Origin of the sequence: Aquabacterium sp. J223 (assembly GCF_024666615.1) — a bacterium.
In the GTDB taxonomy this organism is placed as follows: domain Bacteria; phylum Pseudomonadota; class Gammaproteobacteria; order Burkholderiales; family Burkholderiaceae_C; genus J223.
The window spans coordinates 4,411,464-4,521,769 of the sequence record NZ_CP088297.1 but is presented as its reverse complement, the minus strand read 5'-3'; the positions used below and the strand labels follow the sequence as shown (position 1 = coordinate 4,521,769).

Below are 110,306 nucleotides of genomic sequence, written 5' to 3'. Positions count from 1 at the left end.
TGCCTCATGATGGTGATGGACACCTCACTTTGAGCCCCCGGCCGCCTGGCGGCCGCCCCCCACGCGGGCTACCCAAGCGGACCGGAGGACCCGGATCCCTCCGGGCGCGCTAACGGCAGCCCGCCCCTAGCCGCCGGAGGCAACCTGTCCCGGGTGGGACAGCACCGCGCCTCTTGTGGCGGGTGCCCTCGGTCTGCTGCCGCTGGCCGCCATTGCCGGTTGTGGCGTCGCCGCCTGTCCAGGTGAAGCGCCCTGCTGCTCACCTTCCACTTTCAGTGCCTCTCGCAAGTCTTTGCTTTTGGCCGAGAAAATCTTGTGAGTAACTGCACATGCGGCTGTAAGTTGTTGATTTGATTGAAGTTTCGCGCCCGTTTTGATTGACCGCGCCAGGGTGGTGCGATAAAGTGCCGCAAAGTGGTTTTTAGTGGGACTCAGTGGCATCTTTTGTCTTCCAGGGCGCTTCGGCGCTCGCGCTGGACGCGAAGGGACGGATCACCGTCCCCGTGCGCCATCGCGACGTGCTGCAGGCGCTGGCCGGGGGGACAGCTGACGCTCACGAAGCACCCCGACGGCTGCCTGCTGGTCTTCCCGCGTCCCGCCTGGGAGACCTTCCGCGACAAGCTGGCCGCGCTGCCGATGGCGGCCGACGGCTGGCGCCGCATCTTTCTCGGCAACGCGATGGACGTCGAGATCGACGGCGGCTCGCGGGTGCTGGTGTCGCCCGAGCTGCGCGCGGCCGCCGGCCTGAACAAGGACGTGATGCTGCTCGGCATGGGCCAGCGGCTGGAGCTGTGGGACGCCGAGCGCTACGCCGCGCACGAGGCCAAGGTCATGGCCCAGGGCATGCCCGAGGCGCTCAAGGACTTCGTCTTCTGATGGCTGGCGCCTACACGCACCGGACGGTCCTCCTGAAGGAGGCGGTCGACGCGCTGATGTGGGAGCCCGACGGCATCTACGTCGACGGCACCTACGGCCGTGGCGGCCATTCGCGCGAGCTGCTCGCGCGGCTGGGCCGGGGAGGGCGGTTGGTCGCCTTCGACAAGGACCCGGAGGCGATCGCCGCGGCCACGGCCGCCGACAGCGCATCGCGGGTCGAGGACCCGCGTTTTTGCATCTGCCACGCCAGCTTCGCCGACCTGCGCGACGAGCTGACCGCGCTCGGCATCACCCGGGTGCACGGCGTGCTGCTCGACCTGGGCGTCTCCAGCCCGCAGATCGACGACCCCGCGCGCGGCTTCAGCTTCCGCTTCGACGGCCCGCTGGACATGCGCATGGACACCACGCGCGGTGAGAGCGCGGCCGACTTCCTCAACCGCGTCGACGAGCAGCAGCTGGCGCAGGTGATCCGCGACTATGGCGAAGAACGGTTTGCTCGCCCGATTGCAAAGGCGCTTGTGGCTCGCCGCACGGCCGGACGGCCGGTGCTCACCACCGCCGAGCTGTCCGCCGTCGTGGCTTCTGCGGTCCGCACCCGCGAGGCCGGCCAGGATCCGGCGACGCGCACCTTTCAGGCTCTTCGGATTTTCGTCAACGCCGAGCTCGAAGCGTTGGAGCGGGCGCTGAGCCAGGTACCGGACCTGCTGCTGCCGGGAGGCCGACTGGCCGTCATCGCCTTCCATTCGCTGGAAGACCGCATCGTGAAGACCTTCATCGCCCGCGAGAGCCGCGCCGAGGTCGACCGCCGTGCGCCCTTCGCGCCGGTGCCCCCGCTGCGCCTGAAGGCGCTGGGCCGCATCAAGCCGTCGGCGGACGAAGTGGCCGCCAACCCGCGCGCGCGGTCGGCGGTGCTGCGGGTGGCCGAGCGCACCGGAGAGGCCCTGGCGGCATGACCAAGTTCAACCTCCTGCTGCTGCTGGCCCTGGTGGCGAGCGGCCTGCTGCTGGTCAACACCTCCTACCGCTCGCGGCGCCTGTTCACCGAACTGGACCGGGCGCAGACCGAGGCGCGCCGCCTCGACACCGACCGTGTGCGCCTGCTGGCCGAGCGCCAGGCGCAGGCCACGCACCTGCGGGTGGAGCAGGTGGCGCGGGAGAAGTTGAAGATGCGCACCGCCACGCCGGCGGTGACGCAGTACGTCGAGGATGTGCCGGCGCCTGCGTCGGCGGCGGGGCGGTGACGATGGGTTGGTTCAAGACGTCCGGATCGGCGCCCGCGGGCGCGCGCCCGCTGCCGCGCGGCCGGCAGCGCCCCACGCCGATGAACAGCGTGCGCAGCGTCAACTACGCCACCAGCCCGCTGCTGGCGTCGAAGACGCCGCCCTGGCGCTCGAAGTTCCTGGTCGCCCTCATCGCCACCGGCTTCACCGCGCTGGCGGGGCGCGCCGTCTACATCCAGGTCATCGGCACCGACTTCTACCAGCGCCAGGGCGAGAAGCGCTACGCGCACACGCTGGAGGTGCCGGCCAGCCGCGGCCGCATCGTCGACCGCAACGGCCAGATCCTGGCCGCCAGCGTGCCGGTGCCGTCCATCTGGGCCATCCCCAAGGACCTGGAGGCTTCGCCTGAGCAGCGCCGCCAGCTCGCCCGGCTGGTCGGCATGACCGAGCGCGAGCTGGCCAACCGGCTCGACGACAGCCCCAACTTCGTCTGGCTCAGGCGCCAGGTCGACGAGCGGCTGTGGGAGCAGGTCAAGGCGCTGAAGATCAAGGGCGTCTACCAGGTGGCCGAGTACCGCCGGCGTTATCCCGAAGGCGAGGCCGCGGCCCACGTGGTCGGCTTCACCAACATCGAGGACCGCGGGCAGGAGGGCATCGAGCTCGCCTTCCAGCGCGACCTGCAGGGCAAGGACGGCTCGCGCGGCGTGGTCAAGGACCGGCTCGGCCGGGTGGTCGAGGACATCGGCGACCAGATCGAGCCGCTGCACGGCCGCGACGTCTCGTTGTCCATCGACTCGAAGGTGCAGTTCTTCGCCTACCAGCGGGTGCGCGAGGCGGTGGCCGAGCACAAGGCCAAGGCGGGCAGCGTGGTGGTGCTGGACGTGCAGACCGGCGAGGTGCTGGCGCTGGCGAACTACCCCAGCTACGACCCCGGCGACCGCAGCGGCCTCACCGGCGGGCAGCTGCGCAACCGCGCGCTGACGGACACCTTCGAGCCCGGCTCGACGATGAAGCCCTTCATCGTCGCCCATGCCCTGGAGACCGGCCGCGTCAACCCCGACACGCCGATCCACACCGCCCCCGGCAGCCTGGTCGTCACCGGCACCGCCATCCGCGACGCCCACCCGCACAACATGCTGACGGTGCGCGAGGTGATCCAGAAGTCCAGCAACGTCGGCACCGCGCGGCTGGCCATGCAGATGGCGCCGCGCGAGATGTGGGAGCTGATGGCCGGCGTCGGCTTCGGCCAGAAGCCGCAGATCGACTTCCCCGGCGCCGTCACCGGCCGGCTGCGTCCCTACAAGACCTGGCGGCCGATCGAGCAGGCGACGATGTCGTACGGCTACGGCGTGTCGGCCTCGCTGCTGCAGCTGGCCCACGCCTACACCGCCTTCGCCTGCGACGGCACGCTGATCCCCATCTCCATGCTGCGCCAGCCGCAGCCGCAGGCGCCCTGCGCCGGCGGGGTGCAGGTGATGTCGCCGCGCACCGCGCAGACCATGCGCCTGATGCTGCAGCTGGCCGCCGGCCCGGGCGGCACCGCGCCGAAGGCGCAGACCATCGGCTACTCGGTGGGCGGCAAGAGCGGCACCGCGCACAAGCAGGAAGGCAAGGGCTACGCGAGCAACAAGTACCGCTCGTGGTTCGTCGGCATGGCGCCGATCGGCAACCCGCGCATCGTGGTCGCGGTGATGGTCGACGAGCCGAGCAACGGGCAGTACTACGGCGGCGCCGTGGCGGCGCCGGTGTTCAGCCAGGTGGTGCAGCAGAGCCTGCGCCTGCTCGGCGTGCCGCCCGACCTCGACGTCAAGCCGCAGATCATCGCGCAGCAGCTGGCCGAGCCCGAGAGCTTCTGAGCCCTCGCCGCCGCCGCCCGTACCGCCATCCGCAGTCCATGGCCCTCACCCACCTGACCTCGCCCCAGGCGGCCGCGCGCTGGCTCACCGAACGGGTGGGCGGCGAGCTGCGCACCGACAGCCGCCAGGTGCGGCCGGGCGACGGCTTCATCGCCTGGCCGGGCTACGCCACCGACGGCCGGCGCTTCGTGGCGGCGGCGCTGGACGCCGGCGCCACCACCTGCCTGGTCGAGGCCGAGGGCGTGGAGGCCTTCGGCTTCGCCGACGCGCGGGTGGCGGCGCTGCCGTCGCTGAAGGCGGCGACGGGCCCCCTGGCGGCGGCCTTCTACGGCCGGCCGAGCGAGCGGCTGCAGGTGGTCGCCACCACCGGCACCAATGGCAAGACCAGCACCGCCTGGTGGACCGCGCAGGCGCTGACCGCGCTGGGCCGGCGCTGCGGCGTGGTGGGCACGCTCGGGATCGGGGAGCCGCCGCTCGGCGATCGCGCCTCGACCGTCGAGTCCACCGGCCTGACCACGCCCGACCCGGTGCGGCTGCAGGCCGCCCTCAGGCACTTCGCCGATGCCGGCTTCTCGGCCTGCGCCATCGAGGCCTCGTCGATCGGCCTGGTCGAACAGCGGCTGACCGGCACCCGCATCGCCGTCGCGCTGTTCACCAACTTCACCCAGGACCACCTCGACTACCACGGCGGCATGGACGGCTACTGGGCGGCCAAGCGGCTGCTCTTCGGCTGGCCCGGGCTGCAGGCGGCGGTGGTCAACCTCGACGACGCGCGCGGCGCGCTGCTGGCGCTGGAACTGGAAGGCGCGGGCCTCGACCTGTGGACCTGCGCGGTGGGCCAGCCGGCGCGGCTGTGTGCCCAACGGTTGCGCTACGAGGACGGCGGCCTGGCCTTCGAGCTGACCGAGGGCGGCCGCAGCGTCGCGGTGAAGAGCCGGCTCGTCGGCGACTACAACGTGCACAACCTGCTGGTGGTGATCGGCGGCCTGCGGGCGCTGGGCGTGTCGCTGGACGACGCGGTGTCCGTCGTGCCGCAGCTGACGCCCGTGCCCGGACGCCTGCAGCGGGTCTCGCATGAAGGCCAGCCGGAAGTGGTCGTCGACTACGCCCACACGCCCGACGCGCTCGACAAGGTGCTGCGGGCGCTGCAGCCGCTGGCCGCCTCGCGAGGCGGCCGGCTGGTCTGCGTGGTCGGCTGCGGCGGCAACCGCGACGCGGCGAAGCGGCCGCGCATGGCCGCCATCGGCGAGGCCCTGGCCGACCGCCTGCTGCTGACCAGCGACAACCCGCGCGACGAGCCGCCGGCGCAGATCCTGGCGCAGATGGTGGCCGGGCTGGCGCGGCCGGATGCGGCCACGGTGATCGAGGACCGCGCCGGCGCCATCCACCAGGCCATCGGCCAGGCCGACGCGCGCGACGTGGTGCTGATCGCCGGCAAGGGCCATGAGGACCACCAGGAGGTGCGCGGCGAGCGCCGGCACTTCTCCGACGTCGAGCAGGCCGAGACCGCGCTGCGGGCGCGCGCGACGCCGGCCCCTGTGCCGATGGCCATGCCGATGTCGACGCTGATGGGCGCGGCCATGCTCGTCGACGACGCGGAACTGGTCGGCGACCCCGGCGTCGCCTTCACCCGCGTGCACACCGACACCCGCAACCTGCGGCCCGGCGACCTGTTCGTGGCGCTGAAGGGCGAGCGCTTCGACGCCCACGACTTCCTGCCGCAGGCGAAGGCGGCCGGCGCGGTGGCCGCCATCGCCGAACGCGGCCTCGCGGAGGCCGGCCTCCCCGGGCTGCAGGTGCCCGACAGCCTGGCCGCGCTGCAGGAACTGGCCGGCGCCTGGCGCCAGCGCTTCGCGCTGCAGCTCGTCGCCGTCACCGGCAGCAACGGCAAGACCACCGTCACCCAGATGGTGGCCGCCATCCTCGACGCCTGGCTGGGCGATCGGGCGCACGCCACCCACGGCAACCTCAACAACCACATCGGCGTGCCGCTCACCCTGCTGGGCCTGCGGCCGACGCACCGGGCGGCGGTGGTCGAGCTGGGCATGAACCACCCCGGCGAGATCGCCCGCCTGGCCGAACTGGCGCAGCCCACGGTGGCGCTGGTCAACAACGCCCAGCGCGAGCACCAGGAGTTCATGGCCAGCGTCGAGGCGGTGGCGCACGAGAACGGCCGCGCCATCACCGAACTGGGCGACGCCGGCGTGGCAGTGTTCCCCGCCGACGATGCCTACGCGCCGCTGTGGCGCGGGCTGGCCGGCCAGCGCCGGGTGATGGACTTCGCGCTCGGCCTCGACGCCCGCGCGGCGGTGCGCGGCGACGCCCACTTCGAGGACGGCGCGTGGTCGCTGCAGTTGCGCACGCCGGCCGGCGACGGCACCGCCCGACTGGCCATCGCCGGCCGCCACAACGTGAAGAACGCGCTGGCCGCCGCCGCCTGCGCGCTGGCCGCCGGTGCGCCTTTGGACGCGGTGCTGAAGGGCCTGGGCGCCTTCCGTCCGGTCAAGGGCCGTTCTCAGCTGCACGGCGCCGTCGACCGGCGGGGCCAGCCCTATGCGCTGGTCGACGACAGCTACAACGCCAACCCCGACTCGGTGCGCGCCGCCATCGACGTGCTGGCCGAGCTGCCCGGCCCGCGCTGGCTGGTGCTGGGCGACATGGGCGAGGTGGGGTCGCAGGGCCCGGCCTTCCACGAGGAGGTGGGCGCCTATGCCCGCGAGCGCGGGCTCGACGCGCTGTGGACCACCGGCCAGCTCGCCACCCACGCCGCCGTGGCCTACGGCCGTGGCGCCCGCCATTTCGACGACCTGGGCTCGCTGCTGGTGGCGCTGGCCGAGGCGCCCGCCTGCCAGGCCGCGCTGGTCAAGGGCTCGCGCTTCATGCGCATGGAGCAGGTGGTGCAGGCGCTGCTGACGCCGCCGCCGGCCCCGCCCGCCATGCTGCCCGAGGAGAACGACTGATGCTGCTCGGCCTGTTCAACTGGCTGCAGTCCCTGTACCCCGACACGCTCAGCTTCCTGCGCGTGTTCCAGTACCTGACGCTGCGCTCGGTGATGGCGGCGATGACCGCGCTGCTCATCGGCCTCGGCCTGGGCCCGATGGTCATCCGCCGGCTGGCGGCGCTGAAGATCGGCCAGCCCATCCGCGAGTACGGCATCCAGGCCCACCTGGCCAAGAGCGGCACGCCGACCATGGGCGGCGTGCTCATCCTCATCGGCATCGGCGTGTCCACGCTGCTGTGGTTCGACTGGAGCAACCGCTTCGTCTGGATCGTGCTGCTGGTCACCTTCGGCTTCGGCGCCATCGGCTGGGTCGACGACTGGCGCAAGGTGGTGCAGAAGAACCCGGAGGGCATGCGCAGCCGCGAGAAGTACCTCTGGCAGTCGATCATCGGGCTGCTGGCCGCCACCTACCTGGCCTTCGCCATCTCGGAGAACAGCAACCAGCGGGTGCTGGAGCTGTTCGTCAACTGGGTCACCAGCGGGTTCACCAATGACTTGCCGCCCAACGCCGACCTGCTGGTGCCGTTCTTCAAGACGGTGAGCTACCCGCTGGGCTTCTGGGGCTTCGTCATCCTCAGCTACCTGGTGATGGTGGGCGCCAGCAACGCGGTCAACCTCACCGACGGGCTCGACGGCCTGGCCATCATGCCGGTGGTGATGGTGGGCTCGGCGCTCGGCGTCTTCGCCTACGTGGTGGGCAGCTCGGTGTACTCGAAGTACCTGCTCTTCCCCTACATCGCCGGCGCCGGCGAGCTGCTGGTGTTCTGCGCCGCGATGGCGGGCGCGGGGCTGGCCTTCCTCTGGTTCAACACCCACCCGGCGCAGGTCTTCATGGGCGACGTGGGCGCGCTGGCGCTCGGCGGCGCGTTGGGCACCATCGCCATCATCGTGCGCCAGGAGATCGTGCTGGCGGTGATGGGCGGCATCTTCGTCGTCGAGGCGCTGTCGGTGATGGCGCAGGTCAGCTACTTCAAGTACACCAAGAAGCGCCACGGCGCCGGCCGGCGCATCCTGAAGATGGCGCCGCTGCACCACCACTTCGAGAAGAGCGGCTGGAACGAGACGCAGGTGGTGGTGCGCTTCTGGATCATCACCATGCTGCTGTGCCTGATCGGCCTGGCGACGCTGAAGCTGCGGTAGGCATGACGGCCCCCCACGCTCTCTTCGTTCGCTGCCCCCCACGGGGGCGCGCAGGGCCCTTCGGGCGGCCGGGCGGGCCCTGCCATGCTCCAAGGCAAGCACGTCCTCGTCCTCGGCCTCGGCGATTCGGGCCTGGCCATGGCGCGCTGGTGCGCGCGGCTGGGGGCGGCCAGCGTCCGGGTGTGGGATTCGCGGGAGGCGGCGCCGAAGGACGACGACCTGAAGCGCGAACTGCCGCAAGCCCGGCGCCTGCACGGCGCGCTGGACCTGGCCGCGCTTCTCGACGGCGGCGAGCGCATCGACGCCATCTTCAAGAGCCCCGGCCTGTCGCCGCGCGACGAACGCCTCGCGGCGCTGCTGAAGGGCGCCACCGACCGCGGCCTGTGGGTGGCCGGCGAACTGGAGCTCTTCGCCCGCGCGCTGGCCGCGCTGGCCGCCGCGCACGGCTACGCGCCCAAGGTGCTGGCGATCACCGGCACCAACGGCAAGACCACCACCACCGCGCTCACCGGCCTGCTGTGCGAACGCGCCGGGGCCCGCGTGGCGCTGGCCGGCAACATCGGGCCGTCGCTGCTGGACACGCTGGCCGCCGCGCTGGACGCGCAGGGCCTGTCGCTGGACGCACCGGCCGCGCCCGCCGCCGACGAGGCGCCCGACGACGAGGAGCCCGACGACGACGCCCTCGGCGCCGAACTGGCGCTGGTGGAAGACGAGACGGCGCTGGTCGACGAGCCCGAGCCCGAGGTCGCCGCCGAACTGGCCGCCGACGAGGCCGCGCACGCCGAGCGGCCGCTGCCCATCGCCCCGCCACCGCCACCGCCGCCGGTGTTCGAGCACCTGCCCGAGGTCTGGGTGCTGGAGCTGTCCAGCTTCCAGCTCGACGGCGTGCGCGGCTTCGAGCCGCACGCCGCCGCGGTGCTCAACATCACGCAGGACCACCTGGACTGGCATGGCGACATGGCGGCCTACGCCGCGGCCAAGGGCCGCGTCTTCGGCGAGCGCGGCATGCTGGTGATCAACCGCGACGACGCGGCGGTCGAGGCGCTGGTGCCGCCGCCGGTGGTGGTCAAGGGCGCGCGCGGCCGGCCCGGCCGCACCGTGTCGCGGGAGGTGGTCCGCTTCGGCCTCGACGCGCCGCGCGCGCCGGGCGACTTCGGCCTGGTCGTCGAAGGCGGCATGGCCTGGCTGGTGCAGGCGCTGCCGTCGGAGGACGACGGCGGCAAGGGCCGGGGCCGCAAGGCCGCGGTGCCGGCCGAGGACCTGCACATCCGCCGCCTGATGCCCGCCGACGCGCTGCGCCTGCGCGGGCGCCACAACGCGGCCAATGCGCTGGCCGCGCTGGCCCTGGCCACCAGCACCGGCCTGCCGCTGGCGCCGATGCTGCACGGCCTGCGCGAGTACCGCGGCGAGCCGCACCGCGTCGAGTACCTGGCCACGGTGAACGGCATCGAGGCCTACGACGACAGCAAGGGCACCAACGTCGGCGCCACGGTGGCGGCCATCGACGGCCTCGGCGCCGACCGCGCTCCGGCGAAGCTGGCGCTCATCCTCGGCGGCGACGGCAAGGGGCAGGACTTCGCGCCGCTGGTCGAGCCGCTGCGCCGGCATGCGCGGGCGGTGGCGCTCATCGGCCGCGACGCCGAGGCCCTCGCGTCGGTGCTGTCGGCGCTCGACCTGCCGCTGCAGCGCCACGGGTCGCTGCCCGACGCGGTGCGCTGGTGCTTCGCGCAGGCCCGGTCGGGCGATGCGGTGCTGCTCAGCCCCGCCTGCGCCAGCCTGGACATGTTCCGCGACTACGCGCACCGCGCGCAGGTGTTCGCCGACGAGGTGCAGGCCATCGCTGCCGAGCACGGGGAGGCCTTGGCATGAGCGGTGCGGTCGCCACCCGCCTGCAGGGCCTCGCCGGCTGGCTCGGCCGGCTCAAGCCCGGCCGCCGCGACGAGGACGGCCCGGTGCCCATCCGCGACTGGGTGGGGGCGCCCGCGGCCGGCCAGCCGGCGCGGCTGCTCGGCTTCGACCAGGCGCTGGTGGCGGTGACGGTGGCGCTGCTGGCGCTGGGCCTGGTGATGGTCTATTCGGCCTCCATCGCGCTGCCGGACAACCCGCGCTTCGCCCGCTACGCGCCCACCCACTTCCTGAGCCGCCATGCGCTGTCGCTGAGCCTGGCCTTCGTCGCCGCGGTGGTGGTGGTGCAGATCCCGATCGCCACCTGGGAGAAGTGGGCGCCCTGGTTCTTCGTCTCGGCCCTGGCGCTGCTGGTGCTGGTGCTCATCCCGCACATCGGCAAGGGGGTCAACGGCGCCCGGCGCTGGATTCCGCTCGGCGTGCTGAACTTCCAGCCCAGCGAGTGGGCCAAGCTGGCCACCGCGCTCTACGCCGCCAGCTACATGGTGCGCAAGATGGACGCGCGGGAGAACTTCTTCCGCGCGGTGACGCCGATGGCCGTGGCGCTGGGCCTCACCGGCATCCTGCTGCTGGCCGAGCCCGACATGGGCGCCTTCATGGTCATCGCCGCCATCGCGCTGGGCATCCTCTTCCTCGGCGGCGTCAACGGGCGGATGTTCTTCCTCAGCGTGGCGGTGCTGGTCGGCGCCTTCGTGCTGATGATCGTCTTCAGCGAGTTCCGCCGGCAGCGCATCTTCGCCTACCTCGACCCGTGGAACCCGGCCTACGCGCAGGGCAAGGCCTACCAGCTGACGCATTCGCTGATCGCACTCGGCCGTGGCGAGCTGTTCGGCCAGGGCCTGGGCTCCAGCGTGGAGAAGCTGCACTACCTGCCCGAGGCGCACACCGACTTCCTGCTCGCGGTGGTGGGCGAAGAACTGGGCTTCGTCGGCGTGGCCTGCGTCATCGCCGCCTTCTTCTGGCTGACGCGGCGCATCTTCCACATCGGCCGCCAGGCCATCGCGCTCGACCGGGTGTTCGCCGGGCTGATGACGCAGGGCATCGGCACCTGGCTCGGCGGGCAGGCCTTCATCAACATGGGCGTGAACCTGGGGCTGCTGCCGACCAAGGGGCTGACGTTGCCGCTGATGAGCTACGGCGGGTCGGCCATCGTGCTCAACCTGATCGCGCTGGCGATCGTGCTGCGGGTGGACATCGAGAACCGCGCGCTGATGCGGGGTGGCAGAACATGAGCCGTCACCTCGTCATCATGGCCGCCGGCACCGGCGGCCACATCATCCCCGGCCTGGCCGTCGCCACCGAGATGCAGCAGCGCGGCTGGAGCGTCAGCTGGCTGGGCACGCCCGCCGGCATGGAGCACCGGCTGGTGCCGCCCACCGGCATCCCGGTCGACGCCATCGGTTTCGCCGGGCTGCGCGGCAAGGGCGTCCGGCACACGCTGCAGGGTGCGCGCCAGCTGCTGAAGGCGTTCGGCGAGGCCCGGCGCATCCTGCAGCGGCGCGCGGCCGACGCGGTGCTCGGCATGGGCGGTTACGTCTGCGTGCCCGGCGGCGTCATGGCCCGGCTGGCGCGCAAGCCGCTGATGCTGGTCAACGCCGACGCCTCGCTGCTGCTGTCCAACCGGGCGCTGCTGCCGATGGCCGACCGCATCGGCTTCGGCTTCGACGGCGAAGCCGCCACCCGGCTGAAGGACCGCGCGGTCGTCACCGGCAACCCGGTGCGCGCCGAGATCGAGGCCATCGAGCCGCCGGCCGAGCGCTTCGCCCAGCGCAGCGGGCCGCTGAAGCTGCTGGTGGTGGGCGGCAGCCTGGGCGCCAAGGTGCTCAACGAGACGTTGCCGCAGGCGCTGGCGCTGATGCCGCCGGAGCGCCGTCCCAGCGTCACCCACCAGACTGGCCCGGCGATGGCGGATGGCGTGCGCGCCGCCTACGCGGCGGCCGGCATCGACAACGCCGAGGTGCTGCCCTTCATCGACGACATGCCGCGCCGCCTGGCGGCGTGCGACCTGGTGGTCTGCCGCGCCGGCGCGGTGACGGTGAGCGAGCTCTGTGTCGCCGGCGTGCCGGCCATCCTGGTGCCGCTGATCGTCAGCACCACCTCGCACCAGCAGGACAACGCGAAGTTCATGGCCCAGCACGGCGCGGCGCTGCACCTGCCGCAGAAGGAGCTGACCGCCGCCTCGCTGGCCGCGCTGATCGACCGCCAGGACCGTTTCGCCCTGTTCACCATCGCCGACAAGGCCCGCCACCTCGGCCGGCCGCGCGCCGCGGCGCGGGTGGCGGACGAGATCGAGGCGATGGTGGAGAAGAAGAAAAAATGAAACACGCCGTCAAGCGCATCCACTTCGTCGGGATCGGCGGCGCGGGCATGTCCGGCATCGCGGAGATCCTGCACAACCTCGGCTACACCGTGTCGGGCTCGGACCAGTCCGCCTCGGCCACCACCGAGCGGCTGGCCTCGCTCGGCATCCGGGTGGCGATCGGGCACGACGCGCAGCACATCGACGGCGCGCAGGCGGTGGTCACCTCCACCGCGGTGAAGGGCGACAACCCCGAGGTCATCGCCGCCCGCGCTCGGCGCATCCCGGTGGTGCCGCGCGCGGTGATGCTGGCCGAGCTGATGCGGCTGAAGTCCGGCATCGCCATCGCCGGCACGCATGGCAAGACCACCACCACCTCGCTGGTCACCAGCGTGCTGGCCGAGGCCGGCGTCGACCCGACCTTCGTCATCGGCGGGCGCCTGAACAGCGCCGGCGCCAACTCGCGCCTGGGCGCCGGCGACTACATCGTGGTCGAGGCCGACGAGTCGGACGCCTCCTTCCTCAACCTGACGCCGGTGCTGTCGGTCATCACCAACATCGACGCCGACCACATGGACACCTACGGCCACGATTTCGCGCGGCTGAAGGCGGCGTTCGTGGACTTCCTGCACCGCATGCCCTTCTACGGCGCCGCCATCCTGTGCGGCGACGACGCCGGCTGCCGCTCCATCATCCCGATGGTGTCGCGGCCGGTGGTCACCTACGGCCTGGACGAGGGCGTGCAGGTGCGGGCGGTGGACGTGCGGGCCCTGCCCGGCGGGCAGATGACCTTCGTCGCCCAGCGCCGCAACGGCACGGTGCTGCCGGACCTGCACGTCACGCTCAACCTGCCCGGCGAGCACAACGTGCGCAACGCGCTGGCCGCCATCGCCGTGGCCAGCGAGCTGGAACTGCCCGACGAGCCGGTGGTGCGCGCGCTGGCCGGCTTCACCGGCGTGGGGCGGCGTTTCCAGCGTTATGGCGAGCTGCCGGTCCCGATGTGGAGCGGAGTGGCGCCGCCGGCGCCGGGCCGCTCCCAAGGCGGCGGCGTGCCCCCTTGGGGGGCGGGCGGCGTACCCGCCGACCGGGGGCAGACGTTCACGCTCATCGACGACTACGGCCACCACCCGGTGGAGCTGGCCGCCGTGGTCGCCGCGGCGCGCGGCGCCTTCCCCGGCCGCCGGCTGGTGCTGGCCTTCCAGCCGCACCGCTACACCCGCACGCGCGACTGCTTCGAGGACTTCGTCAAGGTGCTGGGCAGCGCCGACGCGGTGCTGCTGACCGAGGTCTACGCCGCCGGCGAGGCGCCGATCGTCGCCGCCGACGGCCGCGCCCTGGCCCGGGCCTTGCGCGTGGCCGGCCAGGTGGAGCCGGTGTTCGTCGACGACGTGGCCGCGCTGCCGCAGGCGGTGCTCGACCAGGCCCGGCCCGGCGACGTGGTGATCTGCATGGGCGCCGGCTCCATCGGCGGCGTGGCCCAGAAGGTGGTCGACGCCATCGGCCAGCAGACCATGAGGGGGATGCAGCAGTGAGCGACGACCGCATCGACGTCCAGGGTCTTGGCCGGGTCGCGGTCCTGATGGGCGGCCGCTCCGCCGAGCGCGACATCTCGCTGCTGTCCGGGCAGGGCGTGCTGGCCGCGCTGCGCAGCCAGGGCGTGGACGCGCATGCCTTCGACCCCGCCGAGCGCGAACTGGCCGAGCTGAAGGGCGACGGCGTCGACCGCGTCTTCATCGCGCTGCATGGCCGTGGCGGCGAGGACGGCACGGTGCAGGGCGCGCTGGAATGGCTGCGCATCCCCTACACCGGCTCCGGCGTCATGGCCTCGGCCATCGCCATGGACAAGGTGATGACGAAGCGGGTGTGGTCGGCGGTCGGCCTGCCGACCCCGCCGTCGGTGTCGCTGGCGCCGCACGAGCAGACCGACGCCCGCATCGCCGACATCCCGGCCGCGATCGGGCTGCCGCTGATGGTCAAGCCGCCGCGCGAGGGTTCGTCCATCGGCATCACCAAGGTGAGCGACGCCGCGGCGCTGGTCCCGGCGGTGCGCGAGGCCGCGCGCCACGACCCCGAGGTGCTGTGCGAGGCCTTCGTCGAGGGCCTGGAGATCACCTGCCCGGTGATCGGCGAGGGCGACCGTGCGCTGGCGCTGCCCATCATCCGCATCGCCGCGCCGGACGGCAACTACGACTACCAGAACAAGTACTTCACCGACGTGGTGCAGTACCACTGCCCCAGCGGCCTGCCGCCGCACGAGGAGGCCGCCATCCAGGCCATCGTGCTGCAGGCGTACCGCGTCCTCGGCTGCCGCGGCTGGGGCCGAGCCGACCTGATGGTGCGCGCCAGCGACCGCCGGCCCTTCCTGCTGGAGATGAACACCTCGCCGGGCATGACCGGCCACTCGCTGGTCCCCATGTCGGCCAAGGCCGCCGGCATCCCCTACGAGCAGCTGTGCCTGCGGCTGCTGGCGTCGGCCGCGCTGGACCACGCCTGACGCCTTCGCCATGAACGCCGCCGTGCTCGCCAACCCGCTGCCCGCCGACGTGCGCCTCACGCGCGCGCTGGCGAGCACGCTGTTCGTGGTCGTCGGCCTCGGCGTCGTCGCGGCCGGCCTGCTGGCGCTGGCGCGGCTGCCGGTGTTCACCATCCGCAGCATCCAGATCGAGGGCGAGGTGTCGCGCAACACCGCCGCCACCATCCGCACCCATGCGCTGCCGGCGCTGCGCGGCAACTTCTTCACCCTCGACCTGCGCCGCGGGCGCGAGGCCTTCCAGCGCGTGCCCTGGGTGCGCCGCGCGGTGGTGCGCCGGGTGTGGCCGAACGGGCTGAAGGTGTCGCTGGAGGAACACCACCCGGCCGCGCTGTGGCGCGGCCTGCGCGACGGCGAGGAGGACCGGCTGGTCAACCGCGAGGGCGAGGTCTTCGAGGCGAACGTCGGCGACGTCGAGGAGGACCGGCTGCCGCAACTGGCGGGCCCCGACGGCAGCTCGTCCAAGGTGCTGGCGCTGTACCAGCGGCTGGTGCCGGTGTTCGACCGGCTGGACATGGGGCTGGAGCGGCTGTCGCTGACCGACCGCGGCTCCTGGCAGGCCGACCTGGACACCGGCGCGAAGGTCGAACTGGGCCGGGGCGAACCGCAGGAGGTGCTGGCGCGGGCCGAGCGCTTCGCCCGCACGCTGCCGCAGGTGACCGCGCGCTTCCAGCGTCCGCTGGCCACCGCCGACCTGCGCCATGCCGACGGCTACGCCGTGAAGCTGAAGGGCATCACCACCACGATGGAGGCGACGCCGGCCAAGCCCGGCGCGCCCAAGACGAGAACACGCTGAGGGAATCGCGCATGCCGAAGGAATACAAGGACCTGGTCGTCGGCCTGGACATCGGCACCGCCAAGGTGATGGCGGTGGTGGCCGAGGTCATGCCCGACGGCACGCTTCGGGTGGCCGGCCTGGGCGTGGCGCCCTCGCACGGGTTGAAGCGCGGCGTGGTGGTCAACATCGACGCCACCGTGCAGTCCATCCAGCAGGCCTTGAAGGAGGCCGAGATGATGGCCGACTGCAAGATCACCCGCGTCTACACCGGCATCACCGGCAGCCACATCCGGGGGCAGAACTCCACCGGCATGGTCATCGTGCGCGACAAGGAGGTGACGCCCATCGACGTCGCCCGCGTGGTGGAGACGGCCAAGGCCATCAACATCCCCACCGACCAGCGGCTGCTGCTGGTCGAGCCGCAGGAATTCGTCATCGACGGCCACGAGGTGAAGGAGCCGATCGGCATGTCCGGCGGCCGGCTGGAGGTCAAGGTCCACATCGTGACCGGCGCGCAGAGCGCGGCCGAGAACATCGTCAAGTGCGTGCGCCGCTGCGGGCTGGAGGTGGACCAGCTGGTGCTCAACCCCAGCGCCAGCAGCGCCGCGGTGCTGACCGAGGACGAGAAGGACCTCGGCGTGGCGCTGGTCGACATCGGCGCCGGCACCACCGACGTGTCGATCTACACCGACGGCAGCGTGCGCCACACCGCGGTGATCCCGATCGCCGGCGACCTCATCACCAGCGACATCGCGATGGCGCTGCGCACGCCGACCAAGGACGCCGAGGAGATCAAGGTCGAGTACGGCGTGGCCAAGCAGCTGCTGGCCGACCCGAGCGAGAACCTCGAGGTGCCCGGCCTGGGCGACCGCGCGCCGCGCATGCTCAGCCGCCAGGCGCTGGCCGGCGTCATCGAGCCGCGGGTGGAGGAGATCTTCTCCCTCGTGCACCAGGTCATCCGCGAAAGCGGCTACGAGGAGCTGCTGTCCAGCGGCATCGTGCTGGCCGGCGGCTCCGCCGTCATGCCCGGCATGGTGGAGCTGGCCGAGGACATCTTTCTGAAGCCCGTGCGCAAGGGCCTGCCGACCTACGGCGGCGCGCTGCACGACATGGTGGCCAACCCGCGGTCGGCCACCGTCATGGGACTGCTGGAGGAGGCGCGCCTGGCGCGTGCGCGCGGTCAGCGCGCGGCGCAGCAGGCCGGGTCGGTGAAGACCTGGTTCGGCCGCCTCAAGGACTGGTTTCTGGGGAATTTCTGATCAAGGGCCCGCCGGTGCTGCTTCCCGCAAGCGAAGCCGCACAGAGGCCCCCACACGAAGCGAGCGACGGCAACGCGGACTTCACACGCAAGCAACGCAACTGATTCACGGCAACTGCTAACTGGAGTGCACACCATGCCCATCGAGATGATCGAAGAGTTCAACGAAGGCACCAAGATCAAGGTGATCGGGGTCGGCGGCGGCGGCGGCAACGCCGTCGAGCACATGATCGCCAAGGGGGTGCAGAACGTGGAGTTCATCTGCGCCAACACCGACGCGCAGGCGCTCAACCGCTCCACCGCCCACAACCACCTGCAGCTGGGCCACACCGGCCTCGGCGCCGGTGCCAAGCCCGAGGCCGGCCGCCTGGCCGCCGACGAGGCCACCGACCGCATCAAGCAGGCCATCGAAGGCGCGCACATGCTGTTCATCACCGCCGGCATGGGCGGCGGCACGGGCACCGGCGCCGCACCGGTGATCGCCCGCGTGGCCAAGGAGATGGGCATCCTCACCGTCGGCGTGGTGACCAAGCCCTTCGAGTTCGAAGGCAACCGGCGCATGAAGGCGGCCGACGCCGGCGTGGCCGAGCTGGAGGCCAACGTCGACAGCCTGATCGTGGTGCTCAACGAGAAGCTGCTCGACGTGATGGGCGACGACGTCACCCAGGAGCAGGCCTTCGCGCACGCCAACGACGTGCTGCGCAACGCGGTCGGCGGCATCAGCGACATCATCCACATGGACGCGCTGATCAACGTCGACTTCGAGGACGTGAAGACGGTGATGAGCGAGCCGGGCAAGGCCATGATGGGCACCGCCCAGGCCAGCGGCCCCGACCGCGCCACCAAGGCCGCCGAGCAGGCGGTGGCCTGCCCGCTGCTGGAGGGCATCGACCTCAGCGGCGCGCGCGGCGTGCTGGTGCTGATCGCGGCCAGCCGTCAGACCTTCAAGCTGAGCGAGAGCCGCAACGTGATGAACACCATCCGCCGCTACGCCGCGGACGATGCGCAGGTCATCTACGGCGCGGCCTACGACGAGAGCCTGGGCGACCAGCTGCGCGTCACCGTGGTCGCCACCGGCCTGTCGCCGGCCAACCGCCGCCAGCAGGCGCCGCTGACCGTGGTGCAGCAGGCCCCGCTGCAGCGCACCGGCACCGACAACCTGCCCATCCTGCAGCAGGCGCTCGGCGCGGGCACCGTGCCCGCCGCCGACTACCACGCGATGAACGTGCCCAGCGTCTGGCGCAACGGCCGCACCCAGGCGGCGGCGAAGGTGGACGCGCTGGCCAGCAACGGCATGGACGAGATCGAGATTCCCGCCTTCCTGCGCAAGCAGGCCGACTGAGCGGACGCGCAGTGCGCGGCTGGGCCGCGCTCCGGTTGCCGCCGCATACCGTTGCCGATCGCCGCCGGGGCGTGCCCCGGGGGTGCTTGAGAGGCCGCGGCCGCCCTTGCACGCGCAAGAGCGGCCGGGGCCTTTTTCGCTCCTGCGCGACGAGGTCCGGTGGCGCGCCTCGATAAACTGATCCGCCGTCCGAAGCCCGAACGCCTCATGAGTCCCAGAGCCCGCCGGGTCCTCCAGGCCGTCCTCTACGAGGTCGGCGCCGTCGCCGTGGTCGGACCGGTGCTGAGCCTGGCCTTCGACCGGCCGGCGGCCTCGACCCTCGGCCTGGCCGTCGTGCTGTCGGGCATCGCGCTGGGCTGGAACTACCTCTTCAACACCCTCTTCGAGCGCTGGGAGTCCCGGCAGGCCGTGCGCGGCCGGTCGTGGGTCCGGCGCCTGGCGCACGGCACCGGCTTCGAGGGCGGGCTGGTCATCCTGCTGGTGCCGGTGATGGCGCTGTGGCTGGACATTCCGCCGCTGGCGGCGTTCCTGGCCAACCTGGGCCTGCTCGCCTTCTTCTTCGTCTACGCCATCGCCTTCACCTGGACCTTCGACCGGCTGTTCGGCCTGCCGGCCTCGGCCGGTGGGCCGCGGCAGGCCGACGCCTCCCCGAGGCCGTGACGCCCGTCGCCGACCGGTCGCACGACGTGCCGGCGCAGGCGGGCCGGCGCTGCCCGCTGTGCCAGGGCGACAACCGCTGCATGCTCGCACGGGCGACCGGCGCCTCGGTGGCCGACTGCTGGTGCGCCGGCAGACGCATTGCGGCGTCGACGCTGGCCGCCGTGCCGCTCGCGCTGCGCGGCAGGGCCTGCCTGTGCGCGCGCTGCGCCAACCCGCCCTGAGGTGTGCAGCGGTCGTCGACGACAGGGCGCGTGTTTTGCCTCGCGCGCGTGACGCGCCCCGATACTGCACGCTGCGGCGATCCCGTCCGTCAACTGGAGCCGCCATGCGCATCGCCGAATTCATCCTTCAGGACATGGAGGGCATCCTGCGGGAGTGGGAGGCGTTCGCGTCGACGCAGTTGCCGGCTGCCGCGCAGATGACGCCGCTGGCGCTGCGCGACCATGCCAAGCAGATCCTGGGCGCGGTGGCCAAGGACCTGGCCACCCCGCAGACGCGGCAGGCCCAGGCCGAGAAGTCGAGGGGGCGGGCGCAGGAGCCGCTCGGGGCGCCGGAAACCGCCGCCGAGATCCACGCCGTGCTGCGCGCGCGCAGCGGCTTCGACATCAACCAGTTGGTGGCCGAGTACCGTGCGCTGCGCGCCAGCGTGCTGCGGCGGTGGATGGACGTGATCCCGCCGGCCGACCGCAGGCTGGAGGACGTGGTGCGCTTCAGCGAGGCCATCGACCAGGCCATCGCCGAGTCGATCAGCTTCTTCATCGCCCGCGTGGACCAGGCCCGCAGCCTGCTGCTCGGGATGCTCGGCCACGACATGCGCAGCCCGCTCAACACCATGCTGGCGACCGCCGCCTACCTGACGGCGCTCAAGGCCGGCGACAAGGTGTCGGACGCCGCGGCACGCCTCACGCGCAGCGGCAGGGCGATGAGCGTGCTGCTCGAGGACCTGGTCGACTTCAACCGCATCATGCTGGGCCTGGGCATCAACGTGACCCGCGCCGAGGTCGATCTGGGCGCGGTGCTGGCCGACGAGGTCGACCAGCTGCGGGGCGCTCATCCCGGTCGGGAGATCTCGCTCGAAGTGGAGGGCGACGCCACCGGCCGGTGGGACGGCCACCGGCTGCAGCAGCTGACCCGCAACCTGGTCGTCAACGCCATCAAGTACGGCGCGCCGGAAACGCCCGTGCGGGTCGCCCTGACCTGCCGGGACGCCGAGGTCGGGCATCGAGGTCGCCAACCAGGGAGCCACCGTCGACGCCGCGCTGCTCGACAAGATCTTCGACCCGCTGGAGCGGGGCCCGGCGGCGGAGCGCGGCGCAAACGCCGAGGACGGACTCGGCCTGGGCCTGTACATCGTGCGCGAGATCGCCCGGGCCCATGCCGGCGACGTGCAGGTGCGCTCCCAGGACGGCGTCACCGCGTTCACGGTGCGGCTGCCGCGACGGCTGCAGTAGCGGCGCAACGGGTGCCGCCGGCGCTGCGCGGCCGCGCCTGCGTGTGCGCCGGCTGTGCGGGCGGCTCGAAGGGGCTGGACGGCTGAGTCGCCCGGGCGGATTCACCCTGCCGCACGTCGGCCTCGGCCTTGCCTCACGACCCCCATGGCCCGCACCACGGACGACCCTTTCCAGCTCGAGCGCTTCCTGCAGGCCCAGGCGGGCGCCTACCCGCCGGCGCTGGCCGAGCTGCGCGCCGGCGCCAAGCGTTCGCACTGGATGTGGTTCGTCTTCCCGCAGCTGAGGGGCCTGGGCCGCAGCGACATGGCGAGGGCCTACGGCATCGTGTCGCTGGACGAGGCCCGGGCGTACCTGGCACACCCGGTGCTCGGCGCTAGGCTGCGAGAGGTGATGGCCGTGCTGAGCGACCTGGCAGGTGCCGATGCCGAGGCGGTGTTCGGCCCGGTGGATGCGGTGAAGCTGCGCTCCTGCGTCACGCTGTTCCAGGCCGCCGCGCCGCAGGAGCCGCTGTTCGGCGCGGTGCTGGCGAAGTACTTCGGTGGCCGGCCGGACGGGCAGACGCTGGCGCTGCTGGCGCCGACCGACGGTCGCCGCTGAGGCGACCGGGGCGGGGCGTTAGATTCGCCCCATGCCCACCAACCACCTCCACCTGCTCGCCGCCGCGCTTGCGATGGTGCTGCTCACCTTCGCCGTCGCGGTCGCGATGTTCTTCGCCCGCTTCGGTGAGATGCGGCGCAAGCGGCTGCACCCGCAGGCCATTGCCACCTCGGCCGCCATGGCGGCGCGGCTGGAGCGCACCGGGCCGGCCGACAACTTCCGCAACCTGTTCGAGGTGCCGGTGCTGTTCCATGCGCTGGTGGCGGTGGCGCTGGCGCTGAACCTCGTGCCGTCGTGGCTGGTGGTCGGCGCCTGGGCCTTTGTCGCGCTGCGGGTGGTGCACAGCCTCATCCACTGCAGCTACAACCGGGTGATGCACCGCGCGGTGGCCTTCCTGGCCGGCTACCTGCTGGTGCTGGGGTTGTGGATCGCCTTCGTCGCCTCGGTGTTCCAACGGGCGTCCGCCTGAGGACTCACGCCGACCGGCCCAGCGCCTGCGCCTCCTGCGCGTGCCAGGCCGGCGGCCGGCCGCGCCACTCCCCCCACCAGCAGCTCGACGAAGGCCTGTGCCGCCGGCGACAGCTGGTGGCCGCGCTTGACGACGGCGTACAGCGTGCGCGGCACCGCCGGCCCGACCAGCGGCACCGCGGCCAGGTCGCGCCGGTGCTGCGGCCCGACCAGGTAGGACGGCAGCACGCTCACGCCCAGGCCCTGCAGCGTCATCGCCAGCGAGGTGGCGACGTAGTCGGCCTCGTGCGTCGGCACGAAGTGCTGGCCGCTTTCCGCCAGCGTCTCGTCGATGACGGCGCGGATGGGATTGCGTCGGCTGCCGGAGATGGTGGGCACCTCCTTCAACTCGCGCCAGCGCAGGTGGCGACGCTGCGCCAGCGGGCTGTCGGCACGGCAGATGACGCACAGCCGGTCCTGGATCAGCGGCGTCAGCTCGACCGCGGCGGTGCGGCGGTCGGGCGTGCCGATGGCGAACTCCACCTCGTCCATCAGCACCGCCTCGACGATGCGCTCGGGCGGCCGGTCCTGCATCACCGCCTCGACCTCCGGGTAGCGCTCGCGGAAGCGCTGCAGCATCGGTGCCATCAGCGCCGCGGCGGCCGAGGTGCTGGCGGCGAAGCCGAAGCGGCCGAGCCGCTTCTCCCGCATGCCGCGGGCGCCGTTGACCAGGCGCTCCACCCCGTCCAGCACCTCCTGCGCCACCGGCAGCGCGTCGAGCGCGGCCTGCGTCGGCGTCAGCCGCCGGGTGGTGCGGTCGAACAGGCGCACGCCCAGCGTCTCCTCGAACTGGCGCAGCAGCAGGCTCACGGCGGCCTGCGTGAGGTTGAGCTGCTGGGCGGCGCGGGTCACGCTGCCGAGCCGGTAGACCGCCACGAACGCCCGCACCTGGCGCAGGTTCACATTCATATGGACATATTATGAGTCGTTAAGTAACTCTTGCTTTTCTTGTGGATGGGCCTGCGGTGCAATCCGCGGCTGCCGATTTTTCACACCACCGCCATGTCCACCATCCCGCCCGCCCCGTACCGCCGCATTGCCGCCGAGGAAGGCTGGTGCACGCCCGAACTGATGCGCATGTACGAGCGCATCGTCGAGACGCGGTCCATCAACGACCCGGGCTTCTACAGCCTGTGGGGCTTCTTCGGCACGAGCCCGAGCGAGCGCGCGCGCACGCTGAAGGACCGCATCCAGGACCTGGAGGGCCGGCGCCTGCGCGACATGGACGAGCACGGCATCGACATGCAGCTGCTGATGCTGACCGCGCCCGGCGTGCAGGTCTTCGACGCCGCCACCGGTACCGCACTGGCCGCGTCGACCAACGACCACATGGCCGACACCATCCGCCGCCACCCGACGCGCTTCGACGGCCTGGCGGCCGTGGCGCCGCAGGACCCGCAGGCCGCGGCCAAGGAAATCGAGCGCGCGGTCAACCAGCTCAAGCTGAAGGGCGTGGTCATCAACTCGCACACCCAGGGCGAGTACCTCGACGACACCAAGTTCTGGGACATCTTCGCCGCCTGCGAGGCGCTGGACGTGCCGCTGTACATCCACCCCAACACGCCGTCGCCGCAGATGGTGGAGCCCTTCCTGTCGCGCGGCCTGGGCGAGGCGATCTACGGCTTCGCCTGCGAGACCGGGCTGCACGTGCTGCGCATGATCGTGGCCGGCGTGTTCGACCGCTTCCCCAAGCTGCGGCTGGTGCTCGGCCACTGCGGCGAGGGCCTGCCCTACTGGCTCTACCGCATCGACTTCATGCACGGCGGCATCGTGCGCGCCAACCGCTGCGAGGGCGCCAAGCCGCTGCAGCGCACCCCGGGCGAGGTGTTCCGGCAGAACGTCTGGGTGACGAACAGCGGCATGTGCTGGGCGCCCCCGGTGATGTACTGCCACCAGGTGCTGGGCGCCGACCGCGTGCTCTACGCCATGGACTACCCGTACCAGGTGGTGGCCGACGAGGTGCGGGCGATGGACGCGCTGCCGCTGTCCGACGAGCACAAGAAGATGTTCTTCCAGACCAACGCGGAACGGCTGTTCCGCCTGGCGCCGCAGTCGGCCTGATGGCGGCGCCCACCCGAATGCGCCCACAAGAAGGAGACGACATGGCCCCTCACCCCAGCACCTCCACGGCCCGCCGCGGCGCGATGCGCCTGGTCGGCGCCGCGGCGCTGGCCCTGTTCGGCGCGGCCGCCAGCCCGCTCGCGCTGGCGCAGGCCGGCGCGGCCGCCACCCCCGGCTGGCCGAACAAGCCGGTGCGGCTGATCGTCACCTTCCCGCCCGGCGGCAGCAGCGACGCCGCCGCGCGCCTGGTGGCGCCCAAGCTGGCCGAGCGACTCGGCCAGGCGGTGGTGATCGACAACCGGCCCGGCGCCGGCGGCGGCATCGGCCTGGAGGCGGCGGCCAAGAGCGCGCCCGACGGCCACACGCTGGTGCTGGCCTCGGCCGGCGGCCTGACCGCCAACCCCAGCCTGTACCGCAAGCTGAACTACGACCCGGTGAAGGACTTCGCGCCGGTGGTGCTGTTCGGCACCAGCCCCTTCGTGCTGGTGGCGCACGAGTCGCTGCCCGCCGCCAATGCCCGCGAACTGGTGGCGCTGGCCAAGTCCAAGCCCGGCAAGCTGAGCTACGCCTCCGGCGGCAACGGCACCGCCATGCACCTGTCGGGCGAGCTGCTGAAGAGCACCGCGCAGGTCTTCGTCGTGCACGTGCCCTACCGCGGCACCGGTCCGGCGGTGCTGGCCGCCATGTCGGGCGAGACGGAGCTGGCGGTGGCCGACCTGGCCAGCGTGCAGCAGCAGCTGAAGGGCGGCCGGCTGAAGGCGCTGGGCGTGATGGGCGCCAAGCGCAGCAGCCTGGCGCCGGAGCTGCCCACGCTGGCCGAGACGGGCCTGCCCGGCTTCGAGTCCAACGGCTGGTTCGCGGTGCTGGCGCCGGCCGGCACGCCCGCGCCCATCGTCGCGCGCCTGAACGCCGAGCTGAATGCCATCCTGCGCTCCGACGACATGCGGCGTCAGTTCGCGGTCGCCGGGCTGGAGCCGCTGGGCGGCAGCAGCGAGGAACTGGCGCGGCTGATGAAGTCCGAGACCGACAAGTGGGCCCAGGTGATCAAGGTGTCGGGCGCCAAGCTCGACTGACCGGGCCGCCGCACGCCCGCCAATCCCACACCACGAGGAGACCTTCCATGACCCACCCCAACCCGGCACGCCGCCGGCTGCTGAACGCCCTGGCCCTTGCACCGGTGGCCGGTGCCCTGCCGTTCGCCGCCCAGGCGCAGGAGGGCGGCACGCTGCGCCTGGTGGTGCCCTTCACCCCCGGCACCACGCCCGACCTGTGCGCCCGCCTGATCGGCCCGGTGTGGGCCAAGCGCTTCAGCAAGACCGTGGTCACCGACAACCGGCCCGGTGCCAGCGGCATGCTGGGGCTGGACGCGGTGGCCAAGGCCGCGCCGGACGGCAACACCCTGCTGTTCGGCACCAACACGCAGCTGACCCTGCCCTTCGTCTACGCGAAGGTGCCGTTCGACGTGATCAACTCGTTCTCGGCCATCGGGCTCATCGGCTCGACGCCGATGGCGCTGGTGGTGCACCCGTCGGTGGCGGTCAACAACACCCGGGAGCTGGTGGCCTGGCTGAAGGCGCAGCCGCAGTCGACCGACTACGCTTCGCCCGGCAAGGGCACCGTGCACCACCTGACGATGGAGTACTTCGCCCACCTGAGCGGCACCAAGCTCAACCACGTGCCGTACAAGGGCTCGGCCCCGGCGCTGGCCGACGTGCTGGGCGGACACGTCAAGCTGACCATCGTGCCGATGCACGTCGCGGCGCCGCACGCCGCCGAAGGCAAGCTGCGGGTGATGGGCGTGTCCAGCCGCGAGCGCGACCCCGGCTTCCCCAACGTGCCCACGCTGGCCGAGACCGGCGTGCCCGGCATGGACACCGAGGCCTGGTACGCGGTCTACGGCCCGCGCGGCCTGCCGCCAGCCATGGTGGCCACCTACAACGAGGCGCTGCGCGCCGCGCTGGCCGACCCCGAGGTGCTGTCCACGCTGAGCAAGCAGGGCGTGACGCCCCGGCCCAATTCCCCCGAGCAGTTCGCGCGGCTGATGCGCGAGGAGCACGACAAGTGGGGACGCCTCATCAAGGCCATCAACCTTCCCCAGGAATAGACCAGCTGCGGTCTCTTCCCCGGGCCCCTTCACGCAGTACCTCAGTCCCATGACCGACACCACCACCCCCCGTCCCGGCCCCGTCCCGTACAAGCGCATCGCCACCGAGGAGGGCTGGGCCGCCACGGGCCAGCTCGACCGCTACCGCCGGCTGGTGGAGCAGGGCAAGCTCGACGACCCGGCGTTCAACGCCATGTGGCGCTTCTACCTGGCCGGCACCAGCGACCGCACCCGCCACATCGAGCGCTGCCTGGGCGACACCGACGACCTGCGCCTGCAGCACATGGACGCCGCCGGCATCGACATCGCCGTGCTGTCGCTGACCTCGCCCGGCGTGCAGGTCTTCGGCCGCGACGAGGCGGTGGCCATGGCACGCGACGCCAACGACGAGCTGGCCGCGGCGGTGGGGCGCCGTCCCGACCGCTACGCCGGCCTGGTGGCGGTGGCGCCGCAGGACCCCGCCGAGGCGGCCAAGGAGATGCAGCGCGGCGTGCGCGAGCTGGGCATGCGCGGCGTGATCATCAACTCGCACACCCACGGCGAGTACCTGTCGGACCCGAAGTTCTGGGCCATCTTCGAGGCGGCCGAGGCGCTGGACGTGCCGATCTACCTGCACCCCAACTGCCCGCCCAAGGCGATGGCCATGCCCTTCCTGGAGGCGGGGCTGGACGGCGCCGTCTTCGGCTTCGGCGTCGAGACCGGCCTGCACGCGCTGCGCATGATGACCAGCGGCGTGTTCGACCGTTTCCCCAAGCTGCAGCTCATCCTCGGCCACATGGGCGAAGCGCTGCCGTTCTGGCTGTACCGCCTCGACTACATGCACCGCGCCACGGTGCGTTCCGGCCGCTACCCGCAGCTCAAGCCGCTGCAGCGCGGCATCCCCGAGGTGATGCGGAACAACGTGCTCATCACCAACAGCGGCGTCGTCGACCCGCTGGGCATCAAGTTCAGCCAGGCGCAGCTGGGCGTGGACCGGGTGCTCTACGCCATGGACTACCCCTACCAGTACGAGATCGGCGAGGTGCTCGCGCTCGACGCCATGGACATGCCGGCCGCCGACAAGAAGGCCTTCTTCGAGGACAACGCCCGGCGTGTCTTCCGCCTCGGTTGAACGCCGCTGGCGCGGGTCTTCCCCGGTGCCGAGGTTCCGTCGGCTGAATTAACGTCTGGATCCCGAGCCGCCCGCAAGAGGGCGGCCTTCCTTTGAGGGATTACAGATGGAACTTGAGGTCAACGGTCGACGGCTGAGCGCCGATGTGGATCCTGAAACGCCGCTGCTGTGGGTGCTGCGCGACGAGCTCGGCCTGACCGGCACCAAGTTCGGTTGCGGCATGGCCATGTGCGGTGCCTGCACCGTGCACATCGACGGCCAGCCCACGCGCTCCTGCGTGATGCCGGTGTCCGCGGTGGCAGGCAAGCGCATCACCACCATCGAGGGCCTGTCGCCGAACGGCGACCACCCGGTGCAGAAGGCCTGGGTGGCCGAGCAGGTGCCGCAGTGCGGCTACTGCCAGTCCGGCCAGGTGATGACGGCCGCCGCGCTGCTCAAGGCCACGCCCAAGCCCAGCGAGGCGCAGATCAAGCAGGCGATGAACGGCCACATCTGCCGCTGCGCCACCTACCAGCAGATCGTCCAGGCGGTCGGCCGTGCCGCGCGGGAGGGCTGAGGCCATGCGCACCGAAGCACAAGGCATTTCCCTGCAGCGGCCCTCGCGCCGCCAGTTCCTGCTCACCACCGGCGGCCTGAGCATCGGCGTCGCCTTCGGCGTGCCGGCGGTGGCGCAGAACGCGCCGGCCTCCGCCGCCGGCGCCGGGGCCGAGGCCTTCGGCCCCAACGCCTGGGTCACCATCGGCACCGACGGCACGGTCACCATCGTCTCGCCGGCGGCGGAGATGGGGCAGGGCACGTCCACCGCCATGCCGATGTGCCTGGCCGAGGACCTGGACGCCGACTGGTCGAAGGTGGTCGTCAAGCAGGCGCCGCACAACCCGAAGGCCTATGGCAACCGGCTGTTCGGCGGTGCCATGGCCACCGGTGCCTCGCGCACCACGCGCGGCTACTACCAGCCGATGCGGCTGGCCGGCGCCCAGGCCCGGCTGGTGCTGCTGCAGGCGGCGGCCGGCCGCTGGAACGTGCCGGTCGGCGAGCTGACCACCGAGCCCGGCGTGGTCGTGCACGCGGCCAGCGGCCGCCGCATGGGCTACGGCGAGGTCGCGTCCTTCGCCACCGTGCCGGCCGAGCTGCCCACCGTCACCCCGGCGCAGCTCAAGCCGCTGAAGGACTGCCGCCTGATCGGCCGCGACATCGCCCGGCTGGACATGAAGGACAAGGTCACCGGCCGCGCGATGTACGGCATCGACACCCGGCTGCCCGGCATGCTGCACGGCGCCGTCTTGCGCGCGCCGCAGCAGAAGGACCGGCCGCAGGCGGTGGACGACAGCGCCGCACGCCAGGTCAAGGGCTGGCTGGCCACCGTGCAGCTGCCCTACGGCGTCGGCGTGCTGGCGACCAACACCTGGGCGGCGCGCAAGGCGCGCGATGCGCTGAAGGTGACCTGGGCCGGCGCCTCGCCGGCCAAGGGCTACACCACCGCCGCCGTCAAGCGCGACTACCAGGCCGTGGCCGCCGACCTCGGCCGCACCGGCGTGGAGGTGGAACGCCATGGCGACGTGCCGGCGGCCATCGCCGGCGCCAGCCGTGTCCTCAAGGCCGACTACGTCACCGGGCACCTGGCGCACGTGGCGCTGGAGCCGATGAACGCCACCGCGCAATGGAACGGCGACCGGCTCGAGGTGTGGGCGCCGACCCAGGCGCCGACCATCGCCGCCGCCACGCTGGCCGGCGCGCTGCAGATGCCCATGCCCAACATCGTGGTGCACACCACGCTGCTGGGCGGCGGCTTCGGCCGCCGGGTGGAGGGCGACTACACGGTCGACGCCGCGCTGCTGGCCAAGGCCGCCGACGGCAAGCCGGTGAAGGTGACCTGGAGCCGCGAGGACGACGTGCGCAACGACAAGCTGCGCCCGCTGGTGGCCCAGCACCTCGAGGCCGGGCTGGACGGCAGCGGCAAGGTGGTGGCGCTGCGCCACCGCGTGGTGTCGGAGTCGATCTACGGCCGCACCAACCCGGCGGGCTACAAGGCCGCCGGCGGCAAGGACGCGCCGGTGCACGAAGGCGCCGAGCACCTGTACGGCATCGACGCGCACCTGGTCGAGTTCCTGCGGCAGGAACGCGGCATCGACGTCGGCTTCTGGCGCGGCGTGGGCGGCGGCTACACCAAGTTCGCGCTCGAAAGCATGATCGACGAGGTGGCGATCGCGCGGAAGATGGACCCGCTGGCGCTGCGGCTGGAACTGCTGGCCAAGCAGCCGCGGGCCCAGGCGGTGCTGCGCGAGGCGGCCGCCATGGCGGGCTGGGACCGGCCGCGCCCGCGCGGCCGTGCGCTCGGCATCGCCTACTCCGACATCTGGGAGACGCACATCGCCGAGGTGGCCGAGGTGTCGGTGGACCGCAAGACCGGCGAGCTGAAGGTGCACGGCCTGTGGGCCGCGGTGGACGCCGGCGTCGCCCTGCTGCCCACCAGCGTGGCGCGCCAGGTCGAGGGCGGCATGCTGTGGGGCCTGGAGACGTTGCGCGCCGAGCTGACGCACACCGACGGCGTGGTGCAGCAGAGCAACTTCCACGACTACCCGGTGCTGCGGCTGGCCGACGTGCCGCCGGTGGTGCAGGTCAAGGTGCTGCGCACCGAGCATTCGCCCGGCGGTGTGGGCGAGGCCGGCCTGCCGCCGCTGGCGCCGGCGGTGGCCAACGCCTTCGCCAAGCTGACCGGCAAGCGGCTGCGCAGCCTGCCCTTCAGCCCGGAGACGGTGAAGCGCGCGCTGGCCTGAGCGCACGCGCACGGCAGAAGGCCGGCCCTCGGGCCGGCCTTCTGCTTTCAGCCCAGTGGGTCAGCGCGCCAGCTGCTGCTGCACCCAGGCCAGCAGGTCGCGGCTGGTCATGGCGCCGCTGCGGCGCGCCACCTCGCGGCCATGGCGGAACAGCGCCAGCGTCGGGATGGTGCGGATGCCGTGCTGCGTCGCCGCCTTCGGCGCCAGGTCGGTGTCCACCTTGGCGAAGCGCACCTGCGGCAGCGCCTTGGCCGCCTGCTCGAAGTGCGGCGCCATCTGCCGGCACGGCCCGCACCAGGCGGCCCAGAAGTCGACCACCACCGGCAGCTCGGTGGCGGCGAGGAAGGGCGGCAGCGTGCGGTCGTCCAGCGGCACCGGCATCGGCTTCATCAGCGGCGCCTGACACTTGCCGCACACCGGACCGTCGTCCAGCCGTTCATCGGGCACGCGGTTGGTGGCGGAGCAGACGGGGCAGGCGAGGTGCATGGCGGGCGGGCGACAGGAAGCAGGGGCCGTACCCGGTGTGACGCGGGTGCGGGCGGCTCTGCCTTAGATGGGTCCGCCGGACGACGTTCCAAGCGCGGCCCGGCCGTCGGGGTCGGATCCGCCCGACGCTGGCGGCGTCGCCGGCGCCGCCGGCGCGGCGGGCGGCAGGCCGAGGTCGATGGAGGCGCCGGGGTCCTCCTCGCCGGCCACCGATTCCTCGTCCAGCGACACGGGGGCGGGCGCCGCCGGTGGCGGCGCGGCCGGTGGGCGGTCGTGGGGGCGGGACGGGTGTGCCATGGTGACGCCTTGCCGGCAAGCTCGGTGCCCGTGCACGGTTCATGGCCGCGTCATCCCCGCTTCACGGCCGCGTCACCCCGGCCGCCGAGCATGCCCGGCCATGACAGCCACCCTCCTGCGCCACGCGGTCGCCGAGCGCGATCCCGCTGCCCTGGCGCTGCGGCCCGCGCCCGCCCGAGCCACCACCGATGCCGATGCCGAGCCGGCGCTGCGCGTCGCGTGGGCGCGCGACGCCGCGGAGGTGCGCGAGGCGCAGGCCCTGCGCCACCGCGTCTTCGCCGTGGAGATGGGGGCCCGGCTGTGCGTGCCGGCGGGCACGCCGCCGGGGCTCGACGTCGACGTCTTCGACGCCTTCTGCGAGCACCTGCTGGTGCGCGCCGAGGTCGTGCCCGGCGAGCCCGGTCCGGTGGTCGGCACCTACCGGGTGCTGACGCCCGACGCGGCGCGGCGCGCCGGCGGCTACTACAGCGAGGGCGAGTTCGACCTCACCCGCCTGCGGCCGCTGCGCGCCGGGCTGCTGGAGCTGGGCCGCTCCTGCGTGCACCCCGACCACCGCGCCGGCGGCGTGGTGCTGGCGCTGTGGGGCGCGCTCGCCGCGTTCATGCAGCGCAACCGGCTGGAGACCATGGTCGGCTGCGCCAGCATCAGCATGCGCGACGGCGGCCACACCGCCGCCAGCCTCTGGGCCCGGCTGCGCCAGAGCCACCTGGCCGCGCTGGAATGGCAGGTGCGCCCGCGCCTGCCGCTGCCGGTGGACGAGCTGCGCCAGGACCTGGACGTGAGCCCGCCGCCGCTGATCAAGGGCTACCTGCGCTGCGGCGCCAAGGTGCTCGGCGCGCCGGCCTGGGACCCCGACTTCCACACCGCCGACCTGCCGCTGATGCTGCGCTTCCCCGACCTGGCGCCGAGGTACCGGCGGCACTTCTCGGCTTGAGGCGGGCGCCGGCATCGGCCGGCTGCATCGAGGCCATAGGCAGCGTGCGACCCGGCCGAGGGTCCCCGCTTCCTACAATCGGCGGATGCTCCGACAACGCACCTTGAAGTCGCTGACCCGCGCCGTCGGCGTGGGCCTGCACAGCGGCCAGAAGGTCGAACTGACGTTGCGCCCGGCGGCGCCGGACACCGGCATCGTCTTCCGCCGTGTCGACCTGCCGGTGCCGGTGGACATCCCGGTGCACCCGCTGTCGGTGTGCGACACCCGCATGGCGTCGACCATCTCGGCCGGCGGCGACCCCGGCGCGCCGAAGGTGCAGACCATCGAGCACATCCTGTCGGCCTGTGCCGGGCTGGGGCTGGACAACCTGGTCATCGACATCACGGCCGACGAGGTGCCCATCCTCGACGGCTCGGCCGCCGCCTTCGTCTTCCTACTGCAGTCGGCCGGCATCGCGCTGCAGGACGCGCCCAAGCGCTTCATCCGGGTGACCAAGCCGGTGGAGGTGCGCCAGGGCGAAGGTCCGTCGCTGAAGTGGGCGCGCCTGGAACCGCACCACGGCTGGCGCTTCGCGTTCGAGATCGAGTTCAACCACCCGGCGGTGGACTCCACCGGCCAGCGCGTGGTCTTCGACATGGGCTCGGGCCGCTACAAGCGCGACATCGCGCGCGCCCGCACCTTCGGCTTCACCAAGGACGTGGAGATGATGCGCGAGCGCGGCCTGAGCCTGGGCGGCAGCATGGACAACGCCATCGTCGTCGACGAGAGCCGGGTGCTCAACAGCGAGGGGCTGCGCTACGACGACGAGTTCGTCAAGCACAAGATCCTCGACGCCATCGGCGACCTCTACATCGCCGGCCATGCGCTGCTTGGCAGCTACACCGCCTACAAGAGCGGTCATGCGCTGAACAACCTGCTGCTGCGCGCGCTGCTGGCCGATCCCTCCGCGCACGAGCGGGTGACCTTCGAGCGCGAGGCCGACGCGCCGTCCGGCTTCGCCGAGCTGGCGCCGGCGTGGTGAGGCGGCATCAACCGACGTGCTGATCTTCCGCCTCGTCTTCGGCCTGCTGCTGGTGGCGGGGCTGCTGTGCTTCGCGGCCTACGTCGCCACGGGGGACGTGCGCTGGCGCCGCTGGGGGCTGGTGATCGTCAAGTGGACGGTGGTGGCGGGGTTGGGGTTCTTCGCGGTGATCGTGTTGGAGCGGTTGGCGGTGATGCTTTGATCGCTTTGCGTTGCGGCTCTTAGGCGTCTTTGCGTGGCCGTGGGCTTTTTGCGTTGCAGCCCGTGGGCCTGCGCGGCCCACGCCCGCGGTAACTTTCTTTTGGTCTTGCCCAAAAGAAAGTCACCAAAGAAAAGGGCGCTTCAACATCCGATTTCGCTCTCGCACTGGATGACGGGGCCCGCTTCTCGCTCCAGTTTCTGCCTGCCATCAGGCCCTGCCTCAGTTTGCGAGGAAGGGGAACGCTCCACCAGCGGCGGCTTCCGAATGCGCTCGTGTCTTGGCCCATGCGGCGTCGCTGCGCTCGCCTACAGCAGGCAGTGGGGGCACGAGGTGCCTTCGGGCTTGCAAGCGAGCGAAGCGAAGCGGCGCGGACCCAGGCACGAGCCTGGTCGGAAGCCGGCCGCGGCTGAGCGTCGGACGCCCTTGCAGACTGAGGCAGGGCCTGATGGCAGGCAGAAACTGGAGCGAGAAGCGGGCCCCGTCATCCAGTTCGAGAGCGAAATCGGATGTTGTGTTGAAGGCCCTTTTCTTTGGTTCCTTTCTTTTGGGCCACCAAAAGAAAGAACCGCGGGTGTGGGCCGCGCAGGCCCACGGGCTGCATCCCGAAGAGCCACCATGCATCCCGAAGACCCACCACGGGCTGCGCCGCAAGAGGCTCAGTAAGCCCGCCCCTTCCGGTATTGCCCCTGCGCCCGCGGCGCCAGCACCGCCTGCCGGCCCAGCACGGCCAGCGATGCACCGGCATGGGCGTGCGCGATGGCCAGGCCCAGCGCATCGGCCGCATCGGTCCCCGGCACGCCGGGCAGCGACAGCAGCCGCGCCACCATCGCCTGCACCTGGTGCTTGGCCGCCTGCCCATGGCCGACCACCGCCTTCTTCATCTGCACCGCGGTGTACTCCGACACCGGCAGGCCGCCGGCGACGAGTGCCGCCAGCGCCGCGCCACGGGCCTGGCCGAGCAGCAGCGTGCTCTGCGGGTTGACGTTGACGAAGACGATTTCCACCGAGGCGGTGTCGGGCCGGTAGCGCTCGACCACCTCGCGCACGCCTTCGAACAGGATCTTCAGCCGCGCGGGCAGGTCACCCCGCGCGGCGTCGGCGGTGCGGATGGTGCCGCTGGCGGCATAGGCCAGGCGCGGTCCGTCGCAGTCGATGACGCCGAAGCCGGTGGTCTGCAGGCCGGGGTCGATGCCGAGGATGCGCATGCGCCATTCTCACCGGGGCGTCGTCGCCGGCCGGGTGCTCAGGTCCGCCGGGCGTGCTTCAGGATGGCCGCGATCAGCGGCTCCACCTCGATCGGCTTGGCCAGGTGGTCGACCATGCCGGCGCGCAGGCAGCGCTCGCGCTCCTCGGCCATGGCGTGGGCGGTGAGGCCGACGATGGGCAGCGCCGGGTCCAGCGCCAGCATCTCGCGGGCGGCGGTGTAGCCGTCCATCTCGGGCATCTGGATGTCGGTGAGCACCAGCTGGAAGTGGCCCGGTGCATGGTCCTGGAGCGCCTGCACGGCCAGCCGGCCGTTCTCGACCAGGTGCAGGCTGGCGCCTTCCATGCGCATGATGGCCTCGAGCACCAGCGCGTTGACCTCGTTGTCCTCGGCCGCCAGCAACTGCAGCCCGGCGAGCCGGCCCACCGGCTCCACCGGCGCGGCGGCCGGCGGCTGCGTGGGCGGCACACGGGCGGCGACGAGGTGGCGCGCGCGCACCGGCTGCTCGATCAGCGCCACGCGGCCGCGCAGTGCCGGCGGCAGTTCGGCCACCACCGGGTGGGTGAGCACCGCGATGCGCTGGCCGCGCTCCAGCGCGGCGGCGGCCGCATCGCGCAACGGCTCGTCGCGCAGGGCGTCGGTGTGCACCACCGCCAGCGCGCTGGGCAGGGCGAAGGCGCCTGCTTCGGCCGGCACCTCGCGCACCTCGAAGCCCAGGTCGCGCAGCGTGGGCGCCAGGTGGTCGAGCGACGGCTGGTCGCGCAGCCCGGCCAGCACCAGCATTTCACCCGGCACCGGCCGCGGCGGCAGTTCGGCGTCCACCAGCGGCAGGCGTGCGGCGAAGGTGCTGCCCTGGCCGGCCCGGCTGTGCACGCCGATGGAGCCGCCCATCAACGCCATCAGGTGCCGGCTGATGACCAGTCCCAGGCCGGTGCCGCCGTGACGGCGTGTGGTGGAGGAGTCGACCTGCTCGAAGGGCTTGAACAGCCGGGACAGCCGGTCGGGCGGAATGCCGATGCCGGTGTCGCTGACGCTGAACCACAGGTCGCGCTCGTCGCGGCGCACCACCAGCTGGATGGCGCCGGTGTCGGTGAACTTCAGCGCGTTGGCGAGCAGGTTGCCGAGCACCTGCGTCAGCCGCAGCGGATCGCCGCGCAGCCGCAGCGGCAACCCGGGCCGCTCGTCGACGCGGAAGGCCAGCCCCTTGGCGAACACCCGCGGCGCCACCAGCGCCACGGCACGGTCGACCACCTGGCCCAGCTCGAACAGCTGCGACTCCACCCGCAGCTTGCCGGCCTCCATCTTCGAGAAGTCGAGGATGTCGTTGACGACGTGCAGCAGCACCTGGCCCGAGTCCAGGATCATGCGGAAGGTCTCCTCCGCCGGCCGGTCGCGGTCGCCCCGGGCCGCGACCTCGGCCAGGCCCAGCACGGCGTTCAGCGGGGTGCGGATCTCGTGGCTCATGTTGGCCAGGAACTCGGTGCGCGCGCGGGCCAGGCGTTCGGCCTCGGCCAGCGCCGCCTCGCGGGCACGCTCGACGGCCAGGCGCTCGCTGACGTCGCGGAAGCTCACGACGGCACCGACGATGCGCTCGTCGCGCCACATGGCGCGCGCCGCGTAGACCACCGGCACCCGGTGGCCGTCGCGGTGGCGGAACATGGCCTGGTCCTCGCGGGCGGGCACGCCGTCGCGCAGCACCTCGGCCAGGGCGCGGCCATCGTCGGCCGACCGCATCAGCACCGAGTACGACTGCCCCATCAGGTCGTCCGGGGACCAGCCGAGCTGGCTGCACGCCGCCGGGTTGGCGAAGCGCACGCAGCCGGACTCGTCGACGCCGAAGAGGCCGTCGGCCGCGGATTCGAGGATCAGCCGGAGTTGCGCCTCCGCATCCTCGGCCCGCAGGCGGCCGCCGCCGGCGGGCGTCGGCGACGCGGCCGCGTCGCCCTGCACCAGCCAGCCGCGCGGGGTGCCGTCGGCGCCCAGATCGGGCACCAGCCGCAGCCCGGCATGCGCTTCGTCGAGCGACACGGCGGCCGGCTGACCGGACAGCGCCGGCCGCAGGCGGTCGGCCTGCACCGGGTCGACCAGGTCCAGCAGGCGGCGGCCGATCACCTGCGCGGCGTCGAGCCCCAGGTCCCGTGCATGGGCCGCGCCGGCCCACAGGTAGCGGCCGTCGCGGTCGAGGTAGGCCAGCACGCCGGACGCCGCCTGCAGCAGCCGCTGCTGCCAGCGCAGCCGCTCCAGCAGGGCACCACCGGCGGGCACCGGCCGGCGACCGGCGGTGGCCAGCCGCCCCGCGGGCTCGAAGGACAGCAGCAGCAGGCCGTCCAGCCGGCGCAGCACCGGGCGCACCAGGCGGCCGTCCGCGGCCACGGGCTGCGCCTCGCCGCGCAGGGCGCCATCGCCGTCCGCATCGTCCTGCAGGCTGGGGTCGTGCCCGGTCTGCGGGACGCGGGCCAGCAGCGCCGACACCACCGTGCGCCAGCCGGGCTGAAGGGCGTCGGTCAGCGGCCGGCCGGCCGCCGGCCGTGCGAAGGGCTCGACGTCGCCATGCCAGGCGACGACCTGCCGGCCGTCATCGCTCAGCTGAAGCGTCGGTGGCGCATGGACCGCCAGCAGCGCGGCTTCCAGCGTCCCCGCGGCCGGGCTCAAGGGCCGGCGCGCGGCACGCGGCCTGTTCTTTTGCATCACGGCTCCCTGCGAGGGGCCGTGACGCCCGGCCCCCCTTGCAAGCCAGTATAGGAAAGGCTCCCGCCATGCACCTCATCCGAAAGGTGAGGAATACCGCAAGTGGTCGCCTTGCGGTGTCGGCCCCGGGTGCCCGAGGGCGTCAGTGGCGGAAGTGCCGGGTGCCGGTGAACAGCATCACCAGCCCGCGCTCGTCGGCGGCGGCGATCACCTCGCCATCGCGCATGGAGCCGCCCGGCTGGATGACGGCGGTGGCGCCCTCGTCGGCGACCACGTCGAGGCCGTCGCGGAAGGGGAAGAAGGCGTCGCTGGCCACCGCCGAACCCGCCAGCGACAGGCCGGCGTGGCGCGCCTTGATGCCGGCGATGCGGGCCGAGTCGATGCGGCTCATCTGGCCCGCGCCGACGCCCAGCGTCATGCCGCCGCCGCAGAAGACGATGGCGTTGCTCTTGACGAACTTGGCCACCTTCCAGGCGAAGAGCAGGTCGTCCAGCTGCTGCGGCGACGGCTGCGCCTTGCTGACGACCCGCAGCTCGGCGCTGCCCACGTTCTTCGCGTCGGCCGACTGCACGAGCAGGCCGCCGCCGACGCGCTTGAAGTCCAGCGCGTTGCCGACGCCGGACAGCGGCAGCTCGAGCAGCCGCACGTTCTGCTTGCCGGCGAAGGCCGCCCTCGCCTCGTCGGTGAAGGACGGCGCCAGCAGCACCTCGACGAACTGCCGGGCCACCGCCTGCGCGGCGGCCCCGTCGAGCGGCCGGTTGAAGGCGATGATGCCGCCGAAGGCGGAGGTGGGGTCCGTCTTCAGGGCCTTGTCGTAGGCCTCGGCCGGGTTCGCGCCCAGCGCCACGCCGCAGGGGTTGGCGTGCTTGACGATGACGCAGGCGGGCGCCTCGAAGCTCTTCACGCACTCCCACGCCGCGTCGGCGTCGGCGATGTTGTTGTAGCTCAGCTCCTTGCCCTGCAGCTGCCTGGCCAGCGCCAGCGTGCCGGCGGCGGGCTGGCGCTCGCGGTAGAAGGCGGCGCTCTGGTGCGGGTTCTCGCCATAGCGCAAGCCCTGCACCCGCTCGAACTGCAGGCTCAGCACCGACGGGTACTCGGCGCGTGCCGGCACCGCGGCGCCCTGCGCCTCGGCGCCTTCATCGAGCGAGCCGAGGTAGTTGGTGATCATCCCGTCGTAGGCGGCGGTGTGGGCGTAGACCTTGCGCGCCAGGCGGAAGCGGGTGCTGCGCTGGACCGCGCCGGCGTCCAGTTCGGCCAGCACGCCGTCGTAGTCGGCCGGGTCGATGAGCACCGTCACGTCCTGCCAGTTCTTGGCCGCCGCCCGCAGCATGGCGGGACCGCCGATGTCGATGTTCTCGATGGCGTCGTCCAGCGTGCAGCCCGGGCGGGCGGTGGCCTGCGCGAAGGGGTAGAGGTTGACCACCAGCAGGTCGATGGTGCCGATGCCCTGCTCGGCCAGCGCGGCCATGTGCTCGGGCAGGTCGCGGCGGGCCAGCAGGCCGCCGTGGATGCGCGGGTGCAGCGTCTTGACCCGGCCGTCGAGCATCTCCGGGAAGCCGGTGACCTCCGCCACCTCGGTCACCGGCAGGCCGGCGTCGGCGAGCAGCCGGGCGGTGCCGCCGGTGGACAGCAGCCGGAAGCCGCGCTGGTGCAGCGCGCGGGCGAAGTCGAGGACGCCGGTCTTGTCGGAAACGGAAAGCAGGGCGGTGGCCATCGGTGCAGGCGTCTTCTCTTACTTGATGAGCTTGTGCTCCTGCAGCTTGCGCCGCAGGGTGTTGCGGTTGATGCCGAGCCAGTCGGCGGCGCGCGACTGGTTGCCCTCGGCGCGCTTCATCACCACCTCGAGCATCGGCTTCTCGACGGCGGTGAGGATCATGTCGTGGATGCCGTGCGGCTCGGCGTCGCCCAGGTCCTTGAAGTAGGTCTCCAGGCTGGTGCGGATGCACTCCTCGATCTTCTTCTGACTCATGTGCGATCTCAGGCGCGCCGCCGGTCCTGTGCGTCGTCGTTGGCCGCGGCCGCGGTCAGCGGCAGCCGGTGGTGGTGCTCGCCCAGGGCCTCGAACCAATCGGCCACCGCCTGCCACTGCGTGTGCGCGTCGTCGATGGCGTTCATCGCCTGGCGGAAGGCGTCGCCGCCGGGCAGGCCCTTGAGGGCCCAGCCGATGTGCTTGCGCGCGCTGCGCACGCCGCTCGCCTCGCCGTGCAGCGCGTAATGGTCGGTCAGGTGCTCGAGGAACCAGCCGCGGGCCTCGGCCACGGTGGGCGCGGGCCGCAGTTCGCCGGTGGCCAGGAAGTGCGCGATGTCGCCGAAGATCCAGGGTCGCCCCTGCGCGGCGCGGCCGACCATCAGCGCGTCGGCGCCGGTCAGTCGCAGCACCTCGGCGGCCTTGCGCGGTGAATCGATGTCGCCGTTGGCCACCACCGGAACGGCCGCCGCCGCCTTCACCGCGGCGATGGTGTCGTACTCGGCCTGGCCCTGGTAGCCCTGCTCGCGGGTGCGGCCGTGGACGGTGAGCATCGCCACGCCGGCCGCTTCGGCTGCACGGGCGATGGCCAGCGCGTTGCGCTCGGTCGCGCACCAGCCGGTGCGCATCTTCAGCGTCACCGGCACGCCGTGCGGCGTGCAGGCGGCCACCACCGCCTCGACGATGGCCAGCGCCAGCGCCTCGTCGCGCATCAGCGCCGAGCCCGCCCAGCGGTTGCACACCTTCTTCGCCGGGCAGCCCATGTTGATGTCGATGATCTGGGCGCCGCGATCGATGTTGTGGCGGGCGGCGTCGGCCATCATGGCCGCGTCGGTGCCGGCGATCTGCACCGCGATCGGCCCCGGCTCGCCACTGTGGTCGGCACGGCGGCAGGTCTTCAGCGTGTGCCACAGCTCGGGCCGCGAGGTGATCATCTCGCTGACCGCGTGGCCGGCGCCCAGCCGCCGGCACAGCTGCCGGAAGGGCCGGTCCGTCACCCCCGCCATGGGCGCGACGAACAGCCGGTTGGGCAGGACATGGTGGCCGATGCGCATGTCGTGAAGAGGGCGAGGGCCTGTGCATGGCGCGTCGGGGTCGCGTCATGCACAGGCCCTGGTTGCGCTGTGCGGGGTGCTGAAAAAGGAGGCAGGAGTATAGCCACGGGGCGCGCCGCCGCCGCGGCCCGCCCGGCGGTGTCGCCTGCCGATAATGCGCCGCGATGGACGCCTGGATGCACGACGCGATGCGCTGGCTGTTGCAGGCCATGGCCCTGCCCGAGGTCGGCCTGTCGACGCTGTTCCTGGTCGCGCTGGTGTCGGCCACGCTGCTGCCGCTGGGGTCGGAGCCCGCGCTCTTCGGCCTCGTCAAGCTGGACCCCGCCATGTTCTGGCCGGGGGTGCTGGTGGCCACCGCGGGCAACACGCTGGGCGGCGCCATCAGCTGGTGGATGGGCTATGGCGCGGAGCGCGCCTACGAGCAGGTGACCCACCACCCGCCACGCCAGCGCCGGCTGCTCACGCTGCTGCAGCGCTTCGGCCCGGTGACCTGCCTGCTGTCCTGGCTGCCCTTGGTGGGCGACCCGCTGTGCGCGCTGGCGGGCTGGCTGCGCATGCCGTTCTGGCCGTGCGTGGCCTGGATGGCGGTGGGCAAGTTCGGCCGCTACGTGGTGATGACCGCGGCGCTGCTGTGGCTCTTCCCGGGCCGCTACGGCGGCTGAGGTGCGGCAGCGGGTAAGGCGAAGCGTTCCCGTTCAGGCCGGCCGGCCGTGGCCTTGCCGCCGACGACATGACCTCGGCCCTGGCAGGCGCCAGAATGGACCGGTCCATCCGAACAGGAGCACGCCATGAAGGGCGACCCGCAAGTGCTGCAGTACCTCAACGCGCAGCTGAAGAACGAACTCACCGCGATCAACCAGTACTTCCTGCACTACCGGATGCTCAAGCACTGGGGGCTGGACCGCATGGCCCAGCACGAGTACGACGAGTCGATCGGCGAGATGAAGCACGCCGACCGGCTGATGTCGCGCATCCTCATGCTCGACGGCCTGCCCAACCTGCAGGACCTGGGCAAGCTGCTGATCGGGGAGAACGCGGTCGAGGTGCTGCGCTGCGACCTGCAGCTGGAGACCGCCTCCGCGGTGACCGTGCGCGAGGGCATCGCCCACTGCGAATCGGTGCGCGACTACGTCAGCCGCGAGCTGCTGGAGGACATCCTGAGCGACACCGAGGAGCACATCGACCACCTGGAGACCCAACTCGGCCTGGTCGACCAGGTGGGGGTGCAGAACTACCTGCAGAGTCAGATGGGCGAGGGCGAAGGCGACGACTGAGCCGGCGCCGGCGGGCCCGCCGCGCCCCCGCAGGCGATGTCCGGGGGTTGTTCCCAAGCCCCGGATCGGGGGACGGGCATCAATTGAGAAGCGTTCTCACTTCGTATAGCATGCGCGGCATCCGACCCCAGGGCCCACCGCGCCATGATCGTCTGCCTGTGCCACCGCATCTCCGACCGCGAGATCGTGCAAGCCGCCCGTGACGGCGTGACCGAGTTCGAGGCCCTGCAGGACGAAACCTGCCTGTCGCGCAACTGCGGCTGCTGCGAGGCGGTGGCCCGGGAGATCTTCGAGGCGGCCTGCGCCGACGCCGGAGCGTGCGCGGGCAGCTGTGCGGCCCGCCGCCCGGTCGCCACGCCGACGGTGGTCACCGTTCGCCGGGCCGAGCCGGCACCGCTGCAGGCGGCCGCCTGATCAGGCGGCGAGCAGCCCCTTGCGCTCGATGAAGCGCACCACGGCGTCCAGCCCGGCCTTCGTCTTCAGGTTGGTCATCACGTAGGGCCGGTTGCCCGCGAAGTCCGGCCGCATGCGCCGGGTGTCGGCCTCCATCACGCCCAGGTCGGCGCCGACGTGCGGCGCCAGGTCGGTCTTGTTGATGACGAAGAGGTCGCTCTTGGTGATGCCGGGGCCACCCTTGCGCGGGATCTTCTCGCCGGCGGCGACGTCGATGACGTAGATCGTCAGGTCGCTGAGCTCCGGGCTGAAGGTGGCCGCCAGGTTGTCGCCGCCCGATTCGATGAAGACGATGTCGGCGTCGGGGTACTTCGCCAGCATGCGGTCCACCGCCTCCAGGTTGATCGACGCGTCCTCGCGGATGGCGGTGTGCGGGCAGCCGCCCGTCTCCACGCCCATGATGCGGTCCGGCTCCAGCGCACCGGCCACCGTCAGCAGGCGCTGGTCTTCCTTGGTGTAGATGTCGTTGGTGACCACCACCAGGTCCCAGCGTTCGCGCATCGACTTGCACAGCATCTCCACCAGGGTGGTCTTGCCCGAGCCCACCGGGCCGCCGACCCCCACGCGCAGCGGCGGCAGCTTCTTGGTGCGGCGGGGGATGTGGTGCAAGGGGCTCATGGGCTGGTGGGGCAGGGTGGGGACGAAGGGGGATGCACGGTGCGTGCCGGTGCGGTCATGGCGGGTCGCGGGCTGGCCGGGCCTCAGTCCACCGCGCCGCTGGCGTCGGCGAGCAGCCGGCGCGAATGGTCGGTGAGCCGGTCCAGCGCCTGCACGAACGCCGCACGCTGCGGGCCGTCCAGCGCGGTCAGCCATTCCTGGTTGCGGCGGTGCGCTTCGGCGTGGGCCTCGCGGTGCAGCCGGCGGCCCTTCGGCGTGGCCACCAGGTAGAAGGAGCGCTGGTCGGCCGGGTCCTCGCGCCGCTCCAGGTAACCCTGCTCGACCAGCCGCGACACCAGTCGGCTGGCGTGGCTCTTCTGCAGGTGGGTCTCCTCGCACAGCGCGCGCAGGGTCAGCGGCCCCAGGGCTGCCGTCACCACGATCACCCGGCATTCGACCGCGCGCAGGCCGAAGAGGCGGCTGTAGCGCAGCTCGGCATGGCGGCCGGACAGGTCGGCCAGCACCTCCAGCTTGAAGCTGGGCAGCTCGCGCAGCGACGGCAGCGGGGCCTCGTCTTCGGCGGCGGCAAGGGGGGCGGCGGGCCATCCCGGGATGATAGGGCGGGCTTCGTTGACGCGGGAACGACCGCGGGGTAGATTGCCGTTCGTTGCCGCGGAAACGATAACGGAGACAACATGACCGCATCCCGCCTGCGCGCCGCGACCGGCGCCTGCCGCGCCACGCTGTCGCGCCGCCACTGCCTGGCGCTGGCCGTCGGGCTGGCCGCCGTACCCTCGCTGCGCGCGCAGCCCGCCTTCCCGTCGCGCCCGCTGCGCATCGTGCCCTTCGGCACGCCGGGCGGCCCGGTCGACATCCTGGCCCGCGCCTATGCCGAGAAGCTGCAGCAGCGCTTCGGCCAGCCGGTCATCGTCGAGGCCAAGCCCGGTGCCAGCGGGATCCTCGCCGCCGACGCGGTGGCCAAGGCGCCGGCCGACGGCCACACGGTGTTCGTCACCCTGCCGCTCACGCACATCCACAACGCCATCCTGCAGCCGAAGCTGCCCTACGACCCGGTGAAGGACTTCGAGCCGCTGTCCGAGCTGGCCACCGGCGGGCCGGTGATGCTGGTGCCGGCGTCGATGCCGGTGTCGAACCTGAAGGAGTTCGTCGCCTACGCCAAGACGCGCGGCCGCATGACCTACGGCACCTGGGGCACCGGCTCCAGCGCCCACCTCTTCGGCGAGGCGTTCAAGCGCCAGGCCGGGCTGCAGCTGGACCACGTGCCCTACAAGGGCGAGAGCGCGGCCCACCTCGACATGTTCGGCGGCCAGCTCGACTTCGCCTGGGCCAACCCCGGCACCGCCAAGTCGCACGGCGCCAAGGTGAAGGTGCTCGGCATCACCGGCACCAAGCGCATCGGCCTGATGCCCGACGTCGCCACCTTCACCGAGCAGGGCTTCTCCGGCTTCGACCTCGACAGCTGGCTCGGCGTCTACACCACCGGCCGCACGCCCAAGCCGGTGGTCGACCAGCTGGCCCGGGCCTGGGCCGAGATCACCCGCATGCCCGACATCCGCCAGCGCCTGCTCGACGCCGGCATGGAGCCCTGGGGCAGCACGGCCGAGGAATTCGCGCGCACCCAGCGCAACGACTACCCGCGCTGGGAGGCCCTGATCAAGGGCGCCGGCGTGACCACCGAATGAGCGCCCCGTCCCCACCATGAGCAGCACCCCCCTGGCGACCCTCCTCGACGTCGGCACCGGCTACGGCCGTCCGGCGCCCACCTCGATCGAGCGGCTGGCCCGCGTCGGCCCGCGCACGCCGATGGGCGAGCTGATGCGCCGCTTCTGGCACCCGGTCGGCCTGTCGTCGGACGCCGGCGACGTGCCGCGCCAGGTGCGCGTGCTCGGCGAGGACCTCATCCTCTTCCGCGACGGCCAGGGCCGGCCCGGCCTGGTGGCCGAACACTGCGCGCACCGCGGCAGTTCGCTCTACTACGGCAAGGTCGAAGCCGAGGGCATCCGCTGCTGCTACCACGGCTGGCTGTTCGCCGCCGACGGTCGCTGCCTGGAGCAGCCCTGCGAGCCCGAGGCCGGTGCCGCGGCGCGGCACAAGGTGCGCCAGCCCTGGTACCCCGTGCAGGAACGCTACGGCCTGGTCTGGGCCTACATGGGCCCGCCCGAGAAAAAGCCGGTGCTGCCGCGCTACGAGGCGCTGGAGGTGCTGGGCGAAGGCGAGTTCGTCGAGGCCGACGGCAACAGCATCGGCGGCGGCGGTCCGGTGATCATTCCCTGCAACTGGCTGCAGCACTACGAGAACCTGGCCGATCCCTTCCACGTCGTCATCCTGCACTCCACCTTCAGCGGCACGCAGTTCGTCGAGCAGATGGCCCGCATGCCGCAGGTGCGCTTCGAGCCGACGCAGCTGGGCGTGAAGATCACCTCGCTGCGCACGCTGGACGACGGCCGGCCCTTCCGCCGCGTCACCGAGGCGGTGCTGCCCACGCTGCGCGTGGTGCCCAACCCGCGGGTGGCGGCCTACGGGCGGGTCGAGTCCATCGGCTGGGTGCTGCCGATCGACGACACCTCGTTCCGCATCTACACCGCCGGCCGCGTGCGCGAGCCCGGCGAGCTGTTCCGCCAGCGCTCGCGCCTGAACGGCAAGCTGTGGGAGGAGCTGACGCCCGAGGAGCACCAGCGCTGGCCGGGCGACTACGAGGCCCAGGTCAGCCAGGGCCCGATCGCCCACCACAGCGAAGAGCACCTGGCCCGCACCGACGTGGGCATCGTCATGCTGCGCCGCTACCTGCAGCAGCAGGTCGACCGCGTGGCGGCAGGGGGCGACCCCGCCGGCGTCAGCTTCGATCCCGAGGCGCCGCCGCTCACCTTCGAGGCCGGCAACTACCTCGGCTGAGCTGGCCTGCCGGCGCCGGCCGGCGCCGGGCCGCCCCAAGCCGGGCCCGGGGGCTGTCATTCCTTCAGGAGCGGAAGAGCCGCGAGTACTGCGTCTCGTGCCGCGAGGACAGGATCGCCAGCCGCGGGGTGAAGGCCATGGCGCCGGCCTCGCCGCGGGCGAGCGCCTCGTCCACCGCCGCCGGCAGCGCGGCGGCCAGGCGCTGCAGGATGCGCTGGCCGGCGCTCTGGCCCAGCGGCACCGCCTTGATGGCGGCCTGCACCTGGTTCTCGGCCCAGGCGAAGCCCATGGCGAGCAGCGCGTCGCGCGGCGCCGCGCCGCTGTGGGCGGCGGCCAGCGCGAAGGCGATCGGCCAGGTCGGCGCCGGGGCCAACGCGGCCAGCCGCGCGCAGCGGGCGAGTGCCGGCGGGTCGCCCTCGGCGCGCTGGCGCAGCCAGTCGGCCAGCGAGCGGCCCATCTGTTCGGCCTGCAGCCGGCCCTCGGCCGTCTCGCGGCTGTGCAGCACCCAGTCGTTGAGGCGCTGGATGGTGTCGTCGTCGTCCCCTCCCCAGGCGGCGATGGCGGCCCCGGCGATCGCCAGGTCACCGCGCGCCAGGCCGAGCGCCAGCTGGTCGTCGAGCCAGGCGGCGACGCGGGGTTCGTCGGCCGCCACGCCGGCGTCCACCGCCGACTCCAGCCCTTCCGAGTAGCTGAAGCCGCCCACCGGCAGCGCCGGCGACGCCAGCCACAGCAGCCGCAGCAGGGCCGGGGCGGTGTCGGCGACGGTCTGGGTCGGCGGCGCCGGCCGTGGCAGGGCGTTCAATGGTCGTGGCCGCAGCCCGGGCCGTGGACGTGGCCCGGCGCGCCGTGGCCGTGGCTCTCGTCATGCGGATGGGCAGGCCCGGCGGCATGGCCGTGACCATGGTCGTGGTCGTGGTCGTGGTCGTGGGCCGCGTGCCCATGACCGTGTGCATGGTCGTGCCCGTGGCCGTGCGCGCTCGTCGCCGCCTCGCCGTAGGCACCGCCTTCGGGCTCGAAGGGCGCGTGGGTCTGGGTGACGATGAGGTGCATGGCGCGCAGCAGGTCCGCCAGCACGTGGTCGGGCTCCAGCTTCAGGTGGTCGGGCTTCAGCTCCAGCGCGACGTGGCGGTTGCCCAGGTGGTAGGCCGCCCGCACCAGGTCGAAGGGGCTGCCGTGCTCGGCGCAGGGCTTGACCACCAGCACCGGTTGCGGCGCGGCGTCGACCCGCACCAGCGAGCCGTCCTCGCCCACCAGCACGTCGCCGCCGCGCACCACCTGGCCGCGCGGCAGGATCACGGCCAGGTGGCGGCCCAGCGAATCGGTGGCGTCGAAGCGGCTCTTCTGCCGCACGTCCCAGTCGAGTTGCACGGTGGCCGCGCGCTTGAGCAGCACCGGCGCCAGGCCCTGCCCCTGCGGCAGGCGTTTGTGGAAGGTCAGCATGCCGCCGATTGTCTCGCGCCCGGTCACGGCCGTTCCGACGGCAGGCGCGGCATGGCCTCCATGCGGGCGATCGCCAGACTGGCCTCGGCCGACACCCGGCGCAGCAGCGACTTTTCGGCGGGGGTCCAGGTGCGCGGGCCGCCGGTGTGCTCCAGGCACACGACGCCGCGCGGCCGCCCGTTGACCTGGAAGGCGGCGTCCAGCAGCGCCTGCACCCCATGGCGGCGGAAGTAGGGCTGCAGGCCTTGCAGGTTGGGGTCCTCGTCGACGTTGGAGCAGGCGTAGACCCCCTCGCGCATGACCCAGCGCAGGTACTCGCCGTACTCCTCCTCGGCCAGCGGACCGTAGGGCGGCCGCTGGCCCTGCGCGGTGTGCAGCGACACGCAGTGCAGCACCATGGGCGACGCCATCAGGTCCAGGCACCACAGGCTGACCGTCGACACCTGGAAGTGCTGCTGCAGCGCTTCGCTGAGGTCGTCGCGCACCCGCTGCAGCTGCGTGTCGTTGGGACCCAGCCCGGCGACGATGTGCCGCACGGTGTCGATCAGCCGACCGCCATCGGTGGTGGAGCGCACGGGTCCCTCCCTTCCTTCTGGATCGACTGCGGCGCGGTTCGCCGGCCGGAAAAGGGTACCCGGTTTGGCGGCCTAGAAGAGGAAATAGCGCTGCGCCAGCGGCAGCACCTTCGCCGGCTCGCAGGTCAGCAGCTGCCCGTCGGCGCGCACCTCGTAGGTCTGGGCGTCGACTTCCATCACCGGCAGCAGCGCGTTGTGCACCATGCCGGACTTGGTCACGCCGCGGCAGCCCTTGGCCGCCGACAGGTGCTTGCGCAGCGACAGCGACTCGGCGAACCCGTTGCCCAGCGCCGCCTGCGAGACGAAGGTGATGGAGCCCCGGCCCAGCGCACCGCCGAAGCTGCCGAACATCGGCCGGTAGTGCACCGGCTGCGGCGTCGGGATGCTGGCGTTGGGATCGCCCATGGCGGCGTGGGCGATGAAGCCGCCCTTGATCACCAGCGACGGCTTGACGCCGAAGAAGGCCGGCCGCCACAGCACCAGGTCGGCCCACTTGCCGGCCTCCACGCTGCCGATGTCGTGCGACAGACCGTGGGCGATGGCGGGGTTGATGGTGTACTTCGCGACATAGCGCTTGACCCGGGTGTTGTCGGCGCGTTCGCTGTCGCCCGGCAGCGGACCGCGCTGGGCCTTCATCTTGTGCGCCGTCTGCCAGGTGCGGATGATGACCTCGCCCACCCGGCCCATGGCCTGGCTGTCGCTGGACATCATGCTGATGGCGCCCAGGTCGTGCAGGATGTCCTCGGCGGCGATGGTCTCGCGGCGGATGCGGCTCTCGGCGAACGCCAGGTCCTCGGCGATGGCCGCGTCGAGGTGGTGGCAGACCATCAGCATGTCGAGGTGCTCGTCCACGGTGTTCACCGTGTAGGGCATCGTCGGGTTGGTGGAGCTGGGCAGGAAGTTGGCCTCGCCCACCACCTTCAGGATGTCCGGCGCATGGCCGCCGCCGGCGCCTTCGGTGTGGAAGGCGCACAGCGTGCGGCCCTTCGTCGCCGCGATGGTGTTCTCGACGAAGCCGGACTCGTTCAGCGTGTCGCTGTGGATGGCGACCTGGATGTCGTGCTGTTCCGCCACGGCGAGGCACTGGTCGATGGCCGACGGCGTGGTGCCCCAGTCCTCGTGCAGCTTCATGCCGATGGCGCCGGCCTCGGCCTGCTGCACCAGGGCCTCGGGCCGGCTGGCGTTGCCCTTGCCGAAGAAGCCCAGGTTCATCGGGAAGGCGTCGGCGGCCAGCAGCATGCGCGCCAGGTTCTCCGGCCCCGGCGTGCAGGTGGTGGCGAAGGTGCCGGTGGCCGGCCCGGTGCCGCCGCCCAGCATGGTGGTCACGCCGCTGGTCAGCGCCTCCTCGATCTGCTGCGGGCAGATGAAGTGGATGTGGCAGTCGATGCCGCCGGCGGTGACGATCATGCCCTCGCCGGCGATGACCTCGGTGCCCGGGCCGATGACGATGTCCACGCCCGGCTGCACGTCCGGGTTGCCGGCCTTGCCGATCTTCGCGATGCGCTGGCCGCGCAGGCCGATGTCCGCCTTGACGATGCCCCAGTGGTCGACGATGACGGCGTTGGTGATCACGCAGTCCACCGCCTCGTGGTCGCCCGGGCCGTTGGGCACCTGGCCCTGGCCCATGCCGTCGCGGATGGTCTTGCCGCCGCCGAACTTGACCTCCTCGCCGTAGCCGCCGGCGGCCAGCGTGAAGTCGCGCTCGATCTCGATCACCAGCCCAGTGTCGGCCAGCCGCAGCCGGTCGCCGGTGGTGGGGCCGTACATCTCGGCATAGGCCCGCCGTCCGATGGTGGCCATCTCAGAGGTCTCCCTGCACGAGGCCGCGGAAGCCGAAGACGCGGCGGGCGCCGGCGTAGTCGACCAGCTCCACCGTGCGCTGCTGGCCGGGCTCGAAGCGCACCGCGGTGCCGCTGGGGATGTTCAGCCGCATGCCATGCGCCGCCCCCCGGTCGAAGTGCAGGGCGCCGTTGGTTTCGGCGAAGTGGTAGTGCGAGCCGACCTGGATCGGCCGGTCGGCGGTGTTCTCCACCACCAGCGTCAGCGTGCGGCGGCCGGGGTTGAGGTCGAGGTCGCCGGGCTCGGCCAGCAGTTCGCCGGGCACCATCACTGGCGACCCCGCCACACGGCCCAGGCCAGCGCACCGCCGACGAGCACGAAGCCGAGCACGTCGGTGGCATGCCAGTGGGCGGCGTCGGCCAGACCATGCCCGTCGTGGGCGGTGGCGACGAGAGGGGTGGCCGCGCCGGCCAGCAGGGACAGGAGGCGCTTCATGGCGGTCATGCTGGTGTTCATGCAATAGGTTGGTGCACCGTCACCAGCTTGGTGCCGTCGGGAAAGGTGGCCTCGACCTGGATCTCGGGGATGAGCTCGGCCACGCCCTCCATCACGTCGTCGCGGGTCAGCACGGTCTTGCCGTCGCTCATCAGCTGCGCCACCGGCGTGCCGTCGCGCGCGCCTTCCATGATGGCGGCGGTGATCAGCGCCACCGCTTCGGGATGGTTGAGCTTCAGGCCGCGGGCCCGGCGGCGTTCGGCCAGCAGGGCGGCGGTGAAGATCAGCAGCTTGTCTTTCTCGCGCGGGGTGAGGTCCATTGGGATGGGGGGGCGATGCGGCCGGCGCGCAGTGTCGCGGGCGGCGCGCCGGGGCGCAAGAGACATGCCACGGCCGCTCCCGGGAGGAACGGGCCTTGCCGCGGCGGACGACCCGAGCGTGTCGCCATGCCCCTGCCCACCCCACCCGCGTCGTGCCGGCGCCTGCTCCTCGTCCTGATGCTGGGCTGCACCGTGCCGGCGCTGGCCCAGGCGCCCGCCGCCGACGCCCCGCCGTCCAAGGTGCTGAGCCTCGTCCCGCGCGACGGCGCCAGCGCCGACGACGGCCACGCCAGCCTGCAGTTCATCGGCACCGCCACCGTCCTCCTGCGCCATGCCGGCCTGACCCTGCTCACCGACCCGAACTTCCTGCACAAGGGCGAGCACGTGCACCTGGGCTACGGGCTGAAGTCCAGGCGGCTGACCGACCCCGCCGTCCCCTTCGAGAAGCTGCCGCCGCTGGACGTGGTGCTGCTGTCGCACTTCCACGGCGACCACTTCGACCAGCGGGTGCAGCGCCGGCTGGACAAGGACCTGCCCATCGTCACCACGCAGGGCGCGGTCAAGCACCTGGACAAGCTCGGCTTCCGCCACGTCGTCGGCCTGGCCACCTGGCAGTCGGTGGAGTTGCGCCGCGGCGACCAGCGCTGGCGCATCACCGCGCTGCCCGGCCGCCACGGCCCGCCGGTGATGAACCGGGCGCTGCCCGAGGTGATGGGCAGCCTGATCGAGCCGCTGGACGCGCAGGGCCGGCCGCGACTGCGGCTCTACGTCAGCGGCGACACGCTGGTGCACGACGACCTGCGCGAGATCCCGCGCCGCTTCCCCGGCCTCGACGTCGCGCTGCTGCACTTGGGCGGCACCCGCGTGCTCGGCGTGCTGGTGACGATGGACGCCGAACAGGGCGTGCGAGCCATGCAGCTGCTCGACCCGCGCGAGGTGCTGCCCATCCACTACGACGACTACGAGGTCTTCAAGTCGCCGCTGTCGGACTTCGTGGCCGCCGCGTCGAAGGCCGGCCTGCGCGACAAGGTGCGGGTGCTGCCGCGCGGCCAGACCTGGCGCTTTCCGGTGCCGGCCGAGGGCCGCTAGCCAACACCGCCGGCCGGTCCTGGGTCACGCCGGGTCGTCGGCGGCCGCCTGCTGCGCCAGCGCCGCGGCGCCCAGCAGCCCCGGCAGCGGGTGCAGGATCTGCCGCAGCGGCACCCGGCGCATCACCTCGGCGAAGCGGCCCTTGGCCTCGAAGCGCTGGCGGAAGGCCGGCGCGTCCAGCCGCGACCGCAGCGACAGCGGCAGGCTGCCCGCCAGCCACACGCCGTCCCAGGCGCCGAGGGCCAGCACCATGTCGCCGCAGGCGTCGGCGAGCAGGCCGCAGAAGCGGTCCAGCGTCCGTCCGGCCGCGGCGTCGCCCGCGTCGGCGGCCTGCACGATGGCTTCGGGGGCGGGCGCCGAGGCGGCCTCGATCTCGTCGTGTTTCATGCCGTGCAGCACCGCATGCAGCAGTTGCAGCCCCGGCCCGCTGATCAGCCGCTCGCGTGAGACGCGGCCACCGAAGCGGGCTCGCAGCCGCTGCAGCAGGTCGTCCTCCACCGCGTCGGCCGGCGCGATGCCGGCGTGGCCCGCCTCGGTGGGCAGCACGGTGGTGCGGCCGTGGCCGTCGATGACCAACCCGGCCATGCCCAGGCCGGTGCCGGGGCCGATGACCACCGCCACCCGCGGCATGCCGGGCACCGGCGGCGACGGCTGGGCCGGGCCGGGCAGGAGGTCGACCTCGTCGTCCGCCAGCAGCGGCACGCAGGCGGCCAGCGCCACGAAGTCGTTGACCAGCCGCAGCCGGCGCAGGCCGAGCGCGGCGGCCAGGCCCGCCCGGTCGAGCTGCCACGGGTGGTTGGTCATGCGCACGCCGTCCGCATCCACCGGGCCGGCGGCGGCGACCACCGCCTGCGCCGGCAGCGGCCGGCCGACGTCCTCGGCGTAGCGGCGCGCCGCGTCCGAGAAGCGGGCGAAGTCGCGCACCTTGTAGCGGTGCACACTGTGGTCGTGCAGCGGCCGGGCCGCGCGCGGGTCGGCCAGGGCGAAGCGCACGTTGGTGCCGCCCAGGTCGGCCAGCAGCCAGCGTGCGTCGGGGTCGTTGGCGGTCATGCTGGGATTGTCCCGGGCAGCGGCCGTGCCCGCGGCGCCGCGCCGTTTCTTGCCTTCGTCGTTGCCATGTGCCCTGAGGACTGTTCCCGTCGCGCCGCCGTGGCGCCGGTCGCCGAACCCGGCGGCGCGCCGCGCACCGCGCCCACCGCCCCGGCCGGCGAGGCGGTGCAGCGGGTGATGAAGGTGCGCCGCGACTACAACGGCTGGGTGGCCAGCGAGACGCTGGAGGACTACGCGCTGCGCTTCACCCCGCGGTCGTTCCGCAAGTGGTCGGCGCTGCGGGTGGCCAACACCGCGTTTGGCGCCTCGTCCTTCCTGGTGCTGGAGGCGGTGGGCGCGGCCCTGCTGCTGGACCACGGGGCGGTCAACGCCTTCTGGGCCATCCTGGCCACCGGCCTGCTGATCTTCGCCATCGGCCTGCCGATCAGCTACTACGCCGCCACCTACGGCGTGGACATGGACCTGCTCACCCGCGGCGCCGGCTTCGGCTACCTCGGCTCGACCATCACCTCGCTGATCTACGCCAGCTTCACCTTCATCTTCTTCGCGCTCGAGGCGGCCATCATGGCCTACGCCCTCGACCTGGCCTTCGACATCCCGCCGGCCTGGGGCTACCTCATCTGCGCCGTGGTCGTCATCCCGCTGGTCACCCACGGCGTGACGGCCATCAGCCGGCTGCAGGTGTGGACGCAGCCGCTGTGGCTGCTGCTGCTGGTGGTGCCCTACGCTTGGGTCTTCTGGCACGACCCGCAGCTGCTGAGCCGGGTCGCCGGCTACGCCGGCGAGCACGCGCCGCCGGGCGCGGCACCCGCCTTCACCCTGCTCGGCTTCGGCACCGCGGTCACGGTGGGCATCGCGCTGGTGACGCAGATGGGCGAGCAGGCCGACTACCTGCGCTTCATGCCGGAGAAGACGCCCGCCAACCGCAAGCGCTGGTGGGCCGCGCTGCTGATCGGGGGGCCGGGCTGGGTCATCCCCGGCGTGCTCAAGATGCTCGGCGGCGCGGTGCTCGCGTGGCTGGCGCTCAGCCTGTCGGTGACGCCCGAGCGGGCGGTCGACCCCAACCAGATGTACCTCGCCGCCTGGGGCGTCGTCTTCCCCGAGCGGCTGGGCTGGGCCATCGCCATCACCGCGCTGTTCGTCGTCGTCTCGCAGCTGAAGATCAACGTCACCAACGCCTACGCCGGCTCGCTGGCCTGGAGCAACTTCTTCGCGCGGCTGACGCACAGCCACCCCGGCCGCGTCGTCTGGGTGGTGTTCAACACCGCCATCGCCCTGATGCTGATGGAGCTGGACCTGTTCCAGGGCATGAGCCGGGTGCTGGGCCTGTACGGCAACATCGCCATCGCCTGGATCGGCGCGGTGGTGGCCGACCTGGTGGTCAACAAGCCGCTCGGCCTGTCGCCGCCGGGCATCGAGTTCAAGCGTGCGCACCTGCACGACATCAACCCGGTGGGCGTGGGCGCCATGGGCATCGCCTCGGCGCTGTCGATCGCGGCCCACCTCGGGGCGTTCGGCCCGCTGGCGCAGGCGTACTCCGCGGTCATCGCCATGGTCACCGCGTTCGCCAGCGCACCGCTGATCGCCTGGGCCACCGGCGGGCGCTACTACCTGGCGCGCAAGCCGAGGGTGGCCGGCGACGGCGCCACCTGCGTCATCTGCGAGCGGCCCTACGAGGGCGAGGACATGGCCCGCTGCCCGGCCTACCAGGGGCCGATCTGCTCGCTGTGCTGCTCGCTCGACGCCCGCTGCGGCGACCTGTGCAAGCCGCACGGCCGGCTGGCCACGCAGTGGCAGGGCCTGCTCACGCGGCTGCTGCCGCGTTCGGTGCAGCCCTACCTGGCCTCCGGCCTGTCGCATTACCTGCTGGTGATGGGCGTGGTGGTGCCGCTGCTGGCGCTGGCCTTCTGGGCCGTCTACCAGCACGAGCTGGGGCTGCTGGCCGCGTCGTCGGCCGACCGTGCGCGCGAGCTGTGGCTGGGCCACCTCAAGGTCTTCGCCGCCGTGCTGCTGCTGGCGGGCGTGGTGGTGTGGTGGCTGGTGCTGACGCAGAAGACCCGCGCCGTCGCCCAGGAGGAATCGAACCGCCAGACGCAGGCGCTGATGCGCGAGATCGAATCGCACCGCCGCACCGACCTGCAGCTGCAGCACGCGCGGCAGGCCGCCGAGGCCGCGCGCGAGCAGGCCGACCACGCCAACCAGGCGAAGACCCGCTACATCACCACCATCAGCCACGAGCTGCGCACGCCGCTGAACAGCATCCTCGGTTATGCGCAATTGCTCGCCGAGGACGAGGACGTGCCCGAGCACCGGCGCCAGGCGGTGCACGTCATCCGCCGCGGCGGCGACCACCTGCTGTCGCTGATCGAGGGCACGCTGGACATCGCCCGCATCGAAGGCGGCAAGCTGACGCTGGACCCGCGGCCGATGCGCTTCGCCGACGCGGTGCAGCAGATCGCCCGGCTGTTCGAGCTGCAGGCCGCCGAGAAGGGCATCGCCTTCGTGCACGAGACCGAGGGCGAGCTGCCGGCCGCCGTGCGCGCCGACGAGCGCCGCTGGCGGCAGATCCTCATCAACGTGCTGGGCAACGCGGTGAAGTTCACCCGCGAGGGGCGGGTGGTGTTCCGTGTCTCGCACGCCCGCGAGATGGCCCGCTTCGACATCGAGGACACCGGCCCCGGCATCGCGCCCGACGAGCTGGACCGCATCTTCGAGCCCTTCGCCCGCGGCAGCGGCAGCTCGGGCGCGGCCAGCGCCGGCGGCACCGGCCTGGGCCTGACCATCGCCAAGATGCTGACCGACCTGATGGGCGGCGAGATGAGCGTGCGCTCCGAGCCCGGCCGTGGCACCTGCTTCTCCATCCGCCTGTTCCTGCCGGCGCTGCACGGGCCGCTGCCGCCGGCGCTGAGCGCCCGGCCGCCGCGCGTCGGCTACACCGGTCCGCGCCGGCGGGTGCTGGTGGTCGACAACGAGGAGGTCGACCGCGACCTGGCCCGCCGCTGGCTCGAGCCGCTGGGCTTCGAGGTGGCGCAGGCGGCCTCCGGGGACGCCGCGCTGGCGCTGCTGGCCGACGGGCCCCGGCCCGACGCGGTGCTGATGGACCTGGCCATGCCCGGCCTCGACGGCTGGGCCACCCTGCGCGCCATGCACGAGCGCGGGCTGGACGGCCTGCCGCTGGCCATCGTCAGCGCCAACGCCTTCGACAAGGGCCTGGACCACGAGGTGGGGCTGAAGCCGGCGGTCCGGCCGGAGGACTTCCTGGTCAAGCCGGTGCGCCGCGACGAGCTGCTCGACTGGCTGGCAAGGCGCCTCGGCCTGACGTGGGTCGAGGCGTCGACGACCGCGCCGGCCGCGCCGCCCGCCGCCGCGCTGGTGCTGCCGCCCGCCGCCGAACTGCGCGCGCTGCAGGCCTTCGTCGACCTGGGTTACCTGCGCGGCGTGCTGGCCAAGCTGGACGAGATCGAAGCCGCCCACACCGCCAGCGCCGCCTTCGTCGCCCGGCTGCGGCCGCTGGCCCGCGGCTTCAAGCTCGACGCGCTGGGCCGCGAGCTGCGCGACGCGCTGGCGAGGGCACCGGCATGAGCGCGCCGGGCCGCCCCCCAACCGCGAATCCCGCAGTGCCCGGCACGGCGGGTCGTCCGACGACACGCGTGGAGCTGAGCGGCGGCGACGTGGTGCTCATCGTCGACGACGTGCCCGACAACCTGTCGGTGCTGCACGACGCGCTGGACGAGTCGGGCTACACCGTGCTGGTGGCTACCGACGGCGAACAGGCGCTGCAGCGGGCGGCGCAGGCGCGGCCGGACCTGATCCTGCTCGACGCCGTCATGCCCGGGCTGGACGGCTTCGAGGTGGCGCGCCGGCTCAAGGCCGAGCCGGCCACCGCCACCATCCCCATCGTCTTCATGACCGGCCTCACCGAGACCGACCATGTGGTGGCGGCCTTCGACGCCGGCGGCATCGACTACGTGACCAAGCCGATCCGCGCCCGCGAGGTCATCGCCCGCATCGCCGCCCACCTGCAGGCGGCGCGCGAGCGACGGCAGGCCCGGCAGGCGCTCGACGCCTTCGGCCATGCGACGCTGGCGGTGCGCTCGGCCGACGGCCGCATCGTCTGGCAGACGCCGCTGGCGCGCGACCTGCTGCGCGGCTGGGCGCTGGCCACGCCCCAGCCGCTGCAGGCCGACGGCGCGCGCAGCATGCAGCCGGTGCTGGGCGAGGACCTGCGCGACTGGCTGCAGGCGCAGACGGTGCGCGTGGCCACCGGCCAGGAGTCGCAGCCGCTGACGCTGGCGCGCCAGGGCCAGCGCCTCGCCTGCATCCTGCAGGCCGCCACCGGCGAGGACGAGTGGCTGCTGGTGCTGCAGGAACAGTCGGACCAGGCCACGCTGGAACTGCTGGCGCAGGGCTTCGGGCTGACGGCGCGCGAGGCCGAGGTGCTGCACTGGGTGGTGCAGGGCAAGACCAACCGCGACATCGGGGACATCCTGTCGCTGTCGCCGCGCACGGTGCACAAGCACCTGGAGCACGTCTTCGCGAAGCTGGGCGTGGAGACGCGCACCGCCGCCGCCGGCCGGGCGTTGAAGCTCATCGCCGCCGGCCGGCCGCGGGGGGCCGAACCGCCGGCCTGAACCGGGGCGGCCTCAGCCCTTGCCGCCGGTCAGCCGGTCGCGCTCCGCCTCGCGGTCGGCGCCGCCGGCGGTGCGGCCGTCGCCCAGGCTGTTGCCGCTGCCGGCGTGGTCGGCTTGGCCCTGGCCGGCCTTGCCGCTGGCCGGGCCCTTGGCACCGCCGCCGACCGGCGCGTCGTCCTTCGGGCCCTTGGCGGTGGCACGATCGTCGTCGCGGACGCCGCCGCCCTGGGGGTTCTGCTGTTGCATGGCTGTCTCCTCGCGGCGCGAAACGGCGCCGGGCATCGGCCATCCGGCAACGGCCATGCCCTGGGACGGTCGTCAGCCCATCAGCACCGACAGGCTGCGCTCGTAGTCGGCGGTGAGCCGTTCCAGCGCGTCGAGCAGCGATTCGCTGGCCTGCGCCAGCTGCAGCCGGCCGCCCGGCGTGTCCACCGCGCGCACGCCCTGCAGCAGCCGCTCCCATTCGCTGTCGAGCGCGGTCAACGAGGCGCGGATCTCGTCGCTCGACAGCGGTGCCGCGTGCAGCTCGGCCAGCGCGGCGACGAACTGCTGCACCGTCGCGTCCGCCGCCTCGGCCGCCTGGCGCGCGGCGTCGCCCTTCAGCAGCAGCGCCTGCAGCGCCTGCTTGGCCAGGCGCTGGGACAGCATGCGCTGGCGCCCGCTCAGGTTGACCACCCGCAGCGGCGCCGCCGGACCGGCCGCCTGCAGCGCGGCGGTGAGGCGCTCGGCCTCCTCCAACAGCCGCTCGCCCACGGCGTCGGCCGCCAGCAGGTCGGCGCCGTCCGCCTGCGCCCCGGCCGTCGGCTCCGGTTGCAGCGCGGACCGCAGTGCCGAGAGCGCATCGGCCACCGCCTGCAGCAGGTCGCCGAAGGTCGCGGCGGACAGCGTCTTCTGCAGCTGGGCCACCTGCTGATCGGCGCGCTGCAGGCTCTGCTGCAGCAGCGCGCGGGCCGCGGGTGCCTCGGTGCCGGTGCGCGCCAGCGCCTGCAGTTTCAGCAGCCGCTGCGACAGCATGCGCAGCTGGCCGGCGCGGTTGACGGCCTGCGCGTCGTGCGCGGTGTCGATCACCTGCTGCGCCACCTGCGCCACCGAGTGGCGGGCGTTCATCGCCGACCGGCGCAGCAGCGCGAAGGCCTCGTCCTCCGACAGGCCGCGCGCCTTCATCAGCACCCCGGTGGCGCGGGACAGGCGCTTGCGCTCCTCGTAGCGCTCGGTCATCTGCTGCAGGGCGTCGCGCAGCCGGCGCTCGTGGTCGAAGCGCGCCTGCGCCAGTTGGACCAGCGGCCGCAGCCGGGCCGCCGCATAGCCCTGCACCACCCAGCCGTGGCAGCCGCTGTCCATCGCCTGCTGCGCCGCCTCGGCCTGCAGCGCGTCGGTGAACACCAGCACCGGCAGCGGCGCCGTGTCCTGCAGCAGGGCCAGGGCGCGGAAGAACGCCGGGCCCGGCCTCGGCTCCCAGCAGACGACCAGGTTTGGTGCCAGCCGCACCGCCTCGCGCACCAGGTTGTCGCAAGTGGTGCGACCGGCCAGCCGCAGGCCGGCCGCGGTCAGGTCGTCGGCCAGCGGCGGCAGGTCGGGGGCGGCGGACGGGGCGGCCAGCAGGACGGCGACCATGCGGCGGTCTTTCTCGGGCGGGATGGGCTCGGGCGGGCGGAGGGCGCCGAGCATAGTGCACGCCCTCGGCCGCCGCCTGCAGCCGCCGATGGCACGGATGCTGCAGCCCCTGGCGCATCCACGTCGGGCCCAGCGCCGTGCCCGACCTGGCGCCCCCGGCCGACCGCACGACGATGTGCCCGCCACCCGCTTCGAGCAGCCGCGGTGGCCCGGTCCGGCAGGCCGACGACCGCGTCGGTCCGGCGCCTGGCACACCGTCCGCCCTGTCGGGTCAGCGCCCTGCCGACCTCGGCGGGCGACCCTGCACCGCCTTGCACCCCACCCCGCGCCATGACCACCCGCTTCTCCGACTTCCTGCGCTCCGGCCACGGGCCGACGCTGTTCGCGTCCTTCCTCTATTTCGACTTCTGCTTCGCCATCTGGGTGCTCAACGGCGCCATGGGCCCGTTCATCGGCGAGGCGTTCAACCTGTCGCCGGCGCAGAAGGGCTTCATGGTCTCGGTGCCCATCCTCGCCGGCGCGCTGATGCGCTTCCCGCTCGGCGTGCTGGCGCAGTACATCGGCCGCAAGAACGCGGCGATGGTGGAGATGGGCCTGATCGTCGCGGCGCTGGTCTTCGGCTACGTCTTCGTCGACAGCTACGACAGCGTGCTGGCCATGGGCGTGCTGCTGGGCATCGCCGGGGCCAGCTTCGGCGTCGCGCTGAGCCTGGGCAGCGGCTGGTTCCCGCCCAAGTACAAGGGGCTGGCGATGGGCATCGCCGGCGCGGGCAATTCGGGCACCGTGCTGGCGGTGCTGTTCGCGCCGCCGCTGGCGATGAAGTTCGGCTGGCAGAACGTCTACGGCCTGGCGGCGCTGACCATGCTGCTGCCGCTGGCGGTGATGTGGTTCGCCGCCAAGGAGCCGCCCGACCGCGAGCCCCAGACCTTCCGCGAGCACATCGCCTGCCTGTTCGAAAAGGACGGCTGGGCCTTCAGCCTGATCTACGTCGTCACCTTCGGCGGCTTCATCGGCCTGGCCAGCTTCCTGCCGACCTACTACCACGACCAGTTCAAGGTGACCAAGGTGGAGGCCGGCCAGCTCACCATGCTGGCCACGCTGATGGGCTCGGGCGTGCGGGTGCTGGGCGGCTGGGTGTCCGACCGGCTGGGCGGCATCACCACCCTGTCGGGCGTGCTGGTGCTGGTGGCGGTGACGCTGGTGCTGTGCGGCTTCGCCGGCGGCTCGCTGGCGCTGACCACGCTGCTGTTCATGCTGTGCTTCGCGGCGCTGGGCGCCGGCAACGGCGCGCTGTTCCAGCTGGTGCCGCTGCGCTGGCCGCTGACCACCGCGGTGGCCGGCTCGATGATCGGCGAGGTCGGGGCGCTCGGCGGCGGCTTCCTGCCCAACGCCATGGGCCTGTCGCAGCAGCACACCGGCACCTACCTCTGGGGCTTCGTCGCCTTCGCGGTGCTGGCGGTGGTCATGCTGGTGATGCTGCGCCGGGTGCAGATCCGGTGGACGCGGACCTGGGCGGAGAAGGGGGGTCGCGCGCGCGGCGCGGCGCCGGGCAGCCGTCCGGTCAGCGCGGCAGGAACAGCAGCCACACGATCAGCAGCGCGTTGAACAGCAGCGACACCGCCAGCGCGAGCTGCCACAGCAGCGCGGGGTCGCGGCGGATCAGCGGGGTGGCCGGCGGCGGCGGCAGGCGGCGCGAGGCGCCGCGTTCGAGGGCCAGGGCCAGTTCCTCGGCGGTCTCGAAACGCAGCCGCGCGTCGCGGGCCACCGCCTTCAGCACCAGGTGGTCGAGCCAGATCGGCACGTCGGGCCGCAGCCGGGACGGCGGTACCGGGTCGCGCCGGTAGCGGCCGGTCTGCCAGGGTTCGACCTCGCCGTAGGGCAGCCGTCCGGTGAGCCAGCGGTACAGCGTGACGCCCAGCGCGTAGAGGTCGCTGCCGGCATCGGCGCGGCCACCGTCGTCCCACTGCTCGGGGTTCATGTAGCTGGGCGTGCCGGCGTGCAGCTCGCGCTGCGCCGCGGGCTCCTGGCCGGACAGCGCCGCGCCCAGGTCGAGCAGCCGCCAGCCGCCGTCGTCGCCGAGGTGCAGGTTCTCCGGCTTGACGTCGCGGTGGATCACGCCCTGGCGGTGCAGCCGGCCCAGCGTGCGCGCCACCTGCAGCGCGCCGTCCACCGCCTCGGCCACGCTGAAGCGGCGGCCCTGCGCCAGCCACTGCGCCAGCGTCTGGCCGCCGTGCCAGTCGAACAGGGTGTACAGCGCGGTGGCCCCCTGCGGCTCGACCACCCGCACCAGGCCGCGGCCGTCGTGTTCGGTCACCCTGGCGCCCAGCCAGGCCTCGTGGGCCAGCATGGCGCGCTCCTCGGGGTCGTGGGCCCGGGCCTCGTGCAGCGTCTTCAGCGCCACCAGCCGGCCGTCGCCGTCGCGCGCCTGGTACAGGCGGTGCACGCCGTTGTCGGCCACCAGCGCGGTGATGGTCAGCCCGTCGATCACCGCGCCCACCTTCAGCCGCGGCGGCGCGCTCAGGTGGCGCAGCCGCTGCACCACGTCGTCGAGCCGGGCGGTGTCGAGTCCGAGCACGCGGATGACCAGCGCGCTGCAGTTGTCGTGGCTGCCGGCGGCCAGCGCCGCGTCGACCAGCGCTTGGCTGGCCCGCTGCGCATCGCCCGTCGGGTCGGCGGCCAGCGCGGCGATGCGCGCCGGCGGCAGCGTGCGGTGCACACCGTCGGTGGTCAGCACGAAGAGGTCGCCCACCGCCAGCTCGCCCTGCAGGTAGTCCACCCGCACCGCGTCCTCCAGGCCGATGGCGCGGCTCAGGCCGTTGCGCAGGTCGGGGTGCGACAGCGCATGGTCCTGCGTCAGCGGCTGCAGCCCGTCGCCGTGCAGCCGCCAGCAGCGGGTGTCGCCCACATGCGCCACGGTGAAGCCGTGCCCCTGCAGCGCCAGCGCGGTGAGGGTGGTCATCGCCGTGGCGCCGTCGGCCTGGCCGCGCTGGGCGTTGAGGCCCGCCAGCCAGCGGTTCTGCGCGCCGATCAGCCGGTCGAGGACGACGGTGGTCTCCCAGGTCGCGGGCGCGGCGAAGAAGTCCTGCAGCAGCGCCATCACGGTCGTCTGCGCCGCCAGCCGGCCCTGCCCGCCGGCCGAGACGCCGTCGGCGATGGCGGCGATCAGCCCGCGCGCGGCCTCGTGCGGTTCCGCGCGCAGCGCGCCGGCGAAGTCCTCGTTGCGGGCGCGCCGGCCGGCGTGGCTGGCGTGGCCGATGTCGCAGTGGAAGGTCATGGTGAGGTGGGCCGCGGCCTCCCGTTGAGGCCTGGGGTTCCACGCCGGGCTCCCTGCGGCGGCGAAGTCTAGCCGGCGGTCCGCCTCGACCCTCCGGCATCGACGTTCACCGGTTCACCCCAGCGTCCGGCTCGCCAGCGCCGCCGCCGCCGCCCGCGTCTCCACTCCGAGCTTCTCGAAGATGTGCTCCAGGTGCTTGTTCACCGTGCGCGGGCTCATGCCGAGGATGTCGCCGATGTCGCGGTTGGTCTTGCCCTTGGCCAGCCAGGACAGCACTTCGGTTTCGCGTGGGGTGAGGGCGGCGGTGGCCAGCCGGTTGTCCTGCGCGCTGCCGGCCGCTTCGGTGTGCAGCAGCCACATCGATTCGCCCAGGCCGGCGGCGCCGAGCTGGCGGGCGACGAGCTGGCTGCCGTCGGGCCGCGGCTGGCGCAGCGGCGCGTCGCCCTGCGCGGCGGACAGCCAGGCGGCGCCGGCTCCCGGCTCGCCGAAGGCGTCCTGCAGCCAGCCCTGCGCCCGCGGCGAATGCCAGGCGATGCGGCCGCGGGCGTCGAGCATCACCACGCCCAGGCCGCCGACGTCCACCGCCTCGCGCGCCAGGCGGGTGGCCTTGGCGTTGCGCACATGGGTGGCCAGCCGGGCCAGCACCTCGGGCACCTTGATCGGCTTGACCACGTAGTCGACGCCGCCGGCGTCGAAACCGTCCACGATGTTCTCGGTCTCGGACAGGCCGGTCATGAAGATCACCGGCACATGGGCCCAGCTCGGCTGCGCCTTGAGCCGCCGGCAGACCTCGAAGCCGGACAGCCCGGGCATCACCGCGTCGAGCAGGATGGCGTCGGGCACCGCGAGCTCCAGCCGGTCGAGCGCGTCGTGGCCGTCGCCGGCCACCAGCACGGTGTAGCCGTCGTCGGCCAGGGCGTCGCACAGCAGGCGCAGGGTGTCGGGGGCGTCGTCGACGACCAGCACCACGCCGGCGCTGCCCGGCGCGGGGGTGGTGTTCGCGGGGTCGGTGCGGGCTTCGGGTTCGGCAAGCATGGGGCGGGTTTCCAGGCGGCGTGCAGGCGGGCGTGCCCGCAGGGTCAGGCGTCCGCCGGCTCCTTGAGCCGGTCGATGAGGCCGGTGAAGTCGAAGCGCTCGACCAGCCGTTCGAGCTGGCGGCACTCGGCGGTCAGCGCGGGGTGGTGTTCGGCGATCTCGGCCAGCTGGCGGCGCAGGCCCTGCGCATGGCCCAGGCGCGCCAGCTGACGCAGCGCCGGGCGCAGGTGCGCCGGCAGGGGGGCGCGCTGGCCGACGAGGGTGCGGAGGCCAGGGTGGACGCCAGCGCGCCCATCACCGGCGGGGCCTCGTGCACCCACTGCAGGCTGAGCGCGCTGCCCAGCGCGGCCAGCAGCTCCGACTCGACCACCGGCTTGGGCACGAAGGCCTGGCAGGCGGCGTCGGCCACCGCCTCGGCGCGGTTCTCGAACACGTTGGCGCTGACGATGACGATGGGCAGCGTGCCGTGGCCGAGGGCGCGGATGGCGCGCGCGGTGGCCCAGCCGTCGATGTCGTCCATCGTCAGGTCGAGCAGCACCGCGTCGGGCGCACGCTGGCGCACGTTGGCCACCGCCTCGGTGCCGCTGGCCGCTTCCTCGATGTCGAAGCCCAGCGGCATCAGCAGCGCGGCCAGCAGCTGCCGCTGCAGCGGCTGGTCGTCGACCACCAGCAGCCGGCGCCGCCGGCCGCGGTAACCGGTGACCGGCCGCAGCGTGGCCACGTCCTGCAGCGGCGGCACCGCGTCGCCATGCAGCTCGCGCAGGTAGAGGCGGACCGAAAAGGTGCTGCCCTGGCCGGGCACGCTGCGCAACGTCAGCTCGCCGCCCATCAGGTCGGTCAGCAGGTGAGTGATGGTCAGGCCCAGGCCGGTGCCGGGCTCGGTGGCGCGGCGGCCGGCGCTGCCGCGCTCGAAGGGCAGGAAGATGCGCTCCTGGTCCTCCGGCGCGATGCCGCTGCCGGAGTCCTCGACGTCGAAGCGCACCACCTCGCGCCGGCAGTCCACCCGCAGGGTGACCTGGCCCTGGTCGGTGAAGCGCACCGCGTTGCCGAGCAGGTTGATGAGGATCTGGCGCAGCCGCTTGGCGTCGGCCTTCACCCACGGCGGCAGCCGGCCGCTGGTGGCCAGGCTGAATGCCAGGCCCTTGGCCTCGGCCTGCGGCCGCACCATGCGCACCACCTCGTCGAGGAAGGCCGGCAGCGGCAGGGGGCCGGTGTCCAGCCGCAGGCGGCCGGCCTCGATGCGCGCCAGGTCGAGCGTGCCGTCGACCAGCGCGTGCATGTGCTCGGCCGAGCGGTGGATGGTGGTCAGCGCGTCGCGCACCCGGCCGACCGGCGGCGCCGTCTTCAGCGCCACGTGGGCGTAGCCGAGGATGCTGTTCAGCGGCGTGCGCAGCTCGTGCGTCATGCCGGCGACGTAGCGGGTCTTGGCGTTGCTCGCGCGTTCGGCGGCTTCCTTGGCGCGCTGCAGTTCGGCGTCGGTCCGGCGGTGGGCGTCGATCTCCTGCTGCAGCAGCGCGTTGTGGCGCTGCGATTCCTCGTGCGACAGGCGCCGGTTCTCGGCCGCCAGCACCACCCACCAGGCGCCCACCGCGGCCACCAGCGCCATCAGCGCGAAGATCTTGACGAAGACCTCGCCGAGCGCGTCGGCCGGCAGCACCAGCCGTTCCTGGGCATAGACCAGGCCGAGCACGGTGGCCAGCAGGCCGCACATCGACAGCAGCACCACGCTGTAGTGCGCCACGCGCAGGTTGATGCGCTCGGCCAGGCGCGCGGGCAGCAGCAGGCTGGTGAAGTCGAGCACCTGCTCGGCCGCGCGCGATCGGGTCTTGCAGCGGTCGTCGCAGCGCGACTCCAGCGTGCAGCACAGCGAGCAGATCGGCGCCCGGTAGGCCGGGCAGGACGCCATGTCCTCGGCCTCGAAGCGGTTCTCGCACACCGCGCAGGTGACGAGTTCGCCGGGCCGGCCGGGCTGGTCCGGCGTGCGCGCCAGGTAGAAGCGGCCGCGCGTCGCCCAGGCCAGCAGCGGCGAGACCAGCAGCGCGGTGACCAGCGCGATGAAGGGCGCGAAGGCCTGCGCCACCGGGCCGAGCAGCCCGCCGAACGCCGCCATGCCCAGCACCGTGGCGACCAGCATGCTGCCCAGGCCCACCGGGTTGAGGTCGTAGAGGTAGGCGCGCTTGAACTCGATGCCGCGCGGGCTCAGGCCCAGCGGCTTGTTGATCACCAGGTCGGCCACCAGCGCGCCGACCCAGGCGATGGCGACGTTGGCGTACAGCCCCAGCACCTGCTCCAGCGCATGGAAGACGCCCAGCGTCATCAGCAGCACGGCGATGAGCACGTTGAACACCACCCACACCACGCGGCCGGGGTGGCTGTGCGTCAGCCGCGCGAAGAAGTTGCTCCAGGCCAGCGAGCCGGCGTAGGCGTTGGTGACGTTGATCTTGACCTGGGAGACGATGACGAAGATGACGGTGGCCGCCAGCGACAGGCCCGGTGCGCCGATGGCGGCGGTGAAGCCGGCCAGGTACATGCGGGTCGGCTCGATGGCCTTTTCCACCGGGATCTCCACCTGAAGCGCCAGGAAGGCGAGGAAGGCGCCGGCCAGCATCTTCAGCATGCCGGGCACCACCCACCCGGGGCCGGCCAGCAGCACCGCCGCCCACCACCGCCCGCGGTTGGCGTGGGTCTTCTCGGGCAGGAAGCGCAGGAAGTCGACCTGCTCGCCCACCTGCACCACCAGCGAGAAGGCGACGGTGGCGGCGGCGCCGAAGGCCAGCGGCTCGAAGCCGGCGCTGCCGGTGCTGCGGCCGGCCAGGGTGGTGAAGTCGCGGTACAGCTCGGGCTGCTCGATGAGCAGCCAGGCGAAGGGCCACAGCAGCAGCACGATCCAGACCGGCTGCGTCCAGCCCTGCAGGCGCGAGATCAGCGTGATGCCGTGCGTCACCAGCGGCACGATGACCACCGAGCTGACGATGTAGCACCACACCAGCGACCAGCCGAAGGCCATCTCCAGGGCCAGCGCCATGATGGCCGCCTCGAGCGCGAAGAAGATGAAGGTGAAGCTGGCGTAGATGAGCGAGGTCAGCGTCGAGCCCAGGTAGCCGAAGCCGGCGCCGCGGGTGAGCAGGTCCATGTCCACGCCGTACTTGGCGGCGTAGTAGCCGATGGGCAGGCCGGTGGCGAAGATCACCAGCCCCACCACCAGGATGGCCCACACCGTGTTGGCGAAGCCGTGGTTGAGCGCGATGGCGCCGCCGATCGCCTCCAGCGCCAGGAAGGACACCGCCCCGAGCGCGGTGTTGGCCACCCGCCACTCCGACCACTTGCGGAACGCCCGCGGCGTGTAGCGCAGGGCGTAGTCCTCCAGCGTCTCGTTGGCGACCCAGGCGTTGTAGTCGCGGCGGATGCGGATGATCTGGGAGGGCGTCGCGCTCATGTCGTCGCGCTCATGTCAGGCCCTCGCCCGACGGCTCCGTCGGTCGACCCCGGGGGGATGCGGGCCGGCTCGGGAGCGGCCCGGCGCTCGGCCCGCGGGGGCGGTGAATGCGGTGTGTCATGGGAGGTCCGGCGCACGTTCGCAAGAACCGGACCGGACGGCCTATGCGTCGATTGACGTATTCGGCCCGGCGCCCCCGGGCACGACAGTGCGGCCCATCGCTTTCGCACTGTCCGACGGAGAAGGAGCCCCGAATGTCCCATGCCGAGAATCCCGACCTGAAGCGCCGCCGCCTGCTGCAGGCCGCCGGTGCACTGCCGCTGGCCGGCCTGCCCGCCGTGGCCCTGGCGCAGCAGTTCCCCACCGCCAAGGTCAACCCCACCAAGCTGGCGATCACCGACACCGAGGTGACCGTGGGCCAGCTGCACTCGGCCACCGGCACGATGGCGATCAGCGAGACCGGCTCCATCCAGGCCGAGCAGCTGGCCATCGACCAGATCAACGCCATGGGCGGCATCCTCGGCCGCAAGATCAAGGTCATCAAGGAGGACGGCGCCAGCGACTGGCCCACCTTCGCGGAGAAGAGCAAGAAGCTGCTGGTCAACGACAAGGTGGCCTGCGTCTTCGGCTGCTGGACCAGCGCCTCGCGCAAGGCGGTGCTGCCGGTGTTCGAGAAGGAGAACGGGCTGCTGTACTACCCCACCTTCTACGAAGGCCTGGAGCAGAGCAAGAACGTCATCTACACCGGCCAGGAGGCGACGCAGCAGATCCTCTACGGCCTGGACTGGGGTTCGAAGGAGAAGAAGGCCAAGACCTTCTTCCTCGTCGGCAGCGACTACATCTGGCCGCGCACCTCGATGAAGATCGCCCGCAAGCACATCGAGACGGTGGGCAAGCTGGGCAAGGTGGTCGGCGAGGAGTACTACCCGCTGGGCCACACCAACTTCAACTCCCTGATCAACAAGATCAAGGTGGCCAAGCCCGACTGCATCTTCGCGGCGGTGGTGGGCGGCTCCAACGTGGCCTTCTACAAGCAGCTGAAGGCGGCTGGCATCACCGGCGACAAGCAGTTCCTGCTCACGCTGTCGGTGACCGAGGACGAGATGACCGGTGTCGGCGGCGAGAACTTCGCCGGCTTCTACAGCTCGATGAAGTACTTCCAGACGCTGGACAACGAGAACAACAAGAAGTTCGTCGACGCCTTCAAGAAGGCCTACGGCCCGAAGGCGGTGATCGGCGACGTCACCCAGGCCGGCTACCTCGGCCCGTGGTTGTGGAAGGCGGCGGTGGAGAAGGCCGGCAGCTTCGACGTCGACTCGGTGGTCAAGGCCTCGCCCGGCATCGAGCTGAAGACCGCGCCCGAGGGCTACGTCAAGGTCGACGAGAACCACCACCTGTGGAGCAAGTCGCGCATCGCCATGGGCATGCCCGACGCCACCTTCAAGGTGGTGGCCGAGTCGCCCAACCTGATCAAGCCGGACCCCTTCCCCAAGGGTTACCAGTGATCGGTGGGTGCGAACGGCACCCGTGTTGAACGAAATGGGCGGGCCGAGCGCCGGCCCGCTCCCAGGCCGGCCCGTCATCCCCTCGGGGATCGGCCGGCCCGCTCGCCGGACGAGGGGCTCACATGACGCTTGCTGAGATGTGGAACATCGCGCTGATGCAGGGCTTCGCCGGCATCAGCCTGTTCTCGGTGCTGCTGCTGATGGGCCTGGGGCTGGCCATCATCTTCGGCCAGATGGGCGTCATCAACATGGCGCACGGCGAGTTCATGACCATCGGCGCCTACACCATCTTCCTCGGCTCGACGCTGACCGAGAAGTACGCGCCGGGCTTCATGCAGGCGTACTTCCCGGTGGCCATCGTGGCCGCCTTCGGCTTCGCCTTCGTCGGCGGCTGGCTGGCCGAGTGGGCGCTCATCCGCCACCTGTACAAGCGGCCGCTGGACACCCTGCTCGCCACCTGGGGGCTGTCGCTGGCGCTGCAGCAGTGCTTCCGTTCCTTCATCGGCCCGAAGGAGGTCAGCCCCACGCTGCCGGACTGGCTGATGGGCTCCTGGGCGCCGCAGGAGGGACTGGACATCCCGATCAACGGCCTGTTCGTGCTGGCGCTCACCGCGGTCGTCACGGCCGGCGTGCTGGTCGCGCTGTACAAGAGCCGCTGGGGCCTGCGGGTGCGCGCCACGGTGGCCAACCGGCCGATGGCCAACGCCACCGGCATCAACACCAAGAACACCGACCGGCTGACGTTCGCCATCGGCTGCGGCATCGCCGGCGTCGCCGGGGCGGCGTTCACCACCATCGGCTCCACCGGGCCGACCAGCGGCTCGCTCTACATCGTCGACGCCTTCCTGGTCGTCACCTTCGGCGGCGCGGCCAGCCTGCTGGGCACGGTGGCCTCGGCCTTCGGCATCGCGCAGACGCAGTCGGTCAGCGAGTTCTTCATGACCGGCTCCATGGCCAAGGTGCTGACGCTGAGCCTGATCGTGCTGATCCTGATGATGCGTCCGCAGGGGCTGTTCGCCGCCAAGGTCCGTCGCTGAGCAACCGGAGTTGAATCGATGAAGGCCCTGCACGAGTTCATGAAGCGGTCCGGCCTGGGCTACCTGGTGCTGCTGGGGGTGCTGATGGTGGTGGTGCTGCCGCTGTCGCTGGACATCTTCCGCCTCAACCTGGTGGGCAAGTACCTGAGCTACGCCTTCGTCGCCATCGGCCTGGTGATGGTGTGGGGCTACGGCGGGGTGCTGAGCCTGGGCCAGGGCGTGTTCTTCGGCCTCGGCGGCTACGCGATGGCGATGTTCCTCAAGCTGGAGGCCAGCGACCCGGAGAGCACCAAGATCCAGTCCACGCCGGGCATCCCCGACTTCATGGACTGGAACCAGCTCACCGAGCTGCCCGCCTTCTGGCTGCCGTTCAAGAGCCTGCCGCTGTCGCTCATCCTCGTCATCGCGGTGCCGGTGGCGCTGGCCTGGCTGATCAGCTTCGCCATGTTCAAGCGGCGCGTCGGCGGGGTGTACTTCGCCATCATCACGCAGGCGGTGGCGCTGATCCTGACCGTGCTGATCATCGGCCAGCAGGGCTACACCGGCGGCGTCAACGGCATGACCGACCTGAAGACGCTGCTGGGCTGGGACATCCGCACCGACAGCGCCCGCTACATCCTCTACTTCGTCTGCTGCGCGCTGCTGCTGGCCAGCATCGCCCTGTGCATCGTCATCCAGAAGAGCAAGCTGGGCACGCTGCTGCTGGCGATGCGCGACAAGGAGGACCGGGTGCGCTTCTCCGGCTACGACGTGGCCAACTTCAAGGTCTTCACCTTCTGCCTGGCGGCGGCGCTGTCGGCCATCGGCGGGGCGATGTTCACGCTGCAGGTGGGCTTCATGTCGCCCAGCTTCGTCGGCATCGTGCCGTCGATCGAGATGGTGATCTACGCCGCGGTGGGCGGCCGCATGAGCCTGGTCGGCGCGGTGTACGGCACGCTGCTGGTCAACGCCGGCAAGACCTTCTTCTCCGAAAGCTTCCCTGACCTGTGGCTGTTCCTCATGGCCGCGCTGTTCATCGGCGTGACGATGGCCTTCCCCGACGGGCTGGCCGGCGTGTGGAGCCAGAAGATCGTGCCCTGGTGGCAGCGCAAGCAGGCCGCCCGGCTGCAGAACCGGGCGCAGATCGCCGCCGCCCAGGCCAGCTACCCGCTGCCGCCCGCGCCGCCGCGGCCGTCGCAGCCGGCCGACCTGCCGTCCGGCATCAGCGGCCAGCGCGCCTGAGGGAGACGCACGTGATCAATGAAGCGAAGCGGGCCGAGCGCCGGGCCGCTTCCAAGCCGGTCCGCATTCCCTCGGGGGATCGGTCGGCGTACTCGACGACCGAGGGGCACCCATGAGCAACACCGACTTCGCGCTCGCAGTGGAAGACCTCACGGTCTCCTTCGACGGCTTCAAGGCCATCGACAAACTGACGCTGTACGTCGACAAGAACGAGCTGCGCGTGATCATCGGCCCCAACGGTGCCGGCAAGACCACGCTGCTGGACCTGATCTGCGGTCGCACCAAGGCCAGCGGCGGCAGCATCAAGTTCCGCAACACCGAGCTCACCCGCATGGCCGAGCACAAGCGGGTGCGGCTGGGCATCGGCCGCAAGTTCCAGACGCCGTCGATCTACGAGAACCTGAGCGTGTGGAAGAACCTGGAGGTGTCCTTCCCCGGCGGGCGCTCGGTGCTGGGCGCGCTGGCCTTCCGCTGCGGTCCGGAGGTGCGGTCGCGCATCGAGTCGGTGGCCGCCGAGATCGGCCTGACCGACCGCCTGCATACCGAGGCCGGCCTGCTCTCGCACGGCCAGAAGCAGTGGCTGGAGATCGGCATGCTGCTGATGCAGGAGCCCGAGCTGCTGATGCTCGACGAGCCGATCGCCGGCATGAGCGCGCGCGAGCGCGAGCTCACCGCCGACCTGCTGCAGCGCATCTGCAAGAACCGCAGCGTGATCGTCATCGAGCACGACATGGACTTCGTGAAGAAGATCGCCCACAAGGTGACGGTGATGCACCAGGGAAAGATCCTCGCCGAAGGGCCGATGGAGAAGGTGCAGGCCGACCCCAAGGTCATCGACGTCTACCTTGGCCATTGAGGAGCGACGACATGCTGAAAGTCAACGACCTCGTCGTCGCCTACGGCCAGAGCCAGGCCCTGCACGGCATCAGCTTCGAGGCCAACCGCAACGAGACGGTGGCCATCATGGGCCGCAACGGCATGGGCAAGACCACGCTGTTCAAGAGCCTGATCGGCATGCTGCCCGCCAAGGCCGGCCGCATCGAGGTCGACGGCAACGACGTGACCAGGCTGGAGAGCTACCAGCGCGTGGCCCGCGGCATCGCCTACGTGCCGCAGGGCCGGATGATCTTTCCCACGCTGACCGTGCTGGAGAACATCGAGACCGGGCTGGAGAACGCCAAGTCCAAGCGCGTGCCCGAGGAGATCTACGCGCTCTTCCCCGTGCTGTGGGACATGCGCAAGCGCAAGGGCGGCAACCTGTCCGGCGGCCAGCAGCAGCAGCTGGCCATCGCGCGGGCCCTGGTCACCGAGCCGAAGGTGCTGCTGCTGGACGAGCCCACCGAGGGCATCCAGCCGTCCATCATCAAGGACATCGCCAAGGCGCTGAACGAGATCCGCAAGATGAAGCAGATCACGATCGTGGTCAGCGAGCAGGTGCTGTCCTTCGCGATGGACGTGGCGGACCGCCTCTTCGTCATCGAAGGCGGCCGGCTGGTGCACGAGACCTCGCGCGCCGGCACGGATGCGGACCGCATCAAGGCCTACCTCTCCGTCTGATCCCCCTATTCACCGAGCGAGGAGCACTCATGCCCGAAACCCTGATCAAGGTCGACCTCAGCCAGCCCGCGCCCACCAACGAGAAGGTGCACAACCGCTGGCATCCCGACATCCCGATGGCCTGCTGGGTCAAGCCGGGCGACGACTTCGTGCTCGAGACCTACGACTGGACCGGCGGCTTCATCAAGAACAACGACTCCGCCGACGACGTGCGCGACATCGACCTGACGACGGTGCACTACCTGTCGGGTCCGGTGGGCGTGCACGGCGCCGAGCCCGGCGACCTGCTGGTGGTCGACCTGCTCGACATCGGCGCCAAGGACGACAGCCTGTGGGGCTTCAACGGGTTCTTCAGCAAGAAGAACGGCGGCGGCTTCCTCACCGAGCACTTCCCGCAGGCGCAGAAGTCGATCTGGGACTTCCACGGCATGTTCACCACCTCGCGCCACGTGCCCGGGGTGAAGTACGCCGGCCTGATCCACCCGGGCCTGATCGGCTGCCTGCCCGACCCGAAGATGCTGGAGGTGTGGAACACGCGCGAGCAGGCGCTGATCGACTCCGACCCGGCCACCAGCGGCCTGGCCAACCCGCCCTTCGCCGGCACCGCGCACATGGGCAAGCTGACGGGCGACGCCAAGGCCAAGGCCGCGGCCACCGGCGCGCGCACCGTGCCGCCGCGCGAGCACGGCGGCAACTGCGACATCAAGGACCTGTCGCGCGGCTCGAAGATCTTCTTCCCCGTCTACGTCGACGGCGCGGGCCTGTCCGTGGGCGACCTGCACTTCAGCCAGGGCGACGGCGAGATCACCTTCTGCGGCGCCATCGAGATGGCCGGCTGGGTGCACATGAAGGTGCAGCTCATCAAGGGCGGCATGGCCAAGTACGGCATCAAGAACCCGATCTTCAAGCCCAGCCCGATCACGCCCACCTACAACGACTACGTCATCTTCGAGGGCATCAGCGTCGACGAGAGCGGCAAGCAGTATTACCTGGACGTGAACGTGGCCTACCGCCAGGCGTGCCTGAACGCCATCGAGTACCTGAAGAAGTTCGGCTACTCCGGCGCGCAGGCGTACAGCATCCTCGGCACGGCGCCGGTGCAGGGCCACATCAGCGGCGTGGTCGACGTGCCCAACGCCTGCGCCACGCTGTGGCTGCCGACGCAGATCTTCGACTTCGACATCAACCCCAGCGCCGCCGGGCCGCAGAAGTTCATCGACGGCAGCGTGCAGATGCCGCTGTCGCCGGACCTGGCCTGAGCGAGGGGGCCGACGCGATGCCGACCTACGACTACGCCTGCCGTGACCACGGCGGCTTCGACGCCTTCCGCGCGCTGTCGGCCCGCGACGAGCCGGCCGCCTGCCCGGACTGCGGGGCGGCCTCGCCGCGGGTGTTCGCCAGCGCGCCGCGGCTCGGGCTGCTGGACGGCACCACCCGCACCGCGATGGACGTCAACGAGCGGGCCCGCCACGAGCCCAAGCGCTCGGGCGACTACCAGCGGCTGAAGCACCCGTCGGGCTGCGGCTGCTGTTCGGCCGCCGGCGCGCGCAGCGCGACCGTGCGCGCCGCCAACGGCGCCAAGGCCTTCCCGTCCAAACGGCCCTGGATGATCAGCCACTGAACCCGTGCCGGCCGCGGGCCGGTCACGGGCCGGCGGCCTCACTTCACGTGGATGACGCGCATGCCGAAGGCGTTGCCGTCGGCGCGGTCGAGCACCTGCACGGTGGCCAGCCGGGGCTCGAAGCCCTCGGGCAGCGGCAGGGCGCCGCGCACGCTCTCCACGTTGTCCAGCGTCAGCTCCACCGGCTGGGGCTTGACGCGGGCTTCGCCGCCGTTCGCCGGCTGGCCGTCCAGCACCAGCTGCAGCACCGCGCTCAGCGGCTTGTCGGCGGCGCCGCCGCGCGACAGCACCAGGTCGTACTGCAGCTGGCCCGACTTGGCGCGGATGGTGGCCGCGCGCACCTGCACCCGGCCGCCGCGCGGGTCGGGCGGCAGTGCGGCCGCCAGGGCGGCCACCGTGCCGCGCAGCTCGGTCACCGTGCGCCGGTCGGCGTCCCGTTCACCGGTCAGGCGCTGGTGGTCGGCCTGGGTGGTCTGCAGCCGCGCGGCGGTCGCCTGCAGTTCGCCGTCCAGGCGCTGGCGCTCGGACTCGGCGCGTTCGTAGGCCTCGCGCAGGGCCGCGCTCTCGGCGGCCGACAGGCGTTCGGGCAGGTAGCGCTCCTGCACGACGACCGTGCCCACCACGCCGGCGACCAGGCCGGTGCCCAGCAGCACCAGCCAACGCGGCACACCGCGGCGCCTGCCGCGCCGGCCATGCGTCGTGAAGGCCACCGGTCTCGAACTTCTCATCATCTTCGGCGTGTCGACGTGTGGGGGTCAGCGAGGCGCGCAGGCTACCGCGAAGCGGCGCAGGCCCTGTAACACCAAGAACGGTGCCCACCGGACGACGCCTGGGTAGCATGGCCACCCACCCGATGGAGTGCGCCATGGAGACGTCCGAACTTCACCGCGGCCGGCTGATCGACCACCTGCAGCTGGTGGTGCGCGACCTCGGCGCCAGCCGCCGTTTCTACGAGGCGGTGCTTGGGGTGCTCGGCGTGCCGCTCGGCGGCAGCGCCGAGACCTACTTCTGGGCCGACGAGCTGTTCGTCTCCAGCGCCGACAGCGAGGCGGCGCAGGGGCGGCTCACCGGCCGCCACCACCTGGCCTTCCAGGCCCGGGATCGGGCGATGGTGGAGGCCTTCCACGCCGCCGCGCTGGCCCATGGCGGCCGCGACAACGGCGCCCCCGGCGAGCGGCCCTACCACCCGGGCTACTACGCCGCGTTCGTGCTGGACCCCGACGGCAACAACATCGAGGCCGTCCACCACGGGCCGGCCAGGCGCAGCGCAGCGTCGGTGACGGTGACGTTCTAGGCGTCGCCCGCCGCCTGGCCCGTCACCGCCAGCCCGGTGTCGCGGTGCAGGCGCAGGAAGCCGAGCACGGCCAGCGCGCACACCACCGCCAGCACGACGAACGCGACGCGGAAGTCGGCGCTGACCGGCGAGCCGCTGCCCGGCCGGCCGGCCAGCCAGGCGGCGGCCACCAGCGCCAGCGTGCCGAGCGCCACGCCGAGCGCCGTCGACACCTGCATCGACACGGTGGACAGCGTGGCCGCCGCGCCGCGCTCGGCCTCCGGCACGTCGGCGAAGGTCAGCGTGTTCAGCGCGGTCAGCAGCACCGAGCGCGAGGCGCCGGCCAGCACCAGCAGCACCGCCAGCCAGGTGTAGGGCGTGTCGGCGTCGAGCAGCGCACAGGCGCCGATGGTCAGCGCGCAGCACACGCCGGCGCCCAGCATCAGGCGGCGGAAGCCGAAGTGCCGCAGCAGCGGGGTGGTGACCGTCTTGATGCCGAGGTTGCCGAGGAAGTAGGGCAGCAGCAGGGCGCCGGCCGCCGCGGCGCTGAGGCCGAAGCCGAGTTGGAACATCAGCGGCAGCAGGTAGGGCGTGGCCTGCAGGCACATGCTGGCGAAGGTGCCGCCGGCCACCGTGGCCACCGCGAAGCTGCGCCGCGCCAGCGGCGCCAGGCTCACCAGCGGATGCGGCGTGCGCCGCAGGTGCCGCAGCGTCCAGGCCCCGGTCAGCAGGCCCAGCGCCAGAGCCGCCAGCGAGGCGGCGCCGGCGCCGGGCAGGTCACGCGCGTGGGCCAGGCCTTCCATGCCGCCCAGCAGCAGCACCAGCGCAGCCGCGGCGCCGATCGCGCCCGCGCCGTCCAGCGGCCGGCGCCGGCCCGGCCCGTCGGCCGGCACCCAGCGCAGCATCAGCACCACCGCCGCCAGGCCGAGCGGCAGGTTGAGCCAGAAGTTCCAGCGCCAGGAGGCATAGGTGGTGACCAGGCCGCCCAGCGGCGGGCCCAGCACCGGCGCGAACAGCGCCGGCCAGGTGAGCAGCGCGGTGACGCCGATCAGGTCCTGCGGCCGGGTGCCGCGCAAGGCCAGCGTGCGCGCCAGCGGCATCAGCAGGCCGGCGGCGGCGCCCTGCAGCACCCGGGCGGCGATGAGCTGCGGTGCCGTCTGCGCCACCCCGCACCAGCCGGATGCCAGCGTGAACACGCCCAGCGACAGCACCACCGCGCGGCGCAGACCCCAGCGGTCGCCCACCCACCCGGACACCGGCAGCACCGCGCCGGCGGCGAGCAGGTAGACGGTGACCGCCGCGCTCATCGCCAGCGGCCGCGCCTGCAACGAGGCCGCCATCGCCGGCAGCGAGGTGTTGAGGATGGCGCCGTCCAGCAGCAGCAGGAAGAACGCCGCCGCCATGACGAGCGGCACCCGGCGCTGGAAGCCCGTCGAGGAGGTGTTCATGCCGCCGGCGCCGCTTCAGCGTGCGGCCACGACCGGGGGCAGGCGGGTGCGACCGGCGGCGGTCTGCCGCACCCGCTGGGGATCGGCCAGGTCACGGGCGCGCAGCTGGCCGCAGCCGGCGTCCACGTCCTGCCCGGCGGACTGGCGCAGTTTGGTCAGCACGCCGCCCGCGTGCAGCCGGCGCACCAGCGCGCGCAGCCGCTCGGCGTCCGGGCGGCGGAAGTCGACGCCGTCGACGCGGTTGTAGGGGATGAGGTTGAGCACCGCTCGCCGCCCGCGCAGCAGCGGCAGCAGCGGCCGCCATTCGTCCTCGCCGTCGTTGACGCCCTCGATCAGCGTCCACTGCACCTGCAGCGGGTGGCCGGTGGACTCGGCGTAGCCGAGCGCGGTGCCCAGCAGTTCGGCCGGCGCCCAGCGCGGCGCCTGCGGCAGCAGCGCCGCCCGGCGTTCGGCGTGCACGCTGTGCAGCGACAGCGCCAGCGCCGGCTTCACCGGTCCTTGCGGCAGCCGCCGGAAGGCGCGCTCGTCGCCGACGGTCGAGAAGACCAGCTGCTTGTGGCCGATGCCGCCCACGGTGCCCAGCAGCTCGATCGCCTCCATCACCGCGTCGAGGTTGTGGCTGGGCTCGCCCATGCCCATGAACACCACCTTGCGCAGCGGCCGGCGGCGGCGCGCGAGCACCACCTGCGCGGCGATCTCGGCGCTGCCGAGCTGGCGCAGCAGGCCGCCGCGGCCGGTCATGCAGAAGGTGCAGCCCACCGCGCAGCCGACCTGGCTGGACACGCAGACGCCGTCGCGCGGCAGCAGCACGGACTCCACCGTCTGCCCGTCGGCCAGCGCCACCAAGAGGCGGCTCGATCCGTCCGCCGCCGGGTGCTCGTCGCGCACCCGGGCCAGGCCGTCCAGCCCCTGCAGCAGCGCCGGCAGCCCGGCGCGCACGCCGGCCGGCAGCCAGTGCTCGTCGCGCCGCTTGGTGACGGCGCCCAGCCAGCGGCGCAGCACGGCGTCGGCATGGGCGGGCCGCGCGCCGGCCGCGGCCAGGCGCTCGCGCACGGCGGACAACGACCGCAGGGCCGGGTCCAGGGTGGCGGGGTCGGGAAGGGGCGCGTTCATGGTCGATGGGGCAGCGGTGCCGATTGTCGCGGCAGCGCCCCGGGGAACGCCGCTTGCCGCCGCAGCCGCATCGAGGCTCCACCGTCGTCCGCCATGGCCCGCTCAACGTCCGATTCGCTCAAGCCCGGCGATGCCGTGCGCTGGAACACCTCCCAAGGCGAGACCGAGGGCACCGTCGTGCGCAAGGTCACGGGCAAGGCCAAGGCCGGCGGCCACACCGCCAAGGCCAGCAGCGGCGAGCCGCAGTTCGAGGTGAAGAGCGACAAGACCGGCAGGACCGCCATCCACAAGCCCGAGGCGCTGAAGAAGAAGGCGCGCTGACCCGCGGCGGCGCCGCGCCGCTACGTCGATCGACGTATGGGCCGGTGCGCCGCGCCGTTCCAACAATGGCCGCCCGTCAAGACAGAGGAGCGGTCCACCATGATGCACGGCGACATTTCCAGCAGCGCGGACACCGTCGGCGTGGCCGTCGTCAACTACAAGATGCCGCGCCTGCACACCAAGGCCGAGGTGCTGGAGAACGCGCGCAACATCGCCAAGATGATCGAGGGCATGAAGCTCGGCCTGCCCGGCCTGGACCTCGTGATCTTCCCCGAGTACTCGACGCACGGGATCATGTACGACTCGAAGGAGATGTACGACACCGCGTCCACCGTGCCGGGCGCCGAGACCGAGGTCTTCGCCATGGCCTGCCGCAAGGCCAAGGTGTGGGGCGTGTTCTCGCTCACCGGCGAGCAGCACGAGGAGCACCCGCACAAGGCGCCCTACAACACGCTCATCCTGATGAACGACCAGGGCGAGGTGGTGCAGAAGTACCGCAAGATCATGCCGTGGGTGCCCATCGAGGGCTGGTACCCGGGCAACTGCACCTATGTGTCGGAAGGCCCGAAGGGCCTGAAGATCAGCCTCATCATCTGCGACGACGGCAACTACCCCGAGATCTGGCGCGACTGCGCGATGAAGGGCGCCGAGCTGATCGTGCGCTGCCAGGGCTACATGTACCCCGCCAAGGACCAGCAGGTGCTGATGGCCAAGGCCATGGCCTGGGCCAACAACGTCTACGTGGCGGTGGCCAACGCCGCCGGCTTCGACGGCGTCTACAGCTACTTCGGCCACAGCGCCATCGTCGGCTTCGACGGCCGCACGCTGGGCGAATGCGGCGAGGAGGACTACGGCATCCAGTACGCCGCGCTCAGCAAGAGCCTGATCCGCGACTTCCGCAAGAACGCGCAGAGCGAGAACCACCTGTTCAAGCTGCTGCACCGCGGCTACACCGGCAAGATCAACTCGGGCGAGGGCGACACCGGCGTGGCGGCCTGCCCCTACGACTTCTACTCGAAGTGGATCGCCGACCCGGAGGCCACCCGCAAGCAGGTCGAGGCCATCACCCGCTCGACCGTCGGCACCGAGGAATGCCCGATCGACGGCATCCCCAACCCGGCGACGCTGGGGCATCGCTGACACCGCGCCGGCTGTCGCCGTGAACGCCGTTCCCCGGCCGGCGGTCGCGCCCGACCCGCTGGCCGCCTGGCGCCTGACCGACGCGCCCTGGTACACCCCGCAGGCCGACGAGGTCGAGGTCTTCGAGGCCGCGCACGCGCGCCGGCTGCCGGTGCTGCTGAAGGGCCCGACCGGCGTCGGCAAGACGCGCTTCGTCGAGCACATGGCCTGGCGGCTGAAGCTGCCGCTGGTCACGGTCGCCTGCCACGAGGACCTGGGCGCCGCCGACCTGGTCGGCCGCTGGCTGCTCGAGGCCGACGGCACCCGCTGGCAGGACGGGCCGCTGACGCTGGCGGCGCGCCACGGCGCGATCTGCTACCTGGACGAGATCGCCGAGGCGCGGGCCGACACCACCGTCGTGCTGCACCCGCTGGCCGACAACCGCCGGCTGCTGCCGATCGACAAGCGCAACGAGCTGGTCGCGGCGCATGCCGACTTCCAGCTCGTGGTGTCCTGCAACCCCGGCTACCAGAGCTTCGAGCGCAGCCTGAAGCCCTCGACCCGGCAGCGCTTCTGCGCGCTGTCGTTCGCACCGCCGCGGCCCGAGCACGAGCAGCAGATCGTGATGCGGGAAGGCGGCGTCGAGGCGGACGTCGCCGAACGCCTGGTCGCGCTGGCGGCCCGCACCCGGCGCCTGCGCGACGAGGGGCTGGAGGAGGGCGCCTCCACCCGCACGCTGGTGCACGCGGCGCAGCTCATCGGCCAGGGCCTGTCGCCGCGGCGCGCCTGCGACCTGGCCATCGTGCAGCCGCTGACCGACGACCCGGCGCTGGCCGAGGCGCTGCAGGGGCTGGTGGATGCCTGCTGGCCATGACGCCACGCTGCGCACCGGCCGCGCCTACCTGAAGGGACTGGACGCCGAGCCGCCGCCGCTGAAGCCGCTGCCCCCGGGGCGGCGCGCGACGGCACCGCACCTGGAGGCCGGCACCGTGTGGTGGCCGGCCGAGGCCGGCGCCTTCGACGGCGCCTGGCGCCAGGCGGCGCTGGCCCATGTCGCGGCGCATGTGCGCCATGGCGGCGCACCCTTCGAGCGTGGCCTGCGGCCGATGACGCAGGCGGTGCTGGGCGTGCTGGAGGACGTGCGCGTCGAGCGCCTCGCCGCCGTGGCCTCGCCGGGCCTGCTGCGCCAGTGGCGTGGCTGGCATGGCGAGGCGGTGCGGGCCTGGCCCGGCCTGCGCGACGGCCTGCCCTCGGTCGAGGCGCTGCTGCTGCGGCTGTCGCAGGCGCTGCTCGATCCCGCGGTCGAGGACCCGGCGCACTGGGTCGCGAAGGGCCGGTCGCTGTTCGAGGCCGCGGCGGTGGACGGCCTCCCGCCGCGCGAGGCGCTGCCGGCCATCGCCCGCGACCTCGGCCGCGACCTGGGCCAAATGCGGCTGCGCTTCGCCGCCGACCGCTACCGGCCGCAGCCGGGCTACCGCGACGACAACGCGCACCTGTGGACGGTGCCGCCGGAGCTCGGCCAGCCGATCGAGGTGCCGGCCGACGCGCCGCCGCCGCCCGCCGCCGGGCCCTCGCGCACCGACGCCGCCGGCGCCCCCGGCCCGCTGGACGAGGCGGCGCCCGACGACGCACCCGTCGTGCGCGTGCACCGCCACCCCGAATGGGATTGGCGCATCGGCGGCCTGCGGCCCCAGTGGTGCACGGTGCGCGAACGCGAGGCGCCGGTGGGCGATGCGGCGGGCCTGGCGTGGCCGGTGCTGCCGGCCGGGCGCGCGACGGACCGCAGCGGCCCCTGGCGCCGGGAGGAGGACGGTGAGGTGCCGCACTGGGGCGCCTGGCTCGACGCCGCCATCGAACGCCGCCTCGGCCGCGGCGGCGGCGAGCGGCTGTACCGGGTGCCGCGCCCGCGGCCGCCGCGGCTCGACGTGCTGCTGCTGGTCGACACCTCGGCGTCGACCGTCGAGCCGCTGCCCGCGGCCGGCCGCCGGCGCGGCGGCTGGGCGGCCGGCACCACGGTGCTGCAGGCGCTGCGCGGCAGTGCGCTCGCGCTGGCCCAGGCGCTGGAGCGGTCCGGCCAGCGCTGCGCCATCGCCGGCTTCGCGTCCAACACCCGGCACGACCTGCGCTGGGTGTCCGTCAAGTCGTTCGACGAGCCGGCCGCGTCGCCGGAGGTCGCGGCCCGCGCGGCGGGCCTGCGCAGCGCCTGGTCCACCCGCCTCGGGACGGCGGTGCGCCACGGCACGCGGGTGCTGCGTCGGGCCGCGGCGGCCACGACCGGGCCGTCGCGGCAGCCCGTGCTGGTGCTGCTCAGCGACGGCGAGCCGCACGACGTCGACGTGCACGACCGCCGCACGCTGCCGGCCGACCTGCGGCATGCGCTGCGCGAGGCGCAGCGCGCGGGCGTGGTGGTGCGGCAGCCGCCGCTGGGCGACGTCGCCGCGGCGTGGGCGCTGCTGTTCCATCCAGCGTCGCGCCCGAGGCCGTGACCGGCGCCTCCCACACCGGCGCGTTGCGCCGGTGGGCGGTCTGCACGCCTTCGGCCGTGTCGGCCGGCGGGATGCGGCCCACGGCGACGACGCGCTCGCGCACGTCGCGCGCCTGCGCCATCGCGGCCACGGCCTGCGCCAGGCGCTGCACGATGCAGGTCTCCTGGACGTGGGGGCGTCGCCGTCAGTCGGTGACGATGCGGTGGCGCACGCCGAGCCGCGCGACGGCATCGGCCACCGCTTCCGCCAGCCGGGGCTCGAGGTCGGCGGCCAGCCGCACGAGCAGGCCGTCGGGTCCGTCGGCGTCGACCTCGGGCGGTGGTGCGGTGGTCGGCGCCTCGGCCTGCCACAGCGTGGCCAGCCGGTCGCGCACCGTGGCCAGGGCCGCCTGCTGGCGCAGCGCCGGCTTGAAGATCTTGCCCACCTGGGTCACCGGCAGGGCGGGCAGCACCGTCACCCGCTTCGGCCGGGCGGGCCCCTCGTCCACGCGGGCGGCCACGTGCGCCAGCAGCGTCGCCTCGTCCACCTCGGCGCCCGGCTGCAGCGTGACGAAGGCCACCGGCACCTCGCCGGCGTAGGCGTCGGGTGCGCCGACGGCGGCGGCCAGGTTCACCGCCGGGTGGCTTTCCAGCGCGTCCTCGATCACCTTGGGGTCGATGTTGTGGCCGCTGCGGATGATCAGGTCCTTGGCCCGGCCGGTCAGGTGCAGCCGTCCCTCGTCGTCCAGCCAGCCCATGTCGCCGGTGACCAGCCAGCCGTCGGCGGTGAAGGCGCGGGCGTTGTCCGCCTCGTCGACGAAGCCGGAGAACAGGTTGGGCGAGCGGAACAGCACCACGCCGGTCTCGCCGGGCGGCAGGTCGCGGTCGCCGGCCCCGCCGTTGGCGTCCAGCGCCACGATGCGCAGCCGCGAATACGGCAGGCGCCAGCCGACGCAGCCCGCCGGCCCCACCACACCGGGCGGGGTGATGGTGGAGATGCCGGCCATCTCGGTCATGCCCAGGCTTTCGTGCACGTGCAGGCCGAACAGGCGCTCGAAGCGTGCCGCCAGCTCCGGCGACAGCGGCGCCGCGCCGGTGCGGCAGTAGCGGATCGAGGAGATGTCCGCCCCGTCCAGCGGCACCTCGGTCAGCGCCGCCAGCACGGTCGGCACCGCCGACAGCGCGGTCGGGCGGAAGCGCTCGACCAGCCGCCACCAACCCCGCAGCACCTCGCGGTTGCGCATCAGGGTGGGCGTGGGGATAACCACCTGGACCCCGGCGGCGAACGACGGCAGCGCCGCCGCCAGCACGCCGGCGACATGGAACAGCGGGTAGCCGTTGAGCGAGACGTCGCCCGCGCGCAGGCCCTGCATCTGCACGCAGGCCCAGGCGGTGAAGACCTGCGCCCGGTGGCTGTGGCGGGCCAGCTTGGGCGCGCCGGTGGTGCCGCCGGTGTGGAAGAGCGCGGCAGTGTCCTCCGGATCGATCACGCGGCCGCCGACCAGGCGGTCGCCGGGTTGGGCGCGCAGCGCGTCGTCCAGGTCGAGCACGCCGTCCGGCCGCGGCGCCGACCCCGGCGCCTCGCCCGGCGGGGCCACCCGCAGCACGGTGTGCAGCGTGGGCACGCGCTCGCGCAGCGCCAGCGCCTTGCACCAGTACCCGGCCTCGTCATCGGCGCCCCAGGCGACCAGCACCCGGCTGCCGGCGGCGTTCATCAGCGACGCCAGCTTGTCCAGGCTGAGCAGCGGGTTCAGCGGCTGCACGATGCCGGCGGCCTCGCCGCCCCACAGCGCCAGGTGGTATTGCGGGCAGGCGGGCAGCAGCACCGACACCGCCTGCTGCGGCTGCAGGCCGAGGGCGTGCAGCGCATTGGCCATCCGGTGCACGCCGTCCAGCAGCGCGGCGTAGCTCAGCGTGACGGGTTGCGGGTCGTCGGCGGTGCGCAGGAAGGTGATCGCCGTCCGCTCGCCGAAGGCCGCCGCGCTGTTGACGAACAGCGCGTGGGTGCTGCGCGCGGGCACCGCCTCGGCCAGCGGCACCGACTCCAGGCGGCGCACGTCGTCCAGGCCGCGGATCGGGAACGCGGGGACGAAGGGACGTCCGGTGGGCATGGGGGTCATGGGAACGGGCGCTTCCGCGTCAGGCCGGTGTCGCGGAGGCGGGCCGAGGCGTCGAAGGTCCTGGCCATCCGCGGTCAGGCGTAGGTGACCCAGTCCGGCACGTCGTCCAGGTGGGCGATGCCGTTGAACGACAGCAGCTGGTGGCGGGTGGGCGTGAAGACGAACTCGCTGACGCCGGTGTTGCGGATGCGCAGGTTGAGCTCGATGCAGCCGGCGGCCGGCACACCGAGCACCTGCGCCACCGCCGCCGAGATCGGCCCGCCGCTGGACACCGCCAGCACCTGGGCGCCATGGTGGCGTGCGCGCACATGGTCCAGCGCGCTGGTCACGCCGGCGAGGAAGTCGGCCCAGCACGGCATGCCCTCGGGCTCGGCCCGGCCCTCCATCCAGGCCGCGAGACCCTGGCGCAGCAGGCGGAAGTGGTGACGCACCTCGTCGGCGTTGGTCGGCTTCTTCAGCGGGGCGGCGTGCACGGTGGCGATCAGCGCTTCCGGCCGGTACTCGTCCAGTCCCGGCCAGACCAGCGGCACCAGCTCGGCCTGCAGCCCCTCGGCGATGCCGGCCAGCGTCTGCCGGTGGCGCTTGAGCGTGCCGGTGAGCACCGCGTCGAACACCAGGCCGCGGCGGCGGAAGTGCTCGCCCAGCCGCACGCTCTGTCGATGGCCGAGCTCGCTCAGCCGGTCGTAGTCGTCGGCGCCGAAGGACGCCTGGCCGTGGCGCACGAGGGTGAGGGTTCCCATGGCGGCGGATTGTGGGCAACCCCGGCCGTCCGGCCCGTCGCCTCCGCGACGTCGCCGGGCGGCCGCCGGCCCCGGGCTATGCTCGCCGCCCATGTACACCGCGTTCTTCGGCCTCGCCCAGGAACCCTTCTCGATCGCGCCGGACCCACGCTACCTCTACATGAGCGAGCGCCACCGCGAGGCGTTGGCGCACCTGCTCTACGGGGTCAAGGGCGGCGGCGGCTTCGTGCTGCTCACCGGCGAGATCGGTGCCGGCAAGACCACGGTGTGCCGCGCCTTCCTGGAGCAGGTGCCCAAGCGCTGCAACGTGGCCTATGTCTTCAACCCGCGGCTGTCGGCGGGCGAGCTGCTGCAGACGGTGCTGGAGGAGTTCCGCATCCCCATGCCCGAGCAGCCGGGGCTGAAGGGCCAGGTCGACGCGCTGAACGCCTTCCTGCTGCGCACGCATGCGGTGGGGCAGAACAACGTGCTCATCATCGACGAGGCGCAGAGCCTGGCGCCCGAGGTGCTGGAGCAGCTGCGCCTGCTGACCAACCTGGAGACCGCGGAGCGCAAGCTGCTGCAGATCATCCTCATCGGCCAGCCCGAGCTGCGCACGCTGCTGGCGCGGCCCGAGCTGGAGCAGCTGGCGCAGCGGGTGATCGCGCGTTACCACCTGGAGCCGCTGTCGCTGAAGGAGGCCGCACGCTACGTGCGGCACCGGCTGACGGTGGCCGGGCTGACCGGTCCGCTGCCCTTCGACAAGCCGGCGCTGCAGCGGCTGCACGCGCTCACCGGCGGCGTGCCGCGGCGCCTGAACCTGCTGGCCGACCGGGCGCTGCTGGGCGCCTACGCCACCGGCCAGGCGGTGGTGGACGCGGCCGTGGTCGACAAGGCGGCGGCCGAGGTGTTCGACCGGCCGCCGGCCGCGCCGCGGCGCCGCCGCGCCGACCGCTGGCGCCCGGCCGTTGCCTGGGCCGCGCTGGCCGGGGTGGTGGGTCTGGGCGTCGGCACGGTGCTGGGCCTGGGCGGCGCCGCCGGCTGGCGTCGCGCCGAACCGGTGGCGCCGGCCGCGGCGGTGGCGCCACGCGCCGCGTCCACGCCCGCTGCCGCGTCGCCCTCGGCGGCCTCGGCGACGGCCGGTTTCAACGGCTTCGCGGCCGAGGACGAGGCCTGGCGCGCGCTGCTGGCCGGCTGGCTGCCGCAGGCACCGGAAGGCTCGCCCGACTGTGCGGCGCTGGCCGGCCAGGCGCTGCAGTGCTTCCGCCGTGCCGACGCCGACCTGGCGCTGCTGCGCCGCCTGTCGCGGCCGGCGCTGGTCACCCTGCAGCCGGGCGACGGCCCGCCGCTGCGCGCGCTGCTGGTCGGTCTGCCGCCCGGCCAGGTGCTGCTGCAGGGACGCGACGGCCGCCAGGCCTGGCCGCTGGCCCGCTTCGAGGCGCAGTGGCGCGGCGACCTGCTGACGCTGTGGAAGTCGCCGCCCGGGTATGCCGAGGGCGCGCTCAGCACCGCCTGGTCGCGCTGGGTGGCCGATCACCTGCCGCCGCCGGCGGGTGGCACGTCCGCCCCCGCCGACGCCGGCGAGGGGCTGAAGGCCCGCGTGCGCGACTTTCAGGCCGCGCAGGGGCTGACGGTCGATGGCGTCGCCGGGCCGGTGACGCTGATGCAACTCAACCGCGTGGCCGGCGTCGCCGAGCCGCGCTTGGACTAGGGATCTTCGGCGATGTCCTATGTGCTGGAGGCCCTGAAGCGTGCCGAGGCGGAACGCCGTCGCGGCGGCGTGCCCGACCTGCAGGCGCAGCAGTCGCTGCCGGCACCGGAGGACGACCTGACCACGCCGCGGCCCCGGCCGGCGTGGCGCTGGGTCGGCGCGGCCGGGGCGCTGCTCGTCGCCGCCGGCCTGGGCGCCTGGTGGGCGCAGCCGCCGCAGGCGCCGGCACCGGTCGTGGGCGCCGGGCCGCCGGAGCCGCCGCCCGCGTCGCCGCCGGTGCCGGTGCCTGCCCCGGCGCCCGTGCCTCCCGCCGCGGTCGCGCCGCCGGGGGTGGTACCGCCACCGGTGCCGGCGATGCCGAGGGCACCGTCGCCGCCGCCGGTGCGCCCCGGCGGCGCCCGTCGCACGGCCGGCCCCGGCGCCGTCGCCCGCGGCGACAACCCCGGTGCCGACGCCGGCGCCCCTGTCCAATCCGCCCGCCGCGGCGGCCGCGCCGTCGCCCACGTCGCCGGCCGTGGCCCCCGCCGCGCCGGCGGCGTCCGCACCCTCGGCCGAGCGCCTGCCCTCGCTGGCCGAGCTGCCGGAGGCGCTGCGCCGCGAACTGCCCGCGCTGTCGGTGGGCGGGGCGATGTACTCGGAGCAGCCGTCGCAGCGCATGCTGGTGCTCAACGGTCAGGTGCTGCGCGAGCGCGACACGGTGGCGCCGGGGCTGGTGCTGGAGCAGATCCGCCTGCGGTCGGCGGTGATGAACTACAAGGGCCAGCGCTGGCTGCTGGGCTGGTAGCCGGGGCCGGGCGAAGGCCCTGTCGGCGACGGGGAACGGCCCTTGCCCGGCCTTGGGACCACCCCGAACGGACGTCCGCATGGCCAACCTGAACCCGCCCCGCCCCTCGTCTGACCGCCCCTCGCCTGCGGCGCAGGAAGCCGACCCGGCCCGCAAGCCGGCTCACGCGCCGCGCGACCGCGACACCGAGCGCGCCGAGACGCAGGAGGACGACGCGCTGGACAACAACCGAGAGGGCTTCGGCGTGTCGCGCCGCGCGCAGGACAAGGCCGCGGCCGATCGGGGCGACCCGAGCGACCCCGGCGGCGTGCGCGGCAGTCCGTCCAACCCGCGGGTGGACAGCCAGTGACGCACCGGCCCTTGCCGCCGACTTGGGCGGCACCACCTGACGAGGCCCGACCCTTCGACCCGGAGACCGGCCCATGTGGAAAAAGCGACTGACCCTGTGGTGGACGCTGCTGCGCGGCGATGCCGGGCGGCTGTGGCGCGCCTGGCGCCATCCGGCGACGCCGGCCTGGTTCAAGGGCGGCAGCCTGCTGCTGGCGCTGTACCTGCTGTCGCCGGTCGACCTGCTGCCCGACGCCATCCCCGTGCTCGGCGTGGTCGACGACCTCGTGCTGCTGCCGCTGGCGCTGCGCTGGCTGCTGTCGCGGCTGCCGGCGGGGCTGCAGCGGGAACTGGAACGGCGCCGCCCGGCGGCGCGCTGACCCGCCCTACGTGGCGGGCGGCGCGGACGGCCAGCGCAGCAGTTCGCCCAGGCGGCCCACCGTCCAACGGGCCTCGTCGGCGGACAGGCCGGAGTCGGGCTGCGCCAGCCCGGCGGTAATGCGCTGCAGCACTTCCTCGCGCGGCAGGCCGGTGTCGTGGTGCAGGCCCTGCGCCGAGGCGACCAGGTGCTGGGCCAGGTCTTCGCAGAGCTCGTGGCGCTCGTCGAGCGCTCGGACGGGGAGGGTCAGCCGGCCGCGGGGGTCGCGGTAGAGCGCGGCGAACGCCTCGGGCACCGACGCCTGGCGCTCGTCTCCCGTCATGGCGGGGAGGGCCGGCGTGGGCGCGGGGGGCGGACGGTGGTCAGCGGCGCGGCCCGGAGGGCTGGCCGGAGCGGTCCAGGTGGCGGAAGGTGATGCGGCCCTTCGTCAGGTCGTAGGGCGACAGTTCCAGGGACACCCGGTCACCCGCCAGGATGCGGATGTGGTTCTTCTTCATCTTGCCGGCGCTGTAGCACACCAGCTGATGGCCGTTGTCCATCGTCACGCGGTAGCGCGAGTCCGGCAGGACCTCGTCCACCACGCCGCTCATCTCGATCAGTTCTTCCTTCGCCATCGGCGCTCCTCTGACATGCGGTCACATGCCGTCACATGGGGCCCGTCAGGGTGATGTCAATCGACGGACCGGGCGACGCCTGTGGCGCAGCCAAGCCCGCGATTGTAGCCGGCGGGCTTGACACCGGTGCGGTCAGTGGTGCAGGGCACCACCCCGTCCCCGTTCGGTGCCGCCGCCGCTGGGGCGGAACAGCGCGCCCTCCGGGTTTCGCGGCGGTTCGTCGGCCTGCTGCCGGTCGTCCTGCAGCGCCGCCATCTTGTCGGCCACGCCGGGCATGACCTTGCTGGCCAGGGTGTCGAGCGTGGACATCGCGCCCACCTTGACGTCGCGCCCGCCGTGGGTCGCCGCCTTGAGGATGGCCCGCGCCACGTCCTCCGGGTCGATCTGCGGCGTCGGCAGCTTGGGCTCGCGGTCCATGTAGTTGCGGGCGTGCTGCGGGTAGGGCGTGTCCACCGCGGTGGGCTGGATCAGCGTGATGCTGAGCGGTGCGCGCTCCACCACCTCCACCTCGACGCGCAAGGCGTCAGTGAAGCCCTTCACCGCGTGTTTGGAGGCGCTGTACATGCCCTGCAGCGGGATCACCGCGTCCGACACCTCGCTGCCGACGTTGACCAGCGCGCCGCCGTGCCGGCGCAGGTGCGGCAGCGCGGCCAGCGAGCCGTTGACCACGCCCCAGAAGTTGGTGTCGAACAGGCGCCGGCTGTCGGCCTCGCTGACCTCCTCCAGCCGGCCGTAGATCGCCACGCCGGCGTCGTTGACCCAGGTGTCGATGCGGCCGAAACGCTCCAGCGCGGTGGCGGCGACGCGGTCCACGTCCTCGCGCCGGCCGACGTCGCAGGCCACCGCCACCGCCTCGCAGGCGGGCAGCGCGGAGAGCTCGTCGGCGATCTGCTGCAGCGCCGGCTCGCTGCGCGCGGCCAGCACCAGCCGGGCGCCTTCGCGCGCCGCCATGCGGGCGGTCGCCAGGCCGATGCCGCTGGAGGCGCCGGTGATCACGATCACCTGCTGGTTGAGGGGCTTGTGGAGGATGTCGTCGGCCATGCAGCGCTCCGGGATGTGACGGTCGGGATGGCGACGCCGCAATCGACGTTCCCGACGGGGGTCGCCGCCACTTCCAGCTGTCGTTCAGCGCACGGGCCGTACTGCCGCTAGCATCGCGGCACGCCCACCCGCCAGCCTTTGGCCCGCCCGCATGACCACCCCGATCCGCTTCACCCTCAACGGCCAGCCGGTCGAGACCGCCGCCGAACCGTCGCAACTGCTCGTCGAACTGCTGCGCGCCCAGCTCGGCCGCACCGGCACCCACGTCGGCTGCGACACCAGCCAGTGCGGCTGCTGCACCGTGCTGATGGACGGTGAGGCGGTGAAGAGCTGCAGCGTGCTGGCGGTGCAGGCCGAGGGCAGCGCCGTCACCACCGTCGAAGGCCTGGCCACGGGCGGCGCGCTGCACCCGGTGCAGCAGGCGTTCATCGACTGCCACGGCCTGCAGTGCGGCTTCTGCACCCCCGGGATGATCATGAGCGCGGTCGACCTCCTGCAGCGCAATCCGAGCCCCAGCGACGAGGAGGTGGTCGAGGCGCTGGAGGGCAACCTCTGCCGCTGCACCGGCTACGTCAACATCGTCGCCGCCGTGCAGCGCGCGGCCAAGCTGATGGCCGGGGAGGTGACGGCATGAGCACGACGACCACCGGCACGCCCGGCATCGACGACTCGACCCGGTTCGGCAGCGGCCAGCCGGTCGCCCGCATCGAGGACAAGGCGCTGGTGCGCGGCGAGGGCCGCTACACCGACGACCACGTGCTGCCGGGCCAGGCCTTCCTGGCCTTCGCCCGCAGCCCCTACGCCCACGCCCGGGTGCTGGGCGTGGACGCCGCCTCGGCGCAGGACCTGCCCGGGGTGATCGCCGTCTTCACGGGGGCCGACCTCGTGGCCGCGGGCGTCAAGCCGATGGTCAACGGCGCGCCCTTCAGACGACCGGACGGCGGGCCGCTGGCCAGCCCGGCGCGCCATCCGCTGGCGCACGAGGTGGTGCGCTACGTCGGCGAGGCGGTGGCGGCCGTCGTGGCCGAGACCGCCGAGCAGGCGCGCAACGCGGCCGCGCTGCTGATGGTGGACTACGAGGAACTGCCGGCGGTGGTCGACACCCGCCAGGCCCTCGCCTCCGGCGCCCCGGCGCTGTGCCCCGACGCGCCGGACAACATCGCCGCCGAGATGCGCCACGGCGACCCGGCGGCCGCGCAGGCGGCCTTCGACGCCGCCGCGCTCACGGTCAAGCTCGACATCGTCAACCAGCGCCTGGCGCCCAGCCCGATGGAGCCGCGCAGCACGCTGGCCTGGCTGGACAACGGCCGGCTGACCCTGCGCGCCTCCAGCCAGATGCCGACCGCCCTGCGCGACGCGGTGGTCGGCCACCTGCCGGGGCTGAAGACGGAGGACGTGCGGGTGGTGGTCGGCGACGTCGGCGGCGGCTTCGGCATGAAGGGCGGGGCCTACCCCGAGGACCTGGTCATCGCCCATGCCGCGCGCACGGTCGGCCGGCCGGTGAAGTGGCAGGCGCAGCGGCTGGAGGACTTCGTCTCCGCCGCCCACGGCCGCGACGTCGAGGGCAGCGCCGAACTGGCGCTGGACGCCGACGGCAAGGTGCTGGCGCTGCGGGTGCACTCGCTGGCCAACGTCGGCGCCTACGGCACCGCCACCGGCATGGCCATCCAGATGCTCGTCGGGCCGTGGGTGTCGACCAGCGTCTACGACATCCGCACCATCGACCTGCGCTTCACCAGCGTGCTGAGCAACCGGGCCCCCACCGGCGCCTACCGCGGCGCGGGCCGGCCCGAGGCCATCTACCTGATCGAGCGGCTGATGGACGAGGCCGCGCGCCGGCTGCAGCTCGACCCCGCCGAGCTGCGCCGTCGCAACCTGGTGCGGCCGGAGCAGATGCCCTACACCAACGCGATGAAGATGACCTACGACGTGGGCCGCTTCGAGCAGATCCTCGACCAGGGCCTGGCGCTGGCGGAATGGAACGGCTTCGAGGCCCGGCGGGCGGCGTCGGCCGCCCGCGGCAGGCTGCGCGGCCGGGCGGTGTCGACCTTCCTCGAATGGACCAGCGGCAACGCCTTCGAGGAGCGGGTGGACGTGCGCGTCGCCGCCGACGGCTTCATCGAGCTGACCTCGGCCACCATGCCGATGGGCCAGGGCATCGCCACCAGCTACGCGCAGCTGGCGGTGGACGTCTTCGGCGTGCCGATCGAGCGCATCCGCATCCTGCAGGGCGACACCGACCGCGCCAACGGCTTCGGCAGCGCCGGCTCGCGCTCGCTGTACATCGGCGGCTCCGCGTTGAAGGTGGCGGCCGAGCGCACGGTGGAACACGCCAAGGGCCTCGCCGGCGAGGCGCTGGAGGCGCCGCCGGCCGACATCGAATACCGCGCCGGCCGCTTCACCGTCGCCGGCACCGACCTCGGCATCGACCTGTTCGAGCTGGCCGCCCGCCAGCCCGGCGCGCAGTTCACCATGGACGCGACGACCAAGGTGACCGGCCCGTCCTGGCCCAACGCCTGCCATGCCGGCGAGGTGGAGATCGACCCCGCCACCGGGGTCGTCGAACTGGTCGCCTATGCCTCGGTCAACGACATCGGCTACGTGGTCAACCCGACCATCGTCAAGGGCCAGATCGAGGGCGGCGCGGTGCAGGGCATTGGCCAGGCGCTGTGCGAGCAGATGGTCTACGACGAGGGCAGCGGGCAGCTCAACACCGCCAGCTTCCTCGACTACGCCATGCCCCGGGTGGACGGCTTCCGCGACTTCAAGACGGCGTTCGACACCTCCGTCCCATCGGTGACCAACCCGCTGGGCGTCAAGGGCGTCGGCGAGCTGGGCACCATCGGCGCCACGCCGACGGTGGTCAACGCGGTGATCGACGCGCTGGCCCGCGAGGGCCGGGCGGAGGCGGCGTCCCGGCTGCAGATGCCGCTGACGCCGGAGAAGGTCTGGTCCGCGCTGCGGGCGTCGGCTTAAGCGGCCAACTTCGCGGCGATCGCCGCGACGTGCTTGCCCTGCTGCCGCGCGATGCCCAGTTCGTTCTCGCTGGGCTGGCGCGAGCCGTCGCCGCCGGCCAGGGTGGTGGCGCCGTAGGGCGTGCCGCCGCTGACCTCCTTCATCTCGGTCAGCCGGGCGTCGGAGTACGGCGTGCCGACGATCACCATGCCGTGGTGCAGCAGCGTGGTGTGGAAGCTGGTGATGGTCGTCTCCTGGCCGCCGTGCTGGGTGGCGGTGCTGGCGAAGACGCTGCCCACCTTGCCGATCAGCGCGCCCTTGGCCCACAGCGCGCCGGTCTGGTCGAGGAAGTTGCGCATCTGCGCGGCCATCATGCCGAAGCGGGTCGGTGTGCCGAAGATGATGGCGTCGTACTGCGGCAGCTCGTCGACGGTGGCGATCGGCGCCGCCTGGTCCAGCTTCATGTGCGCCTGCTTGGCGACGTCCTCGGGCACCAGCTCGGGCACGCGCTTGAGGGCCACGTCCGCGCCGGCCTCCCGGGCGCCGGCGGCCACCGCCTCCGCCAGGGTTTCGACGTGTCCGTAGGACGAGTAGTACAGCACCAATACCTTGGCCATGAAACGCTCCTTGCGTGAGGGGTAGGAAACAGAAGAAGTGGAGGACCGGGTCAGCGCGGCAGGTCGAAGACCAGCACCTCGGCGCCGTCGCCGGCCTCCAGCCGCAATTCGGGCTCGCCGGCCAGCTTGAGCGCGTCGCCGGCGACGAGCGCCCGACCGTTGACGGTGAGCGTTCCGCGTGCCAGGTGCACGTAGCCCAGCCGGCCGGCCGCCAGTTGCAGCGAGGCGCGTTCGTCGCCGTCGAAGAGCCCGGCGTACAGCCGCGCGTCCTGGTGCAGCGTCACGCTGCCCTCGCCGCCGTCGGGCGACGCCAGCAGTGCCAGCCGGCCGCGCTTGGCGGCCTCGGGGAAGTGCTTTTCCTCGTAGCCCGGTGCGATGCCCCGCTCGGCCGGCTCGATCCAAATCTGCAGGAAGTGCGTCGTGCGGTCCTTGGCGTGGTTGAACTCGGAATGCCGCACGCCGGTGCCGGCGCTCATGCGCTGCACGTCGCCCGGCCGGATCACCGAGCCGTTGCCCATGCTGTCCTGGTGGGCCAGTTCGCCCTCCAGCACGTAGCTGACGATCTCCATGTCGCGGTGGCCGTGGGTGCCGAAGCCCATGCCGGGGGCCACCCGGTCCTCGTTGATCACGCGCAGCGGGCCGAAGCCCATGTGCTGCGGGTCGTGGTAGTCGGCGAAGGAGAAGGAGTGCTGCGACTTCAGCCAGCCGTGGTCGGCATGGCCGCGGTCGGCACCGGCTCTCAGTTCGATCATGACGCGTCGCTCCTGGTCAAGGCGCCGCGGGGTGCGGCGCATGGCATGCAGTCTGCGCGGCCGCGGGCGGTGGATAAAGCCGGGGCGGCGGAACGCATCGTCCCAATGGCGGAACACCGGGGTGGACCGTGCCCCCGGTCCGCCCACCGGGTGCGGGGAACGGCCCTTGCCCCGTGGACGGGGACCCAACCCCCGGAGCTTCACCATGCAGCAACCCGTGCAACCCTACGACGTCCATGGCCTGAAGGACGCGCCGCAGACGCCGCCCGCCGGCAGCGCCTCGGGCGACGAGATCGAGGACATCTACCAGGCGCTCAAGCGCGGGCTCGGCCACGAGCGGGTGAACGACGGCAACGTGCAGCAGCTCATCGCCCGTGCCCGGGAAGACGGGCACCAGGTGGTGCAGGCACTGCTGACCGAATGGCAGGCGTCCTGCTGAGCGAAATCACGAAAGACGCGTAATTCTCGCTGCCGGGCCGCGCCGAAATTCGATAGTGTGCGGACGTTACGGGGGCGGATCGACCGCTCCGGACGGACCATGCTCAAGAAGATCCCGACCGCCGCGCTGCGGCCCGGCATGTACCTCGCCCGCATCGAGGGCTCCTACCTGCAGCACCCCTTCTGGCGCCGATCGTTCCGGCTCGCCACGCAGGACGAGGTGCAGGTGCTGCACGACAGCGGCATCGCCGAGGTCTGGATCGACCTGACCCGCGGCGACGACGTCGCCGGCCCGACGCCCGCCGCAGTGTCCGAGCCGCCCGCCGCCGGCCAGCCCGGCGCCGTGGCGGAGCCGCCCGCGGCAGCGCCGGCTTCGCCAGCGCCACCGCCGTCCGTGGCCGCGCGGCCTCCTCGCAGCGGCACGGCCCGCGAACGCGCGCTGGCGCTGCGCGACCATGCCAAGTCGGCGGTGACCAGCCTCTTCGCCGACGTGCGCCTGGGCAAGGTGATCGACGGCGGCGCCTGCCTGCCGCTGGTCGACCAGATCAGCCAGTCGCTGCAGGAGGACGCCGGCACCTTCCTTGGCCTGGTGCGACTGCGCCGGCAGGACGAGTACACCTACCTGCACTCGGTGGCGGTGTGCGCGCTGATGGTGGGCCTCGCGCGCGAGATGGGCCAGGGCGAGGACGCGGTGCGCCAGGCCGGCCTGGCCGGGCTGCTGCACGACCTCGGCAAGGCGCTGATGCCGCTGGACGTGCTGAACAAGCCGGGCCGGCTCACCGACGCCGAGTTCGCCATCATGCGAGGCGACCCGGAACGCGGCTGGCGGATGCTGCGCGAGAGCCCGCACGTCGACGAGGCGGCGGCCGACGTCTGCCTGCACCACCACGAGAAGATGGACGGCTCGGGCTACCCCCACGGCCTGGCCGGCGACGGCATCTCGCTGCTGTCCCGCATGGGCGCGGTCTGCGACGTCTACGACGCCATCACCTCCAACCGGCCCTACAAGACCGCCTGGGACCCGGGCGAGTCGCTGCGCCGCATGGCGCAGTGGAAGGGCCACTTCGACCCCGCGGTGTTCAAGGCCTTCGTGCGCACGGTGGGCATCTACCCGGTGGGCACGCTGGTGCGGCTGGAGTCGCAGCGCCTGGCGGTGGTGTGCGAGCAGCGGCCCAGCGCGCTGCAGCGACCGCTGGTCAAGGTCTTCTACTCGCTGCGGTCCAACCTGCGCATCCCGCCGGTGCTGCTGGAGCTGGACCGGCCCGGCTGCCGCGACGCCATCGTCGGCGTCGAGCCGGCCGAGGGCTGGGGCTTCCAGGACCTCGACCGCCTCTGGTCGGACCCGGGCTGAGCGCCGCCGCCGGTGTCGGCGCCGGCTGACACCATGAATGCGGGCTGCGGGCCTGACCGCCCGCGGCATGCGGTCCACCATCGGGGCACGGCGGCCGGATCGGCCGCGCTCCCTGGAGGAATCCGGATGCAAGCACAAGACCGCCCCGTGTCGGCCGGCGTCTTCAAGCCTGAGGGCCATGTGGTCGTCGCCTTCGCCAAGGCCGAGGACCAGCGTTCCGCCGCCGACGCGCTCACCGGCGCCGGCTTCGCCGAGCCCGCCCGCTACACCCCGGAGCAGATGATCGCCCAGGCCGACATCGACATCGGCCAGGCCAGCCCGCTGGCGGCCATCGGCCAGGAACTGAACCTCGTCAAGGCCCACCGGCGCATGGCCGAGCAGGGTGCCAGCTTCCTCGTCGTGCCGGCCAAGCGGCGTGAGGACGCGCAGCGGGTGGCGTCCATCGTCAAGGCCCACGGCGCCAGCCGCGCCCAGCACTACGGCCGCCTGGTGATCGAGGACCTGCTGGAGGTGGGCGACGGCCTGACCCAGGTGGGCGAATCGCCGGACCGTGGCCTGGACGCGCAGAACCTCAGCGGCAACCCGCATTCGCCGGCGGACGGTTCGGCGAACCGTTGAGCCGCCACCGGCCGCCTCAGGCCGCGGGCGCCGCGCCGCCGTCGAGTGCGGCCGCGGCGTCCTCCTCCCACCAGCCGAGCGCGGCGTAGTACCCCTCCCAGACACAGCCGTTGCAGCCACGACCGCAGCAGCCCTGCGGCTCGGGTGGCGGCGGCCGCAGCCCACGGCCCTGCGCCGCCAGTCGGGCCTGCCAGTCCGCGATGCGCCGCCGGGCCATGGCCAGCGGGGCGTCGGCGGTGAGGTCGGCGGGGGGATCGCGGTGCATTGGGGGCAGTGTGCCAAGCTCGCTCCCTTCATGCCGACGGAGCCGACCGCATGACCGCCTTCACACCCTCCGCTCGACGCCGCCGAGCCGGCACGGCGCCGGTGCTCGCGCTGCTGACGGCCGCGCTGCTCGTCGCCGGCTGCGGCGACACCGGCCGCCTGCGGCAGGGCGAGGACACCGGCCCGCGGCCGCAGCTGGCCGAGCCGCGGCGGGGCCTCGTGCCGACGGTGCACGTCGCCCGCGCGGTGGGCTGGGCCGAGGGCCAGGCGCCGCGCCCGGCCGCCGGCCTGGTGGTGCAGGCCTTCGCCGCCGGGCTGGCGCACCCGCGCTGGCTGCACGTGCTGCCCAACGGCGACGTGCTGGTGGCCGAATCGAACAAGCCGGCGAAGGCGCCCGAGGGCCTGCGCGGCCGCGTGATGGCCTGGGTGATGGACCTGGCCGGCGCCGGTGTCGCCAGCGCCGACCGCATCAGCCTGCTGCGCGACGCCGACGGCGACGGCCGGGCCGAGCAGCGCCACGATTTCCTCACCGGGCTGCACTCGCCGATCGGCATGGCGCTGGTCGGCGACCGGCTGTTCGTCGCCAACGCCGACGGCGTGCGCCGCTTCACCTGGCGGCCCGGTGCGACCCGGCTCGACGGGCCGGGCGAGCCGGTCACCGACCTGCCCGGCGGGCCGGTCAACCACCACTGGACGAAGACGCTGGTGGCCAGCCCCGACGGGCGCACGCTCTACGCCGGCGTCGGCTCGAACAGCAACGTCGGCGAGCGCGGGCCGGAGGCCGAGGCCGGCCGCGCGGCGGTGTGGGCCATCGACGTGGCCAGCGGCACCAAGCGGCTGCACGCGAGCGGCCTGCGCAACCCGGTCGGCCTGGCCTTCGAACCCGGCAGCGGGGCGCTGTGGGCGGTGGTCAACGAACGCGACGAACTGGGCAGCGACCTGGTGCCGGACTACCTGACCCGGGTCCAGGCCGGCGGCTTCTACGGCTGGCCCTGGACTTACTGGGGTGACCGGGTCGATGACCGCGTCCAGCAACCCCCTTGGCCGCCCGCGCCCGGCCCGGCCCTGGTGCCGGACTACGCCCTGGGCAACCACGTGGCGCCACTCGGGCTGGCCTTCGTCGGCGCCGGCGTGCTGCCGCCGCCCTTCCAGCCGGCGGGCGCGGTGATCGGCCTGCACGGCTCGTGGAACCGCCGGCCGCACAGCGGCTACCAGGTGGTGCAGGTGGCCTTCGCCGACGGTCGACCCATCGGGCGGCCGCAGGTGCTGCTCGACGGCTTCCTCGACGCCGAGGGCCGGGCCCGCGGCCGGCCGGTGGGGGTGGCGGTGGACGGCCGGGGCGGCGTGCTGGTCGCCGACGACGTCGGCAACACCGTCTGGCGGCTGTCGCCCGCGGCGCGGCGCTAGCGCCGCCGATGCCTTCTGATACAGGCATGACAGCGGCGGCGACAACTACTGCCTTGTGGCCGCGCGGCGGTGTTCCGGACACTGCGCGCGCTCCAGCCCACCGCCGTCGCATGACCACGCCTGCCGCCACCCGACCCGCCGCCGACGACTGGCGCTTCCTGCTGCGGCTGCTGCTGCTGCCGGCGGCGCTGTGCGGCGCGGTGCTGGCCGGCTGGCTGTGGCATGCCTCGGCAGCGTCGGGGCCGGCCAGTCCGCCCTGGCTGGGCATGCGCGAGCTGCGCACGCAGCTGATCGACGGCGGCCGCGTCAGCGTCAAGCTGACCCTGCAGCCGGCGGCGAGCGCGGATCTGTCGCGGGTGCGGGCCTTGATGCCGGCGCTGGAGGCGGTGGCGGTGGGCGTGGTGGGCGGCAGCACCGCGCAGGGCCTGCGCGGCGCGGCGGGCGTGGCGCGGCTGCAGGACGCGCTGCACGAGGAGTTCGACGACTACCTGATGCGCCGGCAGGTCGCGCCGCTGGACGCGGTGCTGGTCGAACAACTGGTCGTGGCCAGCGACGGCCCGCTGCCCCTGAACTGACCATCCCGGCCGGGGTGTACGTCGATCGACGTACTGACGACCGCGCCGCCGCCGGTCATGCTTCCGACGCCGCCCGCCTCACCGGCCGGGCAACGCCTGCCTACGCCACCTTGCGTATAGGCGGTGGCTGCTGTCGCCCCTAGTCTCCTGGCCATCCCGCCGCCGGTCCGCCCCGGACCGCTGCGACGGGCGATCACCCCGCCAAAGACCCGAGCGTCCACAGGAGCCTCCGCCCATGAAATTCACCCGCCGCACCCTTGCCCTGGCCGCATCGGCCTGCGCCTTCGGCCTGCCCGGCCTCGCCCACGCCCAGAGCGACACCATCAAGGTCGGCGTGCTGCACTCGCTGTCCGGCACCATGGCGATCTCGGAGACGGTGCTCAAGGACACCGTGCTGATGGCCATCGAGGAAATCAACGCCAAGGGCGGCGTGATGGGCAAGAAGCTGGAGCCGGTGGTCGTCGACCCGGCGTCCAACTGGCCGCTGTTCGCCGAGAAGGCCAAGCAGCTGATCACGCAGGACAAGGTGGCCGTCGTCTTCGGCTGCTGGACCAGCGTCAGCCGCAAGTCGGTGCTGCCGGTGTTCGAGGAGAACAACGGCCTGCTGTTCTACCCCGTGCAGTACGAGGGCGAGGAACTGAGCAAGAACGTGTTCTACACCGGCGCGGCGCCCAACCAGCAGGCCATCCCCGCGGTGGAGTACCTGATGAGCAAGGCCGGCGGCGGCGCCAAGCGCTTCGTGCTGCTGGGCACCGACTACGTCTACCCGCGCACCACCAACAAGATCCTGCGCGCCTTCCTGAAGAGCAAGGGCGTGAAGGACTCGGACATCGACGAGAAGTACACCCCCTTCGGCCACGCCGACTACCAGACCATCGTCGCCGACATCAAGAAGTTCTCGGCCGGCGGCAAGACCGCCGTCATCTCCACCATCAACGGCGACTCCAACGTGCCGTTCTACAAGGAGCTGGGCAACGCCGGCCTGAAGGCCAAGGACGTGCCGGTGGTGGCCTTCTCGGTGGGTGAGGAGGAACTGCGCGGCGTCGACACCAAGCCGCTGGTCGGCCACCTGGCCGCCTGGAACTACTTCCAGTCGATCAAGAGCCCGGAGAACACCGAGTTCATCAAGAAGTGGTCGGCCTACGCCAAGGCCAAGAACCTGCCCGGCCACAAGGACAAGCCGCTGACCAACGACCCGATGGAGGCCACCTACATCGGCATCAACATGTGGAAGCAGGCGGTGGAGAAGGCCAAGAGCACCGACGTGGACAAGGTGATCGCCGCCATGGCCGGCCAGACCTTCAAGGCGCCGTCGGGCATCGTCAGCAAGATGGACGAGAAGAACCACCACCTGCACAAGAGCGTGTTCATCGGCGAGGTCAAGGCCGACGGCCAGTTCAACGTGGTGTGGAAGACGCCCGGCCCGGTCAAGGCCCAGCCGTGGAGCCCCTTCATCCCCGAGAACAAGGGCAAGAAGGACGAGCCGGACGTGAAGATGAAGTGAGCCCGGACGAGGGCGACAGCCCTCGCCTGTGCGAAGGCGCCGGTGCCGCGGCATCGCGGCCCGGCGCCTTTTGATCCTGCTGCCCTGACCGCTTCGCGCATGACACCCCGATTCCCCTGGTCCCGCTGGCCCGGCCTGGCCGCCGTGCTGGCCGGCTGGCTGCTGCTGGCCGCCACCGCGCAGGCGCTGACCCCCGAGCAGGCGCGCGCGCTGGCGGTCGGCGAGTCCGAGGACCGCATCGCCGCCGTGCAGAAGGTCGGCGCCGACGCCGACGAGAAGACGCTGGCTTTCCTGCAGGCGCTGCTGGACGACGCCGTCAAGTTCACCGAGACCCAGGTCATCGTCGTCAAGGACGGCGAGGGGCGCGACCCGGTCACCGGCGCGGCCGTCAAGGTGCCCGACAACGCCGAGGACGTGGTCAACAACAACCTGCTGCGCAGCGAGCTCGATGCCGCGCTGGCCGGCGCCCGGCTGGCCTCGCCCGACCGCGCGGTGCGGGCCGACGCCATCAAGACGCTGCAGGACGCCGGCATCGACGAGGCCCGGCTGCCGGTGATCGACAAGGCGCTGGCGGCCGAGACCGACGCCGCGCTCAAGGCGCAGCTCGAACGGCTGCAGGCCACGGTGCTGATCGCCTCGGCCGACGTGGCCAAGCGCAAGGCCGCGGTGGCCATGCTGGCCGACAGCGGCGAGCCGGCGGTGAAGACGCTGCTCACCGAGCGCCTGGCCGAGGGCGTGGAGCCCGACGCCGACGTGCGCAGCGACATCCGCCGCGCGCTCGACCGCATCGACGCGCGCCTGGCCTGGGGCGAGCGCGCCGGCGTGGTGTTCACCGGCCTGAGCCTGGGCTCCATCCTGCTGCTGGCGGCGCTCGGCCTGGCCATCACCTACGGGCTGATGGGCGTGATCAACATGGCCCACGGCGAACTGATCATGGTCGGCGCCTACGCCACCTGGCTGGTGCAGAACGCCTTCCGCCAATGGCTGCCCGGGGCCTTCGACTGGTACGTGCTGGCCGCCATCCCGGTGTCCTTCCTGGTCGCCGCCGCGGTGGGCGCGGTGCTGGAGCGCGGCGTCATCCGATTCCTGTACGGCCGGCCGCTGGAGACGCTGCTGGCCACCTGGGGCATCAGCCTGGTGCTGATGCAGGCGGTGCGCTCGCTCTTCGGCGCGCAGAACGTGCAGGTGGAGAACCCGTCCTGGCTGTCCGGCGGTGTCGACGTGCTGGCCAACCTGACGCTGCCGTGGAACCGGGTGGGCATCATCGTCTTCGCGGCGGGGGTGCTGGCCGCCGTCTACCTGATGATCGCCCGCACGCGGCTCGGCCTGTTCGTGCGCGGCGTGACGCAGAACCGGCGCATGGCGGCCTGCATGGGCGTCAACACCGCACGCATCGACACCTACGCCTTCGCGCTGGGCTCCGGCATCGCCGGGCTGGCCGGCTGCGCGTTGAGCCAGGTCGGCAACGTCGGGCCCGACCTGGGTCAGGCCTACATCGTCGACAGCTTCATGGTGGTGGTGCTGGGCGGTGTCGGCCAGCTCGCCGGCACGGTGGTCGCCGGCCTCGGCCTGGGCGTGCTCAACAAGCTGCTGGAAGGCTGGTCCGGCGCGGTGCTGGCCAAGATCATGGTGCTGGTCTTCATCGTCATCTTCATCCAGAAGCGGCCGCAGGGGCTGTTCGCGATGAAGGGCCGGAGCGCCGAAGCATGAGCGCCGTCGTCCACCCCGCCGACCCGACCCCGGCCGTGCCGCCGACGCCCGGCCAGCCGCCGCGGCCCGCCCTGTCGGCCATGGACCTGCAACCCCGTCGCGGGCTGCTGCTGGGCGCCAAGGGTTGGTCCGTCGTGTTCGCCCTGCTCGCCGTGCTGGTGCTGGTCGTGCCGGTGCTGAACCTGGTGCTGCCGGCGGACCACCCGCTGCACCTGAGCGAGTTCTACGTCACGCTGGCCGGCAAGATCATGTGCTACGCCATCTGCGCGCTGGCCATGGACCTGATCTGGGGCTACACCGGCATCCTGTCGCTGGGCCACGGGCTGTTCTTCGCGCTCGGGGGCTATGCGATGGGCATGTACCTCATGCGCCAGATCGGCGCCGAGGGCCAGTACAAGATGGACATGCCGGACTTCATGGTCTTCCTCAACTGGAAGGAGTTCCCCTGGCACTGGACGTTCAGCGACAGCTTCGTCTTCCAGGCGGCGATGGTGCTGCTGGTGCCGGGGCTGCTGGCCTTCGTCTTCGGCTACTTCGCCTTCCGCTCGCGCATCAAGGGCGTCTACTTCTCCATCATCACGCAGGCGATGACCTTCGCCGCCATGCTGCTGTTCTTCCGCAACGAGACCGGCTTCGGCGGCAACAACGGCTTCACCGACTTCAAGCGGGTGCTCGACCTGCCGATCGCCACGCCGCAGATGCGGGTCACGCTGTTCGTGCTCACCGGGCTGGTGCTCATCGGCTTCTGGCTGATGGCGCGCGCCATCGTGCACAGCAAGTACGGCCGGGTGCTGCAGGCCATCCGCGACGCCGAGAGCCGGGTCATGTTCACCGGCTACGACCCGCTGGCCTACAAGCTGAGCATCTGGACGCTGTCGGCGGTGATGTGCGGCGTGGCCGGCGCGCTGTACGTGCCGCAGGTGGGCATCATCAACCCGAGCGAGATGTCGCCGGCCGCCTCCATCGAGATCGCCATCTGGACGGCGGTCGGCGGCCGCGCCACGCTGGTCGGCCCGGTCGTCGGCGCGCTGTTCGTCAACGGCGCCAAGAGCTGGTTCACGCAGGTGTTCCCCGAGTTCTGGCTGTACTTCCTCGGCGCGCTGTTCATCGCGGTGACGCTGTGGCTGCCCGACGGCATCGTCGGCCTGGCCCGGCGCCTGTTCGGCAAGAAGAAGGAGGCCCGTGCATGACGCCGGACCTGATGGAGTCGCTGGCCGAGGCGAAGCAGGCGCACGACCGCAGGGCGGGCGCCGGCCACTCCGGCGGGCGCGAGGCCGCCTGGGGCCGCATCCTGCACCTCGGCGAGCCCGACTTCGCCCACGGCGTTGCGCTGTACGTCGACGACGTGACGGTGAGCTTCGACGGCTTCAAGGCGCTGAACAACCTGTCGCTGCACATCGGCGTCGGCGAGCTGCGCTGCATCATCGGCCCCAACGGCGCCGGCAAGACGACCATGATGGACGTCATCACCGGCAAGACGAGGCCCGACGCGGGCCGCGTCTCCTTCGGCTCCAGCATCGACCTGCTGCGGCTGCGCGAGAACGAGATCGCGCAGATCGGCGTCGGCCGCAAGTTCCAGAAACCGACGGTCTACGAGGAGCTGTCGGTGTTCGAGAACCTCGAGCTGGCGCTGAAGGCCGACCGCCGCGTGAGGGCCAGCCTGTTCTCGCGCCTGACGGGCGAGCAGCTCGACCGCATCGCGCAGATCCTGCAACTGATCCACCTGCGCGACCAGGCGCAGCGCACCGCCGGGCTGCTCAGCCATGGCCAGAAGCAGTGGCTGGAGATCGGCATGCTGCTGATGCAGGACCCCAAGCTGCTGCTGCTGGACGAGCCGGTGGCCGGCATGACCGACGAGGAGACCGAGCGCACGGCCGAGCTGTTCCTCAGCCTGGAAGGCCAGCACTCGCTGGTGGTGGTCGAGCACGACATGACCTTCGTCGAGGCGCTGACCCAGGGCCGCAAGAAGGTGACGGTGCTGCACGAGGGCAGCGTGCTGGCGGAGGGGCTGCTGTCGGAGGTGCAGGCCAACGAGCAGGTCGTCGAAGTCTATTTGGGCCGTTGAGATGCTGACCGTCGACCAGATCAACCAGTACTACGGCGGTTCGCACATCCTGCGCAACGTCTCGCTGCAGGCCAACGCCGGCGAGGTCACCGTGGTGCTCGGCCGCAACGGCGTGGGCAAGACGACGCTGCTGAAGAGCCTGATGGGCGTGGTGCCGGTGAAGGGCGGGCGCATCACGCTGGACGGGCAGGACATCACCACGATGCCGCCCTACGAGCGGGTGCGCCGCGGCATCGGCTACGTGCCGCAGGGCCGCGAGATCTTCAGCCGGCTGACGGTGGAGGACAACCTGCGCATGGGCCTCGCCTACCGCTCCGGCAGCACGCCGATCCCGCCGCTGCTGTTCGAGCTGTTCCCGGTGCTCAAGGCCATGCTGCACCGGCGAGGCGGCGACCTGTCGGGCGGGCAGCAGCAGCAGCTGGCCATCGCCCGTGCCCTGGCGGCCGGGCCACGCCTGCTGGTGCTGGACGAGCCCACCGAGGGCATCCAGCCGTCGATCATCAAGGACATCGGCCGCGTCATCCGCCGGCTGGCCGACGAAGGCCTGGGCCAGGGCCGGCTGGCCGTGGTGCTGGTCGAGCAGTACTACGACTTCGCCGCCGAACTGGCCGACCGCTATGTCGTCATGGAGCGCGGCGAGGTGGTGCAGCAGGGCCTCGGCCGCGACATGGCGGCCGAGGGTGCGCGGGAGCGCATGTCGATCTGACCGGCCGCCGCGGGCCGGCCGTCGCGTCGACGACGGTCAGTTGACGGGGTCGAAGCCGTTGGGCGAGTCGCCCATGCGCTGGCTGTAGCCCTCGCCGTTCGGGATGCTGCCGTTGCGCAGGCCCCGGTAGACATCGGTGCGGGCGCTCTCGCGCGTCACCGGCGGCTGGACCTGCGGCGGCAGGGTGGTGCCGGCGGGCGCGGTCGCCGCCGTGGGCGCCGGGTCGCTGGGCCGAGCGGCGCCGCCCCATCGCTCGGCGGGCATGGTGGCCGTCGGCGGGGTCACGCTGCCGCTGCCGTTCGGGGTGCCGGGGGCCGGCAGCGATTGGGCCTGGGCGCCGAAGGTGGCCGCGGCGAGGGTGGCGAGCGCGAGGTGGTGCAACTTCATCGTGTTCACTCCTTGGATCAGAACCGGCGGGCCGCGCGGGGTGCGCCGCCCGATGCCCGGTTGGAAGGCCGTCCCTCGCCGAGGTTCGGTCCAACCCTGTCAGCCGATGCTGATCCGTGCGTCAGGTGCGCCAGACCCGCGGCGCGCAGGCCGCCAGGTCCCAGGCCTGCCGTCGCCAGGCCGCCCTGGTGCGCAACAGCCGCTGCATGACCGGTTCGACGCGGGGGCCGAGCACCCGCAGCACCACCACCCGGTCGTTCGGTGAGGTGCAGCCGGCGTCGAGCACGGCGTCGTGGCCGGCCTCGCGGGCCGTGTCCAGCAGCGCCTGGCGACGGGTGCCGTCGATCGGCGCACCGGCGCCGAACCACAGCATGCCCAGCGCGCGCTGGCCGGCCCAGCCCAACGGCCCGTCGAGCAGGCGGTGGTCCGCCGCGTCGATGAGCCCCCGCTCCAGCCAGGCGCCCGGCAGGCGAACGTCCTGCAGCACCTGGCCGCGACGGAAGGCGGCGTCCGACGCCGGCAGGCCGAGGGCCAGCACGTCCCAGCCCATCATCTCGGCGCCGGGCGCCAGGTCGAAGCTCAACCGGTTCTCCGCCCGGCAGCCGTCGAAGGCGATGGTCTCCAGCGGCAGCCATTCCAGGCGGGCACCATCGGCCAGGCGGGCGTTGACGCGCTGCACCGCGAGCGGTCCCTTGCTGCGGTAGAAGCGGGTGGCCCCCGGCGTCGTGAGCAGCGCGTGGCTGCCGCGCGTCAGCGACAGCTCGACGTCGAGTTCGTCGCCGCCGGCCAGCCCGCCGGGCGGGTGGACCAGCACCTGGTGGCACACGGCGGGACCTTCCGGGTACAGCCGCTGCAGCACCCGCAGCGGTCCGTCGTGGCGGTCGTGGCCGACGGTGCGGCCGTCGGCCAGGCGGTAGTCGAGGCGCAGGTGCCCATGCCAGGTCATGCCGGCATTGTCCGCGTTCAACGCCGCCAGAACCCCTCGTGCGGCCGCGCCGCCTCCTCGCCCAGCACGGGGCCGTGCACCTCGATCGGATGGGCCGAGGCGTCGAACACGTCGCGGCAGGACAGCGCCGCGTCGCGTTGGTCGTCGCGCTCGCCGCGGAAGGTGCGCAGAGCCACCGCGTCGATGCCATAGACCACCCGGCGGATGTTCGACCAGAAGATGGCGCCGGCGCACATCACGCAGGGCTCGGCCGAGCTGTACAGCGTGGCGCCGGCCAGGGCCTCGCGTGAATGCGCGGGCGAGACCCTGCGCACCACGTTCGTCTCGGCATGGCCGGTGCAGTCCCGGGTCTCGGTGGTGTCGCAGAAGGCCTCGCCGAGCACCCGACCATCGGCACCGACGACCACCGCGCCGAAGGGCCGGTTGCCGCGTGCGCGGCCGACGGCGGACAGCTCGATGGCGCGGCGCAGCCAGCGCAGGTCGTCCTCGCTCAGTGCCGGCTCGACGGCCGCGGACGAGGCGCTCACGTCCTCACCACCCGTTCCGCGCGCGCCGGCAGGAAGCTGCCGTTGAAGATGGCGTCGGCGCTGGGCCGCACCTTCAGGCCGAAGACCTCGGTCACCTCGTCGACCTGCTGCTCGATCAGCAGCTTGCGGACGTCGCCGAGGCCGTGGCCTCGGCTGTCGGGCGTGACGATGTAGCCGGCGGTGATCTTGAAGCGCTCGGTCTCCACCTTCTCGTCCAGCAGCGGCTCGCGCTGCTTGACGTGCACCATCGCCGCCGCCGGGTTGGGCAGCGTCTCCTGCAGCCCGCGGTTGAGCGCGCGCAGGAAGCCCGCCACCGCCTTCGGGTTGCCGTGCATGAAGCTGCTGCTGGCCAGCACCGCGTTGCCGTACAGGCTGCAGCCGGCGTCGGCATAGGACAGCACGGTCAGCTCCTCCATCTTCATGCGCTGGAACAGCGACAGCGCCGAGTCGTGGAAGTAGGTGGCGCCGTCGACGTCGCCGCGCACCACCACGTTGTCGCGCGAGTTGAAGTCGGTGGTGATCCACTGCAGCGCGTCGGGCTTCAGGCCGACGCGGCGCGCGGCCATCGGCCAGGCGCGCTTGGTGGCCTCCACCGCCGCCGCGCCGATGCGCTTGCCCTGCAGGCTCTTCCAGTCGGTGATGCCCTTGTCCTTGCGGCCGATGATGGTGAAGGGCGCTCGGTTGTAGTACTGGTAGACCGCCTGCACGATGGGCGGGCCCGCGTTGGCGGCGTTGAACTCGATCAGCGAGGAGATGTCACCCGAGCCCATGTCATAGGCACCGCTGGCCACGCGGGTGATCGATGCGACCGAGCCGGAGCCCACGTCGATCGTCACGTCCAGGCCTTCTTCGCGGAAGTAGCCCTTTCCCTGCGCCAGCAGGAAGGGCGCGATCTGGCCGGTGATGCGGAAGTCCAGCGTGTACCGGACCCTGGTCAGCGAGGGCTGGGCGATGACGGCGGGCGCGCCGAGGGCGGCGAGGGCCGGCGCGGCGGCGAGTTGAAGCAGGTGACGGCGTTGCATGGTGGCGTGACTCGGGGAAAGGTCTGGAAGGGCGGTGCCCGCGACACGGCGATCCGTGTCGGGCGCGGGAAGCAGCGGGGTCAGGCGGCGGCCTGCAGCGGCGCGGGCGAGGACGGCGCGTGCGCGGCGTTGCCGCGGTGCACCTCCTGCTCGCCGTGGCGGGCGAGCAGCTCCATCAGCTTGCGGCGGATGAGCAGGCCCGGGCGGTCGCTTTCCATCGAGAACTCGATGCCGCGGCGGCGGATGTCCAGCACCGCGTCGCAGTCGGTGGACTCCAGGATCTCCTTGTCCTCGCGGGTGATCTCTTCGTCGAAGTCGATCAGCAGCTGCGCCGGGCAGTCCGCCTCGGTGTCGTTGCGGAACAGCCATTGGCACAGCTGCATGCGGCCGTCGTCGATGGGCGTGAAGCAGTTGATGATGATGTGGCGCACGCCGCTCGGGTACTCGATGTCCAGCCGCCGCGAGAAGGGCTGGAAGTAGGCGTTGCGCATGTGCCGGGTGGTGATCGGGTCGGTCACGCCGCTGATGGCGTGGAACTTCTGCGGGTTGGCCGCGGGGATCACCGTCTCGGCGTAGAAGCCTTCCGCGGTGTCCACCAGCTCGTAGCGGCTGGGCTTGGGCTGGTCGGCCACCCCGAAGGTGGCCCGGTGCACGAAGCTGAAGTGCGAGTTGTCGAAGCTGTTCTCCAGCGCCCGTAGCGGCGCGGTGTGCCAGGTCTCGTAGAACTGGAAGATGGTGCGCCAGCCGGGGGCGTCGAACTCGGGGATGGCGGGGATGTCGGCCACCGGCTCCTCCAGCGCCACCCAGGCGTAGCCGTAGCGGGCCGTGCAGCGGTAGGCGGTGGTGCGGTGGTCCGGCGGCACCGTGCGGCCTTCGGCCAGCTGCGGGATGTGCACCACCGCGCCGGTGCGGTCGTAGGTCCAGCCGTGGTAGCCGCACTGCAGCTTGCCGGCCAGCGGGCCTTCGCTCGGCACCCAGCCCTTGGACAGCTTGGCGGTGCGGTGGCAGCAGCGGTCGGCCAGCGCCGCGGGCTGGCCCTGCTCGTCGAGGAAGAGCACGAGGTCCTCGCCCATCAGGCGGAAGGGCTTCGGGCCGGCGGCCAGGTCGGTGAGCGGCATGACGGCATGCCAGAACTTGCGGAAGACGGGTTGCTTGGTGGTCAGCATGGGATCTCTCCAGGGTCTTGAAGCAGCGATGAATCAAGAGCAATGACCCGCCACGGCCTGCTGGCCTTCGGCTCGCCCGCTTCTACTCTTGGGTGGGGGAACGGTCGGTCCTCAGAAGGGCGTCGGCGACGCGGTGACGCCGGGCGGCAGCGCCGCGCAGGCGACGCGGAACACCTGGTCCTCGCGGTCGGCCAGCACGGCCTGCCACTGGCCGTAGTAGGTGGCGAAGGGCGGCTTGATGACCGCGCCGCCGAGGCGGGCCGCGGCCGCGGCGGCGGCGTCCACCGCGGCCGGCGTGTCCAGCATGAAGGTGGCGTAGGCGGTGACGGTGCGCTGGTCGGGCGGCGGCATGCGGTCGGCCAGGCCGAGCAGCCGGTAGGCCGCCGCGGCGTTGAAGCCGAACTGCTGGCCGCCGTGCTGCAGCGCGCGGTAGATCGGCGAGCGGGCGTCGGAGGCCTCCTCCCAGCCGAGCAGCTCACGGTAGAACCGGAACTGCGCGTCCACGTCCTCACACAACAGGTTGAACCACAAGCTCATGGTGTGGGCCTCACGCCATGGCCGCGCCCTTGGCGCCCAGACCGTAGGTCTTCTCGTACATCTCGCGCAGGTGCTCGCCCACGGTGCAGGGCGTGTACTTCGGCGCTTCGCCCGCCGGCACGCACACCGCCAGCGGCTCGACCCTCGACTCGTAGTCGGGGCTGTAGAAGAAGGGGATGGAATGCCGCGGCGCGCCGTTCGACTTGACGTTGCGCACCCGGTGCGGGTTGGAGTGGTAGCGGCCGTTGGTCCAGCGCGGGATCATGTCGCCCAGGTTGACGACGAAGGTGCCCGGCATCGGCGTCGCCTCGGCCCAGCGGCCGTCGGGCAGTTGCACCTCCAGGCCACCGTGCTCGTCCTGCGCCAGGATGGTGATGGCGCCCCAGTCGGTGTGCGCGCCGGCGCCGAAGGTGCGGTCGTCGGCATCGGCCGGGTGCGGCGGGTAGCGCAGCAGCCGCAGCGTGATCATCGGGCTGTCGAGCTGGTGATCGAAGTGGGTCTGCGGCAGGTCCAGCGACAGCGCCATCAGCTGCATCAGCCGCTCGGCCAGGGTGCGCAGCGCGGCGATGTAGGCCTCGCACTGCACAGCCATGCCGGGCAGCTGCGCCGGCCACTGGTTGCGGCCGTACGAGCGGTACCGGCGCTGCACGTAGGGGTGGTCGTCGGGGTAGGGCAGGCCGCAGTAGAAGCTTTCCTTCAGGTCGGGCCGAGAGGCCTCGTCCAGCGTCTGCGTGCCCAGCGCCTCGTAACCCTGCCCGCTGGGCGAGTGGCGCAGGTTGATGGCGTCCTTCTCGGCCTGCGGCAGCGCGAAGAAGCGCCGGGTGATGTCGAACTGCGCATCCACCAGCGCCTGCGGCACGCCGTGACGCTGCACGTAGAAGAAGCCCGAGGCCATCGCGGCCTCGCGCAGCGCCTGCGCCGCGAAGGGGCTGCGCGCACCGTCGGGCGACAGGGCGCCCTCCAGATCGATCACTGGAATCGATGAGGTCATGTCCAACTCCTGGCGGAAGGGGCGTTCGCCGGTCAGACCTTGAGCCGCCGGTCGGCGGCCGCCGGCAGGAAGCGGTCGGTCCACAGGTCGGCCACGGTGAGCGTGGACTTCAGGCCGAAGGCCTCCACCGTCTCGTCCAGCGTGGCCTGCAGCCGCGCGGGCGTGGCGGCGCCCCAGCCGTTGGCGCGGGTGTCGGCGGTGCGCATGGTGCCCTCGACGATCAGGCGCAGCCGCTCCAGCTCGATCTCCTCGTTGGACAGCGGCTCGCGCGCCTTCACCGCGGCGGCGCCGGCCTTGGGGTCGGCCATGCACTCGGTCCAGCCGCGGGTGGTGGCCCGCACGAAGGCGCGCAGCGCCTCGGCGTTCTCGGTCTGCGCCTTGGCGTTGGCGACGATGCCGTTGCCGTAGGACTTCAGGCCGTGGTCGGAGAAGCGGAACACCGTGAGCTGCTCCGGCCCCATGCCGCGCGCTTTGAGGTTGAGCAGGCCGGTGAAGAAGAAGTAGGCCGCGGCGTCGAAGTCGCCCTTGACGAAGCGGGTGTCGCCGATGTCCGGCGCCACGTTCTCCCAGCGCACGCCGGAGGGGTCGAAGCCCTGGGCCTTGGCGAAGACGGGGAACAGCTTGCGCGAGGCGTTGAACGGCTGGCCGAGGATGCTCTTGCCCGCCAAGTCGGCCGGCTTGGCCACCGGCCCGCCCTTGCGCACCATCACCGAGTTCGGGTTCAGGTCGTACTGGATGGCCACCGCCGCCAGCTTGGCGCTGGGGTTGGCGTTGTTGAACTCGATCATGGTCGACAGGTCGGCCGAGGCGGCGTCGTAGGCGCCGCCGGCCACCAGGCTGATCGCCGAGGCCGAGCCGTTGCCGGTGTCGATGGTCACGTCCAGGCCCGCCTCGCGGTAGTAGCCGCGCTGCGCCGCCAGCAGGAAGCCGGCGCCGGAGGATTCGATCTTCCAGCCGAGGTTGAACTTGAAGGGCCGCAGCGACCCCTGGGCGTGCACGAAGGGCGCGAAGGTGCTGGTGGCGCCGAGGGTGGTGGCAGCGGCGCTGCCAAGGAAGTGCCTGCGTTGCATGAGCGTGCCTCCGGAATAGGCGGGTTGGCGCCGCACCAGACCGTGGAGGCTGCTGCCTCTCACGGGTGCGGCGTCAAGAGCAATTTCCGGCCGCCGGCCCCATCCGGCACCAGGGCGGTGCCGTCGCGAGGGGGCTGGCGGTGAACGCTTCTACTCTCGCGCGCAGTCTCGCAAGCTTGATGCCAGATCGCCGGCGAAGGCGCGCGGGATGCGCGCGGCGGTCGGCATGGCGGACTCAATACTCCCAGAAGATGCGCTGCAGCTCCGCGCTGGTGCGCGGGCGGGTGAGCGCCACCGCGGCCAGGATCTTGGCCTTCTGCGGGTTGTGGTCGTGGGCCACCACCCAGTCGTACTGGTCGTCGGGCTGCTCGGCGTTGCGCAGCACGAAGCCGCCGCCCACCCGAGACGAGCGGATGATGGGCGTGCCGGCGGCGCGCAGCTTGCGCAGCGTCTCCACCGCGTAGTTGGCCACCGAGCCATTGCCCGTGCCCGCGTGCACGATGGCCTTGGCCCCGCCGGCCACCGCCGCCTCGTACAGCGCGGGGTTCATGCTGCCCGACCCATAGACGATGGCCACGTCGGGCAGGCTGTCGATCTGGTCGATGTCGAACTCCGAGCGGCTGGTGTGGCGCTTGGCCAGGCTGCGGAACCAGTAGGTCTTGCCCTCGACCACCATGCCCAGCGGGCCCCAGGGGCTTTCGAAGGCGCTGGTCTTGATGTTGATGCGCTTGCTGGCGTCGCGGCCGGAGAGGATGTCGTCGTTCATCGACACCAGCACGCCCTGGCCGCGCGACGATGGCGAGGCCGCCAGCACCACGGCGTTGTACAGGTTGAGCATGCCGTCGGCCGACATGGCGCTGCCCGGCCGCATCGAGCCGACCACCACGATGGGCTTGTCGTTCTTGATGACCAGGTTGAGGAAGAAGGAGGTCTCCTCCAGCGTGTCGGTGCCGTGGGTCACCACGACGCCGTGCACCGCGGGGTCCTTGAGCAGCGCGGACACCCGCTTGCCCAGCAGCACCAG

At 72.5% G+C, this 110,306-nt stretch carries 107 protein-coding genes and 3 pseudogenes (2 of these 110 cut by a window edge); 66 read left to right on the top strand and 44 right to left on the bottom strand.

All coding sequences use genetic code 11. The features are described 5' to 3' along the window. Window positions 1–33 carry the 3' portion of a ZIP family metal transporter gene (locus LRS07_RS21245; RefSeq protein ID WP_260499900.1) on the top strand. It extends 894 nt beyond the left edge of the window, so 33 of the gene's 927 nt are visible here — the last part of the coding sequence; its start codon lies beyond the left edge, outside the window; the stop codon is at window positions 31–33. A gap of 93 nt (window positions 34–126) precedes the next feature. On the opposite strand, the gene LRS07_RS21240 is transcribed toward LRS07_RS21245, so the two are convergent. After that, window positions 127–441 carry a hypothetical protein gene (locus tag LRS07_RS21240; protein ID WP_260502209.1) on the bottom strand — a complete coding sequence of 105 codons (315 nt, stop codon included), beginning with the start codon at window positions 439–441 and terminating at the stop codon, window positions 127–129. Between LRS07_RS21240 and mraZ the strand changes: the two are divergent. The 19 genes and pseudogenes from mraZ (at window position 435) to LRS07_RS21145 (ending at window position 21,381) form a co-directional block, all read left to right on the top strand. Further along, window positions 435–876 (top strand): annotated as a pseudogene (gene mraZ / locus LRS07_RS21235) (division/cell wall cluster transcriptional repressor MraZ). The gene LRS07_RS21240 and the pseudogene mraZ overlap by 7 nt on opposite strands. After that, window positions 876–1,829 carry a 16S rRNA (cytosine(1402)-N(4))-methyltransferase RsmH gene (gene rsmH / locus LRS07_RS21230; protein WP_260499899.1) on the top strand — a complete coding sequence of 318 codons (954 nt, stop codon included), beginning with the start codon at window positions 876–878 and terminating at the stop codon, window positions 1,827–1,829. The pseudogene mraZ and the gene rsmH overlap by 1 nt, the downstream one beginning before the upstream one ends. After that, window positions 1,826–2,116 (top strand): cell division protein FtsL, encoded by a 291-nt coding sequence (gene ftsL / locus LRS07_RS21225; protein WP_260499898.1) that lies wholly within the window; start codon window positions 1,826–1,828, stop codon window positions 2,114–2,116. Before rsmH ends, ftsL begins: the two co-directional genes overlap by 4 nt. A gap of 80 nt (window positions 2,117–2,196) precedes the next feature. Further along, complete coding sequence (locus LRS07_RS21220) at window positions 2,197–3,951, top strand: peptidoglycan D,D-transpeptidase FtsI family protein (RefSeq protein WP_260499897.1); 1,755 nt, start codon at window positions 2,197–2,199, stop codon at window positions 3,949–3,951. A 38-nt stretch (window positions 3,952–3,989) separates the two neighbouring features. Continuing rightward, window positions 3,990–6,911 carry a bifunctional UDP-N-acetylmuramoyl-L-alanyl-D-glutamate--2,6-diaminopimelate ligase MurE/UDP-N-acetylmuramoyl-tripeptide--D-alanyl-D-alanine ligase MurF gene (murF, locus tag LRS07_RS21215; protein ID WP_260499896.1) on the top strand — a complete coding sequence of 974 codons (2,922 nt, stop codon included), beginning with the start codon at window positions 3,990–3,992 and terminating at the stop codon, window positions 6,909–6,911. Further along, entirely contained in the window at window positions 6,911–8,092 is a 1,182-nt protein-coding gene (gene mraY / locus LRS07_RS21210) for a phospho-N-acetylmuramoyl-pentapeptide-transferase (RefSeq protein WP_260499895.1), read from the top strand. The genes murF and mraY overlap by 1 nt, the downstream gene beginning before the upstream one ends. A gap of 84 nt (window positions 8,093–8,176) precedes the next feature. Beyond that, window positions 8,177–9,961, top strand: coding sequence for a Mur ligase family protein (locus tag LRS07_RS21205; protein ID WP_260499894.1), 1,785 nt, complete (start codon window positions 8,177–8,179; stop codon window positions 9,959–9,961). Beyond that, window positions 9,958–11,229, top strand: coding sequence for a putative lipid II flippase FtsW (gene ftsW / locus LRS07_RS21200; protein WP_260499893.1), 1,272 nt, complete (start codon window positions 9,958–9,960; stop codon window positions 11,227–11,229). Before LRS07_RS21205 ends, ftsW begins: the two co-directional genes overlap by 4 nt. Then, window positions 11,226–12,317 carry an undecaprenyldiphospho-muramoylpentapeptide beta-N-acetylglucosaminyltransferase gene (gene murG / locus LRS07_RS21195; protein WP_260499892.1) on the top strand — a complete coding sequence of 364 codons (1,092 nt, stop codon included), beginning with the start codon at window positions 11,226–11,228 and terminating at the stop codon, window positions 12,315–12,317. The genes ftsW and murG overlap by 4 nt, the downstream gene beginning before the upstream one ends. Then, on the top strand, window positions 12,314–13,828 hold the full coding sequence (gene murC, locus LRS07_RS21190; protein WP_260499891.1) for a UDP-N-acetylmuramate--L-alanine ligase: 1,515 nt from the start codon (window positions 12,314–12,316) through the stop codon (window positions 13,826–13,828). The genes murG and murC overlap by 4 nt, the downstream gene beginning before the upstream one ends. Further along, window positions 13,825–14,790 carry a D-alanine--D-alanine ligase gene (locus tag LRS07_RS21185; RefSeq protein ID WP_260499890.1) on the top strand — a complete coding sequence of 322 codons (966 nt, stop codon included), beginning with the start codon at window positions 13,825–13,827 and terminating at the stop codon, window positions 14,788–14,790. Before murC ends, LRS07_RS21185 begins: the two co-directional genes overlap by 4 nt. A gap of 10 nt (window positions 14,791–14,800) precedes the next feature. Further along, window positions 14,801–15,622 (top strand): cell division protein FtsQ/DivIB, encoded by an 822-nt coding sequence (locus LRS07_RS21180; protein WP_260499889.1) that lies wholly within the window; start codon window positions 14,801–14,803, stop codon window positions 15,620–15,622. 11 nt (window positions 15,623–15,633) lie between these two features. Further along, window positions 15,634–16,863 (top strand): cell division protein FtsA, encoded by a 1,230-nt coding sequence (ftsA, locus tag LRS07_RS21175; protein ID WP_260499888.1) that lies wholly within the window; start codon window positions 15,634–15,636, stop codon window positions 16,861–16,863. Window positions 16,864–16,998: 135 nt separating this feature from the next. Continuing rightward, entirely contained in the window at window positions 16,999–18,204 is a 1,206-nt protein-coding gene (gene ftsZ / locus LRS07_RS21170; protein ID WP_260499887.1) for a cell division protein FtsZ, read from the top strand. Between the two features lie 207 nt (window positions 18,205–18,411). Next, window positions 18,412–18,864, top strand: coding sequence for a PACE efflux transporter (locus tag LRS07_RS21165; protein ID WP_260499886.1), 453 nt, complete (start codon window positions 18,412–18,414; stop codon window positions 18,862–18,864). After that, complete coding sequence (locus tag LRS07_RS21160; protein WP_260499885.1) at window positions 18,861–19,085, top strand: cysteine-rich CWC family protein; 225 nt, start codon at window positions 18,861–18,863, stop codon at window positions 19,083–19,085. Before LRS07_RS21165 ends, LRS07_RS21160 begins: the two co-directional genes overlap by 4 nt. 104 nt (window positions 19,086–19,189) lie before the next feature. Next, window positions 19,190–20,315: pseudogene (locus tag LRS07_RS21155) on the top strand (ATP-binding protein). A gap of 144 nt (window positions 20,316–20,459) precedes the next feature. Further along, window positions 20,460–20,912 (top strand): DUF1810 domain-containing protein, encoded by a 453-nt coding sequence (locus LRS07_RS21150; protein WP_260499884.1) that lies wholly within the window; start codon window positions 20,460–20,462, stop codon window positions 20,910–20,912. Window positions 20,913–20,943: 31 nt separating this feature from the next. Then, window positions 20,944–21,381 carry an MAPEG family protein gene (locus LRS07_RS21145; protein ID WP_260499883.1) on the top strand — a complete coding sequence of 146 codons (438 nt, stop codon included), beginning with the start codon at window positions 20,944–20,946 and terminating at the stop codon, window positions 21,379–21,381. Here LRS07_RS21145 and LRS07_RS21140 read toward each other — a convergent pair. Then, complete coding sequence (locus tag LRS07_RS21140; protein ID WP_260499882.1) at window positions 21,315–22,328, bottom strand: LysR family transcriptional regulator; 1,014 nt, start codon at window positions 22,326–22,328, stop codon at window positions 21,315–21,317. The two genes, LRS07_RS21145 and LRS07_RS21140, sit on opposite strands and share 67 nt — an antisense overlap. A 93-nt stretch (window positions 22,329–22,421) precedes the next feature. Here LRS07_RS21140 and LRS07_RS21135 point away from each other — a divergent pair, with 93 nt between their 5' ends. The 6 genes from LRS07_RS21135 (at window position 22,422) to LRS07_RS21110 (ending at window position 29,472) form a co-directional block, all read left to right on the top strand. Beyond that, window positions 22,422–23,480: an amidohydrolase family protein gene (locus LRS07_RS21135; protein WP_260499881.1), complete on the top strand. Its 1,059-nt coding sequence runs from the start codon at window positions 22,422–22,424 to the stop codon at window positions 23,478–23,480. Window positions 23,481–23,521: 41 nt separating this feature from the next. After that, window positions 23,522–24,553 (top strand): tripartite tricarboxylate transporter substrate binding protein, encoded by a 1,032-nt coding sequence (locus LRS07_RS21130; RefSeq protein WP_260499880.1) that lies wholly within the window; start codon window positions 23,522–23,524, stop codon window positions 24,551–24,553. Between the two features lie 47 nt (window positions 24,554–24,600). After that, window positions 24,601–25,584, top strand: coding sequence for a Bug family tripartite tricarboxylate transporter substrate binding protein (locus LRS07_RS21125; RefSeq protein ID WP_260499879.1), 984 nt, complete (start codon window positions 24,601–24,603; stop codon window positions 25,582–25,584). 49 nt (window positions 25,585–25,633) lie between these two features. Then, on the top strand, window positions 25,634–26,695 hold the full coding sequence (locus LRS07_RS21120; RefSeq protein ID WP_260499878.1) for an amidohydrolase family protein: 1,062 nt from the start codon (window positions 25,634–25,636) through the stop codon (window positions 26,693–26,695). Between the two features lie 106 nt (window positions 26,696–26,801). Next, window positions 26,802–27,251 (top strand): (2Fe-2S)-binding protein, encoded by a 450-nt coding sequence (locus LRS07_RS21115; protein ID WP_260499877.1) that lies wholly within the window; start codon window positions 26,802–26,804, stop codon window positions 27,249–27,251. 4 nt (window positions 27,252–27,255) lie between these two features. After that, complete coding sequence (locus LRS07_RS21110; RefSeq protein WP_260499876.1) at window positions 27,256–29,472, top strand: xanthine dehydrogenase family protein molybdopterin-binding subunit; 2,217 nt, start codon at window positions 27,256–27,258, stop codon at window positions 29,470–29,472. 60 nt (window positions 29,473–29,532) lie between these two features. Here LRS07_RS21110 and trxC read toward each other — a convergent pair whose 3' ends face one another. Continuing rightward, complete coding sequence (gene trxC, locus LRS07_RS21105) at window positions 29,533–29,958, bottom strand: thioredoxin TrxC (RefSeq protein WP_260499875.1); 426 nt, start codon at window positions 29,956–29,958, stop codon at window positions 29,533–29,535. 63 nt (window positions 29,959–30,021) lie between these two features. After that, entirely contained in the window at window positions 30,022–30,255 is a 234-nt protein-coding gene (locus tag LRS07_RS21100; RefSeq protein WP_260499874.1) for a hypothetical protein, read from the bottom strand. 100 nt (window positions 30,256–30,355) lie between these two features. Here LRS07_RS21100 and LRS07_RS21095 point away from each other — a divergent pair, with 100 nt between their 5' ends. From LRS07_RS21095 to LRS07_RS21085, 3 genes are all read left to right on the top strand, one after another. Next, complete coding sequence (locus LRS07_RS21095; RefSeq protein WP_260499873.1) at window positions 30,356–31,189, top strand: GNAT family N-acetyltransferase; 834 nt, start codon at window positions 30,356–30,358, stop codon at window positions 31,187–31,189. Between the two features lie 85 nt (window positions 31,190–31,274). Next, window positions 31,275–32,210 (top strand): UDP-3-O-acyl-N-acetylglucosamine deacetylase, encoded by a 936-nt coding sequence (lpxC, locus tag LRS07_RS21090; RefSeq protein WP_260499872.1) that lies wholly within the window; start codon window positions 31,275–31,277, stop codon window positions 32,208–32,210. Window positions 32,211–32,226: 16 nt separating this feature from the next. After that, window positions 32,227–32,412, top strand: coding sequence for a hypothetical protein (locus tag LRS07_RS21085; protein WP_260499871.1), 186 nt, complete (start codon window positions 32,227–32,229; stop codon window positions 32,410–32,412). A 656-nt stretch (window positions 32,413–33,068) separates the two neighbouring features. Here the strand turns inward: LRS07_RS21085 and ruvC are convergent. The 5 genes from ruvC to dusB form a co-directional block, all read right to left on the bottom strand. Beyond that, window positions 33,069–33,617, bottom strand: a complete 549-nt coding sequence (ruvC, locus tag LRS07_RS21080) for a crossover junction endodeoxyribonuclease RuvC (RefSeq protein ID WP_260499870.1) — start codon at window positions 33,615–33,617, stop codon at window positions 33,069–33,071. 38 nt (window positions 33,618–33,655) lie between these two features. After that, complete coding sequence (locus LRS07_RS21075; protein WP_260499869.1) at window positions 33,656–36,304, bottom strand: ATP-binding protein; 2,649 nt, start codon at window positions 36,302–36,304, stop codon at window positions 33,656–33,658. Between the two features lie 142 nt (window positions 36,305–36,446). Then, window positions 36,447–38,018 carry a bifunctional phosphoribosylaminoimidazolecarboxamide formyltransferase/IMP cyclohydrolase gene (gene purH / locus LRS07_RS21070; RefSeq protein ID WP_260499868.1) on the bottom strand — a complete coding sequence of 524 codons (1,572 nt, stop codon included), beginning with the start codon at window positions 38,016–38,018 and terminating at the stop codon, window positions 36,447–36,449. 18 nt (window positions 38,019–38,036) lie between these two features. Continuing rightward, complete coding sequence (locus tag LRS07_RS21065) at window positions 38,037–38,273, bottom strand: Fis family transcriptional regulator (protein WP_260499867.1); 237 nt, start codon at window positions 38,271–38,273, stop codon at window positions 38,037–38,039. An 8-nt stretch (window positions 38,274–38,281) separates the two neighbouring features. Beyond that, entirely contained in the window at window positions 38,282–39,325 is a 1,044-nt protein-coding gene (dusB, locus tag LRS07_RS21060) for a tRNA dihydrouridine synthase DusB (RefSeq protein ID WP_260499866.1), read from the bottom strand. Between the two features lie 164 nt (window positions 39,326–39,489). Here dusB and LRS07_RS21055 point away from each other — a divergent pair, with 164 nt between their 5' ends. The 3 genes from LRS07_RS21055 to LRS07_RS21045 all read left to right on the top strand — a co-directional run bounded on the left by LRS07_RS21055 (window position 39,490) and on the right by LRS07_RS21045 (window position 41,013). Next, window positions 39,490–39,987 carry a YqaA family protein gene (locus LRS07_RS21055; RefSeq protein ID WP_260499865.1) on the top strand — a complete coding sequence of 166 codons (498 nt, stop codon included), beginning with the start codon at window positions 39,490–39,492 and terminating at the stop codon, window positions 39,985–39,987. A gap of 126 nt (window positions 39,988–40,113) precedes the next feature. Then, window positions 40,114–40,599 carry a bacterioferritin gene (bfr, locus tag LRS07_RS21050; protein WP_260499864.1) on the top strand — a complete coding sequence of 162 codons (486 nt, stop codon included), beginning with the start codon at window positions 40,114–40,116 and terminating at the stop codon, window positions 40,597–40,599. 144 nt (window positions 40,600–40,743) lie between these two features. Then, complete coding sequence (locus tag LRS07_RS21045; RefSeq protein ID WP_260499863.1) at window positions 40,744–41,013, top strand: (2Fe-2S)-binding protein; 270 nt, start codon at window positions 40,744–40,746, stop codon at window positions 41,011–41,013. Here the strand turns inward: LRS07_RS21045 and ureG are convergent, their stop codons facing one another. Together ureG and LRS07_RS21035 are read right to left on the bottom strand one after the other, a co-directional pair. Then, entirely contained in the window at window positions 41,014–41,670 is a 657-nt protein-coding gene (gene ureG / locus LRS07_RS21040) for an urease accessory protein UreG (RefSeq protein ID WP_260499862.1), read from the bottom strand. It lies immediately after the preceding gene. Between the two features lie 83 nt (window positions 41,671–41,753). Further along, a complete protein-coding gene (locus LRS07_RS21035; RefSeq protein WP_260499861.1) occupies window positions 41,754–42,173 on the bottom strand; it encodes a MarR family winged helix-turn-helix transcriptional regulator in 420 nt (139 codons plus the stop codon). 171 nt (window positions 42,174–42,344) lie between these two features. On the opposite strand from LRS07_RS21035, the gene LRS07_RS21030 reads away from it, so the two are divergent. Continuing rightward, window positions 42,345–43,352: a Bug family tripartite tricarboxylate transporter substrate binding protein gene (locus tag LRS07_RS21030; protein ID WP_260499860.1), complete on the top strand. Its 1,008-nt coding sequence runs from the start codon at window positions 42,345–42,347 to the stop codon at window positions 43,350–43,352. 16 nt (window positions 43,353–43,368) lie between these two features. Further along, the gene (locus LRS07_RS21025; protein ID WP_260499859.1) at window positions 43,369–44,562 is read left to right on the top strand and encodes an aromatic ring-hydroxylating dioxygenase subunit alpha; all 1,194 of its coding nucleotides are present in this window, start codon (window positions 43,369–43,371) and stop codon (window positions 44,560–44,562) included. Between the two features lie 64 nt (window positions 44,563–44,626). Here LRS07_RS21025 and LRS07_RS21020 read toward each other — a convergent pair whose 3' ends face one another. The 7 genes from LRS07_RS21020 to LRS07_RS20990 all read right to left on the bottom strand — a co-directional run bounded on the left by LRS07_RS21020 (window position 44,627) and on the right by LRS07_RS20990 (window position 49,171). Continuing rightward, on the bottom strand, window positions 44,627–45,364 hold the full coding sequence (locus tag LRS07_RS21020; protein WP_409450575.1) for an urease accessory protein UreF: 738 nt from the start codon (window positions 45,362–45,364) through the stop codon (window positions 44,627–44,629). Then, window positions 45,361–46,002, bottom strand: a complete 642-nt coding sequence (ureE, locus tag LRS07_RS21015) for an urease accessory protein UreE (RefSeq protein WP_260499858.1) — start codon at window positions 46,000–46,002, stop codon at window positions 45,361–45,363. Before ureE ends, LRS07_RS21020 begins: the two co-directional genes overlap by 4 nt. A 23-nt stretch (window positions 46,003–46,025) precedes the next feature. Next, the gene (locus LRS07_RS21010; protein WP_260499857.1) at window positions 46,026–46,577 is read right to left on the bottom strand and encodes a GAF domain-containing protein; all 552 of its coding nucleotides are present in this window, start codon (window positions 46,575–46,577) and stop codon (window positions 46,026–46,028) included. Window positions 46,578–46,649: 72 nt separating this feature from the next. Next, window positions 46,650–48,377: an urease subunit alpha gene (gene ureC / locus LRS07_RS21005; protein ID WP_260499856.1), complete on the bottom strand. Its 1,728-nt coding sequence runs from the start codon at window positions 48,375–48,377 to the stop codon at window positions 46,650–46,652. A 1-nt stretch (window position 48,378) separates the two neighbouring features. Continuing rightward, complete coding sequence (locus LRS07_RS21000) at window positions 48,379–48,684, bottom strand: urease subunit beta (protein WP_260499855.1); 306 nt, start codon at window positions 48,682–48,684, stop codon at window positions 48,379–48,381. Then, complete coding sequence (locus tag LRS07_RS20995; protein ID WP_260499854.1) at window positions 48,684–48,851, bottom strand: hypothetical protein; 168 nt, start codon at window positions 48,849–48,851, stop codon at window positions 48,684–48,686. The genes LRS07_RS21000 and LRS07_RS20995 overlap by 1 nt, the downstream gene beginning before the upstream one ends. A 17-nt stretch (window positions 48,852–48,868) precedes the next feature. After that, window positions 48,869–49,171, bottom strand: coding sequence for an urease subunit gamma (locus LRS07_RS20990; RefSeq protein ID WP_260499853.1), 303 nt, complete (start codon window positions 49,169–49,171; stop codon window positions 48,869–48,871). 126 nt (window positions 49,172–49,297) lie between these two features. On the opposite strand from LRS07_RS20990, the gene LRS07_RS20985 reads away from it, so the two are divergent. Continuing rightward, window positions 49,298–50,260, top strand: a complete 963-nt coding sequence (locus LRS07_RS20985; protein ID WP_260499852.1) for an MBL fold metallo-hydrolase — start codon at window positions 49,298–49,300, stop codon at window positions 50,258–50,260. A 24-nt stretch (window positions 50,261–50,284) separates the two neighbouring features. On the opposite strand, the gene LRS07_RS20980 is transcribed toward LRS07_RS20985, so the two are convergent. Continuing rightward, on the bottom strand, window positions 50,285–51,310 hold the full coding sequence (locus LRS07_RS20980) for a glucokinase (RefSeq protein WP_260499851.1): 1,026 nt from the start codon (window positions 51,308–51,310) through the stop codon (window positions 50,285–50,287). A gap of 66 nt (window positions 51,311–51,376) precedes the next feature. On the opposite strand from LRS07_RS20980, the gene LRS07_RS20975 reads away from it, so the two are divergent. Next, window positions 51,377–54,892, top strand: coding sequence for a hybrid sensor histidine kinase/response regulator (locus LRS07_RS20975; RefSeq protein ID WP_409450574.1), 3,516 nt, complete (start codon window positions 51,377–51,379; stop codon window positions 54,890–54,892). Further along, on the top strand, window positions 54,889–55,941 hold the full coding sequence (locus tag LRS07_RS20970) for a response regulator (protein WP_409450573.1): 1,053 nt from the start codon (window positions 54,889–54,891) through the stop codon (window positions 55,939–55,941). Before LRS07_RS20975 ends, LRS07_RS20970 begins: the two co-directional genes overlap by 4 nt. A gap of 12 nt (window positions 55,942–55,953) precedes the next feature. On the opposite strand, the gene LRS07_RS20965 is transcribed toward LRS07_RS20970, so the two are convergent. Both LRS07_RS20965 and LRS07_RS20960 read right to left on the bottom strand, forming a co-directional pair. After that, window positions 55,954–56,187, bottom strand: coding sequence for a hypothetical protein (locus tag LRS07_RS20965; protein WP_260499849.1), 234 nt, complete (start codon window positions 56,185–56,187; stop codon window positions 55,954–55,956). 72 nt (window positions 56,188–56,259) lie between these two features. Further along, window positions 56,260–57,555, bottom strand: a complete 1,296-nt coding sequence (locus LRS07_RS20960) for a type IV pili methyl-accepting chemotaxis transducer N-terminal domain-containing protein (protein WP_312028333.1) — start codon at window positions 57,553–57,555, stop codon at window positions 56,260–56,262. Between the two features lie 330 nt (window positions 57,556–57,885). Here LRS07_RS20960 and LRS07_RS20955 point away from each other — a divergent pair, with 330 nt between their 5' ends. Beyond that, on the top strand, window positions 57,886–59,160 hold the full coding sequence (locus LRS07_RS20955; protein WP_260499848.1) for an MFS transporter: 1,275 nt from the start codon (window positions 57,886–57,888) through the stop codon (window positions 59,158–59,160). On the opposite strand, the gene LRS07_RS20950 is transcribed toward LRS07_RS20955, so the two are convergent. The 3 genes and pseudogenes from LRS07_RS20950 to LRS07_RS20940 form a co-directional block, all read right to left on the bottom strand. Next, window positions 59,117–60,829: a bifunctional protein-serine/threonine kinase/phosphatase gene (locus LRS07_RS20950; protein WP_260499847.1), complete on the bottom strand. Its 1,713-nt coding sequence runs from the start codon at window positions 60,827–60,829 to the stop codon at window positions 59,117–59,119. The two genes, LRS07_RS20955 and LRS07_RS20950, sit on opposite strands and share 44 nt — an antisense overlap. A gap of 114 nt (window positions 60,830–60,943) precedes the next feature. Then, complete coding sequence (locus LRS07_RS20945; RefSeq protein ID WP_260499846.1) at window positions 60,944–61,864, bottom strand: response regulator transcription factor; 921 nt, start codon at window positions 61,862–61,864, stop codon at window positions 60,944–60,946. A 44-nt stretch (window positions 61,865–61,908) separates the two neighbouring features. Further along, a pseudogene (locus LRS07_RS20940) lies at window positions 61,909–65,300 on the bottom strand (hybrid sensor histidine kinase/response regulator). A gap of 254 nt (window positions 65,301–65,554) precedes the next feature. On the opposite strand from LRS07_RS20940, the gene urtA (LRS07_RS20935) reads away from it, so the two are divergent. The 7 genes from urtA (LRS07_RS20935) to LRS07_RS20905 all read left to right on the top strand — a co-directional run bounded on the left by urtA (LRS07_RS20935) (window position 65,555) and on the right by LRS07_RS20905 (window position 72,241). Continuing rightward, window positions 65,555–66,805, top strand: coding sequence for an urea ABC transporter substrate-binding protein (gene urtA / locus LRS07_RS20935; RefSeq protein WP_260499845.1), 1,251 nt, complete (start codon window positions 65,555–65,557; stop codon window positions 66,803–66,805). A 122-nt stretch (window positions 66,806–66,927) separates the two neighbouring features. Beyond that, complete coding sequence (urtB, locus tag LRS07_RS20930) at window positions 66,928–67,842, top strand: urea ABC transporter permease subunit UrtB (RefSeq protein ID WP_260499844.1); 915 nt, start codon at window positions 66,928–66,930, stop codon at window positions 67,840–67,842. Between the two features lie 18 nt (window positions 67,843–67,860). Then, a complete protein-coding gene (gene urtC, locus LRS07_RS20925; protein WP_260499843.1) occupies window positions 67,861–69,063 on the top strand; it encodes an urea ABC transporter permease subunit UrtC in 1,203 nt (400 codons plus the stop codon). Window positions 69,064–69,175: 112 nt separating this feature from the next. Then, on the top strand, window positions 69,176–69,919 hold the full coding sequence (urtD, locus tag LRS07_RS20920) for an urea ABC transporter ATP-binding protein UrtD (RefSeq protein WP_260499842.1): 744 nt from the start codon (window positions 69,176–69,178) through the stop codon (window positions 69,917–69,919). 11 nt (window positions 69,920–69,930) lie between these two features. Continuing rightward, window positions 69,931–70,620, top strand: coding sequence for an urea ABC transporter ATP-binding subunit UrtE (gene urtE / locus LRS07_RS20915; protein ID WP_260499841.1), 690 nt, complete (start codon window positions 69,931–69,933; stop codon window positions 70,618–70,620). 29 nt (window positions 70,621–70,649) lie between these two features. Continuing rightward, window positions 70,650–71,879 carry a formamidase gene (gene fmdA, locus LRS07_RS20910; protein ID WP_260499840.1) on the top strand — a complete coding sequence of 410 codons (1,230 nt, stop codon included), beginning with the start codon at window positions 70,650–70,652 and terminating at the stop codon, window positions 71,877–71,879. A 17-nt stretch (window positions 71,880–71,896) separates the two neighbouring features. Then, the gene (locus LRS07_RS20905; RefSeq protein WP_260499839.1) at window positions 71,897–72,241 is read left to right on the top strand and encodes a zinc ribbon domain-containing protein; all 345 of its coding nucleotides are present in this window, start codon (window positions 71,897–71,899) and stop codon (window positions 72,239–72,241) included. A 38-nt stretch (window positions 72,242–72,279) separates the two neighbouring features. Here the strand turns inward: LRS07_RS20905 and LRS07_RS20900 are convergent, their stop codons facing one another. Further along, a complete protein-coding gene (locus LRS07_RS20900; RefSeq protein WP_260499838.1) occupies window positions 72,280–72,909 on the bottom strand; it encodes a hypothetical protein in 630 nt (209 codons plus the stop codon). A gap of 197 nt (window positions 72,910–73,106) precedes the next feature. On the opposite strand from LRS07_RS20900, the gene LRS07_RS20895 reads away from it, so the two are divergent. After that, window positions 73,107–73,535, top strand: a complete 429-nt coding sequence (locus LRS07_RS20895) for a VOC family protein (RefSeq protein ID WP_260499837.1) — start codon at window positions 73,107–73,109, stop codon at window positions 73,533–73,535. Here the strand turns inward: LRS07_RS20895 and LRS07_RS20890 are convergent. Together LRS07_RS20890 and LRS07_RS20885 are read right to left on the bottom strand one after the other, a co-directional pair. After that, the gene (locus tag LRS07_RS20890; RefSeq protein ID WP_260499836.1) at window positions 73,532–74,962 is read right to left on the bottom strand and encodes an MFS transporter; all 1,431 of its coding nucleotides are present in this window, start codon (window positions 74,960–74,962) and stop codon (window positions 73,532–73,534) included. The two genes, LRS07_RS20895 and LRS07_RS20890, sit on opposite strands and share 4 nt — an antisense overlap. A gap of 15 nt (window positions 74,963–74,977) precedes the next feature. After that, window positions 74,978–76,075 carry an RNA methyltransferase gene (locus tag LRS07_RS20885; protein WP_260499835.1) on the bottom strand — a complete coding sequence of 366 codons (1,098 nt, stop codon included), beginning with the start codon at window positions 76,073–76,075 and terminating at the stop codon, window positions 74,978–74,980. A 93-nt stretch (window positions 76,076–76,168) separates the two neighbouring features. Here LRS07_RS20885 and LRS07_RS20880 point away from each other — a divergent pair, with 93 nt between their 5' ends. The 4 genes from LRS07_RS20880 (at window position 76,169) to LRS07_RS20865 (ending at window position 80,001) form a co-directional block, all read left to right on the top strand. After that, window positions 76,169–76,396, top strand: a complete 228-nt coding sequence (locus LRS07_RS20880; protein ID WP_260499834.1) for a hypervirulence associated TUDOR domain-containing protein — start codon at window positions 76,169–76,171, stop codon at window positions 76,394–76,396. Window positions 76,397–76,495: 99 nt separating this feature from the next. Next, entirely contained in the window at window positions 76,496–77,536 is a 1,041-nt protein-coding gene (locus LRS07_RS20875) for an aliphatic amidase (protein ID WP_260499833.1), read from the top strand. Window positions 77,537–77,555: 19 nt separating this feature from the next. Continuing rightward, window positions 77,556–78,389 (top strand): CbbQ/NirQ/NorQ/GpvN family protein, encoded by an 834-nt coding sequence (locus LRS07_RS20870; RefSeq protein ID WP_312028332.1) that lies wholly within the window; start codon window positions 77,556–77,558, stop codon window positions 78,387–78,389. Then, window positions 78,373–80,001: a nitric oxide reductase activation protein NorD gene (locus LRS07_RS20865; protein ID WP_260499832.1), complete on the top strand. Its 1,629-nt coding sequence runs from the start codon at window positions 78,373–78,375 to the stop codon at window positions 79,999–80,001. Before LRS07_RS20870 ends, LRS07_RS20865 begins: the two co-directional genes overlap by 17 nt. A 184-nt stretch (window positions 80,002–80,185) precedes the next feature. Here the strand turns inward: LRS07_RS20865 and LRS07_RS20860 are convergent, their stop codons facing one another. Beyond that, complete coding sequence (locus tag LRS07_RS20860) at window positions 80,186–82,099, bottom strand: acyl-CoA synthetase (RefSeq protein ID WP_260499831.1); 1,914 nt, start codon at window positions 82,097–82,099, stop codon at window positions 80,186–80,188. Between the two features lie 74 nt (window positions 82,100–82,173). Beyond that, on the bottom strand, window positions 82,174–82,839 hold the full coding sequence (locus LRS07_RS20855) for a histidine phosphatase family protein (protein ID WP_260499830.1): 666 nt from the start codon (window positions 82,837–82,839) through the stop codon (window positions 82,174–82,176). Window positions 82,840–82,930: 91 nt separating this feature from the next. On the opposite strand from LRS07_RS20855, the gene LRS07_RS20850 reads away from it, so the two are divergent. The 4 genes from LRS07_RS20850 to LRS07_RS20835 all read left to right on the top strand — a co-directional run bounded on the left by LRS07_RS20850 (window position 82,931) and on the right by LRS07_RS20835 (window position 86,020). Then, entirely contained in the window at window positions 82,931–84,529 is a 1,599-nt protein-coding gene (locus LRS07_RS20850; protein ID WP_260499829.1) for an ExeA family protein, read from the top strand. Between the two features lie 514 nt (window positions 84,530–85,043). Beyond that, entirely contained in the window at window positions 85,044–85,313 is a 270-nt protein-coding gene (locus tag LRS07_RS20845; protein ID WP_260499828.1) for a general secretion pathway protein GspB, read from the top strand. A gap of 79 nt (window positions 85,314–85,392) precedes the next feature. Further along, entirely contained in the window at window positions 85,393–85,662 is a 270-nt protein-coding gene (locus LRS07_RS20840) for a hypothetical protein (RefSeq protein WP_260499827.1), read from the top strand. 73 nt (window positions 85,663–85,735) lie between these two features. Further along, the gene (locus LRS07_RS20835) at window positions 85,736–86,020 is read left to right on the top strand and encodes a YkvA family protein (protein WP_260499826.1); all 285 of its coding nucleotides are present in this window, start codon (window positions 85,736–85,738) and stop codon (window positions 86,018–86,020) included. 6 nt (window positions 86,021–86,026) lie between these two features. Here the strand turns inward: LRS07_RS20835 and LRS07_RS20830 are convergent, their stop codons facing one another. The 3 genes from LRS07_RS20830 to LRS07_RS20820 all read right to left on the bottom strand — a co-directional run bounded on the left by LRS07_RS20830 (window position 86,027) and on the right by LRS07_RS20820 (window position 87,674). Next, the gene (locus LRS07_RS20830) at window positions 86,027–86,341 is read right to left on the bottom strand and encodes a hypothetical protein (protein WP_260499825.1); all 315 of its coding nucleotides are present in this window, start codon (window positions 86,339–86,341) and stop codon (window positions 86,027–86,029) included. Between the two features lie 40 nt (window positions 86,342–86,381). Further along, the gene (gene infA, locus LRS07_RS20825; protein ID WP_260499824.1) at window positions 86,382–86,633 is read right to left on the bottom strand and encodes a translation initiation factor IF-1; all 252 of its coding nucleotides are present in this window, start codon (window positions 86,631–86,633) and stop codon (window positions 86,382–86,384) included. Window positions 86,634–86,765: 132 nt separating this feature from the next. Beyond that, entirely contained in the window at window positions 86,766–87,674 is a 909-nt protein-coding gene (locus tag LRS07_RS20820; protein WP_260499823.1) for an SDR family oxidoreductase, read from the bottom strand. A 151-nt stretch (window positions 87,675–87,825) separates the two neighbouring features. Here LRS07_RS20820 and LRS07_RS20815 point away from each other — a divergent pair, with 151 nt between their 5' ends. Beyond that, complete coding sequence (locus LRS07_RS20815) at window positions 87,826–88,308, top strand: (2Fe-2S)-binding protein (RefSeq protein WP_260499822.1); 483 nt, start codon at window positions 87,826–87,828, stop codon at window positions 88,306–88,308. Then, complete coding sequence (locus LRS07_RS20810) at window positions 88,305–90,650, top strand: xanthine dehydrogenase family protein molybdopterin-binding subunit (RefSeq protein ID WP_260499821.1); 2,346 nt, start codon at window positions 88,305–88,307, stop codon at window positions 90,648–90,650. The genes LRS07_RS20815 and LRS07_RS20810 overlap by 4 nt, the downstream gene beginning before the upstream one ends. Here the strand turns inward: LRS07_RS20810 and wrbA are convergent. Together wrbA and LRS07_RS20800 are read right to left on the bottom strand one after the other, a co-directional pair. Beyond that, entirely contained in the window at window positions 90,647–91,246 is a 600-nt protein-coding gene (gene wrbA / locus LRS07_RS20805; RefSeq protein ID WP_260499820.1) for an NAD(P)H:quinone oxidoreductase, read from the bottom strand. The two genes, LRS07_RS20810 and wrbA, sit on opposite strands and share 4 nt — an antisense overlap. A 50-nt stretch (window positions 91,247–91,296) precedes the next feature. After that, window positions 91,297–91,998 carry a pirin family protein gene (locus LRS07_RS20800; protein ID WP_260499819.1) on the bottom strand — a complete coding sequence of 234 codons (702 nt, stop codon included), beginning with the start codon at window positions 91,996–91,998 and terminating at the stop codon, window positions 91,297–91,299. 205 nt (window positions 91,999–92,203) lie between these two features. Between LRS07_RS20800 and LRS07_RS20795 the strand changes: the two genes are divergently transcribed. The 3 genes from LRS07_RS20795 to LRS07_RS20785 all read left to right on the top strand — a co-directional run bounded on the left by LRS07_RS20795 (window position 92,204) and on the right by LRS07_RS20785 (window position 94,405). Then, a complete protein-coding gene (locus tag LRS07_RS20795) occupies window positions 92,204–92,437 on the top strand; it encodes a hypothetical protein (RefSeq protein WP_260499818.1) in 234 nt (77 codons plus the stop codon). Between the two features lie 99 nt (window positions 92,438–92,536). Next, entirely contained in the window at window positions 92,537–93,787 is a 1,251-nt protein-coding gene (locus LRS07_RS20790; protein ID WP_260499817.1) for a cyclic di-GMP phosphodiesterase, read from the top strand. Window positions 93,788–93,913: 126 nt separating this feature from the next. Then, entirely contained in the window at window positions 93,914–94,405 is a 492-nt protein-coding gene (locus LRS07_RS20785) for a hypothetical protein (protein WP_260499816.1), read from the top strand. A gap of 16 nt (window positions 94,406–94,421) precedes the next feature. On the opposite strand, the gene LRS07_RS20780 is transcribed toward LRS07_RS20785, so the two are convergent. Continuing rightward, window positions 94,422–94,670, bottom strand: coding sequence for an oxidoreductase-like domain-containing protein (locus LRS07_RS20780; protein WP_409450572.1), 249 nt, complete (start codon window positions 94,668–94,670; stop codon window positions 94,422–94,424). Between the two features lie 50 nt (window positions 94,671–94,720). Here LRS07_RS20780 and LRS07_RS20775 point away from each other — a divergent pair, with 50 nt between their 5' ends. From LRS07_RS20775 to urtE (LRS07_RS20745), 7 genes are all read left to right on the top strand, one after another. Beyond that, a complete protein-coding gene (locus tag LRS07_RS20775; protein WP_260499815.1) occupies window positions 94,721–96,076 on the top strand; it encodes a PQQ-dependent sugar dehydrogenase in 1,356 nt (451 codons plus the stop codon). A gap of 110 nt (window positions 96,077–96,186) precedes the next feature. Beyond that, entirely contained in the window at window positions 96,187–96,651 is a 465-nt protein-coding gene (locus LRS07_RS20770; RefSeq protein ID WP_260499814.1) for a flagellar basal body-associated FliL family protein, read from the top strand. Window positions 96,652–96,886: 235 nt separating this feature from the next. After that, window positions 96,887–98,155, top strand: coding sequence for an urea ABC transporter substrate-binding protein (urtA, locus tag LRS07_RS20765; RefSeq protein ID WP_260499813.1), 1,269 nt, complete (start codon window positions 96,887–96,889; stop codon window positions 98,153–98,155). Between the two features lie 99 nt (window positions 98,156–98,254). Then, window positions 98,255–99,865, top strand: a complete 1,611-nt coding sequence (gene urtB / locus LRS07_RS20760; protein ID WP_260499812.1) for an urea ABC transporter permease subunit UrtB — start codon at window positions 98,255–98,257, stop codon at window positions 99,863–99,865. Window positions 99,866–99,945: 80 nt separating this feature from the next. Continuing rightward, a complete protein-coding gene (gene urtC, locus LRS07_RS20755; RefSeq protein WP_260502188.1) occupies window positions 99,946–101,055 on the top strand; it encodes an urea ABC transporter permease subunit UrtC in 1,110 nt (369 codons plus the stop codon). Then, window positions 101,052–101,930, top strand: a complete 879-nt coding sequence (gene urtD, locus LRS07_RS20750; protein WP_260499811.1) for an urea ABC transporter ATP-binding protein UrtD — start codon at window positions 101,052–101,054, stop codon at window positions 101,928–101,930. The genes urtC (LRS07_RS20755) and urtD (LRS07_RS20750) overlap by 4 nt, the downstream gene beginning before the upstream one ends. A gap of 1 nt (window position 101,931) precedes the next feature. Continuing rightward, complete coding sequence (gene urtE, locus LRS07_RS20745) at window positions 101,932–102,636, top strand: urea ABC transporter ATP-binding subunit UrtE (protein WP_260499810.1); 705 nt, start codon at window positions 101,932–101,934, stop codon at window positions 102,634–102,636. A 36-nt stretch (window positions 102,637–102,672) separates the two neighbouring features. Here urtE (LRS07_RS20745) and LRS07_RS20740 read toward each other — a convergent pair whose 3' ends face one another. From LRS07_RS20740 to LRS07_RS20700, 9 genes are all read right to left on the bottom strand, one after another. Next, the gene (locus LRS07_RS20740; protein WP_260499809.1) at window positions 102,673–103,023 is read right to left on the bottom strand and encodes a hypothetical protein; all 351 of its coding nucleotides are present in this window, start codon (window positions 103,021–103,023) and stop codon (window positions 102,673–102,675) included. A gap of 121 nt (window positions 103,024–103,144) precedes the next feature. Then, window positions 103,145–103,969 carry an urease accessory protein UreD gene (locus tag LRS07_RS20735; protein ID WP_260499808.1) on the bottom strand — a complete coding sequence of 275 codons (825 nt, stop codon included), beginning with the start codon at window positions 103,967–103,969 and terminating at the stop codon, window positions 103,145–103,147. 17 nt (window positions 103,970–103,986) lie between these two features. Continuing rightward, window positions 103,987–104,496 carry a nucleoside deaminase gene (locus LRS07_RS20730; RefSeq protein ID WP_260499807.1) on the bottom strand — a complete coding sequence of 170 codons (510 nt, stop codon included), beginning with the start codon at window positions 104,494–104,496 and terminating at the stop codon, window positions 103,987–103,989. Beyond that, the gene (locus tag LRS07_RS20725; RefSeq protein ID WP_260499806.1) at window positions 104,493–105,518 is read right to left on the bottom strand and encodes an ABC transporter substrate-binding protein; all 1,026 of its coding nucleotides are present in this window, start codon (window positions 105,516–105,518) and stop codon (window positions 104,493–104,495) included. The genes LRS07_RS20730 and LRS07_RS20725 overlap by 4 nt, the downstream gene beginning before the upstream one ends. Window positions 105,519–105,598: 80 nt before the next feature. Beyond that, window positions 105,599–106,684 carry an aromatic ring-hydroxylating dioxygenase subunit alpha gene (locus LRS07_RS20720; protein WP_260499805.1) on the bottom strand — a complete coding sequence of 362 codons (1,086 nt, stop codon included), beginning with the start codon at window positions 106,682–106,684 and terminating at the stop codon, window positions 105,599–105,601. 111 nt (window positions 106,685–106,795) lie between these two features. Next, window positions 106,796–107,221, bottom strand: coding sequence for a VOC family protein (locus tag LRS07_RS20715; protein ID WP_260499804.1), 426 nt, complete (start codon window positions 107,219–107,221; stop codon window positions 106,796–106,798). Between the two features lie 10 nt (window positions 107,222–107,231). Continuing rightward, entirely contained in the window at window positions 107,232–108,212 is a 981-nt protein-coding gene (locus LRS07_RS20710) for an isopenicillin N synthase family dioxygenase (RefSeq protein ID WP_260499803.1), read from the bottom strand. Window positions 108,213–108,244: 32 nt separating this feature from the next. Beyond that, on the bottom strand, window positions 108,245–109,282 hold the full coding sequence (locus LRS07_RS20705) for an ABC transporter substrate-binding protein (RefSeq protein ID WP_260499802.1): 1,038 nt from the start codon (window positions 109,280–109,282) through the stop codon (window positions 108,245–108,247). Between the two features lie 235 nt (window positions 109,283–109,517). Further along, window positions 109,518–110,306, bottom strand: partial view of a type II asparaginase gene (locus LRS07_RS20700; RefSeq protein WP_260499801.1) — the 3' portion only. Its footprint extends 321 nt past the window's final position; the window shows 789 of its 1,110 coding nt (coding positions 322–1,110); the start codon falls outside the window, past its right edge — the gene reads right to left on this strand; the stop codon is at window positions 109,518–109,520.

Bases quoted from the DNA above. Each gene is read 5' to 3' on its own strand.
- LRS07_RS21240 (WP_260502209.1), bottom strand. From the start codon at position 441: ATGCCACTGAGTCCCACTAAAAACCACTTTGCGGCACTTTATCGCACC.
- rsmH (WP_260499899.1), top strand. From the start codon at position 876: ATGGCTGGCGCCTACACGCACCGGACGGTCCTCCTGAAGGAGGCGGTC.
- ftsL (WP_260499898.1), top strand. From the start codon at position 1,826: ATGACCAAGTTCAACCTCCTGCTGCTGCTGGCCCTGGTGGCGAGCGGC.
- LRS07_RS21220 (WP_260499897.1), top strand. From the start codon at position 2,197: ATGAACAGCGTGCGCAGCGTCAACTACGCCACCAGCCCGCTGCTGGCG.
- murF (WP_260499896.1), top strand. From the start codon at position 3,990: ATGGCCCTCACCCACCTGACCTCGCCCCAGGCGGCCGCGCGCTGGCTC.
- mraY (WP_260499895.1), top strand. From the start codon at position 6,911: ATGCTGCTCGGCCTGTTCAACTGGCTGCAGTCCCTGTACCCCGACACG.
- LRS07_RS21205 (WP_260499894.1), top strand. From the start codon at position 8,177: ATGCTCCAAGGCAAGCACGTCCTCGTCCTCGGCCTCGGCGATTCGGGC.
- ftsW (WP_260499893.1), top strand. From the start codon at position 9,958: ATGAGCGGTGCGGTCGCCACCCGCCTGCAGGGCCTCGCCGGCTGGCTC.
- murG (WP_260499892.1), top strand. From the start codon at position 11,226: ATGAGCCGTCACCTCGTCATCATGGCCGCCGGCACCGGCGGCCACATC.
- murC (WP_260499891.1), top strand. From the start codon at position 12,314: ATGAAACACGCCGTCAAGCGCATCCACTTCGTCGGGATCGGCGGCGCG.
- LRS07_RS21180 (WP_260499889.1), top strand. From the start codon at position 14,801: ATGAACGCCGCCGTGCTCGCCAACCCGCTGCCCGCCGACGTGCGCCTC.
- ftsA (WP_260499888.1), top strand. From the start codon at position 15,634: ATGCCGAAGGAATACAAGGACCTGGTCGTCGGCCTGGACATCGGCACC.
- ftsZ (WP_260499887.1), top strand. From the start codon at position 16,999: ATGCCCATCGAGATGATCGAAGAGTTCAACGAAGGCACCAAGATCAAG.
- LRS07_RS21165 (WP_260499886.1), top strand. From the start codon at position 18,412: ATGAGTCCCAGAGCCCGCCGGGTCCTCCAGGCCGTCCTCTACGAGGTC.
- LRS07_RS21150 (WP_260499884.1), top strand. From the start codon at position 20,460: ATGGCCCGCACCACGGACGACCCTTTCCAGCTCGAGCGCTTCCTGCAG.
- LRS07_RS21145 (WP_260499883.1), top strand. From the start codon at position 20,944: ATGCCCACCAACCACCTCCACCTGCTCGCCGCCGCGCTTGCGATGGTG.
- LRS07_RS21140 (WP_260499882.1), bottom strand. From the start codon at position 22,328: ATGAATGTGAACCTGCGCCAGGTGCGGGCGTTCGTGGCGGTCTACCGG.
- LRS07_RS21135 (WP_260499881.1), top strand. From the start codon at position 22,422: ATGTCCACCATCCCGCCCGCCCCGTACCGCCGCATTGCCGCCGAGGAA.
- LRS07_RS21130 (WP_260499880.1), top strand. From the start codon at position 23,522: ATGGCCCCTCACCCCAGCACCTCCACGGCCCGCCGCGGCGCGATGCGC.
- LRS07_RS21125 (WP_260499879.1), top strand. From the start codon at position 24,601: ATGACCCACCCCAACCCGGCACGCCGCCGGCTGCTGAACGCCCTGGCC.
- LRS07_RS21120 (WP_260499878.1), top strand. From the start codon at position 25,634: ATGACCGACACCACCACCCCCCGTCCCGGCCCCGTCCCGTACAAGCGC.
- LRS07_RS21115 (WP_260499877.1), top strand. From the start codon at position 26,802: ATGGAACTTGAGGTCAACGGTCGACGGCTGAGCGCCGATGTGGATCCT.
- LRS07_RS21110 (WP_260499876.1), top strand. From the start codon at position 27,256: ATGCGCACCGAAGCACAAGGCATTTCCCTGCAGCGGCCCTCGCGCCGC.
- trxC (WP_260499875.1), bottom strand. From the start codon at position 29,958: ATGCACCTCGCCTGCCCCGTCTGCTCCGCCACCAACCGCGTGCCCGAT.
- LRS07_RS21100 (WP_260499874.1), bottom strand. From the start codon at position 30,255: ATGGCACACCCGTCCCGCCCCCACGACCGCCCACCGGCCGCGCCGCCA.
- LRS07_RS21095 (WP_260499873.1), top strand. From the start codon at position 30,356: ATGACAGCCACCCTCCTGCGCCACGCGGTCGCCGAGCGCGATCCCGCT.
- lpxC (WP_260499872.1), top strand. From the start codon at position 31,275: ATGCTCCGACAACGCACCTTGAAGTCGCTGACCCGCGCCGTCGGCGTG.
- ruvC (WP_260499870.1), bottom strand. From the start codon at position 33,617: ATGCGCATCCTCGGCATCGACCCCGGCCTGCAGACCACCGGCTTCGGC.
- LRS07_RS21075 (WP_260499869.1), bottom strand. From the start codon at position 36,304: ATGCAAAAGAACAGGCCGCGTGCCGCGCGCCGGCCCTTGAGCCCGGCC.
- purH (WP_260499868.1), bottom strand. From the start codon at position 38,018: ATGGCCACCGCCCTGCTTTCCGTTTCCGACAAGACCGGCGTCCTCGAC.
- LRS07_RS21065 (WP_260499867.1), bottom strand. From the start codon at position 38,273: ATGAGTCAGAAGAAGATCGAGGAGTGCATCCGCACCAGCCTGGAGACC.
- dusB (WP_260499866.1), bottom strand. From the start codon at position 39,325: ATGCGCATCGGCCACCATGTCCTGCCCAACCGGCTGTTCGTCGCGCCC.
- LRS07_RS21055 (WP_260499865.1), top strand. From the start codon at position 39,490: ATGGACGCCTGGATGCACGACGCGATGCGCTGGCTGTTGCAGGCCATG.
- bfr (WP_260499864.1), top strand. From the start codon at position 40,114: ATGAAGGGCGACCCGCAAGTGCTGCAGTACCTCAACGCGCAGCTGAAG.
- LRS07_RS21045 (WP_260499863.1), top strand. From the start codon at position 40,744: ATGATCGTCTGCCTGTGCCACCGCATCTCCGACCGCGAGATCGTGCAA.
- ureG (WP_260499862.1), bottom strand. From the start codon at position 41,670: ATGAGCCCCTTGCACCACATCCCCCGCCGCACCAAGAAGCTGCCGCCG.
- LRS07_RS21030 (WP_260499860.1), top strand. From the start codon at position 42,345: ATGACCGCATCCCGCCTGCGCGCCGCGACCGGCGCCTGCCGCGCCACG.
- LRS07_RS21025 (WP_260499859.1), top strand. From the start codon at position 43,369: ATGAGCAGCACCCCCCTGGCGACCCTCCTCGACGTCGGCACCGGCTAC.
- ureE (WP_260499858.1), bottom strand. From the start codon at position 46,002: ATGCTGACCTTCCACAAACGCCTGCCGCAGGGGCAGGGCCTGGCGCCG.
- ureC (WP_260499856.1), bottom strand. From the start codon at position 48,377: ATGGCCACCATCGGACGGCGGGCCTATGCCGAGATGTACGGCCCCACC.
- LRS07_RS21000 (WP_260499855.1), bottom strand. From the start codon at position 48,684: ATGGTGCCCGGCGAACTGCTGGCCGAGCCCGGCGACCTCGACCTCAAC.
- LRS07_RS20995 (WP_260499854.1), bottom strand. From the start codon at position 48,851: ATGAAGCGCCTCCTGTCCCTGCTGGCCGGCGCGGCCACCCCTCTCGTC.
- LRS07_RS20990 (WP_260499853.1), bottom strand. From the start codon at position 49,171: ATGGACCTCACCCCGCGCGAGAAAGACAAGCTGCTGATCTTCACCGCC.
- LRS07_RS20985 (WP_260499852.1), top strand. From the start codon at position 49,298: ATGCCCCTGCCCACCCCACCCGCGTCGTGCCGGCGCCTGCTCCTCGTC.
- LRS07_RS20980 (WP_260499851.1), bottom strand. From the start codon at position 51,310: ATGACCGCCAACGACCCCGACGCACGCTGGCTGCTGGCCGACCTGGGC.
- LRS07_RS20975 (WP_409450574.1), top strand. From the start codon at position 51,377: ATGTGCCCTGAGGACTGTTCCCGTCGCGCCGCCGTGGCGCCGGTCGCC.
- LRS07_RS20970 (WP_409450573.1), top strand. From the start codon at position 54,889: ATGAGCGCGCCGGGCCGCCCCCCAACCGCGAATCCCGCAGTGCCCGGC.
- LRS07_RS20965 (WP_260499849.1), bottom strand. From the start codon at position 56,187: ATGCAACAGCAGAACCCCCAGGGCGGCGGCGTCCGCGACGACGATCGT.
- LRS07_RS20960 (WP_312028333.1), bottom strand. From the start codon at position 57,555: ATGGTCGCCGTCCTGCTGGCCGCCCCGTCCGCCGCCCCCGACCTGCCG.
- LRS07_RS20955 (WP_260499848.1), top strand. From the start codon at position 57,886: ATGACCACCCGCTTCTCCGACTTCCTGCGCTCCGGCCACGGGCCGACG.
- LRS07_RS20950 (WP_260499847.1), bottom strand. From the start codon at position 60,829: ATGACCTTCCACTGCGACATCGGCCACGCCAGCCACGCCGGCCGGCGC.
- LRS07_RS20945 (WP_260499846.1), bottom strand. From the start codon at position 61,864: ATGCTTGCCGAACCCGAAGCCCGCACCGACCCCGCGAACACCACCCCC.
- urtA (WP_260499845.1), top strand. From the start codon at position 65,555: ATGTCCCATGCCGAGAATCCCGACCTGAAGCGCCGCCGCCTGCTGCAG.
- urtB (WP_260499844.1), top strand. From the start codon at position 66,928: ATGACGCTTGCTGAGATGTGGAACATCGCGCTGATGCAGGGCTTCGCC.
- urtC (WP_260499843.1), top strand. From the start codon at position 67,861: ATGAAGGCCCTGCACGAGTTCATGAAGCGGTCCGGCCTGGGCTACCTG.
- urtD (WP_260499842.1), top strand. From the start codon at position 69,176: ATGAGCAACACCGACTTCGCGCTCGCAGTGGAAGACCTCACGGTCTCC.
- urtE (WP_260499841.1), top strand. From the start codon at position 69,931: ATGCTGAAAGTCAACGACCTCGTCGTCGCCTACGGCCAGAGCCAGGCC.
- fmdA (WP_260499840.1), top strand. From the start codon at position 70,650: ATGCCCGAAACCCTGATCAAGGTCGACCTCAGCCAGCCCGCGCCCACC.
- LRS07_RS20905 (WP_260499839.1), top strand. From the start codon at position 71,897: ATGCCGACCTACGACTACGCCTGCCGTGACCACGGCGGCTTCGACGCC.
- LRS07_RS20895 (WP_260499837.1), top strand. From the start codon at position 73,107: ATGGAGACGTCCGAACTTCACCGCGGCCGGCTGATCGACCACCTGCAG.
- LRS07_RS20890 (WP_260499836.1), bottom strand. From the start codon at position 74,962: ATGAACACCTCCTCGACGGGCTTCCAGCGCCGGGTGCCGCTCGTCATG.
- LRS07_RS20885 (WP_260499835.1), bottom strand. From the start codon at position 76,075: ATGAACGCGCCCCTTCCCGACCCCGCCACCCTGGACCCGGCCCTGCGG.
- LRS07_RS20880 (WP_260499834.1), top strand. From the start codon at position 76,169: ATGGCCCGCTCAACGTCCGATTCGCTCAAGCCCGGCGATGCCGTGCGC.
- LRS07_RS20875 (WP_260499833.1), top strand. From the start codon at position 76,496: ATGATGCACGGCGACATTTCCAGCAGCGCGGACACCGTCGGCGTGGCC.
- LRS07_RS20865 (WP_260499832.1), top strand. From the start codon at position 78,373: ATGCCTGCTGGCCATGACGCCACGCTGCGCACCGGCCGCGCCTACCTG.
- LRS07_RS20860 (WP_260499831.1), bottom strand. From the start codon at position 82,099: ATGACCCCCATGCCCACCGGACGTCCCTTCGTCCCCGCGTTCCCGATC.
- LRS07_RS20855 (WP_260499830.1), bottom strand. From the start codon at position 82,839: ATGGGAACCCTCACCCTCGTGCGCCACGGCCAGGCGTCCTTCGGCGCC.
- LRS07_RS20850 (WP_260499829.1), top strand. From the start codon at position 82,931: ATGTACACCGCGTTCTTCGGCCTCGCCCAGGAACCCTTCTCGATCGCG.
- LRS07_RS20840 (WP_260499827.1), top strand. From the start codon at position 85,393: ATGGCCAACCTGAACCCGCCCCGCCCCTCGTCTGACCGCCCCTCGCCT.
- LRS07_RS20835 (WP_260499826.1), top strand. From the start codon at position 85,736: ATGTGGAAAAAGCGACTGACCCTGTGGTGGACGCTGCTGCGCGGCGAT.
- LRS07_RS20830 (WP_260499825.1), bottom strand. From the start codon at position 86,341: ATGACGGGAGACGAGCGCCAGGCGTCGGTGCCCGAGGCGTTCGCCGCG.
- infA (WP_260499824.1), bottom strand. From the start codon at position 86,633: ATGGCGAAGGAAGAACTGATCGAGATGAGCGGCGTGGTGGACGAGGTC.
- LRS07_RS20820 (WP_260499823.1), bottom strand. From the start codon at position 87,674: ATGGCCGACGACATCCTCCACAAGCCCCTCAACCAGCAGGTGATCGTG.
- LRS07_RS20815 (WP_260499822.1), top strand. From the start codon at position 87,826: ATGACCACCCCGATCCGCTTCACCCTCAACGGCCAGCCGGTCGAGACC.
- LRS07_RS20810 (WP_260499821.1), top strand. From the start codon at position 88,305: ATGAGCACGACGACCACCGGCACGCCCGGCATCGACGACTCGACCCGG.
- wrbA (WP_260499820.1), bottom strand. From the start codon at position 91,246: ATGGCCAAGGTATTGGTGCTGTACTACTCGTCCTACGGACACGTCGAA.
- LRS07_RS20800 (WP_260499819.1), bottom strand. From the start codon at position 91,998: ATGATCGAACTGAGAGCCGGTGCCGACCGCGGCCATGCCGACCACGGC.
- LRS07_RS20795 (WP_260499818.1), top strand. From the start codon at position 92,204: ATGCAGCAACCCGTGCAACCCTACGACGTCCATGGCCTGAAGGACGCG.
- LRS07_RS20790 (WP_260499817.1), top strand. From the start codon at position 92,537: ATGCTCAAGAAGATCCCGACCGCCGCGCTGCGGCCCGGCATGTACCTC.
- LRS07_RS20785 (WP_260499816.1), top strand. From the start codon at position 93,914: ATGCAAGCACAAGACCGCCCCGTGTCGGCCGGCGTCTTCAAGCCTGAG.
- LRS07_RS20780 (WP_409450572.1), bottom strand. From the start codon at position 94,670: ATGCACCGCGATCCCCCCGCCGACCTCACCGCCGACGCCCCGCTGGCC.
- LRS07_RS20775 (WP_260499815.1), top strand. From the start codon at position 94,721: ATGACCGCCTTCACACCCTCCGCTCGACGCCGCCGAGCCGGCACGGCG.
- LRS07_RS20770 (WP_260499814.1), top strand. From the start codon at position 96,187: ATGACCACGCCTGCCGCCACCCGACCCGCCGCCGACGACTGGCGCTTC.
- urtA (WP_260499813.1), top strand. From the start codon at position 96,887: ATGAAATTCACCCGCCGCACCCTTGCCCTGGCCGCATCGGCCTGCGCC.
- urtB (WP_260499812.1), top strand. From the start codon at position 98,255: ATGACACCCCGATTCCCCTGGTCCCGCTGGCCCGGCCTGGCCGCCGTG.
- urtC (WP_260502188.1), top strand. From the start codon at position 99,946: ATGGACCTGCAACCCCGTCGCGGGCTGCTGCTGGGCGCCAAGGGTTGG.
- urtD (WP_260499811.1), top strand. From the start codon at position 101,052: ATGACGCCGGACCTGATGGAGTCGCTGGCCGAGGCGAAGCAGGCGCAC.
- urtE (WP_260499810.1), top strand. From the start codon at position 101,932: ATGCTGACCGTCGACCAGATCAACCAGTACTACGGCGGTTCGCACATC.
- LRS07_RS20740 (WP_260499809.1), bottom strand. From the start codon at position 103,023: ATGAAGTTGCACCACCTCGCGCTCGCCACCCTCGCCGCGGCCACCTTC.
- LRS07_RS20735 (WP_260499808.1), bottom strand. From the start codon at position 103,969: ATGACCTGGCATGGGCACCTGCGCCTCGACTACCGCCTGGCCGACGGC.
- LRS07_RS20725 (WP_260499806.1), bottom strand. From the start codon at position 105,518: ATGCAACGCCGTCACCTGCTTCAACTCGCCGCCGCGCCGGCCCTCGCC.
- LRS07_RS20720 (WP_260499805.1), bottom strand. From the start codon at position 106,684: ATGCTGACCACCAAGCAACCCGTCTTCCGCAAGTTCTGGCATGCCGTC.
- LRS07_RS20715 (WP_260499804.1), bottom strand. From the start codon at position 107,221: ATGAGCTTGTGGTTCAACCTGTTGTGTGAGGACGTGGACGCGCAGTTC.
- LRS07_RS20710 (WP_260499803.1), bottom strand. From the start codon at position 108,212: ATGACCTCATCGATTCCAGTGATCGATCTGGAGGGCGCCCTGTCGCCC.
- LRS07_RS20705 (WP_260499802.1), bottom strand. From the start codon at position 109,282: ATGCAACGCAGGCACTTCCTTGGCAGCGCCGCTGCCACCACCCTCGGC.